The sequence below is a fragment of the Janthinobacterium sp. LM6 genome (assembly GCF_002002885.1).
Lineage (GTDB): Bacteria > Pseudomonadota > Gammaproteobacteria > Burkholderiales > Burkholderiaceae_D > Janthinobacterium > Janthinobacterium kumbetense.
Genome location: NZ_CP019510.1, coordinates 3,895,012 through 4,010,354, shown reverse-complemented (window position 1 = coordinate 4,010,354; position 115,343 = coordinate 3,895,012). Strand labels below are relative to the sequence as shown.

At 62.4% G+C, this 115,343-nt stretch carries 98 protein-coding genes and 1 tRNA gene (1 of these 99 running past the window's edge); 55 read left to right on the top strand and 44 right to left on the bottom strand.

The genetic code is table 11. The features are described 5' to 3' along the window. From BZG29_RS17610 to BZG29_RS17600, 3 genes are all read right to left on the bottom strand, one after another. Positions 1-843 carry the beginning of a fimbria/pilus outer membrane usher protein gene (locus BZG29_RS17610; protein WP_077405645.1) on the bottom strand. It extends 1,794 nt beyond the left edge of the window, so only the first 843 of its 2,637 coding nucleotides appear in the window; its start codon is at positions 841-843; its stop codon lies beyond the left edge, outside the window. A 3-nt stretch (positions 844-846) separates the two neighbouring features. Further along, positions 847-1,530: a fimbria/pilus periplasmic chaperone gene (locus BZG29_RS17605; protein WP_253192623.1), complete on the bottom strand. Its 684-nt coding sequence runs from the start codon at positions 1,528-1,530 to the stop codon at positions 847-849. A gap of 227 nt (positions 1,531-1,757) precedes the next feature. Then, positions 1,758-2,303 carry a fimbrial protein gene (locus BZG29_RS17600; RefSeq protein ID WP_077405639.1) on the bottom strand — a complete coding sequence of 182 codons (546 nt, stop codon included), beginning with the start codon at positions 2,301-2,303 and terminating at the stop codon, positions 1,758-1,760. A 360-nt stretch (positions 2,304-2,663) separates the two neighbouring features. Between BZG29_RS17600 and BZG29_RS17595 the strand changes: the two genes are divergently transcribed. The 6 genes from BZG29_RS17595 to BZG29_RS17570 all read left to right on the top strand — a co-directional run bounded on the left by BZG29_RS17595 (position 2,664) and on the right by BZG29_RS17570 (position 8,669). Next, entirely contained in the window at positions 2,664-3,941 is a 1,278-nt protein-coding gene (locus tag BZG29_RS17595) for a lipoprotein-releasing ABC transporter permease subunit (protein WP_077405636.1), read from the top strand. 102 nt (positions 3,942-4,043) lie between these two features. After that, the gene (locus BZG29_RS17590) at positions 4,044-5,309 is read left to right on the top strand and encodes a lipoprotein-releasing ABC transporter permease subunit (RefSeq protein ID WP_070310877.1); all 1,266 of its coding nucleotides are present in this window, start codon (positions 4,044-4,046) and stop codon (positions 5,307-5,309) included. A 16-nt stretch (positions 5,310-5,325) separates the two neighbouring features. Continuing rightward, positions 5,326-6,051 carry a lipoprotein-releasing ABC transporter ATP-binding protein LolD gene (gene lolD, locus BZG29_RS17585; protein WP_077405632.1) on the top strand — a complete coding sequence of 242 codons (726 nt, stop codon included), beginning with the start codon at positions 5,326-5,328 and terminating at the stop codon, positions 6,049-6,051. 9 nt (positions 6,052-6,060) lie between these two features. After that, the gene (locus tag BZG29_RS17580; protein ID WP_077405629.1) at positions 6,061-6,858 is read left to right on the top strand and encodes a TatD family hydrolase; all 798 of its coding nucleotides are present in this window, start codon (positions 6,061-6,063) and stop codon (positions 6,856-6,858) included. A 4-nt stretch (positions 6,859-6,862) separates the two neighbouring features. Beyond that, positions 6,863-8,101: a PQQ-dependent sugar dehydrogenase gene (locus BZG29_RS17575; RefSeq protein WP_077405626.1), complete on the top strand. Its 1,239-nt coding sequence runs from the start codon at positions 6,863-6,865 to the stop codon at positions 8,099-8,101. 94 nt (positions 8,102-8,195) lie between these two features. Further along, positions 8,196-8,669, top strand: coding sequence for a T6SS effector amidase Tae4 family protein (locus BZG29_RS17570; RefSeq protein WP_171985042.1), 474 nt, complete (start codon positions 8,196-8,198; stop codon positions 8,667-8,669). A gap of 10 nt (positions 8,670-8,679) precedes the next feature. Here the strand turns inward: BZG29_RS17570 and BZG29_RS17565 are convergent, their stop codons facing one another. Beyond that, positions 8,680-10,671 carry a helicase-related protein gene (locus tag BZG29_RS17565; RefSeq protein ID WP_077405620.1) on the bottom strand — a complete coding sequence of 664 codons (1,992 nt, stop codon included), beginning with the start codon at positions 10,669-10,671 and terminating at the stop codon, positions 8,680-8,682. Between the two features lie 85 nt (positions 10,672-10,756). Continuing rightward, positions 10,757-11,590 (bottom strand): class I SAM-dependent methyltransferase, encoded by an 834-nt coding sequence (locus tag BZG29_RS17560; RefSeq protein WP_077405617.1) that lies wholly within the window; start codon positions 11,588-11,590, stop codon positions 10,757-10,759. 194 nt (positions 11,591-11,784) lie between these two features. Here BZG29_RS17560 and BZG29_RS17555 point away from each other — a divergent pair, with 194 nt between their 5' ends. Together BZG29_RS17555 and BZG29_RS17550 are read left to right on the top strand one after the other, a co-directional pair. Continuing rightward, on the top strand, positions 11,785-14,208 hold the full coding sequence (locus BZG29_RS17555; protein WP_077405614.1) for a DNA internalization-related competence protein ComEC/Rec2: 2,424 nt from the start codon (positions 11,785-11,787) through the stop codon (positions 14,206-14,208). 44 nt (positions 14,209-14,252) lie between these two features. After that, a complete protein-coding gene (locus tag BZG29_RS17550) occupies positions 14,253-14,774 on the top strand; it encodes a GNAT family N-acetyltransferase (protein WP_077405611.1) in 522 nt (173 codons plus the stop codon). A 3-nt stretch (positions 14,775-14,777) separates the two neighbouring features. Here BZG29_RS17550 and BZG29_RS17545 read toward each other — a convergent pair whose 3' ends face one another. After that, positions 14,778-15,701 (bottom strand): LysR family transcriptional regulator, encoded by a 924-nt coding sequence (locus BZG29_RS17545; protein ID WP_077405608.1) that lies wholly within the window; start codon positions 15,699-15,701, stop codon positions 14,778-14,780. Positions 15,702-15,852: 151 nt separating this feature from the next. Between BZG29_RS17545 and BZG29_RS17540 the strand changes: the two genes are divergently transcribed. From BZG29_RS17540 to BZG29_RS17520, 5 genes are all read left to right on the top strand, one after another. After that, entirely contained in the window at positions 15,853-16,614 is a 762-nt protein-coding gene (locus BZG29_RS17540) for a TSUP family transporter (protein ID WP_077405604.1), read from the top strand. 21 nt (positions 16,615-16,635) lie between these two features. Beyond that, positions 16,636-17,331, top strand: coding sequence for an HAD family phosphatase (locus tag BZG29_RS17535; protein ID WP_077405601.1), 696 nt, complete (start codon positions 16,636-16,638; stop codon positions 17,329-17,331). A 58-nt stretch (positions 17,332-17,389) separates the two neighbouring features. Then, positions 17,390-18,190 carry an alpha/beta hydrolase gene (locus BZG29_RS17530; protein WP_077405598.1) on the top strand — a complete coding sequence of 267 codons (801 nt, stop codon included), beginning with the start codon at positions 17,390-17,392 and terminating at the stop codon, positions 18,188-18,190. Positions 18,191-18,323: 133 nt separating this feature from the next. Continuing rightward, the gene (gene dcd, locus BZG29_RS17525; protein WP_034755486.1) at positions 18,324-18,893 is read left to right on the top strand and encodes a dCTP deaminase; all 570 of its coding nucleotides are present in this window, start codon (positions 18,324-18,326) and stop codon (positions 18,891-18,893) included. A gap of 121 nt (positions 18,894-19,014) precedes the next feature. Then, entirely contained in the window at positions 19,015-19,356 is a 342-nt protein-coding gene (locus tag BZG29_RS17520; protein WP_077405594.1) for a FlxA-like family protein, read from the top strand. A 42-nt stretch (positions 19,357-19,398) separates the two neighbouring features. On the opposite strand, the gene BZG29_RS17515 is transcribed toward BZG29_RS17520, so the two are convergent. Both BZG29_RS17515 and BZG29_RS17510 read right to left on the bottom strand, forming a co-directional pair. Continuing rightward, on the bottom strand, positions 19,399-20,892 hold the full coding sequence (locus BZG29_RS17515) for an ATP-binding protein (protein WP_077405591.1): 1,494 nt from the start codon (positions 20,890-20,892) through the stop codon (positions 19,399-19,401). A 2-nt stretch (positions 20,893-20,894) separates the two neighbouring features. Beyond that, the gene (locus tag BZG29_RS17510; RefSeq protein WP_077405588.1) at positions 20,895-21,584 is read right to left on the bottom strand and encodes a response regulator transcription factor; all 690 of its coding nucleotides are present in this window, start codon (positions 21,582-21,584) and stop codon (positions 20,895-20,897) included. Positions 21,585-21,777: 193 nt separating this feature from the next. Between BZG29_RS17510 and BZG29_RS17505 the strand changes: the two genes are divergently transcribed. The 4 genes from BZG29_RS17505 to BZG29_RS17495 are packed head-to-tail and all read left to right on the top strand — an operon-like array spanning position 21,778 to position 23,927. Beyond that, positions 21,778-22,272 carry a Spy/CpxP family protein refolding chaperone gene (locus tag BZG29_RS17505; protein WP_077405585.1) on the top strand — a complete coding sequence of 165 codons (495 nt, stop codon included), beginning with the start codon at positions 21,778-21,780 and terminating at the stop codon, positions 22,270-22,272. 15 nt (positions 22,273-22,287) lie between these two features. Next, positions 22,288-22,935, top strand: coding sequence for a hypothetical protein (locus tag BZG29_RS17500; RefSeq protein ID WP_077405582.1), 648 nt, complete (start codon positions 22,288-22,290; stop codon positions 22,933-22,935). 3 nt (positions 22,936-22,938) lie between these two features. Beyond that, a complete protein-coding gene (locus BZG29_RS28185) occupies positions 22,939-23,103 on the top strand; it encodes a hypothetical protein (protein ID WP_171985041.1) in 165 nt (54 codons plus the stop codon). Beyond that, positions 23,061-23,927, top strand: a complete 867-nt coding sequence (locus tag BZG29_RS17495; protein ID WP_077405579.1) for an intradiol ring-cleavage dioxygenase — start codon at positions 23,061-23,063, stop codon at positions 23,925-23,927. Before BZG29_RS28185 ends, BZG29_RS17495 begins: the two co-directional genes overlap by 43 nt. Here BZG29_RS17495 and BZG29_RS17490 read toward each other — a convergent pair. Next, the gene (locus BZG29_RS17490; protein WP_077405576.1) at positions 23,924-25,369 is read right to left on the bottom strand and encodes a DUF1501 domain-containing protein; all 1,446 of its coding nucleotides are present in this window, start codon (positions 25,367-25,369) and stop codon (positions 23,924-23,926) included. The genes BZG29_RS17495 and BZG29_RS17490 overlap by 4 nt on opposite strands. Positions 25,370-25,378: 9 nt before the next feature. Further along, positions 25,379-27,181 (bottom strand): DUF1800 domain-containing protein, encoded by a 1,803-nt coding sequence (locus tag BZG29_RS17485; protein ID WP_077405573.1) that lies wholly within the window; start codon positions 27,179-27,181, stop codon positions 25,379-25,381. A gap of 412 nt (positions 27,182-27,593) precedes the next feature. Here BZG29_RS17485 and BZG29_RS17480 point away from each other — a divergent pair, with 412 nt between their 5' ends. The 8 genes from BZG29_RS17480 (at position 27,594) to BZG29_RS17445 (ending at position 35,820) form a co-directional block, all read left to right on the top strand. Continuing rightward, positions 27,594-28,160 carry a hypothetical protein gene (locus BZG29_RS17480; protein ID WP_077405570.1) on the top strand — a complete coding sequence of 189 codons (567 nt, stop codon included), beginning with the start codon at positions 27,594-27,596 and terminating at the stop codon, positions 28,158-28,160. Between the two features lie 87 nt (positions 28,161-28,247). Then, positions 28,248-28,976, top strand: a complete 729-nt coding sequence (locus BZG29_RS17475; protein WP_077405567.1) for a hypothetical protein — start codon at positions 28,248-28,250, stop codon at positions 28,974-28,976. Between the two features lie 4 nt (positions 28,977-28,980). Continuing rightward, entirely contained in the window at positions 28,981-30,330 is a 1,350-nt protein-coding gene (locus tag BZG29_RS17470; protein WP_077405564.1) for a hypothetical protein, read from the top strand. Beyond that, positions 30,327-32,501 (top strand): hypothetical protein, encoded by a 2,175-nt coding sequence (locus BZG29_RS17465; protein ID WP_077405562.1) that lies wholly within the window; start codon positions 30,327-30,329, stop codon positions 32,499-32,501. The genes BZG29_RS17470 and BZG29_RS17465 overlap by 4 nt, the downstream gene beginning before the upstream one ends. A 20-nt stretch (positions 32,502-32,521) precedes the next feature. Then, positions 32,522-33,568: an aminotransferase class I/II-fold pyridoxal phosphate-dependent enzyme gene (locus BZG29_RS17460; RefSeq protein ID WP_077405559.1), complete on the top strand. Its 1,047-nt coding sequence runs from the start codon at positions 32,522-32,524 to the stop codon at positions 33,566-33,568. Further along, a complete protein-coding gene (locus tag BZG29_RS17455; RefSeq protein WP_077405556.1) occupies positions 33,552-34,397 on the top strand; it encodes a GIY-YIG nuclease family protein in 846 nt (281 codons plus the stop codon). Before BZG29_RS17460 ends, BZG29_RS17455 begins: the two co-directional genes overlap by 17 nt. A gap of 34 nt (positions 34,398-34,431) precedes the next feature. After that, positions 34,432-35,082: a hypothetical protein gene (locus BZG29_RS17450; protein ID WP_077405553.1), complete on the top strand. Its 651-nt coding sequence runs from the start codon at positions 34,432-34,434 to the stop codon at positions 35,080-35,082. A gap of 9 nt (positions 35,083-35,091) precedes the next feature. Next, the gene (locus tag BZG29_RS17445; protein ID WP_077405550.1) at positions 35,092-35,820 is read left to right on the top strand and encodes an amidohydrolase family protein; all 729 of its coding nucleotides are present in this window, start codon (positions 35,092-35,094) and stop codon (positions 35,818-35,820) included. A 6-nt stretch (positions 35,821-35,826) separates the two neighbouring features. Here the strand turns inward: BZG29_RS17445 and BZG29_RS17440 are convergent, their stop codons facing one another. From BZG29_RS17440 to BZG29_RS17425, 4 genes are all read right to left on the bottom strand, one after another. Further along, positions 35,827-37,215 carry a sigma 54-interacting transcriptional regulator gene (locus tag BZG29_RS17440; protein WP_077405547.1) on the bottom strand — a complete coding sequence of 463 codons (1,389 nt, stop codon included), beginning with the start codon at positions 37,213-37,215 and terminating at the stop codon, positions 35,827-35,829. Between the two features lie 253 nt (positions 37,216-37,468). Beyond that, the gene (locus BZG29_RS17435; protein WP_077405544.1) at positions 37,469-39,724 is read right to left on the bottom strand and encodes an arginine/lysine/ornithine decarboxylase; all 2,256 of its coding nucleotides are present in this window, start codon (positions 39,722-39,724) and stop codon (positions 37,469-37,471) included. 239 nt (positions 39,725-39,963) lie between these two features. Further along, entirely contained in the window at positions 39,964-40,449 is a 486-nt protein-coding gene (locus BZG29_RS17430) for a dihydrofolate reductase (protein WP_077405541.1), read from the bottom strand. Next, positions 40,446-41,210 (bottom strand): alpha/beta hydrolase, encoded by a 765-nt coding sequence (locus BZG29_RS17425; protein ID WP_253192622.1) that lies wholly within the window; start codon positions 41,208-41,210, stop codon positions 40,446-40,448. The genes BZG29_RS17430 and BZG29_RS17425 overlap by 4 nt, the downstream gene beginning before the upstream one ends. A gap of 230 nt (positions 41,211-41,440) precedes the next feature. On the opposite strand from BZG29_RS17425, the gene BZG29_RS17420 reads away from it, so the two are divergent. The 4 genes from BZG29_RS17420 (at position 41,441) to BZG29_RS17405 (ending at position 47,159) form a co-directional block, all read left to right on the top strand. Continuing rightward, positions 41,441-42,016 (top strand): TerD family protein, encoded by a 576-nt coding sequence (locus tag BZG29_RS17420; protein ID WP_077405537.1) that lies wholly within the window; start codon positions 41,441-41,443, stop codon positions 42,014-42,016. 76 nt (positions 42,017-42,092) lie between these two features. Beyond that, a complete protein-coding gene (locus tag BZG29_RS17415; protein WP_077405534.1) occupies positions 42,093-43,346 on the top strand; it encodes a TerD family protein in 1,254 nt (417 codons plus the stop codon). Positions 43,347-43,355: 9 nt separating this feature from the next. Continuing rightward, positions 43,356-44,696: a VWA domain-containing protein gene (locus BZG29_RS17410; RefSeq protein ID WP_077405531.1), complete on the top strand. Its 1,341-nt coding sequence runs from the start codon at positions 43,356-43,358 to the stop codon at positions 44,694-44,696. Between the two features lie 186 nt (positions 44,697-44,882). Then, entirely contained in the window at positions 44,883-47,159 is a 2,277-nt protein-coding gene (locus BZG29_RS17405) for an outer membrane beta-barrel family protein (protein WP_077405528.1), read from the top strand. On the opposite strand, the gene BZG29_RS17400 is transcribed toward BZG29_RS17405, so the two are convergent. Next, entirely contained in the window at positions 47,156-48,199 is a 1,044-nt protein-coding gene (locus BZG29_RS17400) for an SMI1/KNR4 family protein (RefSeq protein WP_077405524.1), read from the bottom strand. The two genes, BZG29_RS17405 and BZG29_RS17400, sit on opposite strands and share 4 nt — an antisense overlap. Then, on the bottom strand, positions 48,199-49,173 hold the full coding sequence (locus BZG29_RS17395) for a thymidylate synthase (protein ID WP_077405521.1): 975 nt from the start codon (positions 49,171-49,173) through the stop codon (positions 48,199-48,201). The genes BZG29_RS17400 and BZG29_RS17395 overlap by 1 nt, the downstream gene beginning before the upstream one ends. Before the next feature lie 205 nt (positions 49,174-49,378). On the opposite strand from BZG29_RS17395, the gene BZG29_RS17390 reads away from it, so the two are divergent. The 3 genes from BZG29_RS17390 to BZG29_RS17380 all read left to right on the top strand — a co-directional run bounded on the left by BZG29_RS17390 (position 49,379) and on the right by BZG29_RS17380 (position 54,329). Then, the gene (locus tag BZG29_RS17390) at positions 49,379-52,081 is read left to right on the top strand and encodes an EAL domain-containing protein (protein WP_253192621.1); all 2,703 of its coding nucleotides are present in this window, start codon (positions 49,379-49,381) and stop codon (positions 52,079-52,081) included. A gap of 197 nt (positions 52,082-52,278) precedes the next feature. Further along, entirely contained in the window at positions 52,279-53,721 is a 1,443-nt protein-coding gene (locus BZG29_RS17385; protein WP_077405514.1) for an OmpP1/FadL family transporter, read from the top strand. Positions 53,722-53,951: 230 nt separating this feature from the next. Further along, the gene (locus BZG29_RS17380; RefSeq protein WP_253192620.1) at positions 53,952-54,329 is read left to right on the top strand and encodes a phage tail protein; all 378 of its coding nucleotides are present in this window, start codon (positions 53,952-53,954) and stop codon (positions 54,327-54,329) included. Positions 54,330-54,416: 87 nt separating this feature from the next. Here the strand turns inward: BZG29_RS17380 and BZG29_RS17375 are convergent, their stop codons facing one another. The 9 genes from BZG29_RS17375 to wrbA are packed head-to-tail and all read right to left on the bottom strand — an operon-like array spanning position 54,417 to position 64,617. Next, entirely contained in the window at positions 54,417-55,502 is a 1,086-nt protein-coding gene (locus BZG29_RS17375; protein WP_077405508.1) for a low specificity L-threonine aldolase, read from the bottom strand. 10 nt (positions 55,503-55,512) lie between these two features. Further along, the gene (gene leuE / locus BZG29_RS17370) at positions 55,513-56,187 is read right to left on the bottom strand and encodes a leucine efflux protein LeuE (RefSeq protein ID WP_077405505.1); all 675 of its coding nucleotides are present in this window, start codon (positions 56,185-56,187) and stop codon (positions 55,513-55,515) included. Positions 56,188-56,189: 2 nt separating this feature from the next. Next, on the bottom strand, positions 56,190-58,061 hold the full coding sequence (locus BZG29_RS17365; protein ID WP_077405502.1) for an ABC transporter transmembrane domain-containing protein: 1,872 nt from the start codon (positions 58,059-58,061) through the stop codon (positions 56,190-56,192). Positions 58,062-58,097: 36 nt separating this feature from the next. Next, the gene (locus BZG29_RS17360) at positions 58,098-59,174 is read right to left on the bottom strand and encodes a carotenoid 1,2-hydratase (protein ID WP_077405499.1); all 1,077 of its coding nucleotides are present in this window, start codon (positions 59,172-59,174) and stop codon (positions 58,098-58,100) included. Then, the gene (locus BZG29_RS17355) at positions 59,174-61,765 is read right to left on the bottom strand and encodes an ABC transporter permease (RefSeq protein WP_077405496.1); all 2,592 of its coding nucleotides are present in this window, start codon (positions 61,763-61,765) and stop codon (positions 59,174-59,176) included. Before BZG29_RS17355 ends, BZG29_RS17360 begins: the two co-directional genes overlap by 1 nt. Beyond that, positions 61,753-62,190 carry a DUF4124 domain-containing protein gene (locus tag BZG29_RS17350; protein WP_150130975.1) on the bottom strand — a complete coding sequence of 146 codons (438 nt, stop codon included), beginning with the start codon at positions 62,188-62,190 and terminating at the stop codon, positions 61,753-61,755. The genes BZG29_RS17355 and BZG29_RS17350 overlap by 13 nt, the downstream gene beginning before the upstream one ends. Further along, entirely contained in the window at positions 62,187-63,602 is a 1,416-nt protein-coding gene (locus BZG29_RS17345) for an FAD-binding oxidoreductase (RefSeq protein ID WP_077405491.1), read from the bottom strand. Before BZG29_RS17345 ends, BZG29_RS17350 begins: the two co-directional genes overlap by 4 nt. Then, positions 63,599-64,012: a DUF2069 domain-containing protein gene (locus BZG29_RS17340; protein WP_077405488.1), complete on the bottom strand. Its 414-nt coding sequence runs from the start codon at positions 64,010-64,012 to the stop codon at positions 63,599-63,601. Before BZG29_RS17340 ends, BZG29_RS17345 begins: the two co-directional genes overlap by 4 nt. After that, a complete protein-coding gene (gene wrbA, locus BZG29_RS17335; RefSeq protein WP_077409156.1) occupies positions 64,009-64,617 on the bottom strand; it encodes an NAD(P)H:quinone oxidoreductase in 609 nt (202 codons plus the stop codon). Before wrbA ends, BZG29_RS17340 begins: the two co-directional genes overlap by 4 nt. A 67-nt stretch (positions 64,618-64,684) precedes the next feature. On the opposite strand from wrbA, the gene BZG29_RS17330 reads away from it, so the two are divergent. Next, a complete protein-coding gene (locus tag BZG29_RS17330; protein ID WP_253192619.1) occupies positions 64,685-66,061 on the top strand; it encodes a YihY family inner membrane protein in 1,377 nt (458 codons plus the stop codon). A 20-nt stretch (positions 66,062-66,081) separates the two neighbouring features. On the opposite strand, the gene BZG29_RS17325 is transcribed toward BZG29_RS17330, so the two are convergent. The 4 genes from BZG29_RS17325 to BZG29_RS17310 are packed head-to-tail and all read right to left on the bottom strand — an operon-like array spanning position 66,082 to position 71,655. Then, positions 66,082-68,073: a WG repeat-containing protein gene (locus BZG29_RS17325; RefSeq protein WP_077405485.1), complete on the bottom strand. Its 1,992-nt coding sequence runs from the start codon at positions 68,071-68,073 to the stop codon at positions 66,082-66,084. A gap of 29 nt (positions 68,074-68,102) precedes the next feature. After that, positions 68,103-69,509, bottom strand: a complete 1,407-nt coding sequence (locus BZG29_RS17320; RefSeq protein WP_077405482.1) for a PoNe immunity protein domain-containing protein — start codon at positions 69,507-69,509, stop codon at positions 68,103-68,105. A 21-nt stretch (positions 69,510-69,530) separates the two neighbouring features. Further along, the gene (locus BZG29_RS17315; RefSeq protein ID WP_077405479.1) at positions 69,531-70,343 is read right to left on the bottom strand and encodes an alpha/beta hydrolase; all 813 of its coding nucleotides are present in this window, start codon (positions 70,341-70,343) and stop codon (positions 69,531-69,533) included. Position 70,344: 1 nt separating this feature from the next. After that, the gene (locus BZG29_RS17310; RefSeq protein WP_077405475.1) at positions 70,345-71,655 is read right to left on the bottom strand and encodes an O-acetylhomoserine aminocarboxypropyltransferase; all 1,311 of its coding nucleotides are present in this window, start codon (positions 71,653-71,655) and stop codon (positions 70,345-70,347) included. A 284-nt stretch (positions 71,656-71,939) separates the two neighbouring features. Between BZG29_RS17310 and BZG29_RS17305 the strand changes: the two genes are divergently transcribed. Both BZG29_RS17305 and BZG29_RS17300 read left to right on the top strand, forming a co-directional pair. Then, a complete protein-coding gene (locus tag BZG29_RS17305) occupies positions 71,940-72,563 on the top strand; it encodes a 2OG-Fe(II) oxygenase (RefSeq protein WP_077405472.1) in 624 nt (207 codons plus the stop codon). A gap of 129 nt (positions 72,564-72,692) precedes the next feature. Next, entirely contained in the window at positions 72,693-73,139 is a 447-nt protein-coding gene (locus tag BZG29_RS17300) for a CBS domain-containing protein (protein ID WP_010398828.1), read from the top strand. Positions 73,140-73,208: 69 nt separating this feature from the next. Here BZG29_RS17300 and BZG29_RS17295 read toward each other — a convergent pair whose 3' ends face one another. Further along, positions 73,209-75,470, bottom strand: coding sequence for an EAL domain-containing protein (locus BZG29_RS17295; RefSeq protein WP_077405469.1), 2,262 nt, complete (start codon positions 75,468-75,470; stop codon positions 73,209-73,211). Positions 75,471-75,904: 434 nt separating this feature from the next. On the opposite strand from BZG29_RS17295, the gene aroC reads away from it, so the two are divergent. Continuing rightward, on the top strand, positions 75,905-76,999 hold the full coding sequence (gene aroC / locus BZG29_RS17290; protein ID WP_077405466.1) for a chorismate synthase: 1,095 nt from the start codon (positions 75,905-75,907) through the stop codon (positions 76,997-76,999). 86 nt (positions 77,000-77,085) lie between these two features. On the opposite strand, the gene BZG29_RS17285 is transcribed toward aroC, so the two are convergent. Together BZG29_RS17285 and BZG29_RS17280 are read right to left on the bottom strand one after the other, a co-directional pair. Beyond that, positions 77,086-78,582, bottom strand: a complete 1,497-nt coding sequence (locus BZG29_RS17285) for an HDOD domain-containing protein (RefSeq protein ID WP_077405463.1) — start codon at positions 78,580-78,582, stop codon at positions 77,086-77,088. Beyond that, entirely contained in the window at positions 78,579-80,258 is a 1,680-nt protein-coding gene (locus tag BZG29_RS17280; RefSeq protein ID WP_253192618.1) for an EAL domain-containing protein, read from the bottom strand. The genes BZG29_RS17285 and BZG29_RS17280 overlap by 4 nt, the downstream gene beginning before the upstream one ends. A gap of 455 nt (positions 80,259-80,713) precedes the next feature. On the opposite strand from BZG29_RS17280, the gene BZG29_RS17275 reads away from it, so the two are divergent. The 4 genes from BZG29_RS17275 to BZG29_RS17260 all read left to right on the top strand — a co-directional run bounded on the left by BZG29_RS17275 (position 80,714) and on the right by BZG29_RS17260 (position 84,089). Further along, entirely contained in the window at positions 80,714-82,396 is a 1,683-nt protein-coding gene (locus BZG29_RS17275) for an isovaleryl-CoA dehydrogenase (protein ID WP_077405460.1), read from the top strand. Between the two features lie 155 nt (positions 82,397-82,551). Next, entirely contained in the window at positions 82,552-83,202 is a 651-nt protein-coding gene (upp, locus tag BZG29_RS17270; protein ID WP_010398816.1) for a uracil phosphoribosyltransferase, read from the top strand. Between the two features lie 22 nt (positions 83,203-83,224). Then, complete coding sequence (locus BZG29_RS17265) at positions 83,225-83,587, top strand: Hpt domain-containing protein (RefSeq protein ID WP_077405457.1); 363 nt, start codon at positions 83,225-83,227, stop codon at positions 83,585-83,587. A 298-nt stretch (positions 83,588-83,885) separates the two neighbouring features. Beyond that, positions 83,886-84,089, top strand: a complete 204-nt coding sequence (locus tag BZG29_RS17260) for a cold-shock protein (RefSeq protein ID WP_010398811.1) — start codon at positions 83,886-83,888, stop codon at positions 84,087-84,089. A 339-nt stretch (positions 84,090-84,428) separates the two neighbouring features. Here BZG29_RS17260 and BZG29_RS17255 read toward each other — a convergent pair whose 3' ends face one another. Beyond that, positions 84,429-85,340: a LysR family transcriptional regulator gene (locus BZG29_RS17255; RefSeq protein WP_035819455.1), complete on the bottom strand. Its 912-nt coding sequence runs from the start codon at positions 85,338-85,340 to the stop codon at positions 84,429-84,431. Positions 85,341-85,556: 216 nt separating this feature from the next. Between BZG29_RS17255 and aceB the strand changes: the two genes are divergently transcribed. Beyond that, positions 85,557-87,155, top strand: a complete 1,599-nt coding sequence (gene aceB / locus BZG29_RS17250; protein ID WP_077405454.1) for a malate synthase A — start codon at positions 85,557-85,559, stop codon at positions 87,153-87,155. A gap of 80 nt (positions 87,156-87,235) precedes the next feature. Here the strand turns inward: aceB and gloB are convergent, their stop codons facing one another. Next, positions 87,236-88,045, bottom strand: coding sequence for a hydroxyacylglutathione hydrolase (gene gloB / locus BZG29_RS17245; protein WP_077405451.1), 810 nt, complete (start codon positions 88,043-88,045; stop codon positions 87,236-87,238). Positions 88,046-88,064: 19 nt separating this feature from the next. On the opposite strand from gloB, the gene BZG29_RS17240 reads away from it, so the two are divergent. The 6 genes from BZG29_RS17240 (at position 88,065) to BZG29_RS17220 (ending at position 91,825) form a co-directional block, all read left to right on the top strand. Continuing rightward, the gene (locus BZG29_RS17240; protein WP_077405448.1) at positions 88,065-88,841 is read left to right on the top strand and encodes a class I SAM-dependent methyltransferase; all 777 of its coding nucleotides are present in this window, start codon (positions 88,065-88,067) and stop codon (positions 88,839-88,841) included. Beyond that, entirely contained in the window at positions 88,834-89,271 is a 438-nt protein-coding gene (gene rnhA / locus BZG29_RS17235; RefSeq protein ID WP_077405445.1) for a ribonuclease HI, read from the top strand. Before BZG29_RS17240 ends, rnhA begins: the two co-directional genes overlap by 8 nt. 215 nt (positions 89,272-89,486) lie before the next feature. After that, entirely contained in the window at positions 89,487-90,203 is a 717-nt protein-coding gene (dnaQ, locus tag BZG29_RS17230; RefSeq protein WP_077405442.1) for a DNA polymerase III subunit epsilon, read from the top strand. 81 nt (positions 90,204-90,284) lie between these two features. Further along, positions 90,285-90,359 (top strand) — tRNA-Val (locus tag BZG29_RS17225). 202 nt (positions 90,360-90,561) lie between these two features. Further along, positions 90,562-90,891 carry a hypothetical protein gene (locus BZG29_RS28540; RefSeq protein WP_253192617.1) on the top strand — a complete coding sequence of 110 codons (330 nt, stop codon included), beginning with the start codon at positions 90,562-90,564 and terminating at the stop codon, positions 90,889-90,891. Next, on the top strand, positions 90,869-91,825 hold the full coding sequence (locus BZG29_RS17220; protein WP_253192616.1) for a tyrosine-type recombinase/integrase: 957 nt from the start codon (positions 90,869-90,871) through the stop codon (positions 91,823-91,825). Before BZG29_RS28540 ends, BZG29_RS17220 begins: the two co-directional genes overlap by 23 nt. A 129-nt stretch (positions 91,826-91,954) precedes the next feature. Here the strand turns inward: BZG29_RS17220 and BZG29_RS17215 are convergent, their stop codons facing one another. Together BZG29_RS17215 and BZG29_RS17210 are read right to left on the bottom strand one after the other, a co-directional pair. Beyond that, the gene (locus tag BZG29_RS17215; RefSeq protein WP_077405440.1) at positions 91,955-92,293 is read right to left on the bottom strand and encodes a hypothetical protein; all 339 of its coding nucleotides are present in this window, start codon (positions 92,291-92,293) and stop codon (positions 91,955-91,957) included. Positions 92,294-92,348: 55 nt separating this feature from the next. Then, positions 92,349-93,746, bottom strand: a complete 1,398-nt coding sequence (locus tag BZG29_RS17210; RefSeq protein WP_150130974.1) for a hypothetical protein — start codon at positions 93,744-93,746, stop codon at positions 92,349-92,351. An 843-nt stretch (positions 93,747-94,589) separates the two neighbouring features. On the opposite strand from BZG29_RS17210, the gene BZG29_RS17205 reads away from it, so the two are divergent. Further along, positions 94,590-95,492 carry a helix-turn-helix domain-containing protein gene (locus tag BZG29_RS17205; protein ID WP_171985040.1) on the top strand — a complete coding sequence of 301 codons (903 nt, stop codon included), beginning with the start codon at positions 94,590-94,592 and terminating at the stop codon, positions 95,490-95,492. A gap of 539 nt (positions 95,493-96,031) precedes the next feature. Here BZG29_RS17205 and BZG29_RS17200 read toward each other — a convergent pair. Beyond that, positions 96,032-96,466, bottom strand: coding sequence for a helix-turn-helix transcriptional regulator (locus BZG29_RS17200; RefSeq protein WP_077405431.1), 435 nt, complete (start codon positions 96,464-96,466; stop codon positions 96,032-96,034). 177 nt (positions 96,467-96,643) lie between these two features. Here BZG29_RS17200 and BZG29_RS17195 point away from each other — a divergent pair, with 177 nt between their 5' ends. The 5 genes from BZG29_RS17195 to BZG29_RS17165 all read left to right on the top strand — a co-directional run bounded on the left by BZG29_RS17195 (position 96,644) and on the right by BZG29_RS17165 (position 101,414). Further along, entirely contained in the window at positions 96,644-97,930 is a 1,287-nt protein-coding gene (locus BZG29_RS17195; protein ID WP_077405428.1) for a hypothetical protein, read from the top strand. 108 nt (positions 97,931-98,038) lie between these two features. Further along, a complete protein-coding gene (locus BZG29_RS17190; RefSeq protein ID WP_077405425.1) occupies positions 98,039-98,851 on the top strand; it encodes a hypothetical protein in 813 nt (270 codons plus the stop codon). A 561-nt stretch (positions 98,852-99,412) separates the two neighbouring features. After that, positions 99,413-99,985, top strand: a complete 573-nt coding sequence (locus BZG29_RS17185; RefSeq protein ID WP_077405422.1) for a hypothetical protein — start codon at positions 99,413-99,415, stop codon at positions 99,983-99,985. Positions 99,986-100,101: 116 nt separating this feature from the next. After that, the gene (locus BZG29_RS17180) at positions 100,102-100,335 is read left to right on the top strand and encodes a hypothetical protein (RefSeq protein WP_150130973.1); all 234 of its coding nucleotides are present in this window, start codon (positions 100,102-100,104) and stop codon (positions 100,333-100,335) included. 437 nt (positions 100,336-100,772) lie between these two features. Next, positions 100,773-101,414, top strand: coding sequence for a hypothetical protein (locus tag BZG29_RS17165; RefSeq protein WP_077405411.1), 642 nt, complete (start codon positions 100,773-100,775; stop codon positions 101,412-101,414). Positions 101,415-101,634: 220 nt separating this feature from the next. Here BZG29_RS17165 and BZG29_RS17160 read toward each other — a convergent pair whose 3' ends face one another. From BZG29_RS17160 to BZG29_RS27860, 5 genes are all read right to left on the bottom strand, one after another. Next, positions 101,635-102,384 carry a hypothetical protein gene (locus BZG29_RS17160; RefSeq protein ID WP_077405408.1) on the bottom strand — a complete coding sequence of 250 codons (750 nt, stop codon included), beginning with the start codon at positions 102,382-102,384 and terminating at the stop codon, positions 101,635-101,637. Positions 102,385-102,665: 281 nt separating this feature from the next. Further along, positions 102,666-105,704, bottom strand: coding sequence for a MobF family relaxase (gene mobF, locus BZG29_RS17155; RefSeq protein ID WP_253192615.1), 3,039 nt, complete (start codon positions 105,702-105,704; stop codon positions 102,666-102,668). A gap of 208 nt (positions 105,705-105,912) precedes the next feature. After that, positions 105,913-106,992: a site-specific integrase gene (locus tag BZG29_RS17150; RefSeq protein WP_077405401.1), complete on the bottom strand. Its 1,080-nt coding sequence runs from the start codon at positions 106,990-106,992 to the stop codon at positions 105,913-105,915. A gap of 650 nt (positions 106,993-107,642) precedes the next feature. Then, positions 107,643-108,758 (bottom strand): DUF4062 domain-containing protein, encoded by a 1,116-nt coding sequence (locus BZG29_RS17145; RefSeq protein WP_171985039.1) that lies wholly within the window; start codon positions 108,756-108,758, stop codon positions 107,643-107,645. 535 nt (positions 108,759-109,293) lie between these two features. Then, positions 109,294-110,337 carry a hypothetical protein gene (locus BZG29_RS27860; RefSeq protein WP_150130972.1) on the bottom strand — a complete coding sequence of 348 codons (1,044 nt, stop codon included), beginning with the start codon at positions 110,335-110,337 and terminating at the stop codon, positions 109,294-109,296. Positions 110,338-110,575: 238 nt separating this feature from the next. Between BZG29_RS27860 and BZG29_RS17135 the strand changes: the two genes are divergently transcribed. Next, positions 110,576-111,085: a hypothetical protein gene (locus BZG29_RS17135; protein WP_150130971.1), complete on the top strand. Its 510-nt coding sequence runs from the start codon at positions 110,576-110,578 to the stop codon at positions 111,083-111,085. 72 nt (positions 111,086-111,157) lie between these two features. Here the strand turns inward: BZG29_RS17135 and BZG29_RS17130 are convergent, their stop codons facing one another. Together BZG29_RS17130 and BZG29_RS17125 are read right to left on the bottom strand one after the other, a co-directional pair. Beyond that, on the bottom strand, positions 111,158-111,793 hold the full coding sequence (locus BZG29_RS17130; protein ID WP_077405389.1) for a LexA family transcriptional regulator: 636 nt from the start codon (positions 111,791-111,793) through the stop codon (positions 111,158-111,160). 86 nt (positions 111,794-111,879) lie between these two features. Beyond that, positions 111,880-112,452, bottom strand: a complete 573-nt coding sequence (locus BZG29_RS17125) for a hypothetical protein (protein WP_150130970.1) — start codon at positions 112,450-112,452, stop codon at positions 111,880-111,882. Between the two features lie 174 nt (positions 112,453-112,626). Here BZG29_RS17125 and BZG29_RS17120 point away from each other — a divergent pair, with 174 nt between their 5' ends. Then, entirely contained in the window at positions 112,627-115,095 is a 2,469-nt protein-coding gene (locus BZG29_RS17120; RefSeq protein ID WP_077405383.1) for a type IV secretion system DNA-binding domain-containing protein, read from the top strand. Positions 115,096-115,343: the final 248 nt, after the last annotated feature.

Genomic DNA, 115,343 nt, shown 5'->3' with positions numbered 1-115,343 from the left:
GCGTATGCCGATGCTGTCGAACACGGCGCCGTCGGTGAAGGCATCGCCGAGCGTCAGCTGGCTGCGCAGGGCGGGCAGCTCGTGCTGCAGGTAGGTGGCGATGTTCTGACGGCTGCGCTGCCCGCCCGCCTGCCACGTCAGCGCGGTATTTTGCCGCAGGTGCCAGCTGCCGAGATTGACGCCGCCGTTCAGGCCCAGGTAGGTCTGCGTGCCCGCCGCGCCGGCGCCGGCCACGTGAAAGGTATTCAGGCTGTAGCCGAGGGTGGCCGACGCGACGCCTTCGTCCCAGAATTCCTGGCTCACGTAGCCTTGCGGCTGGCGCAGCAGCGAGGCTTGCGGAATGCCCAGGTCGAGACGCAGCTCGGACAGGTCGAACGCCTGCGTCGCGCCGTCGACCAGGTCGGCGAGATTCGGGCAGGAGTCCGCCCGGGGCGCTGCCAGTGCGGCACGCGCCGGGGCGGACAGCTTCTCCGGGTCGAGCCCCAGGCGCGCGGTCGCGGTCCTGTCCAGGCACGGCGTGGCGCTGGCGGCGCCCGCATGCGTGACGAAACGCAGCGCATCATGGCCCACCCAACGGCCGTTGACGTACAGGTCGACCGTGTATGCGCCGGGCGGCACCGGATTGCCGCGCGCGAAACGCGCCACGTCGACGCTCTGGCCCTGCGGCTTCATCAGGAAATCGCTGTTGAATTGCACCTCAGTAACATCGGCAACATCGGCCACCGCGGCGCAGGCGGGCAGGGCGCCCCATGCGGCGAGCGCGCCCAGCAGCACGGCGTGGCCGCGCCTGAGCGCAAGCCGCGTTCCGGCACGCGGGGGCGCAGACTGTTCCCGGGTACGCATGGCTTACTCGTTCGTGCCCTTGCGCAGGGCCTTGCCGCTCACGCCGGCGCCATAATCGTTGATATAAGTGTAGTCGACCTGCGCGGGCACGGCGGCGCGCGGCGCGGCGTTGCCGAGGTCGAAGTCCGCGCTGGCGCCGGGGGCCAGCATGGCGCCGATGTCGTTGCTCCAGCTCGCCATGCCGTCCGCAGCGGTGAGCTTGCTGAACGTCACGTGGTACGGCGTGGGATTGTTGCCCTCCAGCACGTAGCGGCCATTCTCCAGGCGCTTGAAGCGCCAGCGCACGAGGGCGGCGGCATCGTCCGCCTTGCCCGGCAATCCCGTGGGACGGAAGAACAGCTTGATGCGCGTGCGGAACGCCAACTGCAGGAAATTCGGACTGTCCCCGTTCGCGGCGGCGCCGGCGCGCGGCGGCACTTCGAGCACATTGAGCCAGAACAAGGATTCCTTGTCTTGCGGCAACGTTTCCTGGGTATAGATCAGGCGCAGGCTTTGGCCTTTCTTCGGATCGAGGCGGAACAGGGGCGGCAGCAAGGTGAACGGCACTTTCGACTCGTCCGGCAGGGCGTTCGGATTGCCCGTATCGAGCCACGCCTGCACCAGCGCCGGCGCATTGCCTTCATTGGCCAGCTTGATGGTGACTTCGCGGTCGCTGGCGCGATAGATCACGCGCGTCCCGCCGATCACGACAGACGCGTGCGCGCCCGCCATCATGCATGACAAGGCGAAAACCGCGATCGTTCTGGATAATTTGTTGCGCACTGTCATTTTGCCATCTTTTATCTTGTAATTTTGATTGCATGTTGAATGCGTATTTCGTTCTGTCTCTTCGCCAACCGGCGCATTTTCGGGGCACCGCTTGACACCGCGTCAATTCCTGATGGTTGCTGGTAGTTGCTGGTAGTTGCTGATAGTTACTGGTAGGACATCGTGTACATGACGGAGGTACTGACCGTGCCGACGCCTGCCGCGCCGCCGGTCGCCACATACTGGGCGAAGTAATTGAGGGTGGCCGTGTTGCTGGCGATCGCCACGCTCTGCGAGTTCTGCGCCGCCTGTGCCGCGCCCAGCGTGATCGCGGTGGTGGCGTCGGAGTTGAGCAGGCCGATTTGCACCTTGGTCGCCGTACCCGCCGCATTTTTCAGCCGGCCCGTCGCCGTGTCGATGGTCGTGCCCGCTTCGAAATAGGCTGACACATTGCCCGTGGCCGACGTGCAGGCCGTCAGCACGATCTGGAACGGTGTGCGCCCCGCCGTCGCGCCGTCAATCGAGAGTGAGGAGGCCGAGACTGGGGGCAGTGCGACGGTGAAATCCTTGCCGGCGCCGCCGTTGATGGTGCAGGTCTGGGCCGTGACCTGGCCCGTGAAGGTGATGGTGCCGTCGGCAGCGTGAGTAAGGGCCGGCATGGCGCAGGCGGCCGCGATGAGCGTCGCCAGGACGCTGGAGCGCGCGAATGTCATAGGTATCCTATCGAGTAGTGAAGTGTTGTAGTGAAAGGCGTTGGCATGGCGGGCGCAGTTCCAGGCAAGGCAAACGCGGATGCGCTGGCCATGAAACTGGCGCCGTTGATAAACAAGTATATGGAGGTACTTTTTGTTGCGCATGTAACTAGTTGAAGTTGTTGTTGCGGCGCATCGGCCGATGGCACCGACCGGGGGCGGCGGCGTCAACACGCGCCGGCGCGGCAGTTGTTGCCGGTTTTCGGGCCGGCGCGGGGCCGGAAATAGCGCGGGGTGCGCTGTTTCACGCAGAGTTCATGCATAAAATGCCCATTGTGTGGCACACTGCGCGCTCGCATATCATCGTTGTCGCGGGAGCGCATGAGCATCATCAAACAATTTCCTTTCGAGTGGCAGGTCGGCGTGCGCTACACGCGCGCCGGGAAGCGCAGCGGCCGCAACAGCTTCATTTCCTTCATTTCCCTCATTTCCGTGGCCGGCATCGGCCTGGGCGTGGCCGCCTTGATCGTCGTCCTCTCCGTCATGAACGGCTTCCAGAAGGAAGTCACCGACCGGCTGATGTCGGTGCTGGCCCACGTCGAGGTGTTCGATACCAGCGGCTCCATGCCGAATTGGCAGGCGCAGGAGCGCGCCGCCTACGCCAACCCGCAAGTAAAAGCCGTGTCGCCCTTCGTGGAAACCCAGGGCATGCTGCTCAACGACGAAACCATGCGCCCGTCCATCGTGCGCGGCGTGCTGCCGCAGCAGGAAGCCACCGTCTCCAGCGTGGCCGCCCAGATGAAGCAGGGCAGTTTCAAGGACCTCACGCCCGGTTCGTACAACATCGTGCTGGGCATCGACCTGGCCAAGGCGCTGGGCGTGCAGGTGGGACAGAACGTCACCCTGATGCTGGAACGCGAGCCGAAGGCGGGCGACCCGGCCACTGGCATCGTCATGCCGCGCATGCGCGCGCTGAAAGTCGCCGGCATCTTTGAGGCAGGTCATAATGAACTCGATGGCAGCCTGGCCTTCGTCAATATGGCTGATGCGCAGCAGCTGCTGCAGCTCGACGGCCCGTCCGGCCTGCGCCTGCGCCTGCACGACATGAACCAGGCGCCGCAGGTGGCGCGCGAATTGAAGGCGTCGATGCCGGGCCAGCTGTGGATGCGCGACTGGTCGCGCGCTAGCGCCAGCTGGTATGCGCTGGTGCAAAGCCAGAAGAACATGATGTTCATCATCCTCAGCATGATCATCGCCGTGGCCGCGTTCAACCTCGTCTCGACCCTGGTCATGTCGGTCACGGACAAGCAGGCCGACATCGCCATTTTGCGCACCCTGGGCGCCTCGCCGTTCTCCATCATGAAGATTTTCATGATCCAGGGCGCGCTGGTGGGCTTGCTGGGGAGTGCTTTGGGCGTGATCGGCGGCGTCGTGCTGGCGCTGAACGTGGGCGTCATCGTGCCCTTCATCGAAGGCATCTTCGGCCTGCACTTCATCTCGAAGGAAATCTACCAGATCAGCGCCGTGCCGTCGGACGTGCATTGGCTGGACGTGGCGCAGATCGGCCTGATCGCCTTTGGCCTGGCGCTGGTGGCGACCATCTACCCGAGCTGGCGCGCCGCCAGAGTCAAGCCGGCCGAGGCGCTGCGTTACGAATAAGCGGCTTGTAAAACCGGGGTCAGACCCGCCGGGTCTGACCCCAGCCCTTCGTTGCACGGGCTAACGCGATGATATGTTGCATACATAAGAATTAACGAATTAATGAGCATGTTAAAAAATCTTCCCTTCGAATGGCTGGTTGGCCTGCGCTACACGCGGGCCGGCAAGCGCAGTGGCCGCAACAGTTTTATCTCCTTCATCTCGCTCATTTCCATGGCCGGCATCGGCCTGGGCGTGGCCGCCCTGATCGTCGTGCTGTCCGTGATGAACGGCTTCCAGAAGGAAGTGACGGACCGCATGCTGTCCGTGCTGGCCCACGTGGAAGTGTTCGACAACAGCGGCAGCATGCCGGACTGGCGCGCCGAGGCGGCGCAGGCCTTCAAGAATCCGGCCGTGAAGGGCGCCGCGCCGTTCGTGGAAACGCAAGGCATGCTGCTGCGCGACGATGCGCTGCGTCCCGCCATCGTGCGCGGCGTGCTGCCCGAGGAAGAGCCGAACGTGTCCGACGTGGCCGGCCAGACGCGCATGGGCAGCTTCAAGGCCCTGCAGCCGGGCACCTTCAATATCGTGCTGGGCATCGAGCTGGCGCGCGCCCTGCGCGTCAACCTCGGCGAAAAAGTGACCTTGATGCTGGCGCAGGGCCAGGTCACGCCGGCCGGCGTGCTGCCGCGCATGCGCAGCTTTACCGTCAGCGGCATCTTCCAGGCGGGCCACAATGAATTCGACGCTGGTTTGGCCTTCATCAATATCGAAGACGGCCAGCGTCTGCTGCGCCTCGACGGCCCGTCCGGCCTGCGCCTGCGCCTGGCCGACATGAACCAGGCGCCGCAAGTGGCCGCCGAATTGAAAAAATCCATGCCGGGCGACCTGTGGCTGCGCGACTGGTCCAAGCTGAACGCCAACTGGTTCGCCGCCGTGCAGACGGAAAAGCGCATGATGTTCATCATTTTGACCCTGATCATCGCCGTGGCCGCGTTCAACCTCGTGTCGACCCTGGTGATGACGGTGACGGACAAGCAGGCCGATATCGCGATTTTGCGCACCCTGGGCGCCTCGCCGCGCTCCATCATGAAGATCTTCATGATCCAGGGCGCGCTGGTGGGCATCCTGGGCACGATCCTGGGCGTCGGCGGCGGCGTGCTGGTGGCCATGAACATCGACGTCATCGTGCCCTTCATCGAGCATTTGCTGGGCGTGCAGTTCCTCTCCAAGGACATCTATTTCATCAGCACCGTGCCGTCCGACCTGCGCTGGCCCGACGTCACCAAGATCGGCGTGCTGGCCGTGATCCTCGCCTTTTTGGCGACCCTGTACCCAAGCTGGTGGGCCGCCCGCGTCAAACCTGCGGAAGCCCTGCGCTATGAATAAACCACTGACTACGACCATGACCGATCTGAACAAACCTGCCTCCAACGGCGCTTCCGCCGATTCCTCCGTCCTGTCCTGCCGCGGCCTGGGCAAGACTTTTACGCAGGGCAGCTACAAGGTGCAGGTGCTGGCCGGCATCGACATCGACGTCCACCGCGGCGAGCGCGTCGCCATCGTCGGCGCCTCCGGCTCGGGCAAGTCGACCCTGCTGCACCTGCTGGGCGGGCTCGATACGCCCACCAGCGGCAAGGTGACCCTGCTGGGCAAGGATTTCGCCACGCTCAGCGAAAAGGCGCGCGGCGACTTGCGCAACGCCTCGCTGGGCTTCGTCTACCAGTTCCACCACCTGCTGCCCGAGTTTTCCGCGCTGGACAACGTCGCCATGCCGCTGATGATACGGCGCATGAAGCGCGCGCCCGCCACCGAGCTGGCGCAGCAGATTCTCACGCGCGTGAACCTGGCCAAGAGAGTCACGCACACGCCGGGCGAGTTGTCGGGCGGCGAGCGCCAGCGCGTGGCCCTGGCCCGCGCCCTCGTCACGCAGCCGGCCTGCGTGCTGGCCGATGAACCGACGGGCAACCTCGATCACGCCACGGCCGAACAGATTTTCGACCTGATGCTGGAATTGTCGCGCACCCTGGGCACGGCCTTCGTCATCGTCACGCACGATATCGAACTGGCCAAACGCTGCGACCGCGTGCTGCGCCTGACGGACGAAGGGCTGCAGCCGTACCAGTACTAAGGAGCCGCCATGTGGATCGACACGCACTGCCACCTCGACGCGCATGAATTCGGCAGCGAATCGCTGCAGGTGGCGGCGCGCGCGCAGCAGCAGGGCGTGGGCATGATCGTCATTCCCGCCGTCGAACGGGCCAATTTCGCCATCGTGCGCGATCTGGCGGCAACGGCGCCCAACGCCTGCTATGCGCTCGGTATCCACCCGATCTACGTGCCGCACGCCACGGACGATGATTTGATCGCGCTGCGCGAGGCCGTGCAAGCCGCCATGGCCGACCCGCATTTTGTCGCCATCGGCGAGATCGGCCTCGATTTCTTCATTCCCATGCTGTGCGAACCGGCCATGCGCGCCAAACAGGAGCATTTCCTGCGCGAGCAGCTGAAAATCGCCCGCGACTTCGACCTGCCCGTGCTGACCCACGTGCGCCGCTCGCAGGACATCGTCCTCAAGCACGCGCGCCAGATCCGCCCGAACGGCGGCATCGCGCATGCGTTCAATGGCAGCTTCCAGCAGGCGCAGGGTTATATAGCCCTCGGTTTCAAGCTCGGTTTCGGCGGCGCCATGACGTTTACGCGCGCGCTGCAGATACGCCGCATGGCCGCCGACCTGCCTTTGGATGCCATCGTGCTGGAGACGGACGCGCCCGACATTTCCCCCGCCTGGATCCACCCGGGCCGCAACAGCCCCGAAGAATTGCCGCGCATCGGCGCCGTGCTGGCCGAGCTGCGCGGCCTTGATATCGCGCAAGTGGCGCTTGCCACCAGCGCCAACGCGCGCGCCGTGCTGCCCCGATTACCTTTGATGGAATGAGACCATGAACAAGAAAATGCTTGCGGGCGCCCTGGCAGCCTGCATGTCTACCGTGTTGGCGCCCGCCATGGCGGCGACCGGCGCCCAGTGCGACGGCTTGCCGCGCCTCGACGTGACCACGCCGGCCGGCTTTTGCGTGGCCGTGCTGGCCGACGGCCTGAAATTCCCACGCGGCGTGCTGCCGCTGACGAACGGCGACATTCTCGTCACGGACATGGCGGGATGGACGCCGAAGCAGGGCAAATTGTGGCTGTTGCAGCGCAAGGCGTCTGGCCCGGGCTACGAACGCAAGCTGTTGCTCGACAAGCTCGATCGCCCGAACGGCATCGTGCAGGGACCGGATGGCATGGTCTACGTGGGCGAGGTGGGGCGCATCTTCCGCTTCGACATGCGCGACACCGCGCGCACCCTCACCGACGTGATCGGCGGCACGGCCAAGACGCCGCGCCTGCCGGGCCTCGGCTTGCACCTGTTGACGAACATGCGCTTCAGCCCCAAGGGCGACCTTTACGTGAACGTGGGGTCGAGTACCGACCATTGCGAGAATGACGGCAAGGCGCCCGATCCGGCCAAGGCTTGCGCTTCGGCGGAAGGCCCGGAAGCGCTGGGCGCCATCCGCGAATACACGATGGCGTGGCCGGCAGGCACGGTGACGAGCTGGCGCACGCATGCGCGCGGCTTGCGCAATTCGATGGCGCTGGCTTTTCACCCTGCGACGGGCGAGCTGTGGCAGGCGGAAAACGCGCGCGACGCCATCCAGGCGGCCATGCCGCAACTGAAAAGCGACGAAAACCTGCCGCACGAAGAACTGAATTTGATCAAGGCCGACCGGCACTATGGCTGGCCGTACTGCTACGACGACAATGTGGCCAGTCCCGAATATCCGAAGACGGCTTGCGACGCCCAGTATGCGGCGCCGCAGCGCCTGCTGCCCGGTCACGCCGCGCCGCTGGGCATGACCTTTTATACGGCCAGCCGCTACCCGGCGCTGTACAGGAATAGCCTGATCATCGGCTACCACGGCTACCGCAGCAACGGCCACCGCCTGGTGGCGCTGCTGCCCGACAAGGCCGGCGCGCCGCTGGGCAAGTCCGTCGAGTTGATCGGCAACTGGGAGCGCAAGGGCAAGCAGGGCAGGGGCGCGCCCGTCGACGTGAAGCAGGGCCAGGACGGCGATATCTACATGGCCGACGACCATAATGGGCTGGTGCTGAAGCTGCACTATGAGGCGGCCAAGCCATAATGCATATCGCTTGACCTCGCTCAGTGCGGGGCCGCCGCATCCTCCTATAATCGGCCTGATGCTCCCTGTCGACCAGGAGCAACGGGAGGCTGACGTGAAACCTGCATTCATCACGCTGCGCGAGAATTATTCGAGCGTGGCGGCCGTCGACCAGGCGGCGCTGTTTGGCGAAATCGGCTGGGAAGACTTGATCGGCAAGGACAGCTTCGCCAATACCTGCGCCATCCGCGTCAGCCTGGCCCTGATCAAGGCCGGCGTCCAGGTCAGGGGCCGCATGGCCATCCGCAAGGGGCCGTTCAAGGGTGCGCTGATCGAACCGGGACAGGCCAAGCTGGCGCACATGCTGGCCAGTCCGTCGATGTTCGGCGCGCCCGAAAAATTCAGCCGCGAGGCAGCCATCGCCGGCATCGGCCAGCGCCAGGGCATGGTTGCCTTCTTCCGCATTCCCGGCTACCTGGGTGGCGCGGGCGGGCATATCGACATCCTGCTGCCATCCATCGGCGTCAAGGTGTGCGGCACGGAGTGCTACTGGGATTGCGGCGAAATCTGGTTCTGGCCACTCCGCTGACGCTTGCTTTCTACGCTTGTTTGAACTTCTTCGAGCGTCCGCGCGAAGCCGCATTGTGCGCGCGCAGGATGGAATCGACCCGCTCGGACGCATCGCGCGACAGGTTTTGCGCCACGGCGATATCGGGGAAGAATTCGGGCAGGCGGTAGCTGAGCCACGCATACGCCGAATAGTAGCGGCAAGTGTCTTCCACCTGCTGCAGATTCTGCGTGCCGCCGCCGTAGGCGTGCTGGCGCAAGGTGCTGGTTTTTCCCTGCGACAGATTCTTCGCCCAGTGCTCCCACGCCGTTTGCAGGGACGGCACCTTGCTCGATATCGGCACCAGCGACAAAGTAAACTTGTCGGCCACGGACAGGGGCAGGGTGTCGAGCCAGACGGCGCGCTCCTTCTGGTCTTCCGTGATGCGGGGGAAGAAGAAGCCGTCCGGCACGTCGATATTGTGGATGAAGCGGCGCAGCAGTTTCGACAGCGACAGCTCGCCCGTCACCGACGAAATGCGGTGCAGGTGTTCCAGCGACGGCGCCACGGCAAAGCCGCTGGTGTTCAGCGGATGCAGTTTTTCCTTCAGCAGGGCGCGCATCACTTCGTGCGTCTCGTTGTCGTAGCCGGCCACCAGGCCCTCTTCATGCACGCCGTAGCGGCCCGCGCGCCCGGCGATCTGGCGCGCCAGCGCGGCAGAAATCTCTTCCTCCTCGCGGCCATTGTATTTGACGCAGGTGGTCATGACGATGCGCGCGATCGGCATGTTCAGGCCCATCGCCAGCGCATCCGTGCCGACGACGATATCGGCCGTGCCGTCGCGGAAGCGCTGCGCCTGCGCGCGCCGCACTTCGGGCGACAGGTTGCCGTAGACGGTGGCCACCGACAGCCCCGTTTCCGTGATCATGTCGCGCCACATCAGCACTTCGCGGCGCGAAAAAGCGATGACGGCGTCGCCGCGGCGCAGGTTGCGCACCTTACGCACGGCCGTCGGCTCCATCGACAGGGGCGCCATGCGTTTCAAAACATGTACTTCCAGCGGGCAGTCCAGGCGCTCGGCCAGCGCCTCGATGGCGCGCCGCGCTTCGGGCGCCCCCACCAGGTAGACGGTGTGGGCGGGCGCGCCGCAGACGGCCGCCGTCCATGCGGCGCCCCGGTCCGGGTCGGCCAGCATCTGGATTTCATCGATGACGGCTACCTCGACGACGCTTTTCGTGTCCAGCATTTCCACCGTGCTGGCCACGTGCGTGGCGCCGTCGACGACCCTGCGTTCCTCGCCCGTGATCAGGCTCACGGCCAGCGGTTTGCCGTGCGGCGCGGCTTCCTGCAGCCGTTCGTAGTTTTCCAGGGCCAGCAGGCGCAAGGGCGCCAGGTAGATGCCGCTCTTTGCCTTGACCAGCGCTTCCATGGCGCGGTGCGTCTTGCCGGAATTCGTCGGTCCCAGCAGGGCGATGAAGCGGCGCGGCAGGCGGCGCGCCATCTCGAACGAGGCCGGATACTCGGCCAGGTTGATGCTCTGGCGCGTGCGCGCCGCGTGCTGCTCTTCCTGCTGGCGCTCGATGGCGTGATTGAAGCGCTGGCGGATGCGGTCGAAGACCATGCCGGCCGGTTCCGACGTCTGCATGTCGGCCAGCGTGTGCAGGAAGACCATCGGGTCCGTGTCCACATCCTCGCTCAGGCCCGCGATATCGGCGACGAAATCGATCACGTGCTGGCGCAGTTCCTCGAAGACGGCCGCACTGGCCCGCTCGCGCACCAGGGCCAGCTTGGTCTCGCGGTCCATCTTGCGCCACTTGGCCGGCCGCGCCAGCACCCCCTGCGCCGGCACCAGTGCATACGGCACCACCAGGTGGCCCGCCTTGACCACGCCGGAAAAGCGCACGAAGACGCGGCCTTCCATTTTCACCAGGCGGATATGCTCGGCCAGTCCCCCCAGTTCCGCGACCAGGGTGGCGTCGTTATTGTCTTCGGTGCTGTCGGAAAGGTCGGTGGAAGTATCGGGAGGAAGTGCGGAGGAAGTCATGTCGTGCCTGGGTGTTGAAGTAAGCGAGGCTGATTATACCGTCGATGGGGACGGGCGGTGGTGGCCGGCCCTGGTGTCTGCATGTTCAGGCTGCACGCGCGCACACCAGGCGCAGGCCCCAGCCGGTGGCGATCGTGCCATCGCTGTCTTGCAGATGCGCCGCGGCATCCAGGAACGCCTCGCGCAGGCGCTGCCTGGCGCCGTCGTGCAGGCGGTCGATGTCGTAGGTGTCGGTCAGGGCGGTCCACAGTTCGCCCGGCGTGGGCGACCATCGCACATCGATGTCGTCGAATGCGACGTCCGCAAATGCGCCCGCGAGCAGTTCGCGCCAGCCGGCTTCGGAGCCCGTGCGGCGGTCGCCGAAGCGCAGCGGCGGCAGCGCGTCGCTGGCGATGGGTTTGAAGACGCGCATGAATACGTCGTTCACCTCGCCCAGCAAGAAAGTCCGGCCGACGATGGCGGCGAACTGGCCGCCGGGTCGCAGCACGCGGCGCATTTCGCGCACGACTTGCTCGATGTCGTCCATGAGCATCAGTGCCATGTGCGACACGAGATAATCGACACTGGCCGATGGCACGTCGAGCGTTTGGCCGCGGCCTTGCAGCAGCCGCACGGAGGCGGGCAGGGTGGCGCGCGCGGCGGCCAGTTCCGCCTGGCTCATGTCGATGCCGAGCAGTTGCAGCTGCGGCTGCCGCCTGGCTGCCAGCAAGCCCAGCAGATGGCCGTCGCCGCAGGCCAGGTCGAGCACGCTCAAGGGCGCATCCACGGCCGGTGCCAGGCTGGTCAGCACATGGTAGGACGAGGCCCAGGTGCCGGCAGGCGAACTGGCCGGCAGATGGGCAAACGCGGCGCTGGTCACGCCCACTTGCCTTTGATGAAAGTCCTGCAAATAGGTTTCTGCCGCAGTCAGTGGGGTCATGCAAGGTCCGCCAAATCGTGGCGCCTTGGCGCCGGAGGGCCATCTTAGCATGCGGAAAGTTTCGCCAGCGGTGGTGCCGGATGGCATGCGTGAGCGTTCTTATCCACGCCACCATTGCGCCAGATCAGAGGGCAAAGAGTGGAAAGCGATCACAGTATCTGAGCCCTTTCGCAGCGAGCGGATCTTGCCTTTTCATGCGCACCCTGATACTCGGCTTTGCCGCTGGCGCCGCCTGGTTGCAGACGCAGGCCAGCTTGCCGCCGTACGCGGGCGTGTTGCTGTGGGTGATCGCTGGCATGTCGCTGCTGATGGTACTGTTGCTGCGCCGTCACGCGCGCTGGCGTTGTGTTGTTGCGCTTGCCGCTGGTGTGGCACTGGGCTTTTATTGGGCCGCATGGCTGGCCCAGGTCGCCATGGCGCCGCAACTGGCGCTGGCTGACGAAGGACAGGACATTATCGTCACGGGCACGGTGGCCAGCCTGCCGTACCGCTTCGAGCAGGGCGTGCGCTTCAATTTTGCCGTGGAGAAGGCGCTTGGGGCGAAGGTGCCTCCCCTGATCGCCCTGTCCTGGTACGCGGGTTTTCGTGATGAAGTGACGAACGAGGTGGGCGACGTGCAGCCGGGCGAGCGCTGGCGGCTGACGGTGCGGCTGCAGCGTCCGCACGGCAACGCGAATCCCATGGGTTTCGATTACGAGGCGTGGTTGCTGGAGCAGGGCGTGCGCGCCACCGGCTATGTGCGGCCGCAGCCGCGCGCCGATACGCCGAACGTGCGCGTGGCCGCCTTCGTGCCCGGTTTCGGCAATGTGGTGGAAGCGAGCCGCGCGGCATTGCGCGCGCGCATACTGCGCAGCCTGGAAGATAGACAGTATGCGGGCGTGATCGTGGCGCTGGTGGTGGGCGACCAGCGCGCCATCCCCCAGTCGGACTGGCAGGTATTCAACCGCACGGGCGTGAGCCACTTGATTTCGATTTCGGGCTTGCACATCACCATGATCGCGGGCTTGTTCGCCTTGGGCGCGGGCGCGCTGTGGCGGCGCTCATTCTTTACCGACTGGCAACTGCCCTTGCGGCTGCCGGCGCAAAAGGTGGCGGCGCTGGCCGGCGCGCTGGCGGCATTTGTGTATGTACTGCTGGCGGGCTTCGGCGTGCCGGCGCAGCGCACTTTATATATGTTGCTGGTGGTGGCGCTGGCCTTGTGGCTGGGGCGCATCACCAGCATCGTCCATATCTTGTGCCTGGCGCTGGGCGTGGTCGTGCTGCTTGATCCGTGGGCCGTGCTGTGGCCCGGTTTCTGGCTGTCGTTCGGCACCGTCGCCACCATGCTGTACGCGACGGCGGGCCGCACCACGGCACCCTTGCCGGAGAGCGCCAGCCGCTGGCGCCGTTTGCGCGCCGCCGTGGCGCTCGGCGCGCACACGCAGTATGTGGTGACGGTGGGGCTGGTGCCGTTGACGATGCTGCTGTTTTCGCAAGTCTCGCTCGTGTCCCCCGTCGCCAATGCGCTGGCCATACCCGTCATCAGCCTGATCGTCACGCCCTTGTCCCTGGCGGGCAGCCTGCTGCCGGCGCCTCTGTGTGACTGGTTGTTGCTGCTGGCGCACGCCATCGTGCAGATGCTGGCGCAGGTGCTGGACTGGCTCGGTGCGCGCCGCTTTGCCGTGTGGACGGCGCCCGCGCCCCCAATGTGGAGTTTTTGCTGGGCATTGTTCGGCACGGCCTGGCTTTTGGCGCCACGGGGATGGCCCCATAGGTGGGCGGGCATGCTGGGCTGGCTGCCGCTGCTTACGGCCTTGCCATCGAGTCCGCCACCTGGCCAGATGTGGATCACGGCCTTTGATGTGGGACAAGGCATGGCCGTGCTGGTGGAAACCCACGATCACCGACTGCTGTACGACACGGGGCCCGCCTACAGTCTCGATTCCGACGGCGCCAGCCGTGTCATCGTGCCGTATCTGCGCGCACGGGGTATCAGCAAGCTGGACGGCGTGATCATTTCCCACAGCGACCTCGATCACGCGGGCGGCGCCATGTCTCTGTTGGAGAACGTGCAAGTGGGCTGGCTGGCTTCGTCCCTGTTCGATGGCCACCCGGCCGTCGAAGCGCGGCGCCAAGCGCGGCGTCCGTATCTGCATTGCGTGACCGGTCAAAGCTGGACCTGGGAAGGCGTACACTTCGCCATGCTGCATCCATTGCCCGCCAGCCACACGGACATTTCCCTGAAACCAAACGCCCGCAGCTGCACCGTGAAGATCACGGCCGGCAAGCATGCAATCTTGCTGGCTGGCGACATCGAGGCGGCGCAGGAGGCGCAATTGCTGGCACGCTCGCTGGAGGGCGAACTGGCCGCCGACGTGCTGCTGGCGCCGCACCACGGCAGCGGCACCTCGTCGACACCGGCATTTCTGAACGCCGTCCATCCGGCCCTGGCAATTTTTCAGGTCGGACACCGGAACCGCTATAAACATCCGAAGCCGCAAGTGTATGCGCGCTATGGCGACATGGGCATTGCCCGGCTGCGCACGGATGTGACGGGGGCGGTGGTGCTGGCGTTTGGCGATCGTATTGAGATAACGCAGTATCGGGCCAGCCGGCCGCGCTACTGGCAGGGGCGCTAGCGCTTTCATGCTACGCTGCCCGTACATCGTCCCAGGAGTCCAGAGTGAGTCATTCGAGTCACGCTTATCTTGTCAGCACGGCTCAAGCCACCGACATCGACGGCATCACAACTTTGCTGCAAGCCAATTCCCCTTCGCAGGGCGGCAGCCTGACGGGTGAGTTTTCGCGCGATAAGGTGGCCGCCATGGCGGATGGTGGCTCGCCCGTCATCGTGGCGCGGCGTGTGATTGATGGGCTCGTCGTTGGCGTACTGTTCAGCGCGGCGCCAGCCACCGCGCAGGCGCCCGTGGTGCTGGCCATGCTGGCCGCGTATGGGGGAAGTGACAACGCCTATGTGTACGGTCCCGTCTGCATTGCGGCGTCGGAGCGGGGGCAGGGTTTGCTGGCGCGGCTGTACTCTGCCATGCGCGAGCAGCAGGGGGGCGCGGAGGCGGTGCTGTTCATCCGGCGCGACAATATCGGCTCGCTGCGCGCGCATGAACGGCTGGGCATGCGCGAGGTGGCCGGTTTTGTTTGCGATGACGCTGACTTTGCCGTGTACAGCGATGCCATCATGGCGAAATAGGCGCTAACTTACCCGTTCATCCGGTATCTCCATCCCCCGTTTCTTCACATATTCCAGAAACAACCTTGCCCCCTTGGCCATCCTCGACGTGCCATACACGGCATGGATGCTCGGGTCCAGCTCTTTCGACGAGGTCAGCCGGTACGCCGTGCAGACGCGGCGCAAGGTGCCGGCGGCCACGGCCGGTTCGGCCAGCCAGCTGGCCAGGCGCACGATGCCGGCGCCTTCCAGGGCCGCTTGAAAAGTGGCGATGCCGGAAGTGAAGCGAAAACGCGGCTGTACCTGGTAGCGCACGTTGCGCTCGGTGGAAACGAAATGCCAGTCGCGCAGGATGCGGGGGGCCGAGTGCATGATGATGTCGTGGCCGGCCAGCTCTTCCGGTTCGTCGGGCGCGCCCATGCGTTGTATATAGTCGGGCGAGGCGTACATGTAGCGGCGGTAGTTCCACAGGGGATAGCCGATCAGCTCGCTGGACTGGGGGAAGGCGCCGCGGATGGCGAAGTCCAGCTTTTCCTGGATGGGGTCGATGGATTTGTCCGAGAAATGAATGTCCACCGACACGTTCGGGTAGTCGCGCGAGAATTGCGCCACCACTTTCGGCAGGAAACCCAGCGACAGGATTTCCGGCGCCGAGAGGCGCACCCAGCCTTGCGGCGAGTTGCTCAATTCCGCCAATTGCTCTTCCGCCTCGGCCTGCGTTTCCAGCAAGTGCCTGGCCGACGCGTAATACGTTTCGCCGGCCGTCGTCAGGGTGAACTGCTTTTGCGTGCGCAGGATCAGCTCGGCGCCGATGGCATCTTCGAGGAACTGGATGGCGCGCGTGACGGCCGACGGCGAGCGTCCCAGCATGCGCGCCGCGTGGATGAAGCTGCGCTTTTCCACCACGGTGCAGAAGGCGCGGATCTCCCACATCAGTTTCATCGACATCGCGTGACTCCCGGCAAAAGAGGCCAGTAGACCGTACGGGGCGCATTCCGTCAAGCGTTACGCCTCATTGCGTTTTCCGCAATATGAAGTTGCATCCGGAAAAATCCACGGCGCCTATACTGCCGCTGTCGCCCATTCCTCATTGCCTATCATGCTGACCATCTCGCTGCTGTGTTTATTTGCCTTCTTTGCCGGCCTGATCGATGCCGCCGTGGGCGGGGGCGGGCTGATACAGCTGCCGGCCCTGTTCAACCTGATGCCGAACATGGCGTCCACGTCCTTGCTGGGCACGAATAAACTGGCGTCGGCCTGCGGCACCACGTTTGCCGCCCGCTCGTTTGTCGGCAAGGTGCATATTCCCTGGCTGCTGGTGCTGCCGGCCGTGGCCAGCGCCTTCGTCATGTCGTTTATCGGCGCGGCCGCCGTGTCCTACGTGCCGCAGCAGGTGGTGCGCCCGATGGTGCTGGTATTAATCATCATCATGGCCATCTACACCTTCATGAAGAAGGATTTCGGCACGACGCGCGAAGCGCGCCCCATCGGCCCGCGCGAACGCATCCTCGCCATCGTCATCGGCGGCGCCATCGGCTTTTATGACGGCCTGTTCGGGCCGGGCACGGGCAGCTTCCTGATTTTCCTGTTCATCCGCGTCTTCGGCTTCGATTTCATCCTCGCCTCGGCTTGCTCGAAACTGGTGAATATCGCCACCAACGTGGCTGCGCTGGCCTTTTTCATTCCCGCCGGTCACGTGGTCTACGCCGTGGCGGCACCGATGGCCGTGTGCAATATCCTGGGCGCGCTGACGGGCACCTGGATCGCCGTGCGCCGCGGCGCCGCCTTCGTGCGCATCCTCTTCCTCGTGCTGCTGGCGCTGCTGATCGTGAAATTGTCCTACGACATCTTCTTCAAGTAAGTTTTTGAACGACAACAAGCCATGAAAACCATCCAGGGCGTGCTGTGGGACAACGATGGCGTGCTGGTCAACACCGAGCAGCTGTTTTACGAAAGCAACCGTGACTTGCTCTTGCCCTACGGCATAGACTTGACGCCAAAGCAATTTTTTGACTGGTTCCTGGACAATAACTACGGCGCCTGGCATGTGCTGCTGGGGCAGGGCCACGACATTGAGCTGGTCGAGCGCCTGCGGGCCGAGCGCACCGTGCTGTTTGCGCAGCGCCTGCGCCAGGCGCGCCGGCTGGCCATGCCCGGCATCGAAGCAGTGCTGGCGGCGCTGCGCCCGCACGTGGCCATGGGCGTGGTCACCAGTGCCTACGAACAGCATTTTCGGATCAGCCATGCGGCCACGGGCTTGTTGCAACACTTCGATTTCGTGCTGACGCGGGAAATGTATGGCGAGAGCAAGCCGGCGCCCGATGGCTACCAGCTGGGCCTGCAGCGCCTGGGCCTGGCCGCCGCCGACTGCGTGGCCGTGGAAGACTCGCCGCGCGGCTTGCGCGCCGCCAACGCGGCCGGGCTGGAATGCATCGTCGTGCGCAATCCCATGAACCGTCACCACGCGTTCGACGACGCTTTTTGCGTCGTGGATTCAAACGCCGAGCTGGGCGAAGTGCTGGCGGCGTTCGTGCCCGGCATGGCCCATGCGCCCCGGCAATTAGAGTCCTTCCTCTGATACGTCTTGCCGGCATGCCATTACAATTGTTTATCGCATTCACCGGCACAGCCCCACGATGACCCTCCCGCAACTGCACTTTGCCCATGCCAACAGTTATCCAGCCGGCACTTACCGCAAGCTGTTCGGCTTGCTGGGACAGCATTACACCGTGCAGGCGCTCGACATGCATGCGCACGATCCCGAATACCCCGTCAGCACGGGCTGGCCCGAGCTGGTGCGCGAGTATGTCGACGACCTGGAGCGCCGCTACAGCGCGCCCGTGATTCTCGTCGGCCATTCGCTCGGCGGCATGCTCAGCGTGATGGTGGCCAAGCAGCGGCCCGACCTGGTGCGCTGCGTGGTCTTGCTCGATTCGCCCGTGGTGGCGGGCTGGCGCGCCTTGCTGGTGCGGCTGGCGCGCAACACGGCGCTGGGCGAGCGTTACTCTCCCGCCCGTTTTTCCGCCCGGCGGCGCAAGCTGTGGCCCGATGCGCAAGCGGCCTATGAGCATTTTGCCGCCAAGGACATGTTCGCCATCTGGGCGCCGCAGGTTTTGCGCGATTACATCGACAGCGGTCTGGTTCCCCATCCGGAAGGGGTGCAGCTGCGCTTTACGCGCGAAGTGGAAACGCAGGTCTACCGCAGCTTGCCGCACCATATCGGCGGCCTCGTCAAGGATGGTTTGCCGGTGCCCATCGGTTTTATTGGCGGCACGGAATCGGTGGAATGCCGCCAGGCGGGCTTGACGGCCACGCGCAAGCTGGTCGGCAAGTTTTTCCGCCAGGTGCCGGGCGGCCATCTGTTTCCCATGGAAAACCCGGAACTGACGGCGCAAGTGGTGCGCGAGATGATCACGGCATTGCTGGCGAAACAATAGCCGATCGCCAAGGATTTTCAGGGGATGGGGGCCAACAACGGCGGATTTTCGCGTAAAATCCTGCCATCCGGGCCGCGCCTGCAGCAGGCGTGCGGCCCCAGCCATTCCGATATTCTAGAAAGATACCCCTGCGATGACGATTAAAAGCGATAAATGGATACGCCGCATGGCGGAAACAACGGGCATGATCGAGCCGTTCGAACCGGGCCAGGTCAAGGAGCGCGACGGCAACCGCATTGTTTCCTACGGCACCTCCAGCTATGGCTATGACATCCGTTGCGCCGACGAATTCAAGTTGTTCACCAATATCAACACCACCATCGTCGACCCGAAGGATTTCGACGCGAACAATTTCGTCGACGTGTCCGGCAAGGGCTATTGCATCATCCCGCCGAATTCGTTCGCGCTGGCCCGCACGGTCGAGTATTTCCGCATTCCCCGCAATGTGCTGACGATTTGCCTGGGCAAGAGCACGTATGCGCGCTGCGGCATCATCGTCAACGTCACCCCGTTCGAACCGGAATGGGAAGGCTATGTGACCCTGGAGTTTTCCAACACGACACCGTTGCCGGCGAAAATCTACGCCAACGAAGGCGTGGCGCAAGTGCTGTTCTTCGAGTCCGATGAAGTGTGCGAAACGTCGTACAAGGACCGCGGCGGCAAATACCAGGGCCAGGTCGGCGTGACCTTGCCGAAGACCTGATTGCTGGAAGGGCGGGGCGCCAGCCGTCTTGAGCTGTCTTTACCTGCCTTTACACCTGCCGCCCTACGTCCGCGCCCCATGCCTGCCGTTAATCTTGGTATTGAAACACTGAGGAGGCATCATGGTAGCGGCAATCGGTTCAGGCGGCGCGGTCAGCGCGGCCAGTAGCGCCAGTTCGGGCAGCAGTTCGCAGATCGCGGCGCTGCAAAAGCAGATCACGGCGGCGCAAAAGCAGTTGACGGAGTCGCAGAAGGGCGAGCAGACGGAGGCGTCGCAAAAGCTGCAGCAGCAGCTGGCGCAGCAAATCCAGGCCTTGCAGGCGCAAATTGCTCAGTTGCAAGCTGCCGCCGCGCAGAAGGCGGCGCAGCAAGATACTCAGCCGGCCAGCAGCGCCGATACGGCGACGAGCCCGGCCAAATCGACTTCGTCCACCCTGGGCAGCATCATCGATACGCAAGCGTAACAGCATTCTCCGCGCGTAAAAGACGCCAGGCTCGCCGACAGGTCAGCCTGGCGTTTTGACGGGCAACAACATTTCCACGCACAGTCCGCCACCGCTGCGCAAGCTGGCCCCGATGCGGCCGCCATGGGCGTTGATGACGTGCCGGGCGATGGCCAGGCCCAGGCCATGGCCGTCCGTGCTGTGCTGGGTATTGCTGGCGCGGAAGAACGGTTCAAAAATGCGGGCCAGGTCGGCGCTGGCCACGCCGGGTCCCCGGTCCAGCACGGCGATGCGCAAGCAATCATGCAGGCGCGACAACTCGACATCCACGGTGCCGCCATCGGGGCTGTGCTTGACGGCATTGCGCACCACGTTTTCCACGGCACGGGCCAGCAGTTCGGGCTGGCCCGTGACGCTGGCGTCGGCCATGGCCGCGTCAATCGCCAGGTCGATGCCCATCAGGCGCGCCCTGGCTTCATAGCGGGCGTCGTCCACGATGTCGTGCACGAGGTCGGCGATGCCGACGTCTTCGCTGTGCGCGTGCCCGGCGCCCGCTTGCACGGCGCCCGCTTCCAGCCGCGACAGGGTCAGCAGTTCACCGATCAGCTTATCCATGCGCTCGCTTTCGCGTTCGATGCGCTGCATCGAGGCGGCCATCTTTTCCGGCTGCTGGTGCGCCAGGCCGATGGCGGCCTGCAGGCGCGCCAGCGGCGAGCGCAGCTCGTGCGAGACATCATGCAGCAAACGCGTCTGGCTATCCATGAGATTGCGCAAACGTCCTGTCATGCGGTCGAAATCGCGTCCCAGGTCCGTCAATTCATCGCCGCGCTTGCCGCTGGCGTGAAAGCGCGGTGCCAGGTTGCCGTGCGACGCGGCCTCGAACGCCTGCCGCAGGTCGCGGATGGGGCGCGCAAAATACCAGGCCAGCAAAAAGGCGAACAGCAGGCTAGCGGCGATGGCGGCGGCCAGGGGAACGAAGGTGCGGTAGGGGCTGTCCATGCGCGGGCCGGGCGGCATGCCGCGGCCGAATTCGCCGCGTGGCGGCGGGGCGCCCGCTTCGCTGGGGCGTGGACCGGGTCCCATGGCGCGCGGGCCGCTCAGGGTGACGGCGTTGAGCGTGTCGCGCGCGGCGCCTGCCTCGGCATTGCGGAAGCGTTCGGACGAGGGCAGGAACAGCAGGTAGCGCTTGCCGTCGCTGCCGGCCACGTCGCGCACGACGGGATGGGCCTGGCTTTGTTGCAGCATGGCGCGCGCCTTGGCCAGCATGGCGGGATGCACCGCGCGGCCCATCAATTCTTGCCCTTTGGCATCGACGGCAAACACGCGCATGCGTTCGAGCTTGCCCAGGAATTGCCGCAAGGCCTGGCTGCCGCCCGCTTCCACGGTGGCGCTGGCGGCCTCGATGATCATTTGCGCGGGCGGGCTGGTGTCGATGTCGAGGGCCCGTTCCTGCTGTGCGGCCCGGTTTTTCAGCCAGAAGGTGCCGCCGATGCCGATGGTGGCCGTCACTTGCGCCAGCATGATGCACAGGAAAAACTTCCAGAACAGACGGCCCACGCTTACTCCTTGATCAGCTGGTAGCCGAGACGGTACACGGTTTGCAGGCAGGAGCGGCCATCGGCCAGGCTGCCGAGTTTGCGGCGCAGGCTGCTCAAGTGCACGTCGATATTGCGGTCGAAGCGGGCCATGGGCCGGCCCAGGCCCAGTTCGGACAGCTGATTCTTGCTCACGGGCTTGCCCGCATGGCGCACCAGCACTTCCAGCAGGTTGAATTCCGTGCTCGTCAGCTCCAGGTGCGCGCCGGCCCAGGCCACGCGGCGCTGTTCCGGCCACATCGTCAACTGGCCCACGGTCAGCGGGGCCAGGCCCGACGTGTCCTGCGGCACGGCTTGCGCACGGCGCAGGATGGCGCGGATGCGCGCCGTCAGCTCGCGCGGCGTGCACGGTTTTGTCACGTAATCGTCGGCGCCCAGCTCCAGGCCCACGATGCGGTCCGTATCGTCGCCGCGCGCCGTCAGCATCAGGATGGGCAGGTTGCTGCCGGCGCGGATGCGGCGCAGCGTTTCCAGGCCATTCATGCGCGGCATCATGACGTCGAGGATGGCGATGGCATACAGGCCCGTCAGCGCCTCGGCCGCGCCGCTTTCGCCGTCATGCACGGCGCGGGCGTCAAAACCTTCCTGCGTCAGGTATTCCTGGAACATGCCGACCAGTTCCACGTCGTCATCGATTAACAAAACCTTGCTCATGCCTGTGCTTTTTTCGGGTGAATATCGCCCGATGATAGCAGTCAAAGGGGGCCGTTCAGGGCGGTTTTACCCGCTTTTACATACGTCCGCTTACATTTGCGCACCTTCCTTTACACGCTTTTACGCCGCCCTAACGTTGCTTTACATGCCAGACGCCCACAATCGGGGCTGATCGCCACGAAAGGAAAGCCCGATGAAATACCTGAGTATTGCCGTATCCCTGTTGCTGCTGTCCGCCTGCAGCATGCCGCTGCTGGCGCTGGCCCAGCAAGAAGCTGCACCGGACGGCCCGCCAGCGCGCGCCATGGAAGGGCCGCCGCCCGGCCTGCTTCACGGACCCGGCGGATCCGGTGCGCCAGGCTTGCCGCCATTCCTGCGCGGCATCGACTTGAGCGAAGCGCAGCAGGACAAGATTTTCGCCGCCACCTATGCCCAGGCGCCCTTGCTGCGGGAACAGGAAAAGATCGCCTTCAAGGCCCATGCGCAGCTGCGCGCGCTGGCCGCCTCCAGCGCCTACGACGATGCGAAGGCCAGCGCGCTGGCCAGCACGGCGGCGCAAGCCATGGCGGCGATCAGCTTGCAGCAGGCGCGGCTGGAGCAGCAATTGCTGGCCGTGCTGACGCCGGAACAGCGCAAGCAGGCGCAGCAGCGGGGCGACAGCCGCCCCGGCCCGCGCCGCCCCCAATAAGCACAGGAGAGTGAGATGAGCATCAGTGCCTTGAGTTCGACCAGCGCCGCCAGTCAGCTGAGCGCGTTCAGCCGCCTGGGCGGCGGCAGCAATACCGGCAGTACCAGCGGCGCGGGCGGCACGCGGCCGTCAAAGCCCGACGATGGCGCGTTTCTCGACGCTATTTCCAGCGCCTTGTCATCGATAGGCGTGACGGTCGATGCCAGTGATGGCGATAGCGCGACGGAAGGCACCGGCGCCGCCGGCAGCGGCGACGTGGGCCAGGCGCTGGGCGCCTTCCTGCACCAGCTGATGGGCAGCCTGCATGCGCAGAGCGGTGGCGCTACCGGCGCGCAAGAGGAGGGCGGCGAGCCGCCTTCGGGGCCGCCACCCGGCGGCGGCGCGCGCGGCGGTCCCGGCAATATCGAGTCGGATTTGCAAAGCCTGCTGCAAAAATTCTCGACGTCCGGCAACGATGGCAGCGACAGCGCGCAGAGCGCGGACAGCAGCGTGACGGACTTGCAGTCCAGCTTTGCCAGCCTGCTCAGCGCGCTGGGCGGCGATGAGGGCGGCGGCAGTAGCAAACTGGGCAGTTTCCTGCAGGCGCTGTCGGGCAGCCTGGGCGCGGCGAGTGCGGGCGGCAGCCTGTCCGCCAGCGGTAACCTGGTCAATACAACGGCTTGAAGCATGGAACGCAAGCTCGCCATTGCCGCCAGGAAGGCGCTCGCGCAACGGGCCACGCAGGCGCTGTTCCTGTGCGCCAGCCTGAGCCCTGCCTTGGCGAGCTTGCCCTACTTGATGGAATACATATGGACTTACATGATCACGGTCTGGCATCCGACCTCGAAATGATGCGGCAACAGGCGGCCGAGCGGCGGCAAGTCCTGCGCTGGCTGCTGGCGGGCGCCGCCACCTTGCCCTTGATGAGCTGCGGCGGCGGTTCGGACGCCAGCGGCACGGCCGCGAGCAGCGGCGCCAGCACGGGCACGTCCGGCAGCGCCGGCAGCGTCACAATACCGGCCGCAGGCGCCTGCACGGTGATTCCCGAGGAAACGGGCGGGCCGTATCCGGCCGATGGCACGAATACGCATGGCGGCAGCATCATCAACGTGCTGAACCAGTCGGGCGTCGTGCGCAGCGATATCCGCGCCAGTTTCAATGGCGCCACGGGCGTGGCGGCGGGCGTGCCGCTCACCATCAAGTTGCAGCTGCTCAACGCCAGCGGCGGCTGCGCCAGCCTGGCTGGCTACGCCGTCTATCTGTGGCATTGCGACCGCGACGGCCTGTATTCGCTGTATTCGAGCGGCGTGACGGCGCAAAATTACCTGCGCGGCGTGCAGGAAACGGACAGCGCGGGCAAGCTCGGCTTCACGACCATCTTTCCCGGCTGCTACGCCGGGCGCATGCCGCACGTGCATTTCGAGGTCTATCCCAGCCTGGCCAAGGCGGCCAGCGCCGCGAACCGCATCAAGACGTCGCAGTTTACCTTCCCGATGGCAACATTAAACGAGGCTTACACGGCCAGCGGCTACACGGCCAGCGTGCGCAACCTGGCGCAGACCAGCTATGCCACCGACAATGTCTTTGCCGACGGCACCAGCCTGCAGATGGCGACGGTGACGGGCAATGCCACCGATGGTTATGTGGTGACCCTGACGGTGGCCGTGAACGGTTAAGTTGCTGTCATGAAACCCAGGTCGCGCCGGCTGAAGTTGCCGATGTTCGGGAACACCTCGGCCAGCTGGCTGTCGGCCACGCCGAACCATTTGGCCAGCGTGGCGCCGTACTGGTCGACGGAGGTGGTCGGCAGCAGGGCGCCGGAACCCACGTCCAGCTCATGGCCCAGGCCCGTGGCGGGGAAGGCGCCGTAGATGTCGCGGCCCTTCACGGCGCCGCCCACGACAAAGTGGTGCGCGCCCCAGCCGTGATCCGTGCCGTCGCCGTTGCTGCTGAAGGTGCGGCCGAAGTCCGACGCCGTAAACGTCGTCACCTGGCGCCGCACGTCGGCGCCCTGCAGGGCGGCCAGGGTCGCGTCGAAATACGCGAGCGCGTGCGCCAGGCGCGCCATCAGGTCGCCATGCAATTCCTTTTGGCGGTCATGCGTGTCGAAGCTGCCCAGGGTTACATAAAACACTTGCCGTTTCGCGCCCAGGGGACCGCGCCCGCCGATGATGCGCGCCACCGTCTGCAATTGCACGGCCAGCTGGTTGACGCTGGACGCACCCGTGTTCGGGTTGATGTAGGGCGGCGGATTGGGCACGCCGCCCGCGCCGGCCGCCAGCATGGCGCCGCTCAGCACGCTCTGGCTGGAAATGGCGCGCTGCACCGTCGCCACGTGTTCCTGCTCCATCATGTCGTCGCCCGCCGTGCTGATGATGTCGCGCAAGGCCGTCTCGCCCTCGGTGGCGCCGAACAGGTAGCCGCCGCCGATATTGCGGATCGGCACGGCGCCCGCCTGGCCCACCTGGAACTGGCGCACCTGGCGCCCGCTGAGGAACAGCGCGTTCGACGCGGCCGAGATGGCCGTAAACGTCGCATTCGCGTTGCCCGTGCCGAGCAGGTCGCCCAGGCGTCCGCCCCAGCCGATGCTGGCGCCTTCCGGCAAGCCCGATTGCCAGGTCGATTGCTGGTCGTTATGCGAAAACAGTTTCGGCGGCAGCGCCACATTGCCCGCCTTGTATTGCGCCAGGGTCACAGGCTGGATCAGTGTGCCCACGTTGGCAACGATGGCGGCTCGGCCGCCGTCGAACAGGTCTTTCACGGGAGCGAGGGCGGGGTGCAGGGCGAAGCTGCGGCCCGTTTGCGCCGTGGCCGGCGTGATCGACAGCACGCCGCCCGTTTCGCCGACGCCGGGCAGGTGGATCGAATCGTTGCTGCCCGTGTTGCGCAGGCGCAGGTATTCGCTCCACGATGGCGTGTCCGTGGCCAGCACCGTGTTGAAGGAATCGTTGCCGCCGGTCATGAACAGGCAGACGAGGGCCTTGTAGTCGTCGGCCGACTGGGCCGCGGCCTGGCCCATGGCGGCCAGGTTGAGGGCGAATGGCGCGGCCGCGCTGCCGGCCAGGCCCAGCATGGAGCCGAGGAAGCGGCGGCGCGAGAAATGAGTGGTGATAGTCATGCTGCTTCCTTATTTTTGAACCAGGTATTCAGGCGAGGCCATGGCCAGGAAAATGGCCAGGTGCACGCGGTAGGTTTTTGCCGTCGTCACTTGCGCGGCATTGCTGCCGCTGGCGGCGGGAATCGCGATGCTCGTGACGGCCGCCAGGATCTTGCCGCGCAGCCGGGACGACATATTGCCGGACATTAACAGCAAGTTGACCCGGTCCAGCAAGGCGGCGGGCTGGTCGGCCAAGGCCAGTTCGGCCGAGTAATCGGCTTGCACGGCGCTGTTTTCCGCCACGCCGCCGCGGATGGCGTCCTGCATGAAGTTCAGGTAACCGGTGACGGATGGCTCCGACGTGATCTGCATTTCCGGCGCCACCAGGCCCGCCGTCGCCAGCGCCGAATTGGGCGGCACGTACGAGGGACGGAAGTAGTTGAAGACGGACGGCGCGTTCATGGGATTCTGCCCCAGTCCCGACAGCGGATCGCTCAGGTAATAGATGCGGTACTGCAAGGCCGCATCCCTGGCATGAAAGGCGCGCATCCAGTTGCCCAAACGTACCAGCGGTTCGCGCAATTTGCCTGTGCGCAGGCTGCTGCCGGCTGGCGCCAGCGCGTCGGGGTCGAGCAGCACGGCGCGGATCACGGCCTGCATGTCGCCGCGCACGCCAGAACCATTGTTGGCGAAGGCGGCCGCAACCCTGCCCACATAGGCCGGGCTGGGGTTGCTGGTCACTAAGCGCTGGATCAGCTGGCGGCCGAAGAAGGGGCCGGCATTCGGATGGTTGAACAGGGTGTCGAGGGCCAGCGCCATGTCCGCTTCGCCGCCGGCGGCGCCCGCCGCGCTCACGCCCAGGAAGCGCTTTTCGCTGGTGGAGTGGTACGCCGCATAGTTCTGCATCGGTTTCCAGTCGCGGTCCGGATCGGCCACGCTGCCAAAGAAACGGTTCGCACCCTGGTCGGGGCCGGCCCAGCTCCAGCCCGTAAATACTTTCGCCAGGCCGCCCACATCGTCGCGCGTGTAGGTGTCGATGGGCTTGCCGCCGGACAATTTCAATGAACCATCCGCATTCAGCTGGTACAGGCCGATGGTAAATAACTGCATCACTTCGCGCGCGAAATTCTCGTCGGGCGTACGCGTGGCCGATTCCTTCTGGTTGCGCAGGTGCGACAGGTACAGCCCCATCATCGGATGGGTTGCCACGCCCTGCAGCAGGGTGCGGAAGTTGCCGAACGCATGTTGCCCCAGCATGTCGTAATAGCTGGCGACGCCCCGCGTTTGCGTCCATACGTTCTCGTTTTGCGTGGACACGACGAAGATTTCCGACAGGGCAAAGGCTACGCGCTGGCGCAGCTGGTCGTCGCCGCGCACGGCCTGCTGCCAGAACGACTCGTAAAAGTCGTTCGGCACGGCCTTGGTGGCCGCCGCGCCCGCAACGGGATACTTGGCGTCGATATATTTGCGGTGCAAGGTTTGCGGCTTGGAAAACTGCGCGCGGAACCAGGCGTCGCTGTCGCTGGCGGCGAGGGCGTCGATGGCCGCCATGTCCGGCCCGAACGTGGCGCGGCCCAGGAAACGCGACGCTTCCGCGCGCGTGAAGGTGGCTGTCTGGTTGGCCGGCGGCGTGGTCAGGGGCGGCGGCGGGATGGTGTCGCCCGGCTTGGTGCCGGGGTTGGCCGGATCGCCGGGGGCGGTGGTCGCGGGCGGCACGACCGATATGTCCGGGTTCTGGGTGGCGCCGGTCTTGCTGTCGCTGCCACCGCCGCAGGCGGCAAGCAGGCTGAGTAATGTGATGGCCAATAAACGGCGCAAGGTAGGGTCTATCATTTAGTTTCTTTCAGGCAATCAAATTCTGGCCCGTTAATTGTAGGGCTTGCCTACCAAAATCCTGTTTCCAATTAACTATTTACGTGTTGGCCACGTTTATTTTTATCGTCCGTTGGCGTGGTGTTGATGGTGTTTTTGGCGCGGTAGCGCGAAGTTTGTTTTTTGAAAATGAAAAATATTTTTTGTCGATAACAAGCACTGTGGCGGATAGGCGACGTAATCATTCCGGCCAATTAAGCTTGTTTGAAAGCTCATCTTGACAGCGAAACCCGCTTCGCCGGAAACCATGGTTTTTACGCTATCGGCGAAACGCCGTTCGCCGTCCTGTCCCTGGCTCCCCCTGCGCCGGACTGGCACGGCCCTTGCGTCAGGGAGGCATGGGCCGCCCGCCCGCCTTCCACCGGAGCCTGTCATGACCAGCCGCCTGCTCGCCTATCGTCCCGAAATGGAATTGCCTGAAGCGCCGGGCATGCTGCCGCTGCAGCAGGAAGATGCGCTGGCGCTGGCGGCGCAGTTGCTGGAATTGCAGGGGCCGGCCCAATTCGATGCTTTCCTGGCGCACCAGCTGGGCGCCACCGCGGCGGGCCAGCAAGTGCGCGGCACGCCGCTGGAAGGGCCGCTGCGCCAGTTGCTGGGCAAGGTAGTGGCGCCCTTGCTGCCCCTGCATGGTGGCTCGCCGCAGGCGCTCAAGCGGCGCGCTGCGGGCATTTTCGGCATGGAACTGGAAGGATTGAGCCCGGAAGACAAGGAATTCGAACTGGCGCGCCAGGTCGTGCACCTGATCGATGCCGTCAACACGGCGCTGGTGCAGGACGGCGTCCTGGGCGTGCGCGACCCCAGGACGCGGGTGGACACCGCCTTGCTGCAAGTGGCACGCCGCGTGGCGCCAGGCTTGCTCAGGCAGGCGGCGCAAATGCCGGGACGGGACGGTGGCCACTGGCGCCGCGAGGGCGGGCACATCGTCGTGCTCGATTGTTAGCCGGACGGCTGCTGCGTCCGGCACTGTTGTGTCAGCTGAGGTGTCAACTGAAGTGTCAACCGAGGTGCTAACTTTGAGGAGTTCATCATGCATGACTTGGATCGTACGACCCTGGAATACGGACAGGAAATGTCCGGCTTTGAAGCGGAACAGTTCGAGTTTGGCCAGGGCGAGTGGAGCGGCGAGGGCGGCGCGAACGCCATGTTTTCCGAGGCCGAGGAGATGGAACTGGCGAATGAACTGTTGTCGGTCAGCAATGAAGCCGAACTGGAACAGTTTCTCGGCAATTTCCTGCGCAAGGCCGCCTCCGTGGCGGGCGGCATCATCAAGTCGCCCGTGGGACAAGCCATCGGCGGCGTGCTCAAGGGCGTGGCGAAGAAGGCCATTCCCCTGGCGGGCGGCGCCATCGGCGGCTATTTCGGCGGCCCGCTGGGCGCCAAGATCGGCAGCGGCCTGGCCTCGGCCGCCGGCAGCGCCCTGGGGCTGGAAGCGGAAGCGTCGTCGAACGAAGACCGAGAATTCGAGGGCGCCAAGCAGTTCGTGCGCCTGGCGGCCGATACCGTCAACCGCGCCGCGCAAGCGCGCGGCAATGGCGACCCGCGCGCCATCGCCCAGGCGGCGGCCAGCGCGGCGGCGCGCCAGTTCGCGCCAGGCCTGCTGGGCCGTCCGGGCGGCCAGGTCGCCACGCAGAACGGCAGCGGCGCAGCTGCGGGGGGCGGCATGGCGCCGGCAGGCGTGCGCAGCCAGGCCGGCATGCGCCCATCCAGCGGGCGCTGGGCGCGGCAAGGCCACAAGATCGTCCTGTACGGCGTCTGACATCATGGCCATCGGCGCTTATGCAGCCTGGATGCTGGAGCAGGAGGCGCGCTCGCTGCTGACGCGGCTGGCGCGGCTGGAACCGTTCGCGCTGATCGAGCCGACGGTGCTGGCGGCGGCCCTGATGCCCAGCGCCCAGTCGGCCATCGAAAGCCAGCTGGTGCAGGGCAGGCGCGCCTTGCGGCGCATGGTGGCCCAGTTCCAGTGGTGGCTGCGGCGCGAGCGCGCCGACGGCGCCAGCATGGCCACGGCTGCCGAGGCCCAGCGCCGCTTCACTTTCCTGCGCCTGAAGTTCAATGCCGCGCTGACCCAGTTCGACCTGTTCAACGAAGTCATCACCCAGCGCAGCGAGCACAAGACGGGCGTGTGGCTGGCCGGCCTCGACATCGTTGCCGCCGATGCGCTGGCGCTGCCCGGCGATGTCTACCAGGCGCCGCCCGTGATCTGCTACCTGGACCGGGGGCCGGGCGCGGCCATCCGCCGTGCGCGCACGCGCCTGCCCGGCGGCGGCGACAATCCCGTCGCCATCATCCGCCTGCCGCGCGAACGCATGATAGGCAGCGGCATCGCCTCGTCGCTGGTGCACGAGATCGGCCACCAGGGCGCGGCGCTGCTGGACCTGGTGGCGTCCTTGCGGCCCGTGCTGCAAGCCATGCAGCACGGCGGCAGCGGCCTGGTTCACGTCTGGCAGTTGTGGGAGCGGTGGATCTCCGAGATCGTGGCCGATTTCTGGTCGCTGGCGCGGGTCGGCGTGGCCGCCACCCTGGGCCTGATCGGCGTGGTCAGCCTGCCGCGCGTGTTTGTCTTCCGTCTCAATATCGACGATCCCCATCCGGTGCCATGGCTGCGGGTGCGCCTGAGCTGCGCCATGGGACGGGCTTTGTATCCGCATCCGCAGTGGGATCGCCTGGAACAGCTGTGGCTGTCGTATTACCCGCTGGCCGGCTTGCCGCCGGCCCGGCAGCGGTTGCTGGAACAGTTGCAGGCCAGCATGGACGCCCTGGTGGGCTTGCTGGTGCAGCACCGGCCGCCGGCCTTGCGCGGCGGCTCGCTGGTCGAAGCCATGGACGTGCATACGCGCCAGCCGGCCATGCTGGCGCAGCTGTTTCGCAGCTGGACCCTGGCGCCGGCGCAGATGTACCAGGCGACGCCGACCCTGGTGTTCGCCGTGCTGGGCCAGGCGCGCGCCAGCGCCACCTTGAGCCCGGAAGACGAAAGCGAGCTGCTGGGGCGTTTGCTGACCCACTGGGCCCTGCGCAGCACCCTGGACACGTCGGAGCTGTGTGCGGATGTCGTGCGGCATGGCCGCCGGTCCGGCAGGCCGTTTGATTATCCATTGAGGAGAATGACATGAGCAGCAAGATGAGCAGCAAGATGGGTGGCAAGATGGGCAGCAGGAGCGGGGCGGCGGGCCAGGCGGGTCCGAAACAGCAGGGCGGCAGCATCGTCGTCACCGTACACGAGCAGGACAGCGGGGCCATGGTCGTCAATGCCGCGATCAGCCTGTACCGGGGCGCCGAGGCGGACTGCCATGATTTCAACGCCGCCACCTGGGTACCAGACCCCGCCATGCTGGTCGGCGTGCGCTGGACGGATGGCCGTGGCAGCACCGTGTTTGCCGACCTGGCGACGGGCAGCTACGTGGGCGTGTATGGCAATTTCCCCGCCACGGCGCCCCAGTGCGTGACGGTGCAGGCCGGCTGCAGTGCCGTGCTGTGCTTCAAGCCGCAGCTCAACCCGCAGGTGGGACTGGCCTTCGAAACACCGGACTGCCATCCCAGCGACTGCAATTTCGGCAGGGTGGGCGACCGTGCCGTGGCCAGCGTCTCGTTTGACGGCGATCAAACCGCGGACGGGCGCGACCAAGTGCAGGTGCTGGCCGCCGCGCCATGGGTGCCCATGCGCGGCACGCCGAACGCCTTTTCCACACCCGTGCGGCGCGCCGGCATGCACCGTTTCATGGCGCAGATGATGCTGTCGCAGCGGCCCGACCTGCGCAGTGCCTTGCCCGTGCCGGAAGGGCTGAGTCCGAACGCCATGCTGGCCGTGGATGCGGAATACGAGACGGAAGAGCGCCAGCCGCAGCCCATCTCGGGCAATGTGGGCGTGTCGCTGACGCGCACGGAAACGGAGCCGACGGAAGACTTGCCGCTGTGGACCCTGATACGCAACAGCACCGAGGCGATGTCGTTTACGAATTACCTGCATTTCATGGACAGCCTGTTTTGCGGCGACCTGGCCGCGGTGCGCGGCTTCGAGCAGGAGCGCTTCGTCAAGAAGGCCGACATGTTCCAGCAGCTCAAGCAGCGCCGCGCGCTGCCGTTTTCCGATTCGGACTCCTACCGCGTGCTGAAAGTGGCGACGGAAGCGTTCGTGATGGTCAATTGCGGCGTGCTGAACCAGCCGCTGGCCTTCAATCCGGCCGAAGACAACGCGTATCTGGACCGGCGCGACATCCCGCAGGGGCGCGACCTGGAAACCGTGCTGCGCAACGATTACCTGGAAAACATCGACGGCTTCCAGACCTTGCCCTACCTGGCCGTGATCCGCCGCAAATTGCCCGACATCCCCATCAGCATCCCGCGCGGCCAGGAAGGCGAGGTGGACCTGTGCTTTGGCATCATCCAGGAAAAGCTGGCGAACCCTTGCCTGCTGGAACTGATCTGGTCGTACTGGCATGAAGAGGGCATGCTGGTGCAGACCATGAACGCCATCGCGCAACGCTTCCAGAACCTGCGCGCCCCCGGCGGCGGCCTCGATCCCCTGTCGAACACGGAAATCGACATGCTGCGTCCCCTGAACAACTTGCTCTGGGGATACACGCAAGATGAGCAGCACCGGCTGACCGTGGTGCGCCGCAACTACGAGTACGACCACCATTACGGCGTGCGGCTCGATGGCAAGGCGGTCCAGCACTTCCGGCCAGCCGACAGCCGCTCGAAATTCCTGGAAGCGTTCCACCATTTGCTGCGCCTGTTGACCTCGTTCTACAAGCAGGATGACGACACCACCGTCAAAGCGGACGCCTTCCCCGTGCTGAATGCCTTGAAGGAAATCCATTTGATCCTGTCGCAGGGCGCGCACAACCAGTTCGGCGACTTGCCGTCGACGGCGCGCATCGAAATGCTGATGCAGCAATGGATGCTGGCGCGCCCCGAATTCCGCGAATTCCTACCGACGCGCGTGATGGTGGCGTATCCGGAACCGTGGATGGATCGCGTTGATGCCATGAAGAAACTGCAGGGCTGGACGGATACGAGCGTGATGCATTTCCGCAACCTGGCCATCTTTGGCGAGCAATTGCTGCTCTCCGTGCGCTACGGCAACTGGAGCGACATCTACGAACCCACGCAGGCCTTCAACTGGGCCCGTTTCTGGCGTCCGCAAGTGCAGGGCTATATCCATGGCTACCGCGCCGCCACCGGGGTCGATTTGTCCGTCGACAGCAGCGACCCGGCGATCGAAGCGACGATGCCTTCGGTGTTGCTGCGCCAGCGCCTGAGCCAGCAGCTGCGCAGCGTCTAGGACGGGAGCGGGGCGCGTGCATGCTCGATTTTACCAGTGCGCTGTATCTGGGCATGCGCCATCCGGCGGCCGCGCTGGCGCCGTGGAGCAGCCTGACCCTGGGCCAGCCGGCAGCGCTGCAGGAGCCGCCCGGCGCGCAAGCCCTGGCAGCAAGCCTGGCTGCGCTGCAAGGCTGCGAGGCCGCCTGCATGCTGCCGTCGACCCTGCACCTGTTCTGGGACCTGTTCGGCATGCTGGCTGCCGAGCGGCTGGTGATCCTCGTCGATGGCGGCAGCTACGCCATCGCGCGCTGGGGCGCCGAGCGGGCGCAGGCGCTGGGCTTGCCCCTACGCATGTTTCCCAGCGGCGAGATGGCGGTGCTGCGGCGCCTGGCGGCGGACTGGGGCCGGCAGGGGCGGCGCCCGCTGATCCTGGCCGATGGCTATGTGCCGGGCAGCGAACAGGTCTTGCCGCTGGCCGGCTACGCGGCCCTGGCGCGCCAGGGGGGCGGTTATCTGCTGCTGGACGACACGCAGGTGCTGGGCGTGGCGGGTACACAGGGTGGCGGCTCGGCGCGGCTGCATGGCTTGCCGGGCGGCTACGACAAGGGGGGCGGCCACCTGATCATCGGCGCCTCGCTGGCCAAGGGTTTCGGCGTGCCGCTGGCCGTGCTGGCGGGCAGCGGGAACTTGCTGCGGCGCTTCACGGCGCACAGCCAGACGCGCGTGCATGCCAGTCCGCCTTCGGCAGCCGTGCTGGCGGCGGCGCGGCGCGCGCTGGCGCTCAATGCGCGCCATGGCGATACCCTGCGCGCCAAGCTGGGGGACAGGGTGGCGCAATGGAGGGCGGGGATGGCGGCGGCCGGCATCGCCTGCCGGGGCGGCAGCTTTCCCGTGCAGCGCCTGCCCGGCCGCGCCCATTTGCAACAGGTCTTGCGCGCAGCGGGCGTGCTGTCGCTGGCGCAAGCGGGGGACGGTCCCGGCGCGCTGACTTTTCTGCTGCGGGCCGACCAGACGCCGCGGCAACTGGAGCAGGCGATGGACTTGCTTGAACATCACATCAGGAGGCGATATGAACGAAACGTTTGAAATGCTGCCCTTTGCGGGGCAGCCGGGAGCGGCCGGCGAGCAGGAGTGGGCGCCGGAGTGGTCGCAGGAGTGGCAAGGGGAGGAAGAGGGCGAGGCCGAATGGGAGGGCGAGCGCTGGCCCCCCGGTGGCGCGCGCGGCGGCATGCGCGGCGGCGGGCTGCGCGCGCGGCCGCCTCTGCGCGGACAGCGCCGTCCCGCACCGCCGCGCTACCAGGCGAATCCGGCGCGCAGGCCGCCGCGTCCCGCACCGCCGCCCTTGCCCTATCTGCCGCCGCGCTACCGGAGCTGGGGCGGCTATGTGCCCATCTACCCGACCCTCTATCCGCAGGCCTATCCCGTGGCGGAACCGGCGTTTGGCGACCAGCAGGAGCCGGAGCCGGGCATCGATGCGGGCCAGGATCAGGGTCAGGACGATGACGGGCAGCAGGGTGAAATCCCGCCCACCCTGGCCGGCACCATGGGCCGGGTGCCGGAAGCGGCGGCCCTGAATTACCAGGCGCTGGGGACGCTGGCCAATGCCTTGCGCGACCCGAATGGACGGGGGGCGGGCCTGTATGTGATCGAGTTCGATGCGGGCGGGCGGCGCCGCGCCTACAGCGGCCAGACGGACGATCTGCACCGGCGTTTGCTGCAGCACCGGCTGTGCGGCCAGATGATGGGCGTCGACTTGAGCGGTCACCAGGTGTACGTGGCGGCCCTGTCCTCGGCGGCGCAGCGGCGCCGCATCGAGCAGCGCATCCACGACGACATGTTTGCCAACCAGCGCGGCGTGCTGACCAACCAGCGGCGCGAACTGGAACTGGCTGTGCTGGGCGAAATGTGGAACTGACGAGAGCCCGTTCATTACTGCGAAGGAGAGCACCATGCACCAACTTGAATGTGAATGCGCCCAATGCCGCCAGCGGGCCGGCGCTGCGTTTGAAGTGCTGGAATTCGGCCAGGACTGGCCCGGCAAGGCCCGCGCGCCGGCCGTCTTCAGCGAAGAGGAAGAGTTGCAGCTGGCCATGGAATTGCTGGAAGTGTCCAGCGAGGAGGAACTGGAACAGTTTCTCGGCAACGTCTTCAAGAGCGTGTGGAAGGGCGTCAAGAAGGTGGGCTCGACCATCGCCAAGGTGGCCAAGCCCCTGGGCGGCGCCTTGAAGGCCGTGGCCAAGACGGCCTTGCCCTTTGTCGGCGGCGCCCTCGGTTCGATGATCCCGATACCGGGCGTGGGCACGGCGCTCGGTTCGGCCCTGGGGCGCGCCGCCAGCAATGCGCTGGAACTGGAGCTGGAGGCCGCAGCGCCGGCCGACCGCGAACTGGAGCTGGCGCGCCGCTTCGTGCGCATCGCGGGGCAGGCGGCGCGCCTGGCGGCCGACGGCGACGGCAGCGCGCGCGCCGTGGAAAGCGCGCTGACGCGGGCCCTGCACCAGCAACTGCCGCATTTTCGTTCGGCCGCGCCGCAGAGCGAGGAGGAGAGCGGGCGCTGGCGCCGGCGCGGCAACCGCATCGTCGTCATGGGCGATTGGCAATAGCGCGGCAAGATGATCATCGACTGCCATTGCCATGCGGGACCGGGCGACGGCTTGAGCGGGCCGTGGGACAGCGATGCGCCGCTGCAAGCCTATCTGCGCCGCGCGCAGGCGGCCGGCATCGCCCGCAGCGTGCTGTTCGCTACCTTCCACTCCGATTATGCGATTGCCAACCACGGCGTGGCGCGCCTGGTCGCGTCCGATCCGCAGCGTTTCTACGGCTTTGCCTTCGTGCATGCGCGGCGCGACCGGGGCCGCATCCTGGACCTGGTGCGCACGGCCGTCGAGCGCTACGGTTTTGTCGGCATCAAGGCGCACCGGTTCGATGCGCGCATCAGCGGCGAAGTGTGCGACGCGGCCCGCTTCTTCGGCTTGCCCGTGCTGTACGACCCGGCCGGCGAGGTGGCCGTGGCCGAACTGCTGGCGCAGCAGTATCCCGACGTCGATTTCATCCTGCCCCATCTGGGCAGCTTCGGCGACGACTGGGCGGCGCAGCTGGCGCTGGTCGACCATCTGGCGCGCCACCGCAACATCCATGCGGACAGCTCGGGCGTGCGCCGCTTCGACTTGCTGCAGCAGGCCGTGCGCCGCGCGGGACCGCACAAGATCCTGTTCGGCTCGGATGGTCCCTGGCTGCATCCGGGGCTGGAATTGCACAAGATTGACCTGCTGGGCTTGCCGCCGCTGGACGCGGCTTTGATCACGGGTGGCAATTTTTTGCGGCTGGCACGGCTGACTTGAGGCAGATCAAGGCATGGCCGGAGGTGTCGCAATACTGGCGGCAGTAGCGGCTTGCGCCGCGCAGGCGGCCGCCTTGCGGCGTATCTGCAGGGCACGGTCCGTCACGCCCAGGCGGGCGGCGGCGCGCTGGTTGTTGCCGTGTTCCTCGGCCAGCACGAGGCGGATGGCCATGTCGGTGGCGCAGCGCGTGATATGCGACAGCTTGCAGCCCTGGGCCAGGGCCCGCCGCACGGCCGCTTCGAAGTGCTGGTCGGGCCAGGGCGGCGCCAGCAGCCGTTCTTCGGGGGGCAGGGCGCCGATGGTGATGGGGCCGGGACCGCAATGGCGGTGCCAGATGCGCGTGACGGTCTGGCGCAGCTCGCGCACATTGCCCGGATAGTCGCGCAGCAGCAGGTATTCGCGCACGGCGGCGTCCAGCGGGGGCGGGGGCTGCTGGGCCAGTTCGGCGAGGAAATGCCGGGCCAGCGGCAGGATGTCGTCCTGGCGCTCGCGCAGGGGCGGGGTTTGGCAACGCCAGCCGGCGATGCGGTAATACAGGTCGGCGCGGAAGGCGCCGCGCGCCACCTCGTCTTCCAGTGCGCGGTTGGTGGCGCAGACGAGGCGAAATTGTGTCGGTTGCCAGGTATTGCCGCCCACGCGCTTGTATTTGCGTTCCTGGATGGCGCGCAGCAGCTGCGCCTGCAGGGGCAGCTGCAGTTCGCCCACTTCGTCGAGGAAGAGCACGCCGCCGTCGGCCAGGGCGAAAGCGCCGTCGCGCGGCGCCGCCGCGCCCGTAAACGCGCCCCGTTCATGGCCGAACAGTTCGCTGCCAGCCAGTTCCGGCGACAGGGTGGTGCAGTCGAGGATGGTGAAGTCGCCCCGGCAGTTGCCCAGGCGGTGGACCAGTTGCGCCAGTAAATCCTTGCCCGTGCCCGTCTCGCCCGTGATCAGCATCGGGGCCTGGCTGAAGGCGGCCATTTCTACCACCTGGTGCAGCAAGGCGGTCCAGACAGCGCTGCCGCCCACCAGTTGCCGGCGCACGGCGCTGGACGCCAGCAACTGCGCCACGGCTTGCCAGCGCTGCAGGCGCGCCAGCACCTGGCCCGCATCGACGGCGCCGCCAGGCCACAGCAGCACATCGAGGGCGCCGGCCGCCAGCAGGGCCCGCTGTTGCGCGCAACTGAGGGCCTGGCCGCAGGCGGCGATGGCCAGCACGCGGGCATGGCTGCACAGCGCCGGCAGCGCTTGCAGCAGCGCCGTATTGGCTTCGGCGAACAGCACGATGCCCGTTCCATCTTCTTCGCCGCCGTGCCGCCGGGCTATAGTTACCTGAGCCTGCTTCAAGGCCGCCGCCAGCAAGGCGCCACTGCCAGCCGCCGCCTGCTGCATGATTTCCAGCCACACCTTGAGCGCCATATACGGGCCATCCCAGTACGAGAGTGGCCCATCTTAGGAGTCCGATACCCCAGCCGTTTGATCTGGCGCAAGCGTGCGCGGGAGGCCCACAATGAAAAACGCCGCCTGATGCATATCAGGCGGCGTCAATGCGTGCGGTTCAACGAACATCACGAGAGTGCCTAGAAACGTTCAGGGCAAGGCGCGTTGCCGAAGACAGTACGAATAGTACGGCGAGGCAATGCAACGCCGCCATGGACGTTTTCTAGGTGCTCTAGTCCTGACGAACGCAGTCGACGAAGTAACCGCGCTTGCCATCGACTTCGCGTTTCACGAGACCATGCACATCCGTCTCGAAGCCCGGGAAGCGCTCGTTGAAGTCGCGTGCGAAGCGCAGGTAGTCGACGATGGTCTTGTTGAAGCGCTCGCCCGGGATCAGCAGCGGGATGCCCGGCGGGTACGGCGTCAGCAGGATGGACGTGATGCGGCCTTCCAGTTCGTCGATGGCCACGCGCTCGATTTCGCGGTGCGCCATCTTGGCGAACGCGTCCGACGGCTTCATGGCCGGGATCATGTCCGACAGATACATTTCCGTCGTCAGACGGGCCACATCGTAAGCCTTGTAGAAATCGTGGATTTGCTGGCACAGGTCGCGCAAGCCCATTTTTTCGTAGCGTGGGTTGGCCGCCGCAAATTCCGGCAGGATGCGCCACATCGGCTGGTTCTTGTCGTAGTCGTCCTTGAATTGTTGCAAGGCTGTCAAGAGGGTATTCCAGCGGCCCTTGGTGATGCCGATGGTAAACATGATGAAGAACGAGTACAGGCCGCATTTTTCAATGATGACGCCGTGCTCGGCCAGGTACTTGGTGACGATGGACGCGGGAATGCCCGTGTCGCCGAACTGGCCGTCCAGCGACAGGCCCGGGTTGACGATGGTCGCCTTGATCGGGTCGAGCATGTTGAAGCCGGGAGCGAGGTCGCCGAAGCCGTGCCAGTCATCCTCGGCGCGTATCATCCAGTCTTCCTGCCGGCCCATGCCTTCGTCGTTGAAGCTGGCCGGGCCCCACACCTGGAACCACCAGTCCTGGCCCCATTCCTGGTCGATCTTCTTCATGGCGCGGCGGAAATCGAGCGCTTCCATGATCGATTCTTCCACCAGGGCCGTGCCGCCCGGCGCTTCCATCATGGCCGCGGCCACGTCGCATGAGGCGATGATGGAATACTGGGGCGAGGTCGAGGTGTGCATCAGGTAAGCCTCGTTGAAGGCGTCCTGGTCCAGCTTGACCGTGTCCGATTCGCGCACGAGGATTTGCGAGGCCTGCGACAGGCCGGCCAGCAATTTGTGCGTGGACTGGGTCGAGAAGATCATCGATTCCTTGGCGCGCGGACGGTCCTTGCCGATGGCGTGCATATTCTTGTAGAAATCGTGGAAGGTGGCGTGCGGCAGCCACGCTTCATCGAAGTGCAGGGTGTCGATCTTGCCGTCCAGCATTTCGCGCAGGGTTTCCACGTTGTAGATCACGCCATCGTAGGTCGATTGCGTGATGGTCAAAATGCGCGGCTTCTTGTTCTTCGCTTCGCGCGCGAACGGATTCGCTTCGATCTTGCGGGCAATGCTTTCCGGCGTGAATTCGTGCAGCGGGATAGGGCCGATGATGCCCAGGTGATTGCGCGTCGGCATCAGGAACACGGGAATGGCGCCGCACATGATGATCGAATGCAAGATTGATTTGTGGCAATTGCGGTCGACGACGACGATGTCGCCTGGCGCCACGGTCGAATGCCACACCATCTTGTTCGAGGTCGAGGTGCCGTTGGTAACGAAATAGCAATGGTCGGCATTGAAGATGCGCGCCGCATTGCGTTCGGACGCGGCGACAGGGCCGGTATGGTCGAGCAGCTGGCCCAGTTCCTCGACGGCGTTGCAGACATCGGCGCGCAGCATGTTTTCACCGAAGAACTGGTGGAACATCTGGCCGATCGGCGACTTCAGGAAGGCCACGCCGCCCGAGTGGCCGGGGCAGTGCCACGAGTAGGAGCCGTCGTTGGCGTAGTGCACCAGCGCGCGGAAGAACGGCGGCGACAGGCCGTCCAGGTAGGATTTCGCTTCGCGGATGATGTGGCGCGCGACGAATTCCGGCGTATCTTCGAACATGTGGATGAAACCATGCAGTTCGCGCAGGATATCGTTCGGAATATGGCGCGAGGTGCGCGTTTCGCCGTACAGGTAAATAGGAATGTCGGCGTTCTTGTAGCGGATTTCCTCGACGAAGGCGCGCAGCGACTTCAAGGCGTGATCGGTTTCCTCGATGGAACCGGCGCCGAATTCTTCATCGTCGATCGACAGCACGAAGGCTGACGCGCGCGATTGCTGCTGGGCAAATTGCGACAAATCGCCGTAGCTGGTCACGCCCAGCACTTCCATGCCTTCTTTTTCCATTGCGGCGGCAAGGGCGCGAATGCCCAGGCCGGACGTATTTTCAGAACGGAAATCCTCGTCAATGATGACGATGGGGAAACGAAATTTCATGCATGTCTCCAAAAAAGCAAGCCGCCCCTGACAAATGTGAAGGGGCGGACTAGGGCGCGACGGTCAGGCGGTAGTACAACCCGGCAGCCGCATAAAAAAAATAAGAACGGGATTCTCGCAGAAATGCGGCCTCTGCGGGAAAAAAATATCGCACCAAAGCGCCACAAGCTTGCGCTAGCGTGACGCAACGGTGTGACAGGGGTATTACAGCAACATTCTGTTAATCAACATCAACCTTATCAGGCTTTGCGTTGCAAGGTGACAAAGGCGTAAGGCAGGCCGGATTTTTCCGACACATGCGCTTCGCGCGCGGTTTCTTGCCACACGGCATGATCCACGGCGGGGAAAAACGCGTCGCAGTCGAACGTCTGGCCGATTTCCGTGATGATCAAGCGCTGCGCCAGGGCCAGCGACTGTTTATAGATGTCGGCGCCGCCGATCACATAGCCTTCCGCGCCATCGAGCAGGGCGATGGCCGCTTCCAGCGACGGCGCCGCTTCCACGCCTTCATGGCGCCAGTCGGCATTGCGCGTGATGACGATGTTGCGGCGGTTCGGCAGCGGCCGGCCGATGGAATCGAAGGTCTTGCGGCCCATGAGGATGGGGTGGCCCGTCGTCAAGCGCTTGAAATGCGCAAGGTCTTCCGGCAATTTCCACGGCAGGGTGTTGTCGATGCCGATGCCGCCTTGCTGGTCGGTGGCGACGATGATGGTCAGTAAGCTCATTGGTTCTGTGAAAAAGGTGGGGGCGATGCCCGATGCCCGTCATTATCGTTGAAATTGCCGGCAGCCTCCAGATGCGCACGCATGGCGTCGGCCAGCGGGCCCGGCGCTTCCAGCGGAATCATGTGGCCGGTATCTTCTTTGAGTATGTGCAAGGTGGCTTGCGGCAGGCGGGCGGCCATGGCGCGCAGGTCGTCGGGATTGACGAGCTTGTCGTCTTCGGCGCCCACGATCAGCACGGGGAAATCGAGCTCCGGCAAGCGCGCCATCAGGTCGGGGCGGGCTATCGTGGTGAGAAATTGCGCCAGCAGCACCTCCTTGCCCAGGTCCAGCCCCATCTGCTGGATCAGGCCCGTGATGCCGCCGTCCTGCAAGTGCGACGGGTGCAGCAGTTCGCGCAGGCGCTGGCGCGTGATGCCCGTATAGGCATTGCGCTCGAGCATGGCGACGATGCGCTGGCGCGCTTCGATTTCCGCCGGCAGCAAACCTTTGGCCGAATTGGCGATCAAAGTGAGGGATTTCACACGCTGCGGGTGCGCCAGCGCGTGTTCGAGCGCCAGGTAGGCGCCCAGCGAAAAGCCCACCAGATGGGCTTGCGGAGCGCTGTGGCTGGCGATCATCTGCTGCATCTGCGGGCGCGTGCGCGCCTGGTGCAGGGGGACGTGCCGCAGCTCAAAGGCGTCGCCCAGGGCAGGCGCCAGGCGCGACCACAGGCGTGCGTCGCACAGGGTGCCAGGAATGCAGTCGAGTCGTATATTGATCAAGGACAAACCTGCTTGATAGTGAAAATGAGAGTGAAAAATTTTTGTCGAGCGGCATTATCCGTCATTTTGCGCATCGGGACAGCGGCACGATTTTTCCATATGGCATTATTTTCAATAGTGCGCGGCTGGCAAGCAGGAACTTTATGGTAGGCTCATGGCTCATCAAGCCGGTACGCCGGCGACGTGACCTGAAACACCGAATGCAACCCCCACATTAAAGAGGAATTACCATGGCGATCAGTTTGCAAAAAGGCGGCAATGTCAACCTGAGCAAGGAAGCTCCCGGCTTGAAGAAAATCGTGATTGGCCTGGGCTGGGACCCGCGCGCCACCGATGGCGCCGCTTTTGACCTGGACGGCAGCGCCTTCCTGCTGAAAACGGATGGCAAGGCCCGCTCCGATGCCGATTTCATTTTTTATAACAACCTGAAGTCGGCCGACGGCTCCATCGTCCACGCGGGCGACAACACGACCGGCGGCGGCGATGGCGACGACGAGAAAGTGGCCGTCGACCTGGCCAACGTGCCCGCCGACATCGACAAGATCGCCATCGCCGTGACCATCCACGACGCGGAAAACCGCAAGCAGAACTTCGGCATGGTCGGCAAGGCCTACATCCGCTGCCTGAACGGCGACAACGGCGCGGAAATCGCCCGTTACGACCTGTCGGAAGACGGTTCGACGGAAGCGGCCATGATCTTCGGCGAAATCTACCGCGCCGGCAGCGAATGGAAATTCAAGGCGATTGGTCAAGGCTTTAAAGGCGGTCTGGGTCCTCTGGCACGCTCGTTCGGCATTAATGCATAAACAGCAGCTGGCTGCGTAGTTGCCGGGCGGCCCATGCTGCCCGGTTCTGTATTTCCCTTCTTATCTATCTGATTCCATGGAAAACCTGATCAAGGGGCAGCGCCTGGCGCTGTCCGGCCTCGTCACGGGCAACGTCGTGCAACTGGGGCTCGCCAGCGCCGGCGTGCCGCTGGATTTTGCCTGTTTCGGCCTCGATGCCGCCGGTAAACTGTCCGACGACCGCTACATGACGTTCTTTAACCAGCCGCGCACGCCGTGCGGCGGCGTGGAAACTTCGGCGCCGTCCGGCGATGCGGCCGGCTTCAGCTACCAGCTGGACCGCTTGCCTGCATCCATCGACCGCCTCGTCGTCACTGCCGCCATCGATGGTGCCGCCACCATGGCGCAGCTGGGCAGCAGCTACCTGCGCCTGCTGGACGGCGGGCGCGAACTGGCCCGCTTCGCCTTTGCCGGGCCTGATTTTGCACAGGAAAAAGCCGTCATGCTGGGCGAGTTCTACCGCAAGGACGGCGGCTGGCGCTTCATGGCCGTGGGCCAGGGTTTCAACGGCGGCCTGGACGCGCTGGTCGCCCATTTCGGCGGCGAAGTGGCGCAGGCGGACGCGGCACCGGTGCCGGCGCCCAAGATTTCCTTGTCGAAAATTTCGCTGACCAAGGCGGGCCAGACGCACAAGGTGTCGCTGGAAAAGGGCGCGGGCGCGCCGAAAAAACTCACCGTCAAGGCCACCTGGGTGGATAACGGCGATGGCGACGACGATAACGACGACCTCGATTTAAGAGTCGGCATCCTCTTGCCGAACGGCCAGATGCGCTTCATCCAGGCGCCGGACACGGCCGGGAACTTCGACAGCATGCCTTTCGTGCGCCACTTGGGCGACGTGGCGGGCGCGGCGGGCAAGGAGCCTGCCACGGAAACGGTGGAAGTCAATCCTGCGCTGGCGCAACATTACGGCGGCACGGTGGGCCTCGTCTTCAGCGTGTATTCGGCGGTGGCCAACGGCGCCGTTTCCGTCGCGTCGATGCGGCCGAAGATGGTGATGCAATATGGCCAGCAGATCGTCGAGTGCGACTTCGATTTCCGCCTGTCCAAGGCGGCCGAGGACGATTCCGTCTACACCTATGTGATCGGCATGGCGCGCATCACGCCCGACAGCATCATCCTGGAACCGTCCGGCAAGACGTCCGAGCCCGGCAGCGAAGCGACGCCGTGGCTGAGCTGGCAGGGCGAGAACCTGCAACTGGCCTTCAACGGTCCCGTCGTCTTCAAGGGCGAGGACAAGGAAGACGAAGACGATTGCAATGCGGACAATCCGCGCCGCTATATTGCCTAGGAGACACTGATGGAAACCTTGTCCAAGGGACAGCGCTTGCCGCTGGCCAATCTCGTTCCCGACGGCGTGCTGCAGGTGGGCGTGGCTGCGCAGGGCCTGGCGCTCGACGTGGCCTGTTTCGGCCTCGACGGGGCCGGAAAACTGTCCGACGAGCGCTACATGACCTTTTTCAACCAGCCGCGCACCCCGTGCGGCGGCGTGGAAGCGCGCGCGGCGGGGGGGCAGGGCGGCGACATGGCCGAGTTTGCCTTGCAGCTGGCGCGCTTGCCGGCCGGCATAGACCGCCTCGTCGTGACGGCGTCCATCGATGGCGGCGGCGTGATGTCGCAGCTGCAAGCCGGCCACGTGCGCCTGCAGGCGGGCGGGCGCGAACTGGCCCGCTTCGCCTTCGCGGGCCTTGATTTTGCGCAAGAAAAGGCCGTCATGCTGGCCGAACTGTACCGCAAGGATGGCGGCTGGCGCTGCATGGCCGTGGGGCAAGGTTTTAATGGCGGACTCGATGCGCTGGTGCGCCACTTCGGCGGCGAAGTCGACCAGGCCGCTTCTGCTGCCCCTGCGGCGGCTTCGGCCGTCATGCAGGCGAAGATCAACCTGGAAAAACGGGTCGAACGGGAAGCGCCGCAACTGGTCAGCCTCGTCAAGCAGGCCGGCGTGTCGCTGCAGAAAGTGGGTTTGCTTGACCACCGCGCCAAGGTGTGTTTGTGCCTGGACATTTCCGGCTCCATGGGACGGCTGTATAAAGAGGGGCAGGTGCAGCGCTTTGCCGAACGCATCCTGGCCCTGGGCTGCAAGTTCGACGACGATGGTGAAATCGACGTTTTCTTGTTCGGCAAGAACGTCCACCATCCGGCGCCCATGGCCTTGAGCAACTGCAATACCTACGTGGGCCAGGCCATACAGCGCCATCCGCTGGAAGGCGACACGCGCTATGGCGCCGCCATGCAGGCGATACGCGCATTTTATTTCCCTGACGGGGCCGGCGGCGAGCGCACGCGGCCCGTCGCCGCGGAATTGCCCGTGTACGTGATGTTCGTCACCGATGGCGGCACGAGCGACCAGGCGACGACGGAGAAACAATTGCGCTGGGCCAGCCATGAGCCGATCTTCTGGCAATTCATGGGCATCGGCAAGGGGCGCAAGTCGAAAAGCAAGTTTCTCGCCGCCTTTGCCGATTCGGATTTCCCCTTCCTGGAAAAGCTCGACGAATTGCAGGGGCGCCTGGTCGACAATGCCAATTACTTTTCCGTCAGCTCGCCCGACGAGCACAGCGATGCGGAACTGTATGATTTATTGATGACGGAATATCCGGGCTGGCTGAAGCTGGCGCGCGGCAAGGGATTGTTGATGTAGCGCAAAGGTCATCGGATGAGGCTGTACGACCACAAGTGCAAGAGATTTGTAAATTGAAGTAAATAACAATGGTTCGCATTTGCTTTGCTCCTTGCAATCGTGGCATGCTTGAACTGTGCCCACACATGTGCCCTCACGCTGCGGCGTAGTGCCTCATCCGTAGCGTCTCGATTATTTTTTAAGCAAATGCATAAAATCCTCTTTCACTGTCTGGCGGGCGGCAGCCTGCTCGTTTCCGGCGGCGCTGTCCTGGCGCAAACCGTCACCGGCGATACCGTCGTCAAGCCCGCACCGGCCAAGGCGCCCGCCGTCGATGCTCCCGCTACCGTCAGCGTGACGGCCGAACGTCCTACGGGCCGCATCGACCGGCAAGTCTACGACGTCAAGTCCGACGTGGGCAGCAGCAATGGCACGGCGGCCGACGCCTTGAATAATGTGCCTTCGGTGGCCGTCGACCCCGATGGTTCCGTGTCCTTGCGCGGCAGCAGCAATGTACAGATATTGATCGATGGCAAACCGTCGGCCATGCTGCAGGGCGATTCACGCGGCGCCACGTTGAACGCCATGGCGGCTGACGATATCGAGTCCGTGGAAGTGATCAACAATCCCGGCGCCCAGTTCGGCAACGAAGCCGGTGGCGGGCCGATCCTGAACCTCGTGATGCGGCGCAACCGCAAGCCGGGCGGCTTTGCCACCGTCAACGCGAATGCGGGCATCGCCGGGCGCTACAACAGTGCCGTGTCCGGCACCTACAATGAAGGTCCCTGGGGCTACCAGGGCGGCATCAATGTGCGCCATGACGGCCGCAATTCCGTGGGCGAGGTCAGCCGCGAGCGCCTGGAGCGTGGCACGGGCGCCTTTGCCCCCAGCAGCCAGAGCTCCACCAGCAATGGCTTGAACGACTCGCTGGGCTTGCACGGCACCGTCAATTACAACCTGAATGCCAACGATACCCTGGCCGCCAGCGTGTCGTATAACGGCCGCAGCAATGACCAGCGCTCGCTCGACCGCTACATCAACGGCGACAGCACGGGCGGCACCATCGGCGACTATGTGCGCAGCACCGTGCGCAATGGCGACAGCCGTAACTACAGCTGGGGCGCGCGCTACGACCACAAGGGAGAATTGCCGGGCGAAACCCTGAAAATCGACTTGCGCGTGTCCTCGTCGACCAACGAGAGCGACAGCGATTACGCCAATACCTACGCGGTGACGCCCGTGAATGCCTTCGACAGCCGCGCGCGCCAGCACAGCGAGACGGGCAACCGCATCGTCGACTTCAGCGGCGACTACGAGCGTCCGCTGGCGGGCGGCACGGCCAAGCTGGGCTACAAGGTGGCCGACAACAAGAGCAGTTTCGACACTTTATATACGGACATCAATCCGGCCAGCCTGCTGGAGACCGTCAATCCCATGCGCAGCAACCGTTTCGAGCTCGACGAGCGCACCATCGCGCTTTACGGCTCCTACCAGATGCGATTGAGCGAACGCTGGGGCGCGCTGGCCGGCTTGCGCGCCGAGTACACGGACTTGAACGTGCGCCAGATCACCAGCAGCGTCGAGGCTGGCAACAATTACGTCAACTATATTCCCAGCCTGTTCGCCACCTATAAAGTCAGCGACGAGAGCAATTTGCGCTTCAGCTACGCGCACCGCATCCGCCGCCCGAATGCGGGCGATTTGAACCCCTACGTGGTCTACCGCGACGAGTTCAATGTGTCGGCCGGCAATCCCAAGCTGAAACCCACGCAGACGGACTCGTTCGAAATCGGCTATGAAACGAAGATCGCGGGCCTGGAAAGCAGCTTGCGCGCCTATCACCGGCGCGACACGGACGCCATCGTCGATTACCGCTATTTTATCAGCGACAATGTGCTGCTGACCACGCGGGAAAACGGCGAAGGCAGCCATTCGAGCGGCCTGGAATTCAGCGTCAGCGGCAAGCTGACGCCGTCCCTGACCCTGAACACGAGCGGCAACCTGGCGCGCAGCCAGCAGACGAGTTCCGACGACCTGGGCAACCGCAGCACGCGCACGGCCAACGCCCTGAGCGGCCGCGCGCGCCTCAATTACCAGATCAATGCGGATAATCAGCTGCAACTGGCCCTGCAAATGCAAGGCAAGATGCTGTCGGGACAGGGCTACCGCTCGCCGAACAACACGCTGAACCTCAGTTTACGCCACACGGTGACGCCGCAATTGAGCCTGGTCATGAATGTGACCGATGTGTTCAGCAGCAACAAGATGGAAACCGTCATCAACAGTGCTTCCTTGCGCGAGACGAGCACGCGGCGCTTCGATGGCCGCATGATTTATGTGGGGCTGTCGTACCGCCTGGGCGGCGCCACGTCGGCGGCGAAGGAGGGCGAACGGGAACCGCGCTTCGGTCCGCCGGGCGGACGCGGGCCAGGCGGCCCCGGCCCCGGCCCCGGTCCCGGCGGCCCGGGCGGCGAAGCAGGCTAGGCCGCCAGCGCGATTTCGTGCAGGAAGGCGATGAAATCGTCCGTATGGAGCTCGAAGCGCCACTCGCCTGCGCCATGTCTGGCGCGGTACACGGGCAAGTCGCCGTCGATGCTTCTTTCTTCCAGGTGCACGCAGTACGGGTCGCCGCCCGCATCGGCAATCACCACGAGCTTCGACTGCCAGTTCGCGATGTTGTGATGATGCACGGCATGGACTGAGTAGCCGTGCTGGGCCTTCACCAGCTCCGCCGCGCCGTACAGATGCAGGCCCTGCGGGAAGCGCTTGCCGTCGACATGCACGCGCAGCGGCGAATACCATTCCAGGAAACGGCGGTAGATTTCCGGCAAGACCCATTGCGCGTCGATCTCGGCCATGTCCTTGGCGCTGGCCATGGTCAGCCAGTTCGACGGTTGCGCCAGGTCTTGCTCGCGCTGGCGCCGCAGCGCCAGTTTCCGCTCCAGCAAGGCGGCTGCCATTTCCAGGCGCGACAGCGGCTTGGCCAGCGTCGCATGCGTGGCGGGTGCCTTGTAGCCTGCACCGTCCGGGTAGCCATCCGCTTGCCAGGCCAGCACGGCGCTGAGTCGCAGCTGTTCTGCCTTCCAGTGGCCGGGATCGGACGGCAAGCCCTGGTCAAACGGCTGGCGGCTGAACATGGCCAGGCTCTTGATCGCCTTGGCGCGCACTTCCAGCCTGGTGGCGCCGGACGCTGCCAGCGCCACCAGGGGCGCATACGCGTCCACGCCTGTACTTTTCAGCAAGCCATCGACGCCCCAGTACGCCAGTGCGGGCTGCTCCAGTGCCCAGGCGAAAAATGCCGCATGTTGACTGCCTTCCACCAGATGCACGATATCCGTCATCAAAAAGGTGCGCCAGTGCAGCAGTTGCCCATCGCGCGCATATGCCGTCAGGATATCGAGCACGGCCAGTCTGTCGTCCGCGGCATGCTTTTTCAGCAGCCGGTCCTTCAGCCTGGCGAACTTGCTGCCATCCGTTTCGTCAAACAGCTTGCGGTGCAGGGCGGCCAGCGGTGCGACCGCCATCAGACGGCCATCGCCGCCTTGATGGGCGCGTGGTGTTCATAGCCTTCCAGCGAGAAATCCGACGGCTCGATCTTTTCCAGCCATTCCGGCTCGTACTTGCCCGTCTTGGCGTAGTCGGGCACGCGGTCGGAAATGACGAAACGGGGCGCCGGGAACGGCGTGCGCTTGAGTTGCTCTTCCACCATGTCGAGGTGGTTTTCATAGATGTGCGCGTCGCCGATGAAGTAGGTGAACCAGCGCGGCGTGTAGCCCGTCAGGCGCGCCACCAGGTGCAGCAGGGCGGCGCCTTCGGCGATGTTGAACGGCGTGCCCAGGCCGATATCGTTGCTGCGCACATATAAGCACAGCGAGATTTCGCGCGTGCTGGCGTTCGGGATGAACTGGTACAGCAAATGGCAGGCGGGCAGGGCGACGGCGTCCAGCACGGCCGGGTTCCAGCCGTGGAACAGGATGCGGCGGCTGCCCGGGTTCGTCATGATGGTGTCCAGGCATTCGCGCAACTGGTCGACGGCCTTGTACAGCAGCACTTTTTGCACGCCGTCCTCGACGATGGGAGCGACCAGGGTAAAGCCGTTGGCTTGCGCGTCGGCAATCTGTGCCGGCTGGTCGGCGGCTAGCAGCTTATAGGCGGGCCATTGGCGCCATTGCACGCCGTACACGGGGCCCAGGTCATCCTCGCCTTCGCGGTAGGGGTTGGCCAGCCATTGCGCATTTTCATTGGCGTTCTGGTCCCACACCTTGCAACCGAGGGCGCGGAACTCGGCCGCGTTGCGCGAGGCGCGCAGGAAGGCGCACAATTCGCCGATCACGGATTTGAAAGCCAGTTTCTTGGTTGTCACGGCAGGGAAGTTGCCGTTGGCCAAGTCGAAACGCATCATGGCGCCCGGCACGCTCAGGGTGCGGATGCCCGTGCGGTTGTCTTGCCAGCTGCCCGTTTCGAGCACGGTCTTGATCAAATCTTGATATTGCTGCATGTATTTCTCCAACGGTAAGGATGGTGATTGTAACGCAGGCGCGACAGGCGGGCCGCGGCCCACGCACATAATTACGCTGTCGTCTTACCTGCAAACATGACTCTGTGGTAATTTGTGTGTCCTTAAAGAAATACATAGAAACGGCAGATGCTGCACCATGTTCTTGCGACAATTTGTAAATAATAATAACGCCGCCATGGTGGAGATGAGCAGGGCCGATTTTCTCAAGGCTAACCTGCGCCTGATCCTGGCCTGGCCCTTGCTGGGGCTGGTCCTGTGCGCAGTGCTGTGGACGGCCACCTTGCTGCAGCTGGAAGCGGAAAAGAAGGTAGCGCAGCAGCAGGCGCTTGACAGCGTCTCTTCGCTGTCGAAAGCGTATGGCCAGTATCTGCTGCGCACCCTGGAACAGATGGACCAGCTGACCTTGCAGCTCAAGTATGAATGGGAAAACTCGCGCGGCCAGCTGCGCCTCGACCAATTGAAGACGCAGGGCATGTATGCCTTGCCGCAATTTGCCATCGTCGCCATCCTCGACCGCAAGGGCCATCCCGTGACGGCCACGGCGCCGCTGCAGCGGCTGCGCGTCAACGAGCGCAGCGATTTTCTGTTGCGCCACTGGCGCAGCAATTCCAGCGCGCTGCGCATCGCGCTGGGGAGGGCCAGCGCGGCGGCTCCGTCTGCGCCGGGCGCCGGCGAAAGCCTCGTGCATTTCACGCGCCGGCTGGAAGACGAGGATGGCAACTTCGACGGCGTGCTGCTCATTTCCATCCATTCCAGCTATTTTTCCGAATTCTATAACAGCGTCAATTTTGGCAAGTTCGGCATGTCGGCCATGGTGGGCGAAGAGGGCGAGCTGTTCAGCACGCGCCTGGGCTCGCGCGTGCTGCCGACCCAGAGCGGCCAGGGCACGCCGTTTCTCGACACCAGCTTCCTGGAAACGGAGAGCGGCGCCCTGCATTCGGGCGGCAGGATAGCTTTTTCCGACAAGCAAAATCGCTATGTAGGCTGGCAGGCGCTGAAAGCCTATCCGTTTACGGCCGTGGTCGGACTGTCGGATGGCGAAATGCTGCATCCCTACGAGGAAACGCGCACGATTTATCTCGGCATTGCCCTGGCCGTCACCGTGCTGCTGCTGGCCTTTGCCGCCGTCGCCACCGTGCTGTCGCTGCGCCTGGCATGGCGCCACCACCAGTCCGAAGGCGTGCGCAATGCCTACCGCATGGCCACCGAAGGCACGAGCGACGGTTTTTATATCATCGCCGCCCTGCGCGGCACGGATGGCAGCATCCTCGATTTCGAGATCGTCGACTGCAACGAGCCGGGCGCCGGCTACTTCGGCGTGCGCCGCGAACAGTTGCTGGGCATGCGGCTGCAGTCGCGCGCTCACGAGCCGTATTTCCGCGACCTGATCCATAATTACCGGGCCGCCATGCAGTCCGGCTTTTCCGAGGAAGAGATCGAGTTGCCGGAAGGTAACCCATTCAAGCTGCGCTGGATACGCCGGCGCCTGGTGCGCAGCGGCGACCGCCTGGCCGTCACCCTGCAAGACATCAGCACGGCCAAGGAGCACGAGCGCGACTTGCGCCGCCTGGCCAATGAAGACGGTTTGACGGGCTTGCCCAACCGCTACTGGCTGCAGCAATTCCTGCCCGGCGCCCTGGGCCGCGCCGCCATCGCGCGGCACATGCTGGCGCTGCTGTTCATCGACCTGGACGGCTTCAAGGATATCAACGACACGCAGGGCCACGCGGAGGGCGACAAGGTGCTGCGCGCCGCCTCCCTGCGCCTGAAGGCCGTGCTGCGGCCGGGCGACCACGTGGTGCGCCTGGGCGGCGACGAATTCGTCGTCGTGCTCGACCCGGTGGAGGACGACAGCCGCGCCGAACAGGTGGCGCAGCGCATCGCCATCGCCTTCGACGAACCGTTTTACCTGGGCAGCGAACGCCACAAGATGGGCGCCTCGATCGGCATCAGCCTGTATCCGCGCGATGGGGCCGAGACGGAAGTGCTGCTGAAGAACGCCGACATCGCCATGTATGCCGTGAAAGTGGCGGGCAAGGGCCATCACCGCTTCTTCCAGCCGGAACTGTTCGAAACCATCCGCAACCGCCGCGAACTGGAACAAAGCCTGGTGGCGGCGCTGGAGCAGGATCAGTTCCTCGTCGTCTACCAGCCGCGCGTCGACGCCATGAGCGGGCAGCTGTGCAGCATGGAGGCGCTGGTGCGCTGGCAGCATCCGCAGCACGGCATGGTGCCGCCGCTGGAATTCATTCCCGTGGCCGAGAGCAGCGGCCTCATTTCCCAGTTGGGCGAAGTCGTCATCGAAAAGGTATGCCTGCAGATGGCGCGCTGGCAATCCAGCGGACTGGAACTGGTGCCCGTGTCCATCAACGTGTCGGCGCGCCAGTTCGGCCGCGGCGACGTGCATCAGGTGCTGGCGTCCGCGTTGACGCGCCACCGCATCGATGCGCGCCTGATCGAGGTGGAAATCACGGAATCGGCCATGATGGATGAACAGAACCGCGCCGTGGAGCAGTTGTCCGCCATCCGCGCGCTGGGCGTGCGCCTGCTGGTCGACGATTTCGGCACCGGTTATTCTTCGCTGTCGCAGCTGCAGAAGTTCGCCATGGATGGCTTGAAGATCGACCGCGCCTTCACCATGGAGCTGGGCCGCTCGGAGCAGGGCGAAGTGTTCGTGCGCGCCATCCTGTCGATGGCGCATGCGCTGGGCATGAGCGTGGTGGCCGAAGGGGTGGAGACGCGCGAGCAGCTCGACATCCTGCGCGCGCTGCAATGCAATGAGGTGCAGGGCTATTTCATCTCGCGCCCCGTGCCGGCGGAACAGATGCTGTCGCTGATGCATCAGCGCTTTCTGATACCGCTGCCAGCCCCTGCATTGGCACGGTAGACGGTCGTATGCGCAAGAAAAACAACGCCGTTTCATAAAAAGAGCGAACGTTCGCTTTTTTCTAAAAAATATTATATGCTTCGCTCATGCCGTCAGTGAATTGGAGTTCACGGCGGCAAGAACAGTGCAGGACGGGTGAGGTTGAGCTACCCGAGACAATGTGACGAAGACACTTCATATAATAAAGAGAGACTAACTTGAAACATAAATATCTGCCCCTCCTCATCGCCGTCGCATGCGCCGGCTTCGCTTCCACCGCCCAGGCATCGGGCTACCGTTTCGGTTCGCAAAGCGTTTCCGCCCAGGGCACGGCCGATGCCAGCGGCGCCGAAGCGGCCGACGCATCGACCATTTTCTACAACCCGGCCGGCCTGTCGCGCCTGGAAGGCACGCAGTTCGTTGGCGGCGGCACCATCGTCGTACCGCATTCGACCTACCAGGATACGGGCTCGAAGCAGTTCTGGAAGGGTAATCGCACGCCATTTACTGCCACCAAGGACTACGCGCCGGACGCCGTGGTCGCGCCTGCGCTGTATGCGAGCAAAAAGATCAATGATCAATGGACGGTCGGTGCCGGCCTGTTCGTGCCGTACGGCGCCAAGCTCGATTACGGCAATGACTGGACCGGCCGTTATGCGATCACCAATATCAAGCTCGAAGCGATCGCCCTGAATCCTTCCGTGTCGTTCAAGCTGGACCAGCATCACTCGTTCGGTTTCGGCGTGACGGCTGAATACATGAAGGCGGAACTGGGCCAGGGCGTGGACGTGCCGGGCACCGTAGCTTTCCTGGGCGAAAAAGCGCCAGCCGCATCGGCTGCCTTCCTTGGCAATATCCTGAAAACGCAAGGCATGGCGGCGTTTACTTCCGCGAAAAATGCGCTGCAAGGCCAGATCAAGGATGGCCACGCGTCGATGGACGGTCATGACTGGGGCTTTGGCTTCAATCTCGGCTATCTGTACCAGTTGAACGAAGGCACGCGTTTCGGTATCGCTTACCGCTCGTCGATTTCGCACAAGCTCAAAGGCAGCACCATCTGGGACTTCTCGCAAGTGACGAGCAATGCCGCCGTGAACGGTTTTATCGCCGCCGCATCGAACAAGGTCAATTCCAAGGCGCTGGTCGAACTGCGCACGCCGGAAACCCTGTCGGTCAATGCCTTCCACCAGATGGATGATCGTTGGGCCTTGATGGGCGACGTCACCTGGACCCGCACCTCGCGCCTGGAAAACCTGGATATCCAGTTCCCACCGACGGCTGAAGGCCCGGAACGCATCCGCCAGAACTGGAAAGACACCTACCGTGTTTCGTTGGGCACCAACTACAAGTACAACGAAAACCTGCTGCTGCGCGCCGGTATCGCGCATGACCAGGCGCCAGTGCGCAGCGCGGAACTGCGTCACCCGGCCTTGCCGGACAGCGACCGCATGCAGTACTCGATCGGCGCGAACTGGAAGCTGAACGCGAACTCCTCGCTGGATCTGGCCTACAGCTATATCGACTTCAAGGACGCCAGTGTCAACTACACGAATAACTGCTCGCCGGTGACCGCTGGCTGCACCGGCAACGGTGAAACCACCAAGGGCCTGTTCAAGACCCGCATGCAGTTGATCGGTCTCGCTTATAACTACAAGTTCTAAGCAGGTAGTGGCGGCCAACCCGGCCGCCATGAAAGGAAAAAAGCGCCTTCGGGCGCTTTTTTTTTAGGCCGCGCCGCACGAAACTTGCTTTTCGAAAAATGTTGATTCATTATTGGAATGAAACCGGATGCAGGTCTGGATGGACATGAAAACCGACAAGGGCATGACATGCAAATTGACATTGATCAAAGCGGCGATGCGTCATCGCTGACGGCGGCGGGCGCCAGCCCATGGGCTCTATGCGGTGCCACCCGCGGCGGCAAGGCCTGGCCATGAGCGCCACGTTTCCTGCTTTGCCGCCGACTTTCGTGCGGCCTGGCTTCGGCGACGTACCCGTCGGCGCGGTGGTCGCCTTTGCCGGGGACAGCGCCGGTGCGCATATCGAGGCGAGCGGCTGGATGCCGTGCGACGGCCGCACGCTGGCCGCCGCCAGCTATCCCGAGCTGTTCGTCGTGCTCGGCTATCTGCATGGCGGTTCGGACGAGCAATTCTGCCTGCCCGACTACCGGGGCAGCTGTTTGTGCAGCTACGCTGCCGCTGCTTCCGCGCCGACAGAGATCGGCGTCAGCTACCTGATCAAATTTACCTACGGTTTGCGGACACGGTAGCGATTCCCGCTTTGCCGGCTCGCTGGCGCAGCTGCAGGCGCTGCGCTGCGCTGCGCTGCTGACGCCGGCCTGGCGGGAAGCCGGGGTCTAGGTGCGCATGGCCTGGTCCAGCAGGCTCAAGGCATGCCGCACGCTGTCGTCGGGCAATTCCAGCAAGTTATCCCCCACATACCACTCCACCACGCTGTGCCCGGGCAGGGCGGCGTGGCTGGCGCGGCCGAACAGCCAGATGCCGTGGTCGGCGGCCACCTGGTTGCGGATGGCGATGGCCCGTTCGCGCGACACGGGCAAGTGCAGGTGCAGCATGTTCGCTTGCGGCTGGGCAGGGTTGACGGTGATCGATGGAAAATCGCGCAGCAGCGCGTACAGCCACTGCGTGCGTTCGAAATAGCGTGGCATGGCGGCCAGGCGTGCATCGAACTGCATGGCGGCGGCCACCACCCAGGGCGTGCGGTGCACGATATTGCCGCCCTGGCGGCGGAACCACTCGCGCGCCCGTTCGACGAACGGCCGGCTGCCGGCCAGCATGGCGCCGCCGAGGCCGCCGATGCCTTTGTACAGCGACACATACACGGAATCGTAGCCGTCGCAGATGGCGGGCAGCGGTTGCTTGAAACCGGCTTGCGCTTCCCACAGGCGCGCGCCATCCATGTGCAGGTGAATATTGTGTTCGCGGCAATGCTGCTTGATCTGGGTCAAGTCTTCCCAGGAAGGGCACTGGCCGCCGATTTCGCGCATCGGCAGTTCCAGCTGCGCGGCGCCCAGATGATCGGGCACGGCGCGCAAGTCGGCCACCGTCCACGGGCGGTGCGGGTCGCCGATCATCAAACCCTTGAAGTGATCGAGCAATTCATGGTTGCCCCGCTCGTGGCGCAGGATGTGCGAGGTGGGATGCAGCGCCACCAGGCGCGAGCCCCGGTCCTGGCAGGCCAGGCGCAGGGCCGTGACCTGCGTCATGGTGCCCGTGATGCAGAACACGGCCGCCTCGAAACCGAGCAGGCTGGCGATCTTGTTCTCGAACTGTTCGATCAGCGCGCCTTCGCCATAGGTGTCGTGCGCAACGTCGTTGGTCTCGCACCAGGCGGCCATGGCGGCGAAGGTGGCCGCTGGCGTGGGCTGGCGGTGGCCCGGCAGGATGGTGTGGCAGCGCTGGCGCAGTTCAAGCTCGTTCACGGCGGTTTCCTTACAGGGTGGCTGTGGCCAGTTTTGCGCCGAAGCCGATGAACATGGCGCCCACGCCGCCGCCCATGCCGGCCGACAGGCGGCGACGGCGGCGGAAGGTCTCGGCCAGGCGCGCGCCGACAAAGATGATGGCCGTCAAGTAGGTAAAGCTGATCACCTGGCAGATCAGGCCCAGGCCGATGAAGGACAGCACGGGGTTCGGGAAGGCCGGGTCGACGAACTGGATGAAAAACGAAATGAAGAACAAAATGGCCTTCGGGTTCATCAGGCTGATGATCAGCGCCTTGCGGAATGGGGCGCTTTCCTTGACGGGCGCTGGCGCGGCAGGCGCTTCACCGTCGGCCGGCGCGGTCGCGCGCAGCTTGCGCCAGCATTGGACCAGCATCTGCAGGCCGATCCAGCCCAGGTAGGCCGCGCCGATGTATTTCACCACATAGAACAGGGCCGGGCTGGCTTTCAGCAGCGAGGCCACGCCGCAGGCCGACAGCACCATCAGTATCAGGTCGCCCGCGAAGATGCCGAAGGCGCCCTGGTAGGCGGGACGCACGCCGCGCTGGGCGGCGACCGACAGCACGTACATGGAATTGGGGCCGGGCAGGATGACGATGAAGATGGTCCCCAGTAAAAAGGTCCAGAAATCGGTGATACCCAGGTTGGCGTGGAAAAGTGCGTTCATGATTATTCCGCTGGATTGAGCTGTACGTGATGGAATTGCAGTGCGGCAAGATTCGCATAGATGCCCCCGAGCGCAACCAGCGATGCATGCGTGCCCGTCTCGACGATCTTGCCGTCTTCCATGACGACGATGCGGTCGGCCCGCTGCACGGTCGCCAGGCGGTGCGCGATGATGACGGTGGTGCGGCCCACCATGGCCGCTTCCAGCGCCTTTTGCACCAGGCGTTCCGATTCCGCGTCCAGCGCGCTGGTGGCTTCATCGAGCAGCAGCAGCGGCGGGTTTTTCAGCAGGGCGCGGGCGATGGCGATGCGCTGGCGCTGGCCGCCGGACAGGCGCACGCCCCGTTCGCCGAGGAAGGATTTGTAGCCGTTCGGCAGGCGCTCGATGAATTCGTGGGCAGCCGCCATTTTCGCGGCCGCGATGACTTCTTCGTCGCTGGCGCCGGCGCGGCCGTAGCGGATGTTTTCCATGGCGTCGGCCGAGAAGATCACCGTATCCTGCGGCACGATGCCGATGGCGTCGCGCAGCGTGTGCAGGTCGAGTTGCTTGATGTCGACGCCATCGAGGCGGATGCTGCCGCTTTGCGGGTCATAAAAGCGCAGGAACAGCTGGAACAGCGTGGTCTTGCCGGCGCCGGAAGGGCCGACGACGGCCACCGTTTCGCCGGCGCGGATGTCGAGGCTGACGTGGTCCAGCGCGTGGGTGTCCGGGCGCGACGGATACGAGAACATGACATTGTCCAATGTCAAGGCGGCGCCGGTCGCGGCGCGCGCAGGCAGCGGCAGCGGCGTGGCCGGGGAGGCGATTTCCGACTTGACGGCCATCAGTTCCAGCAGGCGCTCGGTGGCGCCGGCGGCGCGCTGCGCTTCGCCCATGACTTCGGACAGGGCGCCGATGGCGCCGGCCACGATGGACGCGTACAGGATGAACTGGCCCAGGTCTCCGCCCGTCATCGAGCCTTCCAGCACGGCGCGCGCACCCAGCCACAAGACGAACACGATGGTGCCGAAGACCAGCAAAATTGCGATCATGGTCAGCAGAGCGCGGGCGCGGATGCGGCGCATGGCCGTCATGAAGGCGCCTTCGACGGAGTCGCCAAAGCGTTTCGATTCGATTTTCTCGTGCGTGAACGCTTGCACGGTAGGCATGGCGTTGAGGATTTCGCCGGCCATGGCCGACGCGTCGGCGATGCGGTCCTGCGAGTCGCGCGACAGCTTGCGCACCTTGCGGCCAAACACGATGATGGGCACGACGACGAGGATCAACAGGCCGATGATGATGCCCGCCAGCTTGGCGCTCGTGACGAACAGCATCACCAGGCCGCCCAGGAACAGCAGCACATTGCGCAGCGCCATGGAGATGCTGGTGCCGACCACGGCTTGTATCAATGTCGTGTCGGTGGTGATGCGCGACAGGACTTCGCCCGTCTGCGTGGTTTCAAAGAATTCGGGGCTTTGCGTGACGACGTGGCGGTACACGGCGCTGCGGATGTCGGCCGTGACCCGTTCGCCCAGCCAAGACACCGTGTAAAAACGCGCGGCCGTGGCCAGCGCCAGGATGGACGCCACGCCGAACAGGGCGAGGAAGACCAGGTCGACGTGCTGGATGCTCTTCGAGCCGGCCGCGCCGCCGAAACCCAGGTCGATCATCTGCTTGAAGGCGGCGGGAATGGCCAGGGTGGAGGCGGCGGCCACCACCAGCGCGATACCGGCCAGGAAGAACTGCTTGCGGTACGGCGTCAAAAAGGGCATCAAGCCCTTGAAGGCGGCCAGGCTGCCTTTTTTCAGCTCGCGGCTGGTGCCGGTGTCGGGAGTCGGTGCGGTGCTTGCGGCGGTTGCTGTACTCGTACTGCCTGTTTCTGTGCTGGTTGTCATTGTTTTTCGCTTAGTATTTACTGTATTTTGTACTGCTTATAACTTCATCGGCTGAACATAGCCCGTCATTTCCAGGTAGGCGCGGCCTACCGGCTGGCCGTCGCGCTCCACCGTCACGGCGCCTTCCCAGTACACGGCGCCCGTCGAGCGGCGCGAATCGAGTTCCTGGTCTGCCTGCAGCGGCTTGATCTGCCAGCGCGTGGCGCCCGTGCGGATTTCGGTGGCGACCGGGTATTCGGCCTGCGTGCGGGGCGAGCGCCACAGCTGCGTGGGCGTGAAATCGACGTCGCCGGGCGCGAACTGCGTCATCTTACCGGACGCGTCGCGCCATGTCGCGTGCGCCCATAGTTTAGCACCTGTCCTGCTGCGGATCTGGAAGGCCATCAGGGCGCCGCCGTCGTCGAGGTTGGCGCCTATCCAGTTCCAGCCGCTGGCGTCCGCATCGAGCACCTGGCTGGACCACTCGTGATCGAGCCAGGTGGCGCCCGTCACGGCTTCCGGCTTGCCGCCGGCGCGCGCGATCGTGCCCGTCGTGCGCAACTGCGGCTTGCTGTAATAGTAACTCGATTGCGCGGGCCGGGCGCCCTTGCGCGAGTAGCCGCCAACGCCTTGCAGCAGCACGGGCTGCGTGGGCGCGAGGGTCAGCTGCAAGTTGAATTCGCGCGCGGCCAGGCTGACCCGGTAGCTGCCGTCCGCCTGCCGCTGCATGCGCCAGTCGTCGAGTTTCACGTCCGTGTCGCCCACCTTGGCGTAGGCCAGGCCGAAACCCTCGCGCGCGCTTTTCTCGTCGTGCAGCAGTTTGCCCACCTTGGGGTCGGACAGGGCCGCATGGCCGATGATCAGCTGTTTCGGCGCAAACGCGCTGGAGTTGTCCGCATCGGTGGCCGTGGCGCTGCGAAAGAAGGTTACCTGGTAGCCCAGTTGTTCGCCGCCGGCGGTTTTGACCCATCCCGTGGCGTACCACCATTCCGTTTTATACGCGGGATGGGCGCCGAAATCGTGCGGCAGGCGCAGGGTCTGGCCGGCCGGCAGCGGCGTGACGGGGGCGAAGATGGGCGGCGCGGCGATGGCGGCGGCGCTGCAGAACGCGAACAAAAGAGTCAAACGGCGCATTACCAGTCCTCCCTGACGGCGCGGATGGGGCCAGCGGACAAGGCTTGTCTGCCCGCGATCAGCGCCGTGGCGGCGGCCGCCGTCAGCAGGGCTGCCGCCACGGTGGCGATCAAGGGCCACGGCAGGTGCAGCTGCATGGTCCAGTGGAACGATTGCGGATTGACGATGAAGACGAGCACAAAGCTGATCAGCAGGCCCAGGATGAAACCGGTGGCGATGCCCAGCGCCGTCAGCGCGCCGCCTTCGAGCGCCAGGATGGACAATATCTGCCCGCGCGTCACGCCCACGTGGCGCAGCATGCCGAATTCGCGGGCGCGCGCCAGGGTTTGCGCGGAAAACGTGGCGGCCACGCCGAACAGGCCGATGACGATGGCGATGGCTTCCAGCAGATACGTGACGGCGAAGCTGCGGTCGAAGATCTGCAGGCTCAGGGCGCGGATGGCCGACGGATTCGACACTTCCAGGCTGGCGCCGAACGGTAGCGCTTTCAGGCGCTGCTGCAGCGCGTCGCCCGTGGCGTCCTTGGCCAGCCACAGGGCGGCGTCGCTGACGTCCATGTCGCCGGTCAAGGCGCGGTAGTCGTCCAGCGGCATCTGGATGGCGCCGGACGAGCGCGCGTAGTCGCGCCAGATGCCGGCGACGAAGAACTGGTGCAAGCCGCCTGCCAGCGGCAGGGCTATCTGCTGGCCCGGTTTGACGTTGTACAGGTCGGCCGCCGCCTCCGACAGCCACACGGGCCGGCTGCCTGCCGGCACGGGCAGTGTTTCACCCACCAGCACCATGCTCTTGCCCGGATCGGGCAAATGGATGGGGCGCGCCAGCAGCGCCACGTTCGGGCGGTCGGGCGCCAGCGACAGCGAGCGCACGCGCTGGAAATCCACCCTGGCCACCTCGGGCAGGGCGGCGATGCTGGCCTGTTCGCGTGGATTCAAGCCTGCCGTGCCGCCGCTGGCGGCGGTGCGCGCGTACACGTCGGCCGGCAAGATCTGCAGCAGCCAGTCGTCGACGGAAACGCGGAAACTCGACACCATGATGGCCATTGCCACCATCAGGCTGAAACTCGACAGCACGCCGCCGAGGGCGATGCCGGCCTGGCCCGAGGCGTTCGCCAGGCGGGCCAGGGTCAGGCTGCGCACGGGCGCATGCAGGCTGGTGTCCGTGCGCAGCCAGGCGCGCTGCAGGAAGCGGAAGACGACGGCGGCCAGCTGCGGCATCAGGGCGATGGCGCCGATCAGCAGCAGCGCGATGGACAGGTAGCCGAACAGGGGCAGCTCGAACACGGGCGGCAGGAACGTCAGGGCGCCGGCCAGCAGCAAACAAGCCAGCGCGGGCCAGGTTTTCGCCAGGCGCGTCGTCACGACTTCCTCGCTGCCCGATTTCAGGGCGATGGCGGGCGCCGCGCGCGCCGCTTCCAGCGCGGGCGCGGCGCAGCCCAGCAGGGCCACGCCGAGGCCGAGGATAAAGTAGACGAAGGCGGCGACGGGCGTGAACTGCACCTGCGGCTGCACGCCCGCGAAATAGCCGGCGCCCAGGTCGCCGCCGAAAAAGCGCAGGGCCACGGCCGCCATGGCGTAGCCGCCCGCGATGCCCAGGCCGGCGCCGACGATGCCGAGGCTGGCGCCTTCCAGCAGCACCTGGCGCAGCAGCCGGCCCCGTTCCATGCCCAGCACGCGCAGCAGCGCGAACTGGCCGCGGCGGCGGATGACGGACAGCGCCTGCGTGGAAAAGACGAGGAACGCCCCCGTAAACAGGGCGACGAGGGCCAGCACCGTCAGGTTGACCCGGTAGGCGCGGCTGAGGTTATTGTTGCGGCTATTCTGGTTCTCGTCATTGGGCTGGCCTACCTGGAAACGCCCCGGGTACTGCGCTTCCAGCGCCCGCGCCAACTCGGCCTGGAAGGCGTCGCGGTTGACGCCCTGGCGCAGTTTCAAGTCGATGCGCGACAGCTTGCCCAGCTTGTTGAAGCGCCACTGCGCCGCGCCGATATCCATCACGGCGATGCGCTGGCCGGCGCGCGCGCGCTGCAGCGAACCGGCCACGCGCAGCGGCACCGTGCCCGTGCCCGATTGCAGGGCGACCTGGCCGCCTTCGGCCACTTTGAGCCAGCGCAAGGCGGCCGGCGATAGGAAGACGGCGTCGTCGGCCAGGGTGTCGAAAGGCTGGCCTTCGGCCGGTGCGCCGATCAGGTCGGGCGAGATGAAGCCGGCGCGGAAGACGTCGAGCGCCAGGATGTGCAGCGGGCCGCCGTCCTTCTTGCCGGCCACCGTGGCCTGCAGTTCCAGCACGGGCGAAGCGACGGCCACGCCGTCGCGCTGCGCCAGCCATGGGTAGACGGCTTCGTCGAACAGCGCTTCGCGCCCGGCCACCTGCACGTCGGCCTGGCCGGACAGGCTTTTCACGGCCGTGGAAAATTCATTGAAGGCGGCCGCGTTGATCAGGTGGATGGCAAATCCCAGCGACACGCCGATGGCGATGGCCAGGATGGCGACGAAGGCGCGCACGGGATGCGCGCGCCATTCGCCCAGCAGCAGCCAGCGCGACAGCAGGCGCGTGCCCGCAGGATCGGCTGCCGGCGCACTCAATGCAGGCATTCGACGGCCAGGCGTTCGCCGGCGCGCCGTGCTTTCAATTGCGCCGCATCGCGGTTTTTGTCGCCCGCGCCGACGGCGTCCTGCGCCGCCCATTTCTGTTCCAGCCGTAGCTGGGCGCAATGCTTGTCACGCGCCTCAAGCTGCCTGGCGGCCCGTTCGCGCGCCTGGTCTGCCAGATTTTCCTGTTTCTTGCGTGCCGCCTCCAGCTGGCTGGCCACCCGCTCCTGGCGCGTGGCCGCACCCTTGTCGACGGCAGGCGGCGGTGCGGGGATTTCCAGGATTTGCAGCTGGCCGGCCGTGCATGGCGTGGCGCTATAGCTGCTCTGGCCATCCTTCACGCACTTGTAGACGTCCTGCGCACTGGCGGAACCGGCCAGCAAGGCCATGGCGCATAGCAGGAGGAGCAGGAGGGATGGCGTTTTCACAGGATTTTCCCAGGATTCATGATGTTCTGCGGGTCCAGCGCCTGCTTCACTGCGCGCATCAGCTGCAGTTCCAGCGGCGACTTGTAGTGCGCGAGATCCGCCTTTTTCAGCGCGCCGATGCCGTGTTCGGCCGATATCGAGCCGCCAAAGCCGTGGACCTGGTCATGCACGATGCGGTTGATCGCATCCTGGTTGGCGAGGAAATCCTGGTCCGTCATGCCGGGGGGCGGCGCCACGTTGTAATGCAGGTTGCCGTCGCCCAGGTGGCCGAAGCACACGAGCTGGCAGCCGGGGAAGGCTGACTCCAGGGCCGCATCCGTGATGGCGATGAAGTCGGCGATGCGGGAAATCGGCAGCGAGATATCGTGCTTGATGTTCTTGCCCGCCTGCGCCTGCGCCAGCGGAATGTGTTCGCGCAGCTGCCACAGTCCCTCGGACTGCGCCACGGAACTGGCGACGACGGCGTCTTCGATCAACTCGTCTTCCAGGGCCGCGCCGATGCTCGCTTCCAGCAATTCCACGGCGTGCGCCTCGGACTGGCTGCTGGACAATTCCAGCAGCACATATTGTCCATGCGCGTCGGCGAAAGGCCGCGGCAGTTGGGGGAACTGCTGCGCCACCAGTTGCAGACAGTACTGCGACATCAACTCAAAACCCGTCAGGCTGGCGCCGCAATGGTCCTGCATCAGGCTTAACAAGCGCAGGGCGTGGGCGGGCGAGGGCATGGCGGCCAGCGCCGTGATGCTGGCTTTCGGCTGCGGGTACAACTTCATGACCGCGCCCGTGATCACGCCCAGGGTGCCTTCGGCGCCGATGTACAGGTCGCGCAAATCGTAGCCGGTATTGTCCTTGCGCAAGCCGCGCAAGCCGCTCCAGATCTCGCCCTGCGGCGTGACCACTTCCAGGCCCAGGCACAGCTCGCGCGTGTTGCCGTAACGCAGTACGGCCGTGCCGCCCGCATTCGTCGCCAGGTTGCCGCCGATGGTGCAGCTGCCTTCGGCCGCCAGCGACAGGGGGAACAGGCAACCGGCGGCGCTGGCCGCTTCCTGGATGGTTTGCAGGATGCAGCCCGCGTCCACCGTGATGGTGCGGTTGACGGGATCGAGCGCGCGGATGCCGTTCAGGCGCGCCAGCGACAGCACCACGGCCGTGCCGGCGGCGTCGGGGATGCTGCCCAGCACCAGGCCCGTGTTGCCCCCTTGCGGCACGACCGGGACGTGCCATTGGGCGCAGGCGCGCAGGATGGCGGCCACTTGCTCCACGGTGGCGGGACGCAGCACGGCCAGGGCTTTGCCGGTAAACCGGTCGCGCCAGTCGGTGAGGAAGGGCGCCGTGTCGGCATCGGCAGTGAGGACGTAGGCGTCGCCCAGCAGCTCGCGGCAGGCGGCGAGGAAGTCGGCTTTTTCAGTCATTTCTTGATGCTCACTTTAGTCACTTTTTCCAGCAGTTCCCTGGCCATGCGCTTGGCGGCCTTTTTATATGGGCGCAGATACAGCACGGCGCAGGCAAAATAGATGCAGACGATGGCCGCCTCGCCCCAGGCCATCCGGGCCGAGATGGGGTTCGTGTCGCTGTAGCCGCGCACCACGCCTTCCGTGAAATACAGCAGGATTACCATCGACGACCATTGCAGGGTGTAGACGTCGCGCTTGATGACGCCGTACAGGGGAATGAGCAGGGGCGCCGCTTTCAGCACGACCCAGGAACCGCCCGGCTGCAGCGGCGCGACGACGGTTTCCCACAGCACGCACCAGACGATCAGGGTGACGAGGCTGGCGATGGCGCCCCAGTGAAAATACTTGTGCAGTGCGCCGTGCATCATGCGCCTGCCAGTTTCGCGGCGTTTTCCGCCAGGCGCCGGCCCAGGGCGATGGCCAGGCGTTTTTCATCTTCGCTCAGGGCCTTGTCGCCGGCTATGCCCGACCAGTGCGTGGCGCCGTACGGCGAGCCGCCCGTGGACGTCGTCATCAGTTCCGGGTAAGTGTAGGGCAGGCCCATGACCAGCATGCCGTGGTGGAAGAGGGGGATCATCATCGACAGCAGGGTCGATTCCTGGCCGCCGTGCAGGCTGCCCGTGGACGTGAACACGCAGGCGGGCTTGCCGGACAGGCTGCCGGCCAGCCAGTCGCTGGCCGTGCCGTCCCAGAAGTACTTCATGGCGGCGGCCATGTTGCCGAAGCGCGTGGGCGAGCCCAGGGCCAGGCCCGCGCATTCCTGCAAGTCTTCCAGTTCCACATAGGGAGCGCCAGCGGGCGGCACTTCCGGCGCCGTCGCCTCCGTCACCGTCGAGACGGCGGGCACGGTGCGCAGGCGGGCGTCGCAACCGGGCACGCTTTCCACTCCCTGGGCTATCAGCTCGGCCAGCTGGCGCGTGGCGCCATGGCGTGAATAAAACAATACGAGAATAATCAGATTGGTTGGCTTCATCATTGGTATTATAGGGCGCTTTACAGCCTGATACGACTGCTGTCATGGCGCCGTTCTGATTTTGCACATGTTTTCAAAATATATATTCCCCATCTTTCAATACCTGTGGCGCGCCCTGAGCATGGGACTGGCCGTCGTGCGCGGCCTGACCTGGTCCGAAACGCGCGACCTGCTGCAGTTCGCGCGCCGCCGCGTGCGCGAGGAAAGCCTGCCGCAGGTGGCCGGCAGCCTGACCTTCGCCACCGTGTTCGCGCTGGTGCCGCTGCTGACGCTGGCCCTGGCGATCTTCACCACTTTCCCGCTATTTAATACCTTCCGCCATGCGCTGGAAGATTATTTCGTGCAAAGCGTGATGCCCAAGGGCATATCGAACACCATCCTCGATTATCTGACCACGTTCGCCTCGAAGGCCACGCGCCTGTCGGCCATCGGCGCGGGCGCCCTGATCGTCACGTCGGTGGGCATGATGGGTTTGATCGAGCGCGTCTTCAACCGCATCTGGCGCGTGCGCCAGGAACGCCGCTGGACCAAGCGCTTGCTCGTCTACTGGGCCATCGTCACCCTGGGGCCGCTGCTGGTGGGCGTGTCGCTGACGGTGACGTCGCGCCTTTTCATGGCCACCAGCGGCGTGGTGGGCGCCGTGCCCTTCCTCGGCGCCGTGTTTTATACCTTGGTGTCGATCGGCTTGACCATGCTGGCGTTTACCTTGCTGTACATCGCCGTGCCGAACCGCGACGTGGATTGGCGCGACGCGGCCTGGGGCGGCTTGCTGGCGGCGCTGGCGTTCGAGGTGGCCAAGCGGGGCTTCGGCGAATTCATCCAGGAATTTCCCACCTATTCGCGCATCTACGGCGCACTGGCCGCCTTGCCGCTGTTCCTCGTGTGGATTTACCTGAGCTGGATGATCACCCTCGTGGGCGCCTTGCTGGTGGCCGCCTTGCCCGTCGTGAAATACGAGCGCTGGTGGTACGAGGCGGCGCCGGGCAGCGAATTCGTCGACGCCGTCGCCATCCTGAAAGTGCTGCACCAGGCTTGCCACTGCGGCGATTCGGCCCTGGTCGGCGCCGCCGAGATCCGCCGCAGCACGCGCCTGGGTTTCGAAGAGATGGAAACCCTGCTCGACAAGATGGTGCAGCAGGGCTGGGTGGGAAGAGTCAACGTGGAGGGCGCCGTGCGGGTGCAGTGGGGCAAGCGCGTGGCCGACAGTTCCGACCACTGGGTCTTGCTGGGCAATGTCAACCGCATCAGCCTGGCCGATGTCTACCGCCTGTTCGTCTTCGGCGGCATGCGCGTGAACTCCGGCTATCCGGCCGGTTCCACCAATGAACGCGATATCCAGGCGGCGGAAGAAGCGGCAGCCCTGGCGGCGCAGGTGGAAAACGCCGTGGAGCAGGGGCTGGGCCTGACTTTGGCGCAGCATTTCGGCACCGTCAAATGCAACTGAGCGGTTTTAACTGAGCGGTCTTAGTACACCACGGGCCGCAAGGCCGCCAGCAGCGCCGCTGCCTTGAACGCGGCCGCATCCTGCGTCCGCACCACGCCCAGATAATACGTGTCTTCGCCGCCGTGCATGTTGACCAGGCGCAGCTGATGCGGCGCCAGGTGGGCGGCGATGGCGGCCAGGCCCTCGGCCATCGCGTCGCCATCCTCGCGCTCCGACCACGAAAAATCGCGCAGCGCGGGCAGGTCGATATGCTGGACTATGCGCGGCACTTCATCGACGGCTTTCCAGTCCAGGGTGGTGCCGTGGCCCAGCGTGTGGGCGGCCGTGGACCAGAGCAGGAAGAAACAGGCCGCTGCGGGCGTGTCTCCTTCGTATTCTTCTTCCGGGTCGTCCTCCGCCAGCTCGTCGAGCGTGATGTCCACGCAGCGCGCGGCCAGGTCCGCGTCGCCCTGCAAGAACAGGGCGGCCATGGTGCGCAACTGTGCGCGGTCGGCCTTTGCCAGGATTTGCGCGGGCGTAAAGCTGCGGCGCCTGACGGGCTTTTTCTTGCTCAGGCCCATGGCCTCGCTCAACTGGGCCGTGATGGCCGCCTTGAAGTTTTCCACGGTGTCGAACTGTTCCAGCAACTGGCCCGTGAAATCCATGCTCCAGGCCATGCCATCCTTGACGACATATAAAAAGTCGCTTTGCACGGCCACGCCGCGCAGATGGTGGGCGGGCGGGTACAAAGGCACAAACGATTGTTTTCCGTCCAGGGTCAGCATGCAGGCCAGGCCTTGCGCATCGATGGCGAAGATCAGGTTCTTGCGCAGCCTGGGCGGCGATGACGTCGTGGCGCAATCGATGGCTTCGTACTGGCAGGGCGCCAGCAGCTCGCCCTGGCTATCGACCAGGCCAAACAGGAAGCGGCCATCGATGCGCCGGCTGACGATGGCGATCTTCTTTTTCGTGCCGAAGTCCTGCACGGAGCTGTAGGCGGGCGGCACCACCATCGCGCCCGCGGCGTCCAGCACACCGTGGACATTGCGCTCGTCCTGTTCGCCCGTCAGGCGCATGAAGTCGATATACCCATCGTCGCGCTGGCACAGGTTGTCCACGCCTTCGATGAGCCGTGCGCCGTCCGGCAAGCGCCGGAGGCAGGTGGCGCCGTCCGGCGCAACCTGGTGGAGCAGGTGGGGGCTGATCACGTACAGGTCGCCGGGAGCGGGCGGCAGCACCACCGTGCCGTTCAGGTCCATGACGCCGTGCGCGTCGGGCTTGTCCGCCGTGGCAAAGGTGATCCAGCCATCGTCCGCGTCGCTGGCGTCCAGGTGAACGAGGCCCAGCGACAGCGGCGCGATCCAGCGGCCGTACGGCGTGACGAGACCCCGAATGTCCGGCGGCCCCGCCGCGGCCACCGCGTAGCACAGCGCGTCTTCCTCCCATCCCACCACTTCCAGGCCTTGCAGGAAAGGCAGCGCCTTTGTATCCAGTTCCTCGACATCGGCCAGCTGCGCGTCGGCCGTGGCCGACCAGTAGCCAATGGCGGGCGATGCGGCGCCGGCGGTCAGCAGGGGCGCCAGCGCTTCCTTGTCGCCGCGCTGCAGGGCAGAGTGCAGGGCTTGTGCTTCGGCGCGCAGGGCTTCAAGCCCGGCCGCGTAGTCCGGCGTGTCGATATCGTGCGGGATCAGCTGCACGCAATCGAGGATCAGCCACGCCTGGCCACCGGCCAGCATGGCGCTGATGCCGGCGCGCGCGACGATGGCGGCCGCGTCGCGCGGCCTGTCCATCAGGGCGGACAAGGCTTGCCAGCTGGCCTGTGCCTGCGCCATCGGCGCGGCCAGCACGCAGGGGCAGTCCTCGCCATCGCCGTAGATGGGCCAGGCGACGGCTTGCGTGCCTGCGCCGATGAGCAGCTTGAACAGCGCAGGGACGTCCAGCCGCCATTCGGCCAGGCCGGTGATGGCGTCGGTGTCGAAATCGGACTGGCCTGGTAAAAATGCGGTGCTGAACAGGGCTGCGGTATTGATCATTGATATTTATCTGAAAGTGTACGGGGTATTCAGGGCGCTGGCGGCATGAGCCAGTGGGCCAGCGCGCTGCGCTCCAGGCCCAGGTGTTTGGCCACGGCTGCCGCCTCGAAGGCCCACAGGCCGTAGTAGCCGCCCAGGCCGTGCGCGCGCACATGGCCGTTGAACCAGTCTTCGCGCACCAGCGCGCCATGCCAGCTGGCCAGGTACTGTTGCAGGTGTTCGAGCTGCTGCGCCGGGTCGTCCGCGTCCAGGCACTCGAACAGGGCGGAATAAGGCTCGGCGAAATACCATTCGTCGACGGCGGGACGCTGCGGGTCGATGGTCGACAGCAGCGCCTCATACACGCCGTCCTCGCCATCGAAGGCCGTCTGCAGGGCGGCCAGGCGGGCGGCCAGGTCGTGGCGGCCGAACAGCAGGGCCGCGCCCAGCAATTGCAGGGTGCGCGCGTAATCCGTCAATTGTTCGAAATCAAAGGCGGGCAGGGCATCGTCATCGTAGGCGGCGGCCAGGGCCGCGCGTGCCGTTTCGCAGGCGGCGACGGCCGCCTCCAGCGCCGGTTCCACCTCGGGCAGCGGCAGCCCCGCCGTGTAGCGCAGCGAAAATGCCTGATAGGCCACGCTGGCGGCCGCGCAAGCCCAGTAGGCGTCATCGCCGCCATCGATTTCCGCCTGCGCCTGTGCGCGTCCATAGGCGGCCAGCAGGGCGTCGAGATAGGCCAGGTTGCGCGCAAAATCAAATGGGGTGCCGGAAGGCAGGGGCGGCGCCTGGCGCGGCGCGTGGGGCCAGGGCGCGGACGAAGCCGGGCACGCGGCCGCGCAATCGCGCTGGATGGCCCAGTCGGCGAAGATCTGCTGCAAATATGCCGCCGTCTCGTCGTCGTGGGCGATGGCGCCCGCGCCCACGAGGGTCGTGCCCAGCAGGGTGTAGCCGGGAAAACGGCTGCTTTCATACGCGATGGTGGTCACGCTCTGGATGGCTTTGCCGTCGCTCAGGTCGCGCACGCGGAAATACACGTCGTCCCAGCCCGCCAGCGGCGGCGCGGGCTGACCGGCCGGCAAGGTGGTCCAGCTGCCGTCGGCCTGTTCTTCATAGGCGTCGAGCAGTTCGTCGAGGCCGCCGGGGCGGTCGATGCGGTTGTTGGCGTCGTACTGCAGCCCCAGTTCGGCCGCAAACGCGGCCGCGTGGCGGCCCTCGAAGACCAGGTACTGGGCGTTCATGGTGCCGGCCAGCAGGTCGGATTCCTGTCCCGCCACCCGCAGCGCTTGCGGCAGCCGGAACCAGTGGTAGCTGGGGATGCCGGCCATGGGGCCGTTTTCGTCCGCCTGGGGATTGGTGCAGCGCAGCTGCTGCAGCCAGTTGTAGCGTTCGTGCCGCTGCGCTTCCGTGCCGCTGCCGCGGCCAGTCAATTCGTCAAACAGGGTATTCAACAACATCATGCATCTATCCTAAAAAAGCGTTCATGCCGTTGCCGTTTGCGCAAACGCAAACAGTGCGTCGAGCACGGCGTCGGGCTGCTCGGCCATCAATTCGTGCCCGCTGTCGACCTGCACCACGGTGCCATGCGCTATGGTCGCTGTCAGCAAGCGGGTCGATTTGGGCGGCGTCATCATGTCGCGCGCGCCGAAAATGAATAAAGTGGGGCAGTGTACCGAAGCGGCGGCGATTTCGCCGTTCGCGTAGGCATTGCAGGCGAAAAAATCCGTGTGAAACACGTGATCGGGGTTGAGGGCGGCGATGCGCTGTTTCAGGCGCCGCGCGCCGCCCATGGCATAAAAGCCCGGGCCGGGGAACGACGGCTTTTGCGCGATCGAGGAGTGCGACCAGATATTGACCATGTCGATGGCCGCCTGTTCGTCCTGCAGCGACGTTTCCAGCAGCGCGGGCGAAACCTTCATCGGGTAGGTAGAGCCCAGCATGGCCAGGCGGCTGACGCGCTCCGGCGCCAGGAATGCCGCTTCCAGCGCGATCAATGAACCCATGCTGTGGCCGACCAGCATGGCCCTGGGCGCGCCGGCGGCGTCCAGCACGGCCAGGATCCAGCGCGCCAGGTCTGCCACATTATCCTTTGCCGCGCCGCCGCTGCGGCCGTGGCCCGGCAAGTCGACGGCCAGCACGTTCCAGCCGTGGTGGGCAAAGTAGCGCGTTTGCAGGGCCCACACGGAATGGTCGTTCTGCGCGCCGTGGATGAAGACGGCCGTGGGTTGATTCGGGTCAAAAGCTTTGCCGCCCGTGTAGCAGTAGGCGGTGGTATTGTCGATGGTGAACAGCATCTCAGGCGCCTTTCTGCGACAGTTTCAGGCCACGGGCCAGGTCTTCGATCAAATCGTCGGCGTCTTCCAGCCCCACCGATAAACGCATGGTGCCCTGCGTGATGCCCGCCTGCGCCAGCTGATCGTCGGGCACGCGGAAATGCGTGGTGGAGGCGGGGTGGATGACGAGCGACTTGGCGTCGCCCACGTTGGCCAGGTGCGAAAAGATCTTCAGGCTGTCGACAAAGCGCTGGCCGGCCGCGCGGTCGCCGCGCAGGCGAAAGGTGAACACGCCGCCCGCGCCTTTCGGCAGCAGGGTTTTCGCCAGTGCGTAATCGGGATGCGACGGCAGCTCGGGGTAGGACACGGATTCCACGGCCGGATTGGCCAGCAGGAAGTCGATGATTTTGCGCGTGTTGGCCACGTGGCGGTCCATGCGCAGGCCCAGGGTTTCGATGCCTTGCAGGATGGCGAAGGCATTGTGCGGGCTCATGACGGCGCCGAAATCGCGCAAGCCTTCGCGCCGGGCGCGCAGGGCGAAGGGCGCCACCGTCGATTCCTCGGCGAAGACCATGCCGTGGAAACCGTCATACGGCTCGCACAGTTCGGCGAAACGCCCCGTCTTGTCGTACGCCGCCTGCCAGTCGAAGGTGCCGCCGTCGACGAGCAGGCCGCCGATGGCCGTGCCATGGCCGCACAGGAACTTGGTGGCCGAGTGAAAGACCAGGTCGGCGCCATGCTCGAAGGGGCGCAGCAGATACGGCGTGGTAAACGTCGAATCGAGCATCAGCGGCAGGTGGTGCTCGTGCGCCAGGGCGGCAATCGTCGGGATGTCGAGCACGTCGAGGCCGGGATTGCCCAGGGTTTCGCCGAACAGCACTTTCGTATTCGGGCCGATGGCGGCGCGCCAGGCGTCCACGTCGCGCGGGTCGACGAACGTCGTGTCGATGCCGAAGCGTTTCAAGGTGTAGGCCAGCAGGTTCTGCGAGCCGCCGTACAGGGCGCGCGACGCGACGATGTGCGATCCCGCACCGGCGATGGTACATAAACCCAGGTGCATGGCGGCCTGGCCGCTGGCCGTGGCGATGCCGGCCACGCCCCCTTCGAGCGCGGCGATGCGCTCTTCCAGCACGGCGTTGGTGGGATTCGAGATGCGCGAGTACACGTGGCCGGCCCGCTCCATATTGAACAGCGAAGCCGCATGTTCCGAACTCTTGAAGGCAAACGAGGACGTGAAATGGATGGGCGTGGCGCGCGCGCCCGTGGCCGGGTCGGGCGCCGCGCCCGCATGCAGGGATAAAGTGTCGAAACCGGGGTATTTCGGGCCGCTCATGGTGTCTCCGCCAAGTTTTATAGTGGCAAGATCGTAACCTGATTTGCAGCTGAGCAAAAGGGCTCCTGTGCAGGGCGCATGGCGCCGTGCTGGCGGGTGGCGCGTGTAACCTGCAGTGTAAAAAAAGTGACCGCTGCGGTGCGGCGGTGGTACGATATCGTATCAGCGATATTCGGGCTGTTTGACCTGTGCGCGTGCGCCGCGCCGCAGGGAAGGCTGCTGCGTGCCAGCGAAATCCTGGGCTTCAGGCGAACTCTCATCGCATGTCCACCAGGAAAGATTTTATGCCCGCAATATCGTTCGACGGCGCCCTTGCCGTACCCGGACCTTCTATCGTCGACGGCCTGTGCCACGCAGGCTGGCTCATGCAAGAGCATTTCATCTCCCCTGAACTGAGCCGCCAGCTGGCCGCCGAATGCGTGCAATCCATGCTCAGCGGCAAGATGAAGGGCGCCGGCGTGGGCAGCGGCCATGCGCCGCTGCTGCAGCCGGACATCCGCGGCGACCATATCGAATGGCTGGAAACGGGCAGGTCAAGCGCTTGCGACCGCTACCTGGAACATATGGAAACGCTGCGCCGCATGCTCAACCGCGAGCTGTTCCTGGGACTGGAAGAGTACGAAAGCCACTTCGCCCTGTACGCGCCGGGCGCCTTTTACCGGGCCCATCTGGACCGTTTCCGCGACGACGACAAGCGCACCGTGTCCGTCGTGCTGTACCTCAACGACGACTGGCTGCCCGAACACGGCGGCGCGCTGCGCCTGCACCCGCACGATGGCGAGCACGTGGATATTGCGCCGCAGGCGGGCCGCATGGCCATGTTCATGTCGGGCGAGATGCTGCACGAAGTATTGCCGACGGCGCGCGAGCGATTGTCGATTGCCGGGTGGTTCCGCCGCCGGGGCTGATGAAAAGTTGCCCGACAATCCCCCTCGATTTGATTGCGCGCAAGGCTGGATTTTTCCGCAGGCATAGGCTACAGTCGCAGTAAGGGCTAGAATAACTAAAATACCAATCACGCGGACAGGACGGCCAATATGAAAGTATCTGAAATTCTCCAAGTCAAGGGCAATATCCTCTACACGGTCACGCCTGACCAGCCCCTGCTTGACGCGGCCAATACCATGGCTGAAAAAGACATCGGTTCGCTGGTGGTCATGGAATTTGGCGACCTGGTCGGCATGCTGACCTTCCGCGAAGTGTTGAATGCCTTGCATGAAAACGCGGGCCAGATCGGCGGCGGCACCGTGCGCAAGCACATGGATGACCACCCGATCACCGTCACACCCGACACGGAAGTCAATGAAGTGCGCCGCATCATGCTGGAAAAGCACGCGCGTTACCTGCCCGTCATGAACGCCAAGACCCTGCTGGGCGTCATCTCCTTCTACGACGTCGCGCGCGCCGTGCTCGAAGCGCAAAGCTTTGAAAACCAGATGCTCAAGGCCTATATCCGCGACTGGCCGGCCGAAACGACGGATTAATCTTCACTCATGCAGTAAAGACAACGCCGGCGATTGCCGGCGTTTTGCATTGGCGATCCAAGGTGCCGCCTATGCGGCCCCCTGCAGCGCCTCATTGTTCAGCCAGGTGCCCAGCGCCGTGGCCGTCATCGGGCGGGCGAAGAGGAAACCTTGCGCCATGGGGCAGCCCAGCGCCTGCAAAATCTGCGCCTGCCGCTCGTCTTCCACGCCTTCGGCGATCACGGCCAGGCCCAGGTTGCGGCCCAGCTGGATGACCATTTCGGCGATGCTGCTGCCGCGCGCCGATCCCGTGATTTCCGTCACAAACGCGCGGTCGATTTTCAGGCGGTCGACTTGCAGGCGCTGCAGGTAGGACAGGGACGAGAAGCCCGTGCCGAAGTCGTCGATGGCGATGCTGACGCCCGTTTGCTTGATCTGCCACAACATCTTGATCAATAAATCGGGCTCTTCCATGGCCATCGATTCCGTGATTTCCAGCTCGATGAACTCGGGCGGCGCCTGCGTCTCTTCCAGCGCCGCGCGCAGCATTTCCAGGAACAGCGGGTGGCGGAACTGCACTTGCGACACGTTGACGGACATGACGAAGTTGCGGTGGCCCTGCTCGCGCAGCAGCACCAGTTCGCGGCATGCCGTGCGCAGCACCCATTCGCCGAGGTCGATGATGATGCCGGAATACTCGGCAATGGGGATGAAGCGGTCGGGCGAGATGAACTTGCCGTCCGGCGTCTGCCAGCGCAGCAGTGCTTCGGCGCCCACGGGGCGGCGCGTGGTCAGGTCGATCTGCGGTTGATACACGACAAACAGCTGGCCCTGGCTGAAAGCCGTGCGCAGCGCGTGCATCATGCGGACTCTCTCGCGGATTTCGATGCCCATGCTGCGCGAGAAATAGAAATGCCCGGCGCGCTGCTGGCTTTTCGCCCGTTTCAGGGCGATATCGGCATCCTTCAGCGCATCGGCGCCCGTGCCCGCATGTTCGCCCAGCCGCACCAGGCCCAGGGTGGCGGACAATTGCACGTCCTGGCCATCGATGCTGAACGGCGCCTGGAACAGGGCCAGGATCTTGCTTGGATTGACTTGCGACGAGTCGCCCAGCACGCAGAAAATGTCGCCGCCCAGGCGCGCCACGGTCAGCTGCGGGCCCAGCTGGGTTTGCAGGCGTCCCGCCACGGCGACGAGCAGCATGTCGCCGAACTGGTGGCCCAGCGCGTCGTTGGTCTCGGCAAAATGGTCGAGGTCCACCAGCGACAGGGTGGCGTCGTCGCGCGCGGGACCGGCCAGGGTGGCGTCGAGGATTTCCACCAGGCGCGTGCGGTTGGGCAGCTTCGACAACTGGTCGTAGAAGGCGGCATTGTGCAGGTGCGACACCAGTTCGACGTTGTCGAGACCCACGGCGACGTTGCTGCAGAATACTTCCAGCAGGCTTTCATCGATGGCCGAAAGAGGGCGCGGCAGCACCAGGTAGGCGGCCGCGTCGCGGCTGGCCTTGCCCGCGAAGTACAGGGTGGCGTAGTCGTGCGCGTACACATTGCGCCGCTGCGCCAGCGTGTGCTCGATGGCGGCCATCACGCGGGGGTTTTGCTTGCCGCACAGGGCGCTGTGCGGCAAGCTGGAAAAGCTGCCCGTGCAGGCCGAGACGAGCAGTTCCCGCGAACCGTTGTCCTGCAAGTCCTGCACGCACAGCACGCCGTCGGCGCGGATGCCCAGCAGGTCGGCGATCTGCGCCAGCACGCCGGCCGAGAAGTTCTGCACGCCGTGCAGCGCCATCAGCTGCGTGCTGGCGTGGACGATGCGGTCCAGGCCGCGCCGGCTGCTGCTGATCGAACGGATCTGCTCGTACGAGCGGATGGCCGCCGTCACCGTCGTAAACAGCTTGATGCGCGTCAACTCGGACTTGGTCTTGTAGTCGTTGATGTCGAAATCGCGGATGGCGTCGATTTCCGGCGCATAGCCGGGCTGGCCCGTGCGCAGGATGATGCGCACATCCGTCATCTTGAGGGTTTCGCGGATATAGCGCACCAGGTGCAGGCCCGCGTCATCCTGCTCCATCACCACGTCGAGCAGGATGACGGCGATGTCGTCTTCATGCTTGAGCAGTTCACGCGCCTGGCCGGCCGAATACGCATGCACGAATTCCAGCGGGCGGTGCTGCATTTCCAGGTTGCCCAGGGCGAAAGTGGTGGTGGAGTGGACGTCTTCATCGTCATCGATGATCATCACCCGCCAGACGCTGCGCGGTGCGACGGCCAGCGGCGCCGCTGGTTGCTCATCGAGGAATACCAGGTCGTCGTGATCGTCCTTGTTGGCGTCAAGGGGGATGATCGGTGCGGGCATGTATAGCTTCTCCAGGATGACTCAGTACGGGATGTGAGCACATCAGAAATGTCCATGGCGTTGTTGCACCGCCTCGCCGTACTCGCGTACTGTCTTCGGCAGCGCGCCTAGCCCTGGCCATTTCTGATGCACTCAGGTCGCATCGAAAATGTAGCACTCAGGTGCTGCCGAGGCTCGCACATTTTCTGATGGTCCATCGTCCAAGTATATAGCTATTTAATAAGCAAAATGTTTTTTTAAGCCTATTCCGTAGGGCAATATTTCTTGAATTGCATGATTGCAACTCATATTTGGTGTTTTTTATATGAAAAAAAACACGGTATTTGAAAATGGCGATTTTGGCGGGGCAATATCGGGCCTTGCTGCGGCATTAGCGGCATGGCATGCCCCGCAGGCTGGTAGAATTGAGTTTTCCAGTCCTCACACTTCCTACTATGTCCGGCAATTCTTTTGGCAAGCTGTTTACTGTTACCACTTTCGGCGAATCGCATGGCCCGGCCATCGGCTGCGTGATCGATGGCTGTCCTCCGGGATTGATCCTGTCGGAAGCCGATATCCAGCCCGAGCTGGACCGCCGCAAGCCTGGCACGTCGCGCCACGTGACGCAGCGCCAGGAATCGGATACGGTGGAAATCCTCTCCGGCGTGTACCAGGGCGTGACGACGGGCACGCCGATTGCCCTGCTGATCCGCAATGAAGACCAGCGCAGCAAGGATTACGGCAATATCGCGGAAAGCTTCCGCCCCGGCCACGCCGACTACACCTACTGGCACAAGTATGGCGTGCGCGATCCGCGCGGCGGCGGACGCTCGTCGGCGCGCCTGACGGCGCCCGTCGTGGGCGCGGCGGCGATCGCCAAGAAATGGCTGCTGCAGCAGTACGGCACCACGTTCAAGGGTTGCATGAGCCAGCTGGGCGACATTCCCGTGCCGTTCCAGTCCTGGGAGCACGTGCATGCGAACCCGTTCTTTGCCGCCAGCGGCGACGCGGACCTGATCGCGCGCATGGAAGAGGCCATGGACCAGTTGCGCCGCGACGGCGATTCCATCGGCGCGCGCATCGACGTGATTGCGCAAAACGTGCCGGTGGGACTGGGCCAGCCCATCTACGACAAGCTCGACGCCGACATCGCCTACGCCATGATGGGCATCAATGCCGTCAAGGGCGTGGAAATCGGCGCCGGCTTCGATTCGGTGGCGCAAAAGGGTTCCGAGCACGGCGACGAACTGACGCCGGAAGGTTTTATCGGCAATAACGCCGGCGGCGTCCTGGGCGGCATTTCGACGGGGCAGGATGTCAAAGTCTCGATCGCCATCAAGCCGACCTCGTCGATCCGCACGCCGCGCCGCTCGATCGACAAAGAAGGCCATCCCGTGCTGGTGGAAACGTTCGGCCGCCACGACCCGTGCGTGGGCATCCGCGCCACGCCGATCGCCGAAGCCATGCTGGCGCTGGTGCTGATCGACCACGCCCTGATGCACCGCGCGCAATGCGGCGATGTGTCTGTTTCGACGCCGAAGTTGAAATAAGTTTTAGCCGCTCGCGGCGGAAGAGCAGGGGTCAGACCCGCCGGGTCTGACCCCAGATTTTGCATTTGTGGCGAGAGCTGACAGTATTAAGCCACCTTATTTGCCACCAGCTCCAGTTGATGGCGCATCTCCACCGACTGCACCAATAACGCCCGGATATCGTTGATCAGGTTGAACTCCGTCTGATTCAACTGGATCGGCGGGAAGCTGTCGTCCCAGTCGCCGTATAAAAATCCCGTGGGGTGGCCGTTGGCCGACAGCGGCAGCACGACGAAGCTGCGCGCTTCCGACAGCGTCGCTTTCCACCATTGCGGCAGCTTGGCGGCGAATTTCGGGTCGCGCGCATTGTCGATGAAGATCACGCGGTCGCTGTTGAGGGCCGCGTGGAACACGTTCGGCTCATACGCGTCGCCGAACACCATCAGGTCCTGCAGGTCGGCCATGCCTTCGCCCATGCTGATGCGCGCCGAATACAGATGATCCCTGTGGTTGCGCACGAACGCCACCGAGCGCGAAAAATCGAAGCCCTGGTGCAGCGTTTCGAGCGCCATCGAGACCATCTGGCCCGGGCTGGCGCTGCCGATGGCGCCGCGCAGGTCGGCCAGGCCGCCGATCAGCACGCGGTTGCCTTCGGCGCGCATGCGCGTGGAAGCCAGCTGGCGCGCGCGCCGTTCGGCCGGTTTCGACAGCGGCGCGATCGACAGGTCGGCCGCCGCCATCGCCTTGGCCTTGTCCACCGCCACCACCAGGTCGGTCGCGGTGATGCCCAGGGTGCCCGCATAATCGTCGATCAGCGCGTGCACCTGCGCCGCGCCGGCCGCATCGTCATGCCACAGCGAGTCGGCGCAGCGCGCCGCCATCGTCGACAGTCCGGCCATCCAGTCGGCGCCGCTGACGGGAGAGTTGTCCGGCGACGGGTCCATCGGACGCATGCCGTTGATCAGGTGTTGCGGCAAGCCCCAGTGGGCGGCCGTGGCATAGCCCACTTCCGGCAGCGACAGGCCGAGGATTTCGCGCGCGGCGGCCGCCTCGTTGCCCGGACCCGCATGCGCCTGCATGCGCGCCCAGAAGTCCGTCATGTAGAACGTCACCATCATGCGGCCCAGGGTGTGCAGCATCGAGCAGACGACGGCTTGCTCCGCTTGCAGGCTGCCGGCGCTGGTGGCTACCTGCTGCGCCACCATCCCGGCCAGCACGGCCTTTTCCATTTCCACGTGGGCGCTGACGGAATCGGGCGACGCCTGCGACAGTTCCTCGATCAGTTTCAGTCCCAGCGCCAGGTGGCCGATGGCGTCGATGCCCAGCACCAGCACGGCCTTCGAGACCGTGTTGACGCGCTGGCCGAAGGCGGAATACATGCCGCTGTTGGCCAGCCGCAGCACCTTGTGCGTGAGGACGGGGTCGGACAGCACCGTTTGCGTGATGTCGAATTCGTGGTCATCCTCGCCGCGCATGGCGCCGAGGATGGCGCTGATGGCCTTCGCGAAGCCGGGCATGTCGCCCTGCTGGCGCGTGCGCGCCCAGAGCAGGTCCAGGGTGTTTTTGCCGAGCTGTGTCGGTACTGTGAAATGACCTGGATTCATTGCACCCCTCCGCGCGGTTCATTGGCAGACGGCGCAGGCACCAGCGCCGCATAGGTTTTGTCGCTCAAGGCCGATAGCGCGGCGTGGGCCGGCATCGGTTTGCCCGTCAGGTAGCCTTGCACATACTGGCAGCCGCGCGATTCCATGAAGTGCATCTGCTCCTCGGTTTCCACGCCTTCGGCCACCACGGACAGGTTCAAATGCTTGGCCAGGTCGAGAATCGTGTTGCAGATGGCCGCATCCTTGCTCGATTCGGGCAAGTCCTTGATGAAGGTGCGGTCGATCTTCAGCACGGAAATGGGGAAGCGCTTCAGATACGCGAGCGAGGAATAGCCGGTGCCGAAATCGTCGATGGCGATGCGCGCGCGGCGCTCCGTCATCTTGACGAGGATGGTTTCCGCATGCACGGGGTCGATCATCAGGGTGCCTTCCGTAATTTCCAGCACCAGGTGTTCGCCCGAGAGTCCCGAAAACGCGATGGCGTCATCGAGCACGTCGAGGAATTTGTCGTTGCGGAACTGGCGCGGGCTGATGTTGACGGAGATGTACAGCGGCCGTTTGGCCACTTCCTGGAACTGCTTGAGCTGCACGCAGGCCGCCTTCAGCGCCCAGGCGCCCAGCAGGTTGATCAGCCCATTGGCTTCGGCGATGGGGATGAAGCGCACGGGCGGCACCAGGCCCAGGGTCGGGTGCTTCCAGCGCATCAGGGTTTCGAAACCCTGGATCTGCCGCGTGTGCGCGTCGACGATGGGCTGGTAAAACAGCAGAAATTCGCCTTCGCGCACGGCGTGGAACATGGCCGCTTCCAGCGAAATATCGTGCTCCGACGGGCCGTTCAGGCGCGGGCTGTAGACCAGGCAGCGGGCCTTGCCCGTTTCCTTGGCGCGCGACATGGCCGCATCGGCCAGCGCCACCAGGCGCACCTCATCTTCCGCATGCAGCGGATAGATCGATACGCCGACCGAGGCGCCCACGTAGATCGTGTGGCCATCGACTTCGAACGGCGCCTGCAGGGTCGCCAGCAGGCGGCCCGTCACCAGCTTGATCTGCGCGTCCGTGGCGCTGCCGGGCAGCACGGCGACGAACTCGTCGCCGCCCACGCGCGCCAGGGTGTCGCTGTCGCGCAGGGTCTTGCGCAGGCGCGCCGCGGCCAGGCGCAGCACGGCGTCGCCGACGGGGTGGCCCAGGCCGTCGTTGACCTTTTTAAAGCCATCGAGGCCGATGGTGGCGACGGAAAAGCCCTGGCCCGAACGGGCGGCCTGGGCGATCACCATGCGGATGCGGTCCGACAGCAGCAAACGGTTCGGCAAGCCCGTGAGCGCATCGTGCGTGGCCATGTGGCGCAGCCGTTCTTCCGTATTGTGCTGGGCCGACGTGTCGCGCCCGACCACCAGCAATTCGGCCGCGCCGGCCGCATTCATATATGAAGACAGGCGCAGCTCGAACCAGATTTCCTGGTCCGGCGTTTGCAGCCGCACTTCCAGGCGGCCCGGTTCTTCCAGGGCGTCTTCCAGCGCCGCCTGCAGCGCCGCGCGCGACGCTTCGGCGGCCAGCGGCAGCAGCAAATGGCCGGACAGGCCCGCAGGTGCGCCAAACAGGGTGGCCGCGCGCTTGCTGGCGAACAGGATCAGGCCGTCCGTATCGAGCCGGAACACGACGTCGCCTGCCTCTTCCATGAGGTTGTCCAACTCGTGGCGAGCCTCGCGGTGGGCGGCGGATGGGGTACTGGAAAACATCGTGCTGGCTTTTACCTTTTTGTTATCAGTGCCGGCGCTCGCTGCAGGGCAGGGCGCCAACGGAAAGAGTGCATCGTGCGTGACGCGTGCCATAGTGGCCGGAAGGCGGCTATCGGAACGCGATCCACACGAAATGTATCATTGAAAAGCACCCGATTACATGAAATAGAGCAACATTGCTTCAGGTTTTGTAAATATTCCTGCCTTCCATGAAAAAAATCATGCCGCGCGACACACGCAGGCATTTTCGTTCCACATGGAAACATTTATCTGCGCTTGCTTCCACTGGCGCGCTTGCCCCGCCATGCGCTTTGCGCTAGTCTGGCTGGCAGACGGTGTTGACGGTGCGCCAGCGACGGCAAGGGCGCCATGATAACAAATCGCGGGAGACCTCCATGAATGCCTTTGACACGCATGAAGTTTTCAACCAGGCCACGCCCTTTGAAAACGTCAATCTGTTCGCCTGCGACCCGGCGCTGATCGAAGCGCTGCTGCGCGAGGGCGGCGGCGCGGCGTTGCAGGAGCTCGACGCGCTGGGCGCAAAGCTGGGCCGTGCCGAAACCTATGCGCTGGCGCGCCTGGCCAATATCCACACGCCCGAACTGCAGCAGTTCGACCGGGCCGGCCGGCGCATCGACGAGGTGCTGTTCCATCCGGCCTGGCATGAACTGATGGCCATCCTCGTGGGCGCCGGCGCGCACGCTTCGCCGTGGGCGTCGCCCGGCCCAGGCGCCCAGGTGGCGCGCGCGGCGGCCTATCTATTAGTGGGGCAGGTGGAAAACGGCACGCAGTGTCCCGTGACGATGACGTATGCCTCGGTGCCGGCCTTGCGCCAGGCGCTTGATCTGCCGCAAATCGCGCAGCGCTGGCTGCCGAAAATCCTGTCGCGCGACTACGATCCCCGCTCCCTGCCCGTGGAGCAGAAGCGCGGTGCCCTGGTCGGCATGGGCATGACGGAAAAGCAGGGCGGCTCCGACGTGCGCAGCAACACCACGCGCGCGACGCAGGTGCCGCCGGCCGAGGCGCGCACCCTGTTCGGCGACGAAGCCGCCGGCGCCTGGCGCATCGTCGGCCACAAATGGTTTTTCTCGGCGCCGCAGTGCGACGCGCATCTGATCCTGGCGCAGGCGGACGAGGGGGGATTGTCGTGCTTTTTCCTGCCCCGCTACCTGCCCGACGGCAGCCGCAACGCCATCCGCGTGCAGCGCCTGAAAGATAAATTGGGCAACCGCTCGAATGCCTCGTCGGAAGTGGAATTTACGAATGCCTACGGCTGGCTCGTGGGGCAGCCGGGGCGCGGCATACCCACCATCCTGGAAATGGCCAGCCACACGCGCCTCGACTGCGTGCTGGGTAGCGCCGGCATCATGCGCGCCGCCCTGACGCAGGCGCTGCACCATGCGCGCCAGCGGGCCGTGTTCGGCAAGCCGCTGGCCGAACAGCCGTTGATGCAGAACGTGCTGGCCGACCTGGCGCTGGAATCGGAAGCCGCCACGGCGTTTGCGCTGCGCCTGGCCCGCTGCTTCGATGAAAAGGAGGATGCAGGGCAGGCCATGCTGGCGCGCGTGCTGACGCCGGCCGGCAAGTACTGGATCTGCAAGCGGGGGCCCGGTTTCGGCTTCGAAGCGATGGAAGTGCTGGGCGGCACCGGCTATGTGGAAGACGCGCCGCTGGCGCGCCTGTACCGCGAATTGCCCGTCAACTCGATCTGGGAAGGCTCGGGCAACGTCATGTGCCTCGACGTCTTGCGCGCCTTCGGCAAGTCGCCGGCCGCGCGCGACGCGCTGGCGGCCGAGCTGGCGCTGGCCGGCGATGATCACGCCGACTTTGCGGATTACCGCGCGCGCTTGCTGGCCGACCTGGACGGCCCGCAAACGGACGAATTTGGCGCGAGGCATTTGTCAGAGCGCATCGTGCTGGCCGTGCAGGCCGGCTTGCTGCTGCGCCATGCGCCGCCGTTCGTGGCGCAAGCCTTCCTGCAGTCGCGGCTGGTGCAGGCGCCGGGCGGCGCGTATGGCCGCTTGCCGGCGGGCACCGATTGCGCGGCCATCCTGGCGCGCGCGCTGCGCGAGTACTGAGTTTGCCGCGGCTTGGGTACGCAATTATTTCGAAAATTCCAGCCACAGGCGGGCTGGGGGCTGGGATAATGCTGCAATCCATCATTTTATCGATACACAGCGCGCTTGCGGCCCAGGCTTGCCGCTGCGCCAGCTAGCATAGAAAGAAAAACAATATGAAACAAGACCCACGCTTTCCGAATTTGTTCATTACCGATCACCCTTTGATCCAGCACAAACTGAGTCACATGCGCGAGCACGACACGTCGACGCGCACCTTCCGTGAATTGCTCAAGGAAATCACCTTGCTGATGGGCTATGAAATCACGCGCGACTTGCCGCTGACGACGCGCGAAATCAAGACGCCGCTGGTGACCATCGACGCGCCCGTCATCGCCGGCAAGAAACTGGCCATCGTGCCCATCTTGCGCGCCGGCATCGGCATGAGCGATGGCTTGCTGAACCTGGTGCCATCGGCGCGCGTCGGCCACATCGGCGTGTACCGCGACCCGGCCACGCACATGCCCGTGGAATACCTGGTGCGCCTGCCGGACCTGAACGAGCGCACCTTCATCTTGTGCGACCCGATGGTGGCGACCGGCAATTCGGCCGTGTATGCGGTCGACGTGCTGAAGAAGCGCGGCGTGACGGACGAGCAGATCATCTTCCTGGCCCTGGTTGCCGCACCGGAAGGCGTGACCGTGTTCCAGAATGCGCATCCGAACGTCAAGATGTTCTGCGCCTCGCTCGATTCGCACCTCGACGACCACGCCTACATCGTGCCTGGCCTGGGCGACGCCGGCGACCGCATCTTCGGCACCAAGTAAACCGGTTCAGGCGAGTATTGCGATGGCAACCTTGATCGACCCGGATTTTCGCGCGCGTTTGCGCGCCCTGAATGAAAAATATGCGGCCGGCGTGCCGGCCCTGATGCAGGCGATTGCGCAGGCAAGCGGCCGCTGCGACAGCGAAGGCCCGCGTCTGGAACCGTTGACGGCGCTGCACCGCGCGCTGCACGCGGTGGCCGGCTCGGCCGCCACCTTCGGCTTTGCCGCGCTGGGGCAGGAGTGCCGGCGCCTCGAACAGCTGGTGCGCGCCATGCTCAATGCTCCTGCGCAAGCGGTGGCGGATTGGCCTGGAGTGCGGGCGCAGGTGGCGGCGCTGCTGGATTGGGCGGGACGCGACGCGGCGGCCACCCATTTCACCGCCTAGGTGACCGCGCCATAGTCATGTGGTTGCAATGATTCATTTGATACAACGCAAAGCACCCGCGTCGCAGATTAGGATATAGTGTCTCCATGCCGCTGGTACAGGGCGCCGCAAGACGGGGATTTGGCTATTAAAGTAGTGTTCGCAAGTTTATTTTGCGAAAGAATGGTTTTTCTCAGTTTTGTTGGTATAATTGGGCATCGTTGGATTCGAGGTAGTAGTGCAGTTTGTCTGTCATTTCTTTCTTGCTTCAAACGATATAACGGGCGCAAGCCCAACTTAACTGAAATAGGAAATTGTAATGGCAACTGGCATCGTAAAATGGTTCAATGATTCGAAGGGTTTCGGCTTTATTACCCCTGACGAAGGCGGCGAAGATCTGTTCGCTCACTTCTCGGCTATCCAGTCGAACGGCTTCAAGTCCCTGCAAGAGAACCAACGCGTTTCTTTTGAAGTGACCGCTGGCCCTAAAGGCAAGCAAGCTTCGAACATTCAGCCAATCTAATACGCTGGATCAAACGAAATAAAGAAATCCTCGGTCTCCGAGGATTTTTTTTCGCCTGAATTTCTGTGAAGCATCGGTTGTGCGTGGGCTAGGTGGCTCTTTTGTCATGCTTTGCGTCACCGCTTAGGTCGGCTTACGCTGCGCTAAGCCGATCTGCGCCAACTAATGCTGATCCGGGTGCTAAGGTTGTTTCCTCATACGTCACGACGCCGGACAAAACCGTCGCGAGCGGAAGGACGAGGTGGCCGAGAAGCACAACCGTACTTGGTACGGGGGCGCCGAGCCGGTGAGCATCGCAGGCCGCCTATGCTGACGCGCAGCAGGTTTGGTCCCGCATCCTCAGATTGCACGTTCGCGCCAGTAGTCTGGCTGTGAGTATGAGTGCCTTAAAAAATCCACGAATGCCCGTATACGCAGCGGCAAGTGACGGCGCTGGGCGAACACGGCGTAGATATCGTTGCCCGGCGCGGCGAACTGGTCCAGTACCGTCACCAGCTGGCCCGAGGCGATCTCGGCGCCCACTTCCCACATCGAGCGCCACGCCAGGCCCTTGCCGGCCAGCGCCCAGTCGTGCAGCACTTCGCCATCGTTGCAGACCATATTGCCGGCCACCTTTAAAATCACATTCTTGCCGTTTTCGCGGAAAGTCCAGCCCCGTTGGCTGCCTTCGCTGCTGATCGCCAGGCAATTGTGTTTCGCCAGGTCGGCCGGGATGCGCGGCGTACCCGCCCGTTTCAAATAGGCGGGCGAGCCGACGAGCACGCGCTGGTTGTCCGCCAGCTTGGTGCTCACGAGCGAAGAGTCGGACAGGCTGGCGATGCGGATGGCCACGTCGATGCCTTCGCCGATCAGGTCGACGAGGCGGTCGTTCAGGTTCAGCGACACCGTCACGTCGCGGTGCTCGGCGACAAACGAGGGGATCAGGGGCGCCACATGCTGGCGGCCGAAGCCGGCCGGCGCGGAAATGAGCAGATGGCCGCTGGCCTTCACGCTGCGCTCGGCCACGGCCGCTTCCGCCTCTTCCAGTTCGCCCAGGATGCGCTGGCAATCTTCCAGGAAGGCGGCGCCTTCATTCGTCAGGGCCAGCTTGCGCGTCGTGCGCTGCAGTAATTTGACGCCCAGGCGCTGCTCCAGCGCATCGAGGCGCCGGCCTATCATGGCTGGCGCGATGCCTTCCGCGCGCGCGGCAGCCGACAGGCTGCCCTTGGCCACCACTTCCACGAAGGTCGATATTTGTCTGAACTGGCCCATGTCGTGCTCCCTTCATGTCATCACTTGTGATAAAAACGCATAGATGAAGTGATTTTTAATCTCGTTTCCATGCCTTATAGTGCAATACTATAGAACAAACGTGCCGCCCGGCAGAGTGTTTTTGCGCCTCTGTCCAGCTTGCCCGCGCAGTCGTTCGGCTTATACTTGGATCACCAGATTACCTTTGCTTATATTTACTAAAAACCGGAGAACTTCATGACGCAGAACACGATCGCACTTCCCGAAGGCATGCAAATCACGGGTGCCATTGCACCCGGCTACGAACAGATCCTGACTCCGGCCGCGCTGGCCTTGGTGGCCAAGCTGACGCGCGCCTTCGAGCCGCGCCGCCAGCAATTGCTGGCCGTGCGCGTGGAGCGGGCCAAGCGCCTCGACTCGGGCGAGCGTCCTGACTTCTTGCCAGAAACCGCACACATCCGCGACGGCGACTGGAAGATCGCGCCGATCCCGAAGGCGCTGGAATGCCGCCGCGTGGAAATCACCGGTCCCGTCGAGCGCAAGATGGTCATCAACGCCTTCAATTCCGGCGCGGACAGCTACATGACGGACTTCGAAGATTCGAACACGCCGAACTGGGATAACCAGCTGACGGGCCAGATCAATATGTTCGACGCCGTGCGCAAGACGATTTCGCTGGAGCAAAATGGCAAGTCCTACAAGCTGAACGACAAGATTGCCACCCTCGTCGTGCGTCCGCGCGGCTGGCACCTCGATGAAAAGCACGTGCTGGTCGATGGCAAGCGCATTTCCGGCGGCATTTTCGATTTCGCCCTGTTCATGTTCCATAACGCCAAGGAACAACTGGCGCGTGGCGCCGGCCCGTACTTTTACCTGCCGAAGATGGAATCGCACCTGGAAGCGCGCCTGTGGAACGACATCTTCGTCATGACGCAAAACGAATTGGGCTTGCCGCAAGGCACGATCAAGGCGACCGTGCTGATCGAAACCATTCTCGCCGCCTTCGAGATGGATGAAATCCTGTACGAATTGAAAGAACACAGCTCGGGCCTGAACGCGGGCCGCTGGGATTACATCTTCTCGTGCATCAAGAAATTCAAGTTGGACAAGGATTTCTGCCTGGCCGACCGCGCGAAAGTTACGATGACGGCGCCGTTCATGCGCGCCTACGCCTTGCTGCTGCTGAAAACTTGCCACAAACGGGGTGCGCCAGCCATCGGCGGCATGGCAGCCTTGATCCCGATCAAGAATGATCAGGAAAAGAACGACATCGCCATGGGCGGCGTGCGCAACGACAAGGCGCGCGACGCCACCGACGGCTATGACGGCGGCTGGGTTGCCCATCCGGGCCTGGTCGAGCTGGCCATGGGCGAGTTCACCAAAGTGTTGGGCGACAAGCCGAACCAGATCGACAAGCAGCGTCCCGACATCGACGTGAAAGCGTCGGACTTGCTGAATTTCCAGCCGGAAGCGCCGATCACGGAAGCGGGCTTGCGCTACAACATCAACGTGGGCATCCACTACCTGGGCAGCTGGCTGGCCGGCAATGGTTGCGTGCCCATCCACAACCTGATGGAAGATGCGGCCACGGCCGAGATCAGCCGTTCGCAAGTGTGGCAGTGGATTCGTTCGAGCAAGGGCGTGCTGGAAGATGGCCGCAAGGTGACGGCCGAGATGGTGCGCGCCATGATTCCGGAAGAGTTGGCCAAGGTGCAGCGCGATGCGCCGGGCGGCAACGGTCCGACCTACGTGCGCGCAGGCCAGATTTTCGAGGAAATGTCGACGTCGGAATCGTTCGCCGAATTCCTGACCTTGCCGTTGTACGAAGAAATCTGATCCTGATCAAATAACCGCATAAAAAAATCCCGGCGATGCCATCAGCATCTGCCGGGATTTTTTATGGCGGAAGGATAAGCTTAAAAATTATTTTTCCACATCCGCAAGGCTGCGAACGCTTCCACGGGCGACGCATCGGTGGCCAGCTTGCCTTCCACCTTCAGGCTAGTCAAAATCGCTGGTTCGCGGTAGCGCAGGAAGGGGTTCGTGGCTTTCTCAAGGGCAATGGTCGACGGTACGGTCGCTAAACCTTGCTGGCGCTTTTCCGTGTCGATGGCGATGCGTTCCTGCAAGGCCGCATTGCCCGGCTCGACGGCGTTGGCGAAGCGCAGATTGGACAAGGTGTACTCATGCGCGCAAAATACCTCGGTATCGTCGGGCAGGGCGGCCAGCTTGCCCAGCGAGTCGGCCATCTGGCCCGGCGTGCCTTCGAACAGGCGGCCGCAGCCGCCCGCAAACAGGGTGTCGCCGGAAAACAGCCAGGGTGCGCCGCTGCGCTCGTCGCGCTGGCGCACATAGGCGATATGGCCCTTGGTATGGCCGGGCACGTCGATGACGGCCAGTTGCAAGCCCAGCTCGGGCACGTGGGCGACATCGCCTTCGGCAAGCGGTTCCGTGATGGCTGTGATAGCCTCATTGCGCGGGCCGAAGACGGGGACGGCGAAATGCTGCAACAATTCAGGTACGCCGCCCGTGTGGTCGGCGTGGTGATGCGTGAGTAAAATGGCGGACAAGGTCAATTGATGGGCTTGCAGCGCATCGAGGATGGCCGTCGCATCGCCGGGGTCGACCACGGCGGCATGGCGGCCGTCATGGATCAGCCACAGGTAATTGTCGGCAAAGGCGGGCACGGCAAGTACCGATAAAGCGTGTTCAGGGGAGTGTGTCATGAGCAAAAGAGAAAACTGAATGGACAGTGTGGCATCCGAAAAATCCATTATAGCGCTTGACGGCTGGCTGCAGACACCGGCCGGTCTTTACGTGCGTGCCTGGGAGCAGCAATGCCTCGACAGCCTGACTGTCGATATCTTCGGTTTTAATGCCGTGCAGATCGGCTTGCCCCAGCTCGATGCGCTGGCGGCCAACCGCATGCCGAACAAATGGCTGCTCGATGCGCGCCTGCCGTCGCGTCCGCCGCAGGAAAGCCGCTTGACCCTCGTGTCGGCCTTCGACGAGCTGCCGTTCGACTCGCAAAGCCTGGACCTGGTGGTCTTGCCGCACGTCCTCGAATTTGCCGCCGAGCCGCACCAGGTCTTGCGCGAAGTGGAGCGCGTGCTGATCCCGGAAGGGCGCGTGATCGTCTGCGGCTTCAATCCGGCCAGCCTGTGGGGCATGCGGCAGGGACTGGGGCGGGTCACGGGACGCCACTACTTGCCGCGGGCTGGCGAGCTGATCTCTATGCCGCGCATGAAAGACTGGTTAAAATTGCTGAATATGGGCGTGAGCCAAAGCCACTTCGGCTGCTACGCGCCTGCCTGCAGAACAGAAAAATGGCTGCGCCGCAACGCCTTTATGGACAAGGCCGGTGCGCGCTGGTGGCCATATCTGGGCGCAGTGTATATAGTGCAGGCGATCAAGCGCGTCAAAGGGATGCGTTTGATCGGTCCGGCGTGGACCAAGAAACCGGCGACGGCGCCCGCAGGCGCACCGGTCACGAATAAAAGGCGGGAACAGCAAGATGGATAAGGTTGAGATTTACGCCGATGGCGCATGCAAGGGCAATCCCGGCACGGGCGGCTGGGGCGCGCTGATGGTGGCAGATGGCGCCAAGAAAGAAATTTACGGCGGGGAACTGAATACGACGAATAACCGCATGGAATTGAAGGCCGTGATCGAAGCTTTGACGGCGCTCAAACGTCCTTGCCAGGTGGTGCTGTATACCGATAGCCAGTACGTACAAAAGGGCATCAGTGAATGGATCCACGGCTGGAAAGCGCGCGGCTGGAAAACGGCGGCCAAGGCGCCCGTGAAAAACGTCGACCTGTGGCAGGCGCTGGACGCGGCCCAGGCCGTGCATGAAGTGGAATGGCGCTGGGTGCGCGGCCACAATGGCCATCCGGGAAATGAGCGGGCCGATCAGCTGGCCAACCTGGGCGTGGAAACCGTGCGCGCCTGAGAACGCCCAACCAAACCTGCTGCGCGTCGCGCTTTGCGGCCGGCGATGCTCACCGGCTCGGCGCCCCCGTACCAAGTACGGTTGCGCTTCTCTGCCACAAATCACTGCCGCTCGCTACGGTTTTGTTGAGCATTCGGGCATGCCGTGATGTAATCGAAGGGCACAGGTTTGCTATACTGTGCCCTTCGCTTTTTGCTTTTAAGACTGAATCTGCCATGCGTCAAATTGTCCTCGATACTGAAACCACCGGCCTGAACCCGCGCACGGGCGACCGCATCCTGGAGATCGGGGCGGTCGAACTGAACAACCGCATGCTGACGGGGAATAATTTCCACCATTACATCAATCCCGAGCGCGACTCTGAAGAGGGCGCGCTGGCCGTCCACGGATTGACGACGGAATTCCTCAGCGACAAGCCGAAATTCGCGGAAATCGCCGACGAGTTTCGCGCCTACATCGCCGACGCCGAACTGATTATCCACAACGCCCCGTTCGATATCGGCTTCCTGAACGCGGAATTCAAGCGCCTGAACTTGCCGCCAGTCCACGAGCAAGTGCATGGCGTGATCGACACACTGGTGCAGGCGAAGGAAATGCATCCGGGCAAGCGCAACTCGCTCGACGCCCTGTGCGACCGCTACGGCGTCTCGAATGCCCACCGCAAGCTGCACGGCGCGCTGCTCGACTCGGAATTGCTGGCCGACGTCTACCTGGCCATGACGCGCGGGCAAAACAGCCTGAGCATGGAAGAAGAGGTGGAAGTGGCTGCCGACGGCGCCGCCCTGGAAATCGTGCCCCTGGCTGAAGTCATCTTCCAGAGCGCCAGCGCCGACGAACTCGCCGCCCACGAAGCGACCATCGCCGGCCTCGACAAGGCCGCCAAAGGCCAGTGCATCTGGACCGCCGTCACGGCGCCGCCAGCGGCCGCGTGAGAAAGAAGCGGGCCACGATAAATTTCCTCTCGCCAGCCCTTGCAGATGCCGCAACACCTATGCGATAATTCGCCTCGCTTCGGGAGGTTAGCTCAGGGGTAGAGCACTGCATTCACACTGCAGGGGTCGCAAGTTCGAAACTTGCACTTCCCACCAAATTTAAGCTTTGAAATCAAGGTCTTGGCGTTCGCCGGCAGGTTTCAAGGCATCGGCAAATGCCGGCTTGATGGTGAAAAATAGGGGAATTCGACAAACGATTCCACCAACGCCAAAGGCCAATCATGGCATCATCCATTCCTCGCGGCATCCGGGTCATTGACTGGAAAAACGCCGACAAAACAAATCCATACGTTACAGAGTGCGCGTTGAACGTGGCGACTTCGTTGTTGACCGCTCGTTCGGGCAAGACGAGCTCGAGCGCGCCAAGATATTTTTGGCAGATACCAAGACTCCGCAGGGCCGGCTCCTGATAGCCCAAGGGCGAGACCGTGCGACCCTGATGGTCGACGAGGTTCACCGCGCTGGCGTGGAGTTGATCACGGAAGGGCGCTGCACGCTAAGCCACGCCATCGACAGCTACCTGCGCGCCTACGTCAATCCGCTGCTGGATTGCGGCGTCGACAAGGTCCAGCAAACAGCAAACAGCAAAGGCCGCCAGAGCGCGCTTGCAGAACTGTGGGAACATTGAGATCTCGCACATCAAGAGCGGGTTTTTCGTTCCTTCAGGGGCGCTTGCGAGCCTGCGAGAGCACGCCAAGGGCTTTGCCAAGAAAAAGATCGGTGATTTTTATATTGACGACCTGACCGAGCAGGATACGACTGAATACATCAATGTCAGATTGCGACAGGGCAAGGCCAAGAGCACGGTCAAGCGCGAGATATATGCCCTGCAAGCCGTCGTCAACAAGCTGCGCTTCACGGACAACAAGGCCTGGAAGCGCCTCAATGGCCACAATCCCTTTGCAGAAGCAGACAAGGCCAAGGTGAAGGGCGGCGAGCGGCGCCGACGACGGATCATCTCGCCGGACGAAGAGGAAGCGCTGCTTACGGAGCTGCGCAAATGCCGGAACAAGGAAATGCCGCTCATTTTTGCCGTCGCCATATCCACGGGCATGAGAAGGGCTGAAATACTCGGCCTGCTATGGTCGCAAATCGATGTGGAGCGCGGAGTCATCAATCTCGATGCGGATCAGACGAAGGCGGACGAGGAGCGCCTGGTTATTTTGCTGCCGGAGGCCGTGGCAGCGTTTAAGGTTATTCCGCGAGTGGATGAGCGAGTCTTTCACTACAAGATCGAGGGCTTCAAGACGGTATTTCGCCGGGTGCTGGAGCGGGCGAAGCTTGATGGCATTCATATGCACGATACTCGTCGCTCTTTCATTTCCAGAGTGCTTAAAGACATCACCTCTTCGCCAGTGGCCATTGCAGATATGATCGGCGCCCGCAGCGTGGCGAATTTGCAGAAGCGGACCATCGAGCGCATCCGGCAAGGCAATATGATCGACGCTGGCTTCATTCAAACTGAGGAGGAGCTTCGATCAGTCGTTGGGCACAAGGACGGGCAAACGACCGCGCGCTACGCGAACATGGCCCCAGAGAAGAAGGGTTCAGGGGAAAAGTAGTGCATTTTTACCGGAGTGTCATCTTGATTAAGTCCGGTCAGCTCTTCGGAGTGAGCGTGTTCGATAAGAAGAGGCGTGGAGAACCTGGTTCAGTATACGGCTAGTGCTACGAACAGTCCGTCGGCGTCGTCATAAGCTGACGGCCGCTTTTACTTTTTCCCGGACCTCTTCCAAATAGTGGCCTTTCCCTTTCCGCATCACAGACCAGTAGCGAGCAGCTCCCTTGCAGAAGTCCTGCTCGCTGAATTCCACAGTTTTATTTTGGGCGACGAGCTTGGTAAGAATTTTCACCGCACATCGCAGATTGACCACAGGGCCTTCGAGGATGTGAGCTTTTGGGTATAGCCTTTCCAGCTTATAGGGTATTTCGCCCTCGTAGCTCAACTGCAGAAGGCTTATGGAGCCTACGTCTAGCGGTGGCGGCTCATAAACATCCTGAAACATGAAATTGATGAGGATGACGGTCACCTTATCATTTGCACCAATCGCACTGGGATTTAATAATGACGCTTTGGCTTGCTGTTTATTTGCCCATGGCAACGACGCAGGCTGCCGCATTAGCCGGAACCTGAACGGCTCTGGCGCGCACGCCTAGCTTTATAAAATCAGCTAACTTTGCCGCAGACTCCGCTTCTTTTTTTGAGTTTACTTCATTCGCTTCGGCTATCGCCAGTTCTTGTTCATATCTACTAAGTAGTTGGCCCGATTTTTGTTTTGCGTCCAATGCATCTTTTTGTAAGGATAGCTCCCTAGCTAACGTCACTTTGGCATTTTCTAGCGACTGATTCACTTTTTCAAGCGTGATTGTTTCCGTATTCTTGGTAATGTGAAGACTTTTTTGGCTCTGCTCAAGGGCTGCAAGATCCGATTTGCTTTGACTTACGGCCCACTGAGCTTGGTCGGCTTTCGTCTTTACTTCGTCCAGTTTTGCGGCAGTCTTATTGAAATCGTTCTGGGCGTCGCCTAGCATCTTAGTTGCATTTTTGACAGCTTGCGAGGCCGTTGCTGCTTTTGTCAGTGCCGTTTGAGCATTTTGCGCGGCGGCATCATACATTTCCTTGGTATCCGTCGCGTCCGCATCTTTTTTCGCGGCTGACTTGTTGCTTGCCGCGGCTTGAATGTCGGACAATGACACGGTTGAGATCGTGACTGACGCTTGAAGGGAGCGAAGCTTCTCATCGACCCTCCCGATGGAGCTATGCAAACTAGCATACATGCCCGCCAGGGTTTCGTATGCAGCGGTAGTGTCCGCATTGTTCGCGCCGACAAGAACAAAGTCGACCTTGGATTGAGTGAACACACCCTCGGGCGTGTAGGCAAGGCTCCAAAAGCTTGGAGCGACGGACGAAAGCTCAGTCGATATACAGTTTAAAGCTTCCGCCGCCAACGCATAGTTGGCAGATTGAACAGCCAAATTGTAGTGGCTACCCCAAAGATTGGATAATCCGGCGGCCCCGGCGCCGGTATTTCTGACAGCATTGCTTTTGGTCGCGATGCCAATCGCCGAAATCAAAATACCTGCGAACTGCGTATTGCTAATGACATCCATCTCGGTTAGGAGGTGTGTTCGTTGAGAGCTGTATGCAGATTTTAGCGCCATAATTTGGCTTTGGACGCCATTTAAGGTCGTTTCTACAGGCATGATCGCGACAGACTCGTCAAACGAAGTGTCATAGATCACCGATTTCCCGTTGACCATGTATTGCGCCTTCAATCCGGCACTTTTCTCGGCGGGGGTGGCAGGCTTGATAGCGGGGGTGGCGACGGTATTTGGCAAAACGCTGCAGCCACATAGAGCGGAGATGGCAAGTCCAACAAGCAGTGTTATATGAGGTGATGACTTGTTATAAGTCGAACCAGCTACCAGAGCCGCCATTGGACGGCATTTGGTTAGCACGGTTACGCGATCAGGAATGCACATGGAAGGGCCCCGCAAGTAAATCATAAATCCTCCAAACGTTTGACACGTTTGATAATTATCAAACGGGAATCAATTCCTGAGAATTTATTTTTATTTTTAGGGGGGGGTGTTGTCAATCAGGCACACTACTAAATTACAAGTAATGCCTGAACGCTTGGCGTAGGGCGTATGACAGGACAAGAATATATGCATGGTCCTAAGTAATCCTCAGGAAATTATTGTGAATTTATGACGAACAGAACCGGATGCTATGCAAGGCGCCCGCTGCGACGCAGTGCGAGCACTGCTAGCAGTGGGCAACGCCGCAGAGCGCCGGTTATGGAAGTCAGAAATCACAATAATTTATTGGGGGTTACTTAGTGGGCAGAGCTCTGTGAGTGGGTGACGAAATCGAGCAGGGATTTAGACTACTGCGCCTTGGCGTGAGTGGTCCGTTTGATGCTGCCACTCCCCCAAGTTGGGCATCGATTTACGCAACAAACTGGGTTATTGGTTGGCGGGACCTGATACCTTGGATTGGAATATGGCGCATTGGGGGATTCACAGCCTATTGGCGATTCAACCATTTGGATGTCTGAGAGTTTAATTCCAAGAATGCATAGAAAAAATCCACTTCCAAAAATCCATTCTATTCTAGATAACGTTGTATCATGGCAACCAACGAGCGCGAAAGTATGTTCGCAGAAAAGTTTCGGTGCTGTTTTTTATGGGCGCCTAGCATGGGCACACCCGCGCTTCCATGGCTGCGACCTACGCGGCCATTTTCGTTTGCGGGCCATCCTTGCCGTGCATAGATCCGGCGCTTGCCGAAGCATCGTCAAAATATCAAACTGGGAATCTGGAATGCCGAACTCGCTTGCCTATCACGTTGTCGTAAATGCGCTCGAGGGCAAGGCTGGCTGGACGCCGATGACCAGGTTCGTCTCGGCGGTGTCGCACGCCATCAGTGGCCACCTGCCGTATCAGCGCTACCATGCCGCCGGCCGCGTCAGAAAGGCTGAGGGAGCTGGGGCCGGTGTCGTCGAGCGCATGGTCAACGACTTCCTCGCCACCGACATCAATCCAGGCTATCTGCTTCTCTCGTCATTCCAGCGCGAAGCCGATGTGCTTGTCGCGTTTAACGCCTATAACCAGTCCGCGAAACTCGGCGTGCAAACCAGCCTCGGCTCAAGTGGCTACGCGCGCCGGCTCAATAGCGGCTCGCGCAACAGTTCGCACAATGCCAATGGCAATGGCGCAGATGGATCGCTCATGGCTCATGGCGACGATCCTGATAGCTGTCGCCAAGGCACCTTGGCGATTGTGGAGACCATGATGGCGACCACACGACGCAATGCGCAGTTGCCGAGCGGAGCAGAGAGGCGCGGCTTGAGCACCACTGCCAAGATCCTGGGTGTGGAGGCGTCCGCTGTCGGAGAAGTGGCTCTGGTGTTTGAAAGCGAGGGACACATTCCCATCGCAAGTGTTGCCCGCAAGCTTGGTTGTCATCAGCGGACTTTGGAGCGCCGGTTGAGGGAGTCAAATATAACGGCCGAAGCGCTTAGACAAGCGTCGCGCTTGGTTCGCGCATCGCATCGCCTCTCATCCTTGGATAGCCTTACGATGATTGCCTTTGACGAAGGTTTTTCTGATTTGGCCCACATGACCAGGGCATTTCAAACCGCATCGGGAATGCCTCCTAGTCTCATACGCAAGTTGATGCGCCTTAGCCAAAATACCTTGCCAGCGCTAAGCCCCAGCCTTTAACTGCCCATCTTGTCATAAGCCCTTTATTGCTGAGGGTTTCGACAGCCTTGGGCTTTGATCGCTCTTAACGTGGGCTTTGACAGGCGTTAAAGGCCACATCCTTCTTTATTCCCTTCCATTTTCACTTCCAATTCCACTTCTTCTTGCTGCCGACATAGTTCTATCTGATGGCGTGTAGGGCGCGCGCCAACGTTCGGTCGCGAGCGGTGACTCCGCATGCACGGGTTGCCGCGTTTGTTCGCTGGTTTGCCATTTACGTCCGCCTATATCTACCCCGGATTCAACGCGCGAGCATTCGTGGCTCCTCTTGCGCCACGCCTCGCGCTCCGCAGACATCCCATTTCGCAGTCCCTCGCTTGGGATGGCATCTCGCTCTGAGGCCGATCTGAGTTCAATAGCGTCAATTTCAATATCGTCAATATTGCCAATCTGTTTGCTGGTGTCGCATAGATTCAATCTTTTCGACAGCCGTTGCGTTATTTTTCTGGTTGTCGGAGAGCAATGGAATGCTTAATCACCGGCGCTGGAGTTTGCGTTCTCTATTTCGAGATTTTTTTTGCATTTTTCTTCTGCTGCCCCGTTGAGGGAGTGTCGGGGGAAGAAATGGTTGAGCGAAAGCCGTTGTTAGCCCTACCCCTCAGGTAGCCGGCAGTGGCGCGCGCCTGATCGACGACGAATGCTCGGTCCTCTGGGGAAAGGCCGCTGAGATGGGCTTCAATGGCCGCGGCTTGGTCGGTTTTGCGATCGCTGGATGTCAGCAGCAATTCATCCATTCTGCATTCAAAGAGCTCCGCAAGCTCTGACAGGCGAGGGATGGATGGCAGGACGATGCCACGTTCAAGTCGCGAGATGGCCTCGTTGCCGATTCCCAAGCGCTCGGCAACATCCTCTTGCGTGAGGCCGACTCGGACTCTGTGGCTCGCGATGGCGGCGCCCACTGTTTGGGAAATTTTTTTGAGTCGTTGAGATTCCATGGGGCGTCCTTGTGATGGTTCAACCCGAATGGTGGCTACTAGGCTTATTTGTTTGAAGGACTTAAAAAGTTGAAACACAACTAAAATAGTTTATTATTCGTTCGCTGCATGTTTTTCTCTCATGCAATGTCCCGGAACCCCTAGGTTTGAACAGGCAACAAATTGAAAGGTGTAAGAATGTCTAATTCCCCGAAAAGCTTGCTCGCTAGCATCATATATTTCGCGATCAAAGTTTTGTGTTCGGTGGTAGCGGTAGTGACCACGCCCAAACCTGCGGTGTTAGCTGCGGTGTTTGTTTTCTGGATTTGGCAATTGGTCGCACACTACCGGCGCGGCCTCGTCGCCCTCAAAGCGGCATTGAAGCGGGGTGAAAGTGTGAATCCCAGAGCGGTGTGGTTCAGTAAATTCAAACACAAATTCGTGCTCTCAATCATGGCGTCGGTGGTCTACCCGATGCTTGGGATTCCCGCGGTGATTATTTTCTGGATCGTGGATTTGGCATTCCTCAACCGGCAAAAAGCTGCGGTTCGCGCCGCCGCGCCGCCTACCTACGCAGACAAGGCCGGCGTCGCCAGTGGCGACGTGAACGGAGCGGAGTGGGGCTATTCCTGTTCTCGGTTCGATTTGATGATCAATTTCGAGTGCGACGAGGCAAGGTTGGTATGCCATGTCGACAATGTCGGTGTAACTATCCTGGGTATTAAAGCTGACATTTCGACGCGTTTTGATCGCACTTTCCGGCTGTCAGATTTGGCCTGTGCCGTCGAAGAAAATAGCACTAGCATTTACTTTTTTGCATTCTCTCAAGAGGTTGTGGTTGGAACACCTATCAGCGTGAAATGGCGAGGCGACGAGCTTGTCAGAGAAGGCTCTGCCCGCCTTGAACGAAAATGGCATTCCACGCCTGACTTTGGTGCATCCTTCTACGAGATCGGCCCGGTGCTGGCGAGCGACTTCAATCGTTACTGGATGCCGATTGAAAAAAGAATATTTTCAATGGGACACGCGAGAGCGGATGCCTATGTCACCGAGCATCAGGATAGCTTGGCTGCGGTGAGGCTTAGCGCACGCGCTGCATGGAAGGCTGAACGCGAAATCAGCATGGCGCGCGTGAGCGAGCTTAAAGAGCTTGCAGGGCTTGGCGAGGCATTTTTAGAAAATGCCTTGTATGACAACGGCTCGCTAGCATGGACCATTGCTGCCGACAAGAGTGGCCGCGCTGTCGTTGAGTTGAATGGCGACGTGTGGATCGGGTCACTCAAAGACGCTTGCGCGACGGCGAGCTTGGATGAAATTCCCGCAAAAACCGACGGCGCCGCGCCCACCTTTGCGCTGGGAATAGTCGTCAAGGATGACGAGTTTGAGCGCTCGCAGCTCCGCAAGCGCCGCTTCCAGCTCATGGTTGGCTATCCGAAGGCGCAAATTACAACCTGGATCGATCGAATTGAGATCCTTGCTCGATAGCAGGCGCTGGACTAGGACGCTGGGCAAGGCACACGCCTCGCCCAGTGATCGTTGCCGCTGCTGCGGCCACAGCATTCATCTGTTTTAATTAACTTATAGGAAATACTGATGCGTAAAATTTTATCCGCGCCTTTGATTGCGCTCGTCCCATTTGTGCTGTCCGCATGCGCCAACCCCGGCATGCAGGGAGGCTCGAATGTCCAGCTTCAGCAAGCGATCAACACAGTGGGCGCGATGCTTAACGGAACGGTGCCGACCTCTGCAACGGGCAACGGTCCAACTAGCCAGCCAGCAGCGCCCGTGATCGCTGCCGGTGAGGGCACTCCGAAGTTTATCAATGGAGTAAGAATTATCATCGACGGCCCGCACCCGACAGATCATCGTTGGGCGGGAAAGTCCATAGAGAGCACTCCGCTCTACAAGCTGTTTGAGCGCTACCCGCTGGAGAGCTTTGGGAATTTCTGGCCACGCGTAAGCATTCACATTGATGACTATTCCGAGACGCTGGGTTCAAGGGAGCATTCTGGCACCAGATACACGCAATCAATGAATCAGGCACGCCCGTTGGAATGCATTAAATTTAGTGCGCTGATATGGAGCTCTGAGAAGAAATCTCAGAAAGTTGATGGTGTTGTGATTTGCAGTGTGGATATCAAGTCGGACGACAGATATCTGTCCCTTGGCGCCATGCGCGCTTATCGAGGAATTATGTCGCCATCGATGTATTCCTCTCAGCAGCTCAGGACAGCAGGGCCACGAATTCCGCGCCAACTATTGCCGCAATCAACAGGCGAAGACAATACGTTTTATTCGAACGCCGATTACCTTATTTCGTCCATGTTCGTCAAGATGTCCTATCAGGGACCGATTGATGGGGATGCGCGGCTCTGGTTCGTTAATCTGACCAATGCCAAGTTCTGATTAATCCAAAGGGAATGTAAACGCGTCTATGCCGCGTGTTGTTAAATTGTCTGCAGCCTGAAATTGACTTTCGGCTTTCGGACAGGCTCCCTGTCGAGAGCCTGTTCGAAAGAACTGCGGCACCTTGATCACGTTGGCATGGCACCTGAGACCATCGCATAGGTGCTTGAGGGCGAAAATATAGACTAGAAGACAGCCATGGGAAAAATGAGCCGCCGAGTGAATTCGGAAGCTCATTTTTTTTATACACCTGACGCACCAGAGGTGTATGCAATGCGTATCGCCAGCGGCGGTCTGAGTCGGCTCGCCATGATGGTCTCGCGGAGCGGTCGTGCTAATCATCCGCATCAAAAAAATCTTCACGTTCGAGAGTCTGCAACCTGCTGGGACTGGAACAGTGGCTCCGCACAGAGAGAGTGGAGGAGGCTTGCTTGTCGGTGTTGATATGATTGAAGCCATGCTACGATGATTCACCACACGAAATGAAGGCGATGGATGTTACCAGATCAACTTATGCGAGATGTCAGGGACCCAAGAGCATGGAGGCGTGAGAGTTCAATCATGAGAATTTCCGCTGAGGCGCTATGGGAGCAATTTGAGCATGCTCTCATCGAGTCCGTCAAAGGTGGAGTCGTGAACGACGAGGTTTTTGATATAGCTTTAGGCTACATGCAGTCGTCGAAGCTACTTTATGGCCTGGCCCTTGAAAATGCTTTAAAAGCCGAAATTGTTGAGATCAATCCAGAGGATGTCGAGCTGAAAATCCAGCAGGATGGCGCAGGAAAACCGACGCGCGCTCACATCAAAAGCCTGGGCGTGTCCAATGGGCATGATCTCATCGCCTTAGCTGAGAAAGCTGGCATTTTTGGCCCAAAATTCTCGACGATTCTAATCGATGCAAGAAGTGCTTTCGCCTTTCGTGAGGTTTGCCGGCATCTGATGGAGATGGTGGTTTGGCAAGGGCGATATCCTGTGCCCATGACCTCCAAAGAGCCGGTCATATTCGACAGGTCTTTGCCTAGCAGTCTTCAAAACCACTATATCCGCGATATCCTTGACCCCATGCTCGACGCGTTGCAAATTCTGTCGCGAGATATGCCTCTGTCGTTGCCAACAATTGAGCAACTGCCATAATTGCCAGCGCCGTATACCAACTCTTTTTCAGGAAAAATTGCCTTTTTAGTAGGAAATGGATGCAAAGGTAAATATTGAATTAAGATGACCTTTTAAAGATTAAAAGGTTGGATCATATGAGAAGAGGAAACTCAGCAGCTGGAGCAGCTCCCAAAAAGGCGAAAGTGGCAATTGTGCTCATCTTCGACGTGGACGAAAATGGGAAGCCGATTCATGACAAATATATGTATGCCGTCGTCACGCTGGGCGTGCCGCCCCAGATACTCCTCACGACAGAGACCTTCAATGAAGCCGTTGATTGGGCGTTAAACAACGGCTATCAGCTCGACGATACACATCAGCCATCTTGATCGTTGGACTGTCGCCGAATGTCTGTGATCTTTAACTCTGCCAATGGCGTCCATACGGCCTGCATTCCGCCGTTGTGAGTCCCCTGCCAATGCTCAATGGAGGCCGATGTCGCCAAATCCGCCTCAACCTTTGCTTGGTCGGCTGGAACTCGGTGGAGTGCGGCTAGGAATGCTTGGTGCCAAAATTCGGAAACGGTCATCACTTTCTCCTTAGAGGTAACCCGGCGACTTTGGCGCATCGATCACAAAAGTCAATAGGATTAAGCACAAATTGGACGTATTTATGGCGACGGCCATATCAATCAGCAAGAAGGCGGCTTTCGGGCTGACTGCCGCAAGGATGAATAAATGGCTTAAACAGCCAATGATGTGGATTGCCAGCGGCGCCACTCAATTGCGTCTACCATGGAGATCCGATGCCATAGCGAAAGACTGACATGCTTTTTGATTTCTGGCGGGACTTGTCCATAGACGACAAGATGCATCCGCTTGATATTCCACTGCTTGGCCAAAATGCCAGCGTTTTCCAGATGACGCTTCCGCCCGGTCATGTCAACGGAAGGCTAAAAGACGCTCCTGTGGTCGCCTGCTATCTCAACCCCGGGTATGAGGCGGAGGATTCGGAATTGGCGCAAAGCGCCGATGCGAAGCGAGCGCTGTTCGAACAAATTCGCGGCGAGAGCAATTTTCCCATGCAGTTCGCAGGATGGCGCAAGTGGTATTTGGAAAGGGTAGGCAGGATTGATTTGCCGCCTGAGCAACTTGCCAGCACCGTTGCGGTGTTCAATGTCTTGGCATATGCATCAAAAAATTCAAAAAAGGTGAAGCGCTCGCTGGTTAAAAAACTGCCTAGCTGCATCATGGCTAGACGGCATCTCCATGAGGTGTTGATTCCAGAGGCTTTGCGCGGCGACAGGTTTCTGGTGATTGCGCGAGGCGCGTGGGCGTGGCAAATCGACCGCTCGATCGAGTGTGAAACGATTAGATTCGCCCCCAACCCTGTCGGCGGACACTTCGGTCCTGCCATCGGCGCAGAGATCACAAGATGGTTGGACTTCAAGAAACTAAGCGCACGTTAAAGGCTTTCCATTGTGTGCAGTTGCTTTACGAGAGCTTTTCATTATCGCGGTCCTGGGGACCAAAGGAATATGTCGCATTGGCATACATAGCCACGTCAAACGTTGCTATTGAGCGGGCCGGCGCATAGGCCACACGTCCGCCGTTGAAATCCAATATTTGTTCTTAATAACGCTTAAAATTGCCAGAGTCTGGCCCAGCCAAGTAGGCGGCCGCCACAGGTCAAAACTCCATCGATTCTAGCTGCGCGCCTACTGCGCCGGCTTCGTCAGCATGAAAAGCCGTGGCCCGCCACGTTCCATCTTGCGTTGCTTGGCAAGCGAAGAAGGTATGCCGAAGCGGCGATGCGCTGATGGCCACGCACAATGGACCTGCTGGATCGATTCCAACAATCTCCACGCGAGCGTCAGTGCTGGCTTGGACGGCCCGACCGTCAATGTTCAGCATGTCGGCGTCGAAAGCCATGGACACCTTGCCTTTTGACTCGCGATCGATCTTAGTCTCGATCCAGGCAGCGCGCGTCAGCGCTAGGCGCCGGATGGGAAGACCAAATTGCTCCTCAGCCGTTCCGAGCCACATTGCCATGGAGATTGCCGCCTCCGGGCCGGGCCTCGCGGCGTCCAAAAGCTCGAGGACCGGGGCGAGGGCCTTGTTGAGCCCGGCGACCAGCGCTTCGATGCGGATTTGGGAATTTATCATCGACGCCGCCAAAGTTTCAAAGCGTTGATTTATGTTCTGTCGCAGGGCGTCCAAGGCAGGGAATCCATCCGAAAATTCTGATAGATGCTCTACGATTTGATGCTCTTCGTTCAATTTCGATGACGCGATGTAGGCTGCCAGCGCCTTGTGAGGAGACTCCTCATAGCCCAGCTTCTTGGCGATCGCCATGAGCAGCACCTTGCGCTCTTTGCTTAGTCGTAGAAATACTCCCTTTTGGTCCCATGGGTTGTTGCTGATTTCTGTCGCCGACATTTGGTTGCTCTCCTTTGATATCGAAATGTGTATCCCATTGGGCGGACATAGACGACGCCTTTGTAAAGGACTTTTGCGAAAGATGCTTTTATTCAGCGTGGATGTTCGATATACGTTTCTAAGCTAGGCTTCTCAGATGTCTTCCAGGCGTTTTTGTATCTTGTATATGCCACCGGATGGTTCGCCGCATGTCTCTCGTTCAACGCATTACCCCCTCATATACACCACTCATAGCAGCGCTCCTAGCATTCATCTCACCTGTTCTCCGAACTGAAAAATCTCTAGCGAACCAGACCTAACTCGGGCTCTCCAAGCAGGTTGGCCGATGGCCTTTTATATGGAACTTGCCCATGGACCGAGCCCCGAGAGCCAGTGATGGAGTGCACAGCTAAACCTATGGGGGAAGAGGGCAGCCAGGTGGACAATGGAGAGAAGCGGATAGAGCATGGCGCTGGGGAGATGGCGCCGACATTGGCCATGATATTGGGACTGGCGATGCCGTTGGCAGTGGGGCCGAAAGGCCGAGAGTCCGAACGCATTCGCCGGATTGCCCTCGAAATGAGATTTCGGAACGATGTTGCCCAGCGTGGGGAAGATGCGCTCGCTGGCGCCTTTGGCGACTCATAATCGAGCGTGGTCCCCTTCGCGCGGCTGCGCCTCATGCCAAAGGCCAGGACATCCATCGCCTTGCTTCGTTCGCTTGGCGCTCCGTCCTGCTGTTGATGGGATTCGGGATCTCCAGCTCCCAAGGCGCCAAGGTTTGCGTAAATGGTGGTGGCGAAGCGGGAGCGGCTGGCGGCAACATAGCTCCATTCGCGATCCGCCATACGTGGATTCACCAGGACATAGGCCGATTCGAATGTGCGCCCTTGGCTCTTGTGATTCGTCAGACAAAAGGCATGGTCAAAGCGCCCAAACGATGCGGGTATGCGAACAATCTTTTCCTGGCGCTCGTTTGGCTCGTCGAGCTCCACCACGAGCATGACGCCGGCCGCGGCGCGCTCAATTGCCGCAATGCTGGCCGCCACGCCATTTGAGATGCCCAGCGACCTGTTATTTTTTGTAAAGACGATGCGATCACCAGGCGCGAAGCGCTTGATGTCGGTAGTGTCGTCGCGGTGGATGATCTCGGCCTCAATTCCATCCGCATCGCGAACGATGCCTCTTCCCACAAGAGCGGCCCGCGCCTTGGCATTGAGCTCCGCGACCTCGGCGCGCGTGCCGGCGATGATGGCCTTCTGCGGCAATGCGGCCTTGTCCTGGTCCCACGCCTCGATCAACTGGGCAACGGTGGCGGAGTGCCCCGAAACCAATTTAAGGCGTCCGCGCTCGTCAAGCATCTCCAGGCCGGCGCGTGCCTCGCCGGTGGCGAAGAGCTCCACGGTCTTGCGCATCCATTCAAAATCGTAGCGGTCTCTCCATTTTTCAAAGGCCCGCGCCAACTTGGCGTCGCCCGAGCAAATCGATTCGAGCGCCTGCAGCCGCGCCTCCTCCGGCGCCTCGCGCAAGGCCTGGATTTGAATCTTCGACAGACTACCGCGCTCTTCGAGCCATTTGAGAAGGGGAGAGAAGTCGGTCCGCTGTCGCTGGATGTTGGAAATCTCGGCCTTGCCGTGGCGGATGGCTAGCGCCCGAAAAATCCCGCCCGCGTCGATGGGTTGAAGCTGTTTGGCGTCGCCGACCGAAACCAGCTTCGCCCCCGCCTTGATGGCCTCGGCCTGCAGGAGGCCAAACTCTCGGGAGCCGACCATGCCAGCCTCGTCGAGGATCAAGATGCTTTTGGAATCTAGTTTCATTCTGCCCTTCTGAAGCGACAGGAGCAGGCTGGCGATCGTGCGCGAAGGGATGCCCGCCTCTCGCGCCAAGTTCAAGCTTGCCGCTGCCGACTGGCAGCAGCCCGAGACGTTGAACCCTGCGGCCGCATATGCCACGCCCAAGGCTTTCAAGAGCGTCGTCTTACCCGTGCCCGCCCAGCCTTCCACGAAGGCATGCCTGCCGGTGTCGCAGGCGATGTGCAGGGCGGCGGCGCGCTGCTGATCCAGGGAGACCCCGACTCCCAGCTTGGCGCGGAGCTGCTGCTCCAGGCGGTCGAACTCATGGCCGACGATGGAGCGGGCAACCTGGTGGGATCGATCCGGGGAGAGCCGTTCCACCGAGGCGCTGATCGAGGCTTCAAGATCCAGGGTGGCCCTGGAGGTGAATATTTCTGTGAGGTGCTCGGTGCGGCCAAGTTGAACGACATTGGAGTGAGCCATGAACTGTTCGAGCTCCGCCAGGCATTCCTCCGCGTTCCATTGACCCATGGCCTTTTCGCAGATGAGCGCGAGTGCGTCCTGCGCGGTCGCGCAAGACTTGCTTTCCATAAGTTCGGCCAAGACTGCGTCGCGATCGATTTCAAAAGGTGTTTCACTCTCATGTTGTGCAGTCTTGCCGCCAGACTTGCCGCGGCCGGTCTGCATTGACGCGACGGCTTCTAGCGTCAGGCCCAGTTTTGCAGCCATTTCCTTGAAGCTCTCAAGCAGATCCGGCAGCGAGGGCTCGGCTTTGGCGGAGCGAGTGTTGAGGGCGGCAATTTCCCGCGCGACGGCGCCATCCGCCCCAAGCATGCCACATTCGCGCAAATATTCTGCAATTTGCTTGGAGCGCGTCGACAGGGCATCTCGTTGGCCTTGGTCGATTCCGCGAATTGTAAAGTAGGGGCCTGCTGGCTCCACTTCGAAGCCAAGGCCCCGCAGCCGGCTCGCGAGCTCGACGCGAAAGAGAATGCCTGTGGCAATCTTCGCCTCAAACTGGGCGCGGTGCTCCACGGCGCTCCATTCCTCGCTATTTTTGCGCTTGGCCAAGTTGAAGAAGAAGCCATGGATATGCAACTGGGGTTCGCCGGCGCGGCTGCTGAAATGCGTATAGCATGCTGAGATCGTGGCCCCCGCCTGCTGCTTTACTCTGCCGCCTTGGCCGTGCCTGGTGATCGAGTTTTTCTCAACATAGGCCAGAGCGCTTTTTGCCGAGTCCTGCAGGCAAGCGATGAGCGCGTCGCGCGTCCCTCTGTCTGCGCCGGCAAAGATCGCCGAGACATCTTTGACAGCGGAGAAGGTCATGTCGAGCCCCATGACATGATTGTCGCCGGCACCTTTGACCAAGGCCTCGCCTGATAGAGGATGAAATCCCTTCGCCAAGCGCTCTACATGCTCGCGCTCGGCATGGTCAGAAAGCCCGAGCAGCGCGGCGCCGCCACCAGTCCAGAATGGCAGAGGCCCCAAGTCCCCATCAGGTCCCCGAGCATAGTCGTCAAAGTCTCCTCGCTGGCGCGTCGTGTCCATAGGGCCGCCAAGATAATGCAAGTATCCCTTGGAACTGTGGCCTTTTTTAGCTTGGTTCGATGCAGAATTTATTTTCGTGATTGAAAGCAAATGACACCTCCTTATTGAATAGCAAGCTGGCTCGCCTTTGGCGCTTTGCTTTTCAAATTTCCTTGCCCAGAAAGGGGCGAAAACAAGGGGTGGCTGGGAAGCCACCCCAAGCCGAGCGTTAGTCCATCCGTTCGGCCAGCTCATCGCCCCTAAGATTTGCGTATCGGACCAGCATGGATACGTCGCTATGGCCGACAATCGCCATGATTTCAAAGACCGACAACTTGCGCTTGTAGAGCACCATCCGACTGATCGCCTCGTGGCGAAGATCATGGAATCTAAAATCAATCAGTCCGGCCCTAGTCACAAATTTATGGAATCCTGAGGAAACACTGAGCGGAAGGCCTAAGAGATGGAAGACCCGGGAGTTGCCAGCGACTGCCTCTTGCTGAAGATTCTGCATGAAGGCTATGGCCTTGAAAGAAAGCGGCACTGCGCGAACCTTTCTTCCCTTGGTTTTTATCGCGGGAATCGTCCATAACCTTCTATCAAGGTCAAACTCATCCCATTCGGCCAAGACAAGTTCCTGCAAGCGAGCGCCAGTCTCAAGCGCCATTTGCATGAGATGGAACCATTGATTCCGAGATGGCGCCTTGCATGCTTTGAGGACCGCCTCCAAGCGTAGCTGCTCTGGTTCGGAAAGGCGTCGCGTGCGCCTATTTTCCCAATGTTTCGGGAAGTGTTTTTTGGAGAAGTTGAGCTGCTGGGCCGGAAGGTTGAGGGTCTCCGCTCGCCACCTGCAGGCCATCGACATAATTTGCAGATGAACCGCGATGGTTGAATAGCTGAATGTAGTGCCAATTCTGGTTTTTTTTGTCAGCATGCGTGCGATGTAATTTTTATTCCACAAGGGTGTCACGTCCTTGAGCGTGATATTGCCAATCACGCGCAAAATCGTCGGCGCTGTTTTTTTATGTCGCGGAATAGATTCATCGCTTTCGCAAAAAACTTGGACAATGTCTCGCAGGCGCTCATCCATCAGGCCGGCGAGCGTAGCTTGTTTTTTGTCGAGGCGCTTCATTTTTTTCGATCGTTCCTCCGCAAGCTTTTTAAGCTTTGCCTCGATAATCTTCGAAAAATCTTCGGCATCGCATCTTTGCTCAAAGGTTTTCACAACTGAGGTTTGCCCCTTGACTCGAATGGTTGCCTGCCAAGTGCTCGGCTTGTTCTTGCGTGGTCGTTCAACGATGGTAGCCATATTTTTCTCCTGGGTTTGGTTTGAAGGTGCACCGCATACTTCCGATGAATGGGCTTTTCTGCCGGCCGCATGTCGGATCTATAAACGGGGTTTTAGCAGCGCTAATGCCGCGCTACATCCACAGACAACAAATCCCGTAAACGAGAAGGCAGCGCAAGGCCTTGCGGGTTATGATTTCGGGCGCGTCTACACAAAAAACCTACCTCGCGGAGCACCAAAAACTCTCTCAAACCACACTAAATACAGTCGTGTAACGACATAAAATTATCTTTTGAGCCACAAAACATTGCGTAATGTGAGTTTTTTGGGGCATATGAAGCAGATGAATTAAATCGGTGCAGCGTAGTGCAGCGGAGAAGTATCCGATGAGCGGTAATTTTGTTGTGTAGCGGGCTTGATTTAAAAGCGGTGTTCGAGGGATGCCGCAGTTTAGAATTCTGGTCGGTCAACGTCGAAGTAGGCGGAAATGCAAATATTTACTTTTGGATGTGAACTGAAAACGTTCTGCGCCGAAACGACGAACCATGCGAGAAGCATGGTTCGCGAAGAAATCCAGTTTGAGATGAAAGCCCATCAGCTTAATGGCGCGCTGCGTTAAGGATGGCTATAGCCGTATAGAGGTTCGAGAAAACGCTCCCACGGCCAGATGATCACGCCTTCATCTGTCGACGCAACGGCACCATGAGATCCTCGGCGAGCTCGGTAGCTTGGAAGAGCAATGCAGCCCGCGGCCGATCGGTGGACGAGGTAGGCGCCTGTTTCCCGCTAGCCATGCGCATTGTTCCGGAATTCGGACTGGCTTCCTGCTCCGCTCGCGTTCGCCAGCCCATATAGTCACTCGCCTCGATCGATGCTGCCAATGCGACGTGCGTAATGCGCTGGGTCGGGTCGATTTTATCTAAAAGCCATGCTCCGAATGCCAAGGCTGCGCTGAGTTCTCGCAATACGTCTTCTTCGATGATGGCAAAGGCGCCGAATCCGCTGCGATTGTCGAGCTCTGTTCGATCTAGGCAGAGGCGGAGTAAAATCGAGCCGTTTTCTTCAAGTTGGATTTTAGCGCCGCGCTCCTGCTCCAACACGAGAGCAGCGCCTTCGATACCACAGTCAACCCCCTTCGACCTGACAAACAGTTTTGGCTCGATAAAAAGAGCCTGTTGGTGGAGCGCTTCGGCCAGAGCGGGAGCCTCCAACTCGGCTGGACGCAGAATTTGTTGGATGGGGCCACCAACGATGCTGACCAGGAGGGTCGGGGAGGCATGGCTGTTTTGCCGAGCCTTGGGCAGCAAGCTTAGAGCCGCAGCCGACAGCGCAGCCTTGTCGAGAGGCCCTGCCGTGTTCGCGAGCTGGTAGTCGTGGAGGGCGCGCGTAACAAGGTCCCGGAGTTCGTCGGCAGTTTTAAAGCCTGCGCGAAAATGTCCAGCCTGCCAAGCACCCACCTCGGAGATAAACTTCGCCTGCTGATCGTCTCGCTCAACACCCTCTTGCACAAACATCAAGATAGGTTTGCTTCCCCGAGCTTCGAGATACTCTTCATGAGTAGGGGAGACTCCTGACGAGCCTTGGATATATCCGTAACGGGAGCCAAGTATGAGGACTACCAAGTCCGCTGACCGCAATCCCTGCAGACACGCGATTTGGGGCGAAGTGGCCTGCGCGCCGAAGTCTTCCGCAACTACGGGTTCGTGGCGCAGGGCGACAATCGCTGACTGCGCTGCCGCTCGGAACTGCTCGAATCCACCGATTAGTGAACTGATGAAAATTTTCATGCAAAGTCTCCAATGTTTGGCCATCAATCTATATTGTAATCGCTCTCACGTTGGGGCTTTTCACGTTTCTATCTTCGGCTTGCGCAAATAATTCTTAGGCCAAGCCGACAGCGAAAAATCATCAATTCTCACAAAGGATAAGGGCCGATTACGACGAGCACGGCATTTCCGCAGATGGCAGGGATTGGAATTCCAATAAGTCCGCGGCGGGAGCGTCGCGGAAGCTTCGAGGTTGGCGCTGGGAGTTGGCGCGGCTTGCCCAAAGGCAAAGCCGCGGTCAACGGTCTTCTATTCTATATCTATTAATAATCTATAGATGTAGGCCCTGCGTCCGGTTTAAACCCGAGGAACTTCCTACTGAACCCCGAGCATCTTTCCTATTAAACCCGAGTTATTTTGGTGAATTTCCCATTTGCACCCGAGCAATTTCCTGATTAAACCCGAGCTGGCGAGCATTCCGAAAATTCATCCGCTCCGTTAAACCCGTCAGCCCGTTTTTTTGATGAACAGATTATCCCAAGTCAGGTCGGGACGCTCACAGCGCGACCCTGCGAGTCGTCGGATAGGACAGGTCGTTTGGTTCGTCGGAGGATTCATGCCAAGACGGGGCAGAGTAGGATGGCTGCTCTGGCCCGTGTGTGATGACAACAGTCCAAGAGTCGCTGGACTTCCTGTTTCTGATAATTTCGAAGTCTGCGACAAGCAAGGTTGCAGAGTTTTTCAACTCTGTCAGAGCGGTAAGTATCACCGCTGGAAACTTCCGTTGCTTTCCCTCGAAGCCGCACAGTTCTCGTATATAGCCGATCGTAAGCCCAGGGAAGCTTTTGTGGGTGGATAGAAAATCATGGAGCCACTGAGCGAGCGAGTAAGCTAGCCCATTGCGGCGGCCACAATTAACTTTGAATTGATAGTCTAGGCTCAAGGCCGCGGCCATCCATGGCATGTCCATCTCAACAAAATACTTCTTTTCTTGGCGATAGGCGGCCGCGACCAGCTTCCCTGTGTGGGCATGGCCGTCGTGAAGCGTCACTTCTATGGTCGCGCGCGACAATCGCTCGACGCTTTGCCAGATCCGCCGCAAGGCGCCGCCGCAGTGGTCCGACGACCCCATCAGCGTTGCAATTGCCGCCAGCTCTATGCGGATAGGAACATTATGGGCAGGCGCTTGCTTGACGATGTTCATGACGGCATGCCAGACCTGTTTATCCCTCATATACAGCCGTTCGCCACAGAGCGTTAACGCGTATTTCCCCTGTGCCTTTACTGGGCCATTGTGGGGTATGCCTGGCACAGTCCGGCCCGAGCTAAATAGGGCACTTCTTGCCAAAAATGCGGGGCATCGATCAGGGTCAAAGAAGCTCGGCAGGCGCAAAGGGCAATTTTTAGCCACTGGCAGAGCTATTTTCTCAATTTCCCGCGTGTTCTTGACCGGGACAGACTGAGGTGCAATGAAAGTGCCTGCACTGCGTGGCCCAGCAGGCTGCGGAAGATCCCAGTCATCTTCTGGCGCCGGAGCCTCTATTGCTACGCCTTCTTGTCCATAGTTTGTCATCATCTTTTCCTCTCGTGGTGATTTCATGTGATCTGCCTCCCGGAATGGAAAGCGATTAGGCCGAATGCTCGGCGCCTGCGATGACAGGCGTGCGTCGTCAAGCCCTGACAGGTTTGCTGGGCAGTGTCGGAATATTCCTTTCAATGTATTGGAGCGGCCGAGCGGCGCGGTCCTGCCGTCTGTCGGCGCGGCGGCTGAAATTCCTAACCGTGGGCAGTGCTAAGGCTGGGCCAGTCGGTCAAGGCCATTCACCAACGGAGAAAAGATGAACAGCTTTTATAGAAAACAATGCAATTGCGTAGGGGAATGTCGCTGCTCGAAGGATGAAGACGCTGGCACACTCTCTCTTGCGGCCATGGCGCAAGCCGAGCGCATACGCGTGAAACTCATGCTCGTCAGGGACTTTCAGGTGCAGTCGGCATTCATCAATGTCACCAAGCTGGCTAGCATTCTCGGCATTTCTCCCTCGACCATTTGGCGGCAAATGCGGAACAGACAGTTTTTCATTCCCTATCAAATCTTCAATTGCACCCCGATGGTCTGCATAGATGACTTGGTGGAGTGGTATTGCTCACGCGACTGCCTGTCTGCGTTGGAGGCCGCAGAACTCGAAGAGCGCGAAAAAGACGAGAAAGAACAAACCAGTCTTGCCCGCAAGATGGCAGACGAGGCAGTATCCCGGGCGCGAGCCGCAACGATCGTTGAAGACGCCATGGCTGCCTTGGGATTGGCCGGCAACGGCAAACGCGGGACTGGCTTTCGGCCGGGACGCTGACTCGTCAGGTGGGTAGTGGACTAGGGCGCAAGAGCAATGCTCTCGTGCCCTAGTCCACTTATGTTTTGATGTTCAATGAATGCTGCTGGGAGGAGTGATCACGATGCCCAAGATGCGCATGTGCGATTTGTCGATGATCGAAATGGCCTCAAATGCCGGGTTTGCTGCGGTCAAGATATGAGCGCCGCCTATGATTCTTAGTGTTCTAATAATCCTGCCAATGCCTATTACGTCCGCGCACACGATGTCGCCATCCTTTGGCTCGGCATTGAGCTCGACGTCGACCATGTCGCCGTCCTTGATTCCAAGGTCGCGCATCGAGTCGCCATTAATGCGCACTTGTTTTTTTGCATGTGTAATTGCCGAGGCGATGCGTGCAAAGTGCTTCTCCTCAGCGGTCATGCCAGCGCCCGTCGTCGATGGGATCTGAATCGAGGAGCGCATTTGAGTTGGGAAGGGCTCGTCATCACGGTTTTTTCTGGCGTTGAGCCACTGCTCATAGGCCTCCAACGGCGCTTCCTCGGATGTTTCCTTGTGGGGCAAGGTGTCGTCGCTCGTCATTGACGCAATGTCATCGGCGGAGAATTCGCCACTAGTAATGATGAACGCCTCGAGTGGCGAGAGCCCGGCGCTTGCGGGCTTGGCCTTGCTGGGGTTTGAACGGGGCGCGGGCTTCCCCGCGCCATTTTTCTTAGTGTTTCGAATCATCGGTGAGAGCCTCTTCGTTTCGCCATGCGCCGCGATCTCAGCGTGGCATGAGCGGCAGGAAGTGTGCTTCCGCCGTCACAGCCGGATCAGAGTCTCTCCGACTTTTTAAACTTTCGCAAGACCCGCTTTCTTGCCGCGTCATATGCGCCAACGGTGAGGCCGAGCGAGGATCTGATTTCCCGTGCCGGCATGTCCGACAGAAGGCATGCAAGAACGTCTCCCGCGACTCTGTCGGCCCCGGCGCGGAGCTGGCCCAGTATCGTCTTGGTGGAGATGCTATCGGCCAAGCGCTCCTCGGCGCGGAGGACAGTCTCTTCGGCGGAGATGTGAAAGTTCTCGCCCAAGAAGGACCATTCAAGAATGTCTTCGATAGGAATGCCTGATGCCGCCTGCGTCAACTGTTTGTTGCGATCGGCGCCTGCAATGCTGCGCATGGTCATGACCATGTATATCTCAAAATTGACGCTCTTGGGCCAGCGGCGGCGCTGCTCCACCGTCAGGTATAGAGCTTCATGCATCAGATCCAAGGGCTCGGTGAAATGGGTTCCCTTTATGTATCTTCTGGCCACTCCTTGCAAGACTTGCCTTTCGCGGGCGCTGATGTTGGTATAAGCGAGCATCGTTTCTTCTGGCGTTCCATATTGAGTCATTGCTGTCATTGTTTCCTCCGAGTGATTGTCTTCCTGCCTTCGACTGCAACTTGGAAGAGTCTTCTGCCTAGCCGGATTTGTTTGTCTGATCAGCGGCGGCGCTGGCCGCTCGTCAAGGCGGCCGGCGCCAATGTCCGAAGCTGATTTCCCTCCGCAGTGCTCTGATTGGCATTGGGAGAAGCGATGAACAGCGACAATTGTCGGACTGAATATGACTGGGGCATTTCTGCCCCGGCCGCGCCATCAGTGGGGCGGGTGAATGTGGTGGGATGGATCGGCGCCAGCGCGACGCTTGGTGCCTTTCTCGGGATTTTTGCGCTGATGTTGTCTTGGCGGGCGCTGCCCTGGCTGAATGACCCTCCGGGCTCCATCTCGCTCCACTTCAGCTATCTCATTCGCTCGGCTTTGCATTGCGTTTGGAGTTGGGCATTTTCAGATGCGGCCCATAGCTATGCCCAATTTCTGGAATCGCTGTCCGCGGGGGAGAGAGTTGCTTTGATCTCTCGCTTGATGTTTGCGCTGTGGGTCGCGTGCCTGCCCGCGGTGTTCTTGGCGAAAATCTACCTCGCTCCGCGCAATGGCCTGCTTGTGCTGAGAGGATCGGCGCGCCATGTGGGCGCCCAAGCGGTCGAGGCGCTGAATCTGATGCTCGCGGACCGGGTCAAGCGCAGGCCTGATCACCCCATTGCCCCGGATGTGCCTTATCCAGCGGACATGTGGACTAGGCACGTCCTGGTAGTGGGAGGCGTGGGCTCTGGCAAGTCGACGGCACTCAAGCCAATGATTCAGGCCGTGATCGATGCGGGCGAGAGCTTGCTGCTTTTCGATCCCAAGGGAGAGTTCACAAAGGGGTTTGGCGAGCCAGAGATCATGGCGCCGTGGGATGCCCGTTCCCTGGCGTGGGACATCGCGAAGGACATGCGAAACATCGGGGACATGCGGCGCTTTGCCGCGGCCATGATCAGGGAGGCCCAAGATCCGATGTGGTCCAACGCGGCGCGGCAGATCGTGGTCGGCTTCATGATCTATTTAAAGACGACGCGAGGGAATGGTTGGGGATGGCGAGAGCTAGCTGAAATGATGTCCATCCCGCAGGCCAATATTCTGCAAATCATGGAGGCGTGCCACCCAGAGGCAATGCGGTCGGTGGAGAGGGCGTCCGTAACCACGCAGGGCATTTTGATCAATCTGTCCTCATTTTGCGCGTCGATCTTTGACCTGGCCGAGGCTTGGGGCGAAACACCGGAGGATCGCCGCATCAGCTTTGTGGAATGGGCGCATGGTGGGATACACGGCAATGATGTTAGCGAGGCCATTGACGGTCGCGGCGCCATTGAAGGTCGCGACGCCATTGATGATGGTGAGCACGTTGAGGGAGACGCGGGCCGGAAAGGTAAAAGGAAGGGCGGGGAGGCAGTTGAAGGGGCAGCCCGTCGGAAAGGTAGCTTGAAAGGAGCCGGTGAGGTTGAGCGGGAAGGTGGCTGTAGAAGTAGCGGGGAACATTCCCGGGGCGTGCGCCGGCAAATCATTCTTCAAGGGCATGGCGCCTATCCGGAGCTCACCAAGGGCTATTTGGAGGGAATCATTGGCACCGTCTCGGCGATCGTGAATAGCGTGGAGATGGACGACGACGAGAGCCGCAAGCTGTGGATCATCGCCGATGAGTCGGCGCAAATGGGCAAAGTGCCGATCCGGCCTCTCTTGGAGGTCGGCCGCTCGCGGGGCGTGCGCTGCATCCTGGCCTGCCAAGACTTGGCGCAGCTGGAGGAGATCCATGGCTCGCTCATGGTGAAGGCGATGGTGTCGATGGCCGGCACCGTCCTGGTCGGGCAGCTCATGCAAGGAGACACCGCGGAGCAAATGTGCAAGGCCTTGGGCTCCCGAGAGGTCGAGCGCTCAAATATTTCCTACGGCGGCAGCGGCGGGAGTGGCCCAGGCAGCTCGACGACACTTTCGTTCGCGCGCGACGAGATCGCCATTTACAAGCCGTCGGAGCTGGGCTCGCGTCTTGGCCCGACCGCAGATGGTAAAGGGGTGCGCTTGGCGCTCTTTACCGGCGGCCAGGCATACGAGCTGTTCTGGCCACATTACAAAATGAAAAAGGCCAGGGAGGCTCACGTGCCAGCCGCTTGGACAAAAGAAATTAGCAGAGGGGTAGGGTTTATTGGTAGCCCTTCTGTGTCACCCGAAGCCTCGATCGCAGCATCAACCCTAGCCGCAGCGCCAATTCCTGCAGCAACCCCAGCAGCAACCCCAGTTGCAACAATATCGCCAGCCGCAAAGGCAGCTCCAATCTCTAGCACAACCTCAGTGGCAGCTCCTGCATCAGCAGTGCCAGCAGCAAGCACGGCTCTAATTCCAGCCGGGCACACTGAGCCAAACACTTTTTATCCCGATTCGTCTGGCTCGTTCGCTTTTTCCCGTGTTCCACTTGGAGCCAGCGTTGACTCGCCAGCATCGAGGACAGATTTTCGCCCGGAACTTGCGCCATTGACCAAAATTGAGCCGGTGCGCAGCGAGCTGCCCAGCGATTTGCACGACTTGCCGAGCGTGGAGGAGCTATCAGCTATGCTGAATGAAGCTCTTGATCTTAAAAAAAAGAGGGCATCCAAAAAGACTGGCGATGCGAGGAGCGATGCGCTCAATGACTGATGAATTTGCATCTTTGGCCGAACGATGGCGGCGACCGCTCGTCGCAGTCTTGCCAATTTCCAGGCAAGCAATCGGCGAATAACCACGCGCCAAAGCAGTCCCGTGCATAGCTGAACGGAAGAAGCATATCTAATGCTGCCGGCAAGGGCCGCAAGGAATGGTGCGGGGACGTGGCCAGCATCAGCGGCGAAGGCGGTGGGAGGGCAGGGCCGGAGCAAGAAGCCAAGTGTTGGATGTCGAAAACATGC

Coding starts and splice junctions, on each gene's coding strand:
- BZG29_RS17600 (WP_077405639.1), bottom strand. CDS start 2,303: ATGACATTCGCGCGCTCCAGCGTCCTGGCGACGCTCATCGCGGCCGCC.
- BZG29_RS17595 (WP_077405636.1), top strand. CDS start 2,664: ATGAGCATCATCAAACAATTTCCTTTCGAGTGGCAGGTCGGCGTGCGC.
- BZG29_RS17590 (WP_070310877.1), top strand. CDS start 4,044: ATGAGCATGTTAAAAAATCTTCCCTTCGAATGGCTGGTTGGCCTGCGC.
- lolD (WP_077405632.1), top strand. CDS start 5,326: ATGACCGATCTGAACAAACCTGCCTCCAACGGCGCTTCCGCCGATTCC.
- BZG29_RS17580 (WP_077405629.1), top strand. CDS start 6,061: ATGTGGATCGACACGCACTGCCACCTCGACGCGCATGAATTCGGCAGC.
- BZG29_RS17575 (WP_077405626.1), top strand. CDS start 6,863: ATGAACAAGAAAATGCTTGCGGGCGCCCTGGCAGCCTGCATGTCTACC.
- BZG29_RS17565 (WP_077405620.1), bottom strand. CDS start 10,671: ATGACTTCCTCCGCACTTCCTCCCGATACTTCCACCGACCTTTCCGAC.
- BZG29_RS17560 (WP_077405617.1), bottom strand. CDS start 11,590: ATGACCCCACTGACTGCGGCAGAAACCTATTTGCAGGACTTTCATCAA.
- BZG29_RS17555 (WP_077405614.1), top strand. CDS start 11,785: ATGCGCACCCTGATACTCGGCTTTGCCGCTGGCGCCGCCTGGTTGCAG.
- BZG29_RS17545 (WP_077405608.1), bottom strand. CDS start 15,701: ATGTCGATGAAACTGATGTGGGAGATCCGCGCCTTCTGCACCGTGGTG.
- BZG29_RS17540 (WP_077405604.1), top strand. CDS start 15,853: ATGCTGACCATCTCGCTGCTGTGTTTATTTGCCTTCTTTGCCGGCCTG.
- BZG29_RS17535 (WP_077405601.1), top strand. CDS start 16,636: ATGAAAACCATCCAGGGCGTGCTGTGGGACAACGATGGCGTGCTGGTC.
- BZG29_RS17530 (WP_077405598.1), top strand. CDS start 17,390: ATGACCCTCCCGCAACTGCACTTTGCCCATGCCAACAGTTATCCAGCC.
- dcd (WP_034755486.1), top strand. CDS start 18,324: ATGACGATTAAAAGCGATAAATGGATACGCCGCATGGCGGAAACAACG.
- BZG29_RS17520 (WP_077405594.1), top strand. CDS start 19,015: ATGGTAGCGGCAATCGGTTCAGGCGGCGCGGTCAGCGCGGCCAGTAGC.
- BZG29_RS17510 (WP_077405588.1), bottom strand. CDS start 21,584: ATGAGCAAGGTTTTGTTAATCGATGACGACGTGGAACTGGTCGGCATG.
- BZG29_RS17505 (WP_077405585.1), top strand. CDS start 21,778: ATGAAATACCTGAGTATTGCCGTATCCCTGTTGCTGCTGTCCGCCTGC.
- BZG29_RS17500 (WP_077405582.1), top strand. CDS start 22,288: ATGAGCATCAGTGCCTTGAGTTCGACCAGCGCCGCCAGTCAGCTGAGC.
- BZG29_RS28185 (WP_171985041.1), top strand. CDS start 22,939: ATGGAACGCAAGCTCGCCATTGCCGCCAGGAAGGCGCTCGCGCAACGG.
- BZG29_RS17495 (WP_077405579.1), top strand. CDS start 23,061: ATGGACTTACATGATCACGGTCTGGCATCCGACCTCGAAATGATGCGG.
- BZG29_RS17490 (WP_077405576.1), bottom strand. CDS start 25,369: ATGACTATCACCACTCATTTCTCGCGCCGCCGCTTCCTCGGCTCCATG.
- BZG29_RS17485 (WP_077405573.1), bottom strand. CDS start 27,181: ATGATAGACCCTACCTTGCGCCGTTTATTGGCCATCACATTACTCAGC.
- BZG29_RS17480 (WP_077405570.1), top strand. CDS start 27,594: ATGACCAGCCGCCTGCTCGCCTATCGTCCCGAAATGGAATTGCCTGAA.
- BZG29_RS17475 (WP_077405567.1), top strand. CDS start 28,248: ATGCATGACTTGGATCGTACGACCCTGGAATACGGACAGGAAATGTCC.
- BZG29_RS17470 (WP_077405564.1), top strand. CDS start 28,981: ATGGCCATCGGCGCTTATGCAGCCTGGATGCTGGAGCAGGAGGCGCGC.
- BZG29_RS17465 (WP_077405562.1), top strand. CDS start 30,327: ATGAGCAGCAAGATGAGCAGCAAGATGGGTGGCAAGATGGGCAGCAGG.
- BZG29_RS17460 (WP_077405559.1), top strand. CDS start 32,522: ATGCTCGATTTTACCAGTGCGCTGTATCTGGGCATGCGCCATCCGGCG.
- BZG29_RS17455 (WP_077405556.1), top strand. CDS start 33,552: ATGAACGAAACGTTTGAAATGCTGCCCTTTGCGGGGCAGCCGGGAGCG.
- BZG29_RS17450 (WP_077405553.1), top strand. CDS start 34,432: ATGCACCAACTTGAATGTGAATGCGCCCAATGCCGCCAGCGGGCCGGC.
- BZG29_RS17445 (WP_077405550.1), top strand. CDS start 35,092: ATGATCATCGACTGCCATTGCCATGCGGGACCGGGCGACGGCTTGAGC.
- BZG29_RS17440 (WP_077405547.1), bottom strand. CDS start 37,215: ATGGCGCTCAAGGTGTGGCTGGAAATCATGCAGCAGGCGGCGGCTGGC.
- BZG29_RS17435 (WP_077405544.1), bottom strand. CDS start 39,724: ATGAAATTTCGTTTCCCCATCGTCATCATTGACGAGGATTTCCGTTCT.
- BZG29_RS17430 (WP_077405541.1), bottom strand. CDS start 40,449: ATGAGCTTACTGACCATCATCGTCGCCACCGACCAGCAAGGCGGCATC.
- BZG29_RS17420 (WP_077405537.1), top strand. CDS start 41,441: ATGGCGATCAGTTTGCAAAAAGGCGGCAATGTCAACCTGAGCAAGGAA.
- BZG29_RS17415 (WP_077405534.1), top strand. CDS start 42,093: ATGGAAAACCTGATCAAGGGGCAGCGCCTGGCGCTGTCCGGCCTCGTC.
- BZG29_RS17410 (WP_077405531.1), top strand. CDS start 43,356: ATGGAAACCTTGTCCAAGGGACAGCGCTTGCCGCTGGCCAATCTCGTT.
- BZG29_RS17405 (WP_077405528.1), top strand. CDS start 44,883: ATGCATAAAATCCTCTTTCACTGTCTGGCGGGCGGCAGCCTGCTCGTT.
- BZG29_RS17400 (WP_077405524.1), bottom strand. CDS start 48,199: ATGGCGGTCGCACCGCTGGCCGCCCTGCACCGCAAGCTGTTTGACGAA.
- BZG29_RS17395 (WP_077405521.1), bottom strand. CDS start 49,173: ATGCAGCAATATCAAGATTTGATCAAGACCGTGCTCGAAACGGGCAGC.
- BZG29_RS17390 (WP_253192621.1), top strand. CDS start 49,379: ATGAGCAGGGCCGATTTTCTCAAGGCTAACCTGCGCCTGATCCTGGCC.
- BZG29_RS17380 (WP_253192620.1), top strand. CDS start 53,952: ATGGGCTCTATGCGGTGCCACCCGCGGCGGCAAGGCCTGGCCATGAGC.
- leuE (WP_077405505.1), bottom strand. CDS start 56,187: ATGAACGCACTTTTCCACGCCAACCTGGGTATCACCGATTTCTGGACC.
- BZG29_RS17365 (WP_077405502.1), bottom strand. CDS start 58,061: ATGACAACCAGCACAGAAACAGGCAGTACGAGTACAGCAACCGCCGCA.
- BZG29_RS17360 (WP_077405499.1), bottom strand. CDS start 59,174: ATGCGCCGTTTGACTCTTTTGTTCGCGTTCTGCAGCGCCGCCGCCATC.
- BZG29_RS17355 (WP_077405496.1), bottom strand. CDS start 61,765: ATGCCTGCATTGAGTGCGCCGGCAGCCGATCCTGCGGGCACGCGCCTG.
- BZG29_RS17345 (WP_077405491.1), bottom strand. CDS start 63,602: ATGACTGAAAAAGCCGACTTCCTCGCCGCCTGCCGCGAGCTGCTGGGC.
- BZG29_RS17340 (WP_077405488.1), bottom strand. CDS start 64,012: ATGATGCACGGCGCACTGCACAAGTATTTTCACTGGGGCGCCATCGCC.
- wrbA (WP_077409156.1), bottom strand. CDS start 64,617: ATGAAGCCAACCAATCTGATTATTCTCGTATTGTTTTATTCACGCCAT.
- BZG29_RS17330 (WP_253192619.1), top strand. CDS start 64,685: ATGTTTTCAAAATATATATTCCCCATCTTTCAATACCTGTGGCGCGCC.
- BZG29_RS17325 (WP_077405485.1), bottom strand. CDS start 68,073: ATGATCAATACCGCAGCCCTGTTCAGCACCGCATTTTTACCAGGCCAG.
- BZG29_RS17320 (WP_077405482.1), bottom strand. CDS start 69,509: ATGATGTTGTTGAATACCCTGTTTGACGAATTGACTGGCCGCGGCAGC.
- BZG29_RS17315 (WP_077405479.1), bottom strand. CDS start 70,343: ATGCTGTTCACCATCGACAATACCACCGCCTACTGCTACACGGGCGGC.
- BZG29_RS17310 (WP_077405475.1), bottom strand. CDS start 71,655: ATGAGCGGCCCGAAATACCCCGGTTTCGACACTTTATCCCTGCATGCG.
- BZG29_RS17305 (WP_077405472.1), top strand. CDS start 71,940: ATGCCCGCAATATCGTTCGACGGCGCCCTTGCCGTACCCGGACCTTCT.
- BZG29_RS17300 (WP_010398828.1), top strand. CDS start 72,693: ATGAAAGTATCTGAAATTCTCCAAGTCAAGGGCAATATCCTCTACACG.
- BZG29_RS17295 (WP_077405469.1), bottom strand. CDS start 75,470: ATGCCCGCACCGATCATCCCCCTTGACGCCAACAAGGACGATCACGAC.
- aroC (WP_077405466.1), top strand. CDS start 75,905: ATGTCCGGCAATTCTTTTGGCAAGCTGTTTACTGTTACCACTTTCGGC.
- BZG29_RS17285 (WP_077405463.1), bottom strand. CDS start 78,582: ATGAATCCAGGTCATTTCACAGTACCGACACAGCTCGGCAAAAACACC.
- BZG29_RS17280 (WP_253192618.1), bottom strand. CDS start 80,258: ATGGAAGAGGCAGGCGACGTCGTGTTCCGGCTCGATACGGACGGCCTG.
- BZG29_RS17275 (WP_077405460.1), top strand. CDS start 80,714: ATGAATGCCTTTGACACGCATGAAGTTTTCAACCAGGCCACGCCCTTT.
- upp (WP_010398816.1), top strand. CDS start 82,552: ATGAAACAAGACCCACGCTTTCCGAATTTGTTCATTACCGATCACCCT.
- BZG29_RS17265 (WP_077405457.1), top strand. CDS start 83,225: ATGGCAACCTTGATCGACCCGGATTTTCGCGCGCGTTTGCGCGCCCTG.
- BZG29_RS17260 (WP_010398811.1), top strand. CDS start 83,886: ATGGCAACTGGCATCGTAAAATGGTTCAATGATTCGAAGGGTTTCGGC.
- BZG29_RS17255 (WP_035819455.1), bottom strand. CDS start 85,340: ATGGGCCAGTTCAGACAAATATCGACCTTCGTGGAAGTGGTGGCCAAG.
- aceB (WP_077405454.1), top strand. CDS start 85,557: ATGACGCAGAACACGATCGCACTTCCCGAAGGCATGCAAATCACGGGT.
- gloB (WP_077405451.1), bottom strand. CDS start 88,045: ATGACACACTCCCCTGAACACGCTTTATCGGTACTTGCCGTGCCCGCC.
- BZG29_RS17240 (WP_077405448.1), top strand. CDS start 88,065: ATGGACAGTGTGGCATCCGAAAAATCCATTATAGCGCTTGACGGCTGG.
- rnhA (WP_077405445.1), top strand. CDS start 88,834: ATGGATAAGGTTGAGATTTACGCCGATGGCGCATGCAAGGGCAATCCC.
- dnaQ (WP_077405442.1), top strand. CDS start 89,487: ATGCGTCAAATTGTCCTCGATACTGAAACCACCGGCCTGAACCCGCGC.
- BZG29_RS17210 (WP_150130974.1), bottom strand. CDS start 93,746: ATGTGCATTCCTGATCGCGTAACCGTGCTAACCAAATGCCGTCCAATG.
- BZG29_RS17205 (WP_171985040.1), top strand. CDS start 94,590: ATGCCGAACTCGCTTGCCTATCACGTTGTCGTAAATGCGCTCGAGGGC.
- BZG29_RS17200 (WP_077405431.1), bottom strand. CDS start 96,466: ATGGAATCTCAACGACTCAAAAAAATTTCCCAAACAGTGGGCGCCGCC.
- BZG29_RS17195 (WP_077405428.1), top strand. CDS start 96,644: ATGTCTAATTCCCCGAAAAGCTTGCTCGCTAGCATCATATATTTCGCG.
- BZG29_RS17190 (WP_077405425.1), top strand. CDS start 98,039: ATGCGTAAAATTTTATCCGCGCCTTTGATTGCGCTCGTCCCATTTGTG.
- BZG29_RS17185 (WP_077405422.1), top strand. CDS start 99,413: ATGAGAATTTCCGCTGAGGCGCTATGGGAGCAATTTGAGCATGCTCTC.
- BZG29_RS17180 (WP_150130973.1), top strand. CDS start 100,102: ATGAGAAGAGGAAACTCAGCAGCTGGAGCAGCTCCCAAAAAGGCGAAA.
- BZG29_RS17165 (WP_077405411.1), top strand. CDS start 100,773: ATGCTTTTTGATTTCTGGCGGGACTTGTCCATAGACGACAAGATGCAT.
- BZG29_RS17160 (WP_077405408.1), bottom strand. CDS start 102,384: ATGTCGGCGACAGAAATCAGCAACAACCCATGGGACCAAAAGGGAGTA.
- mobF (WP_253192615.1), bottom strand. CDS start 105,704: ATGGACACGACGCGCCAGCGAGGAGACTTTGACGACTATGCTCGGGGA.
- BZG29_RS17150 (WP_077405401.1), bottom strand. CDS start 106,992: ATGGCTACCATCGTTGAACGACCACGCAAGAACAAGCCGAGCACTTGG.
- BZG29_RS17145 (WP_171985039.1), bottom strand. CDS start 108,758: ATGAAAATTTTCATCAGTTCACTAATCGGTGGATTCGAGCAGTTCCGA.
- BZG29_RS27860 (WP_150130972.1), bottom strand. CDS start 110,337: ATGAAATCACCACGAGAGGAAAAGATGATGACAAACTATGGACAAGAA.
- BZG29_RS17135 (WP_150130971.1), top strand. CDS start 110,576: ATGAACAGCTTTTATAGAAAACAATGCAATTGCGTAGGGGAATGTCGC.
- BZG29_RS17130 (WP_077405389.1), bottom strand. CDS start 111,793: ATGATTCGAAACACTAAGAAAAATGGCGCGGGGAAGCCCGCGCCCCGT.
- BZG29_RS17125 (WP_150130970.1), bottom strand. CDS start 112,452: ATGACAGCAATGACTCAATATGGAACGCCAGAAGAAACGATGCTCGCT.
- BZG29_RS17120 (WP_077405383.1), top strand. CDS start 112,627: ATGAACAGCGACAATTGTCGGACTGAATATGACTGGGGCATTTCTGCC.